This is a genomic window from Oxalobacteraceae bacterium OTU3CAMAD1 (genome assembly GCA_024123915.1).
Classification (GTDB): Bacteria; Pseudomonadota; Gammaproteobacteria; order Burkholderiales; family Burkholderiaceae_D; genus Rugamonas.
On record CP099650.1, the window covers coordinates 4,603,758 to 4,719,100 of the forward strand.

At 63.5% G+C, this 115,343-nt stretch carries 81 protein-coding genes and 1 tRNA gene (2 of these 82 cut by a window edge); 37 read left to right on the forward strand and 45 right to left on the reverse strand.

Annotation, left to right across the window (positions count from 1 at the left end; translation table 11 throughout):
* The 5 genes from NHH88_19715 to NHH88_19735 form a co-directional block, all read right to left on the reverse strand.
* Window positions 1–3,100, reverse strand: partial view of a YCF48-related protein gene (locus tag NHH88_19715; GenBank protein ID USX11921.1) — the 5' portion only. 965 nt of this gene lie to the left of the window's left edge; only the first 3,100 of its 4,065 coding nucleotides appear in the window; it begins with the start codon at window positions 3,098–3,100; its stop codon lies off the left edge, out of view.
* Between the two features lie 271 nt (window positions 3,101–3,371).
* Window positions 3,372–4,349 carry a hypothetical protein gene (locus NHH88_19720; protein USX11922.1) on the reverse strand — a complete coding sequence of 326 codons (978 nt, stop codon included), beginning with the start codon at window positions 4,347–4,349 and terminating at the stop codon, window positions 3,372–3,374.
* Window positions 4,283–5,740: a glycoside hydrolase family 43 protein gene (locus tag NHH88_19725; GenBank protein ID USX11923.1), complete on the reverse strand. Its 1,458-nt coding sequence runs from the start codon at window positions 5,738–5,740 to the stop codon at window positions 4,283–4,285. Before NHH88_19725 ends, NHH88_19720 begins: the two co-directional genes overlap by 67 nt.
* A 1-nt stretch (window position 5,741) precedes the next feature.
* The gene (locus NHH88_19730) at window positions 5,742–8,732 is read right to left on the reverse strand and encodes a TonB-dependent receptor (GenBank protein USX11924.1); all 2,991 of its coding nucleotides are present in this window, start codon (window positions 8,730–8,732) and stop codon (window positions 5,742–5,744) included.
* A 325-nt stretch (window positions 8,733–9,057) separates the two neighbouring features.
* Window positions 9,058–9,993, reverse strand: a complete 936-nt coding sequence (locus NHH88_19735; GenBank protein ID USX11925.1) for an alpha/beta hydrolase — start codon at window positions 9,991–9,993, stop codon at window positions 9,058–9,060.
* 170 nt (window positions 9,994–10,163) lie between these two features.
* On the opposite strand from NHH88_19735, the gene NHH88_19740 reads away from it, so the two are divergent.
* From NHH88_19740 to NHH88_19760, 5 genes are all read left to right on the forward strand, one after another.
* Complete coding sequence (locus NHH88_19740; GenBank protein ID USX11926.1) at window positions 10,164–11,192, forward strand: glycoside hydrolase family 43 protein; 1,029 nt, start codon at window positions 10,164–10,166, stop codon at window positions 11,190–11,192.
* A gap of 252 nt (window positions 11,193–11,444) precedes the next feature.
* Window positions 11,445–11,888, forward strand: coding sequence for a CCDC90 family protein (locus NHH88_19745; GenBank protein ID USX11927.1), 444 nt, complete (start codon window positions 11,445–11,447; stop codon window positions 11,886–11,888).
* Window positions 11,889–12,041: 153 nt separating this feature from the next.
* Window positions 12,042–12,251 (forward strand): hypothetical protein, encoded by a 210-nt coding sequence (locus NHH88_19750; GenBank protein USX11928.1) that lies wholly within the window; start codon window positions 12,042–12,044, stop codon window positions 12,249–12,251.
* A 77-nt stretch (window positions 12,252–12,328) separates the two neighbouring features.
* A complete protein-coding gene (locus NHH88_19755; protein ID USX11929.1) occupies window positions 12,329–12,595 on the forward strand; it encodes a hypothetical protein in 267 nt (88 codons plus the stop codon).
* Window positions 12,596–12,935: 340 nt separating this feature from the next.
* Window positions 12,936–14,063, forward strand: a complete 1,128-nt coding sequence (locus NHH88_19760) for a HAMP domain-containing histidine kinase (protein ID USX11930.1) — start codon at window positions 12,936–12,938, stop codon at window positions 14,061–14,063.
* 116 nt (window positions 14,064–14,179) lie between these two features.
* Here NHH88_19760 and NHH88_19765 read toward each other — a convergent pair.
* From NHH88_19765 to NHH88_19785, 5 genes are all read right to left on the reverse strand, one after another.
* Window positions 14,180–14,254: transfer RNA gene (locus NHH88_19765), tRNA-Val, on the reverse strand.
* Between the two features lie 65 nt (window positions 14,255–14,319).
* Window positions 14,320–14,961, reverse strand: a complete 642-nt coding sequence (locus NHH88_19770) for a PEPxxWA-CTERM sorting domain-containing protein (protein ID USX11931.1) — start codon at window positions 14,959–14,961, stop codon at window positions 14,320–14,322.
* A 141-nt stretch (window positions 14,962–15,102) separates the two neighbouring features.
* Window positions 15,103–15,813 (reverse strand): DNA polymerase III subunit epsilon, encoded by a 711-nt coding sequence (dnaQ, locus tag NHH88_19775; protein USX11932.1) that lies wholly within the window; start codon window positions 15,811–15,813, stop codon window positions 15,103–15,105.
* 71 nt (window positions 15,814–15,884) lie between these two features.
* On the reverse strand, window positions 15,885–16,325 hold the full coding sequence (gene rnhA / locus NHH88_19780) for a ribonuclease HI (GenBank protein USX11933.1): 441 nt from the start codon (window positions 16,323–16,325) through the stop codon (window positions 15,885–15,887).
* 4 nt (window positions 16,326–16,329) lie between these two features.
* Window positions 16,330–17,157, reverse strand: coding sequence for a class I SAM-dependent methyltransferase (locus NHH88_19785; protein ID USX11934.1), 828 nt, complete (start codon window positions 17,155–17,157; stop codon window positions 16,330–16,332).
* Between the two features lie 20 nt (window positions 17,158–17,177).
* Here NHH88_19785 and gloB point away from each other — a divergent pair, with 20 nt between their 5' ends.
* Window positions 17,178–17,984 carry a hydroxyacylglutathione hydrolase gene (gene gloB, locus NHH88_19790; protein ID USX11935.1) on the forward strand — a complete coding sequence of 269 codons (807 nt, stop codon included), beginning with the start codon at window positions 17,178–17,180 and terminating at the stop codon, window positions 17,982–17,984.
* Between the two features lie 54 nt (window positions 17,985–18,038).
* Here the strand turns inward: gloB and aceB are convergent, their stop codons facing one another.
* Window positions 18,039–19,637, reverse strand: coding sequence for a malate synthase A (gene aceB / locus NHH88_19795; GenBank protein ID USX11936.1), 1,599 nt, complete (start codon window positions 19,635–19,637; stop codon window positions 18,039–18,041).
* Between the two features lie 203 nt (window positions 19,638–19,840).
* On the opposite strand from aceB, the gene NHH88_19800 reads away from it, so the two are divergent.
* Window positions 19,841–20,755: a LysR family transcriptional regulator gene (locus tag NHH88_19800; protein USX11937.1), complete on the forward strand. Its 915-nt coding sequence runs from the start codon at window positions 19,841–19,843 to the stop codon at window positions 20,753–20,755.
* 123 nt (window positions 20,756–20,878) lie between these two features.
* On the opposite strand, the gene NHH88_19805 is transcribed toward NHH88_19800, so the two are convergent.
* The 4 genes from NHH88_19805 to NHH88_19820 all read right to left on the reverse strand — a co-directional run bounded on the left by NHH88_19805 (window position 20,879) and on the right by NHH88_19820 (window position 24,145).
* The gene (locus NHH88_19805) at window positions 20,879–21,082 is read right to left on the reverse strand and encodes a cold-shock protein (GenBank protein ID USX11938.1); all 204 of its coding nucleotides are present in this window, start codon (window positions 21,080–21,082) and stop codon (window positions 20,879–20,881) included.
* A 290-nt stretch (window positions 21,083–21,372) separates the two neighbouring features.
* Window positions 21,373–21,735 carry an Hpt domain-containing protein gene (locus tag NHH88_19810; protein ID USX11939.1) on the reverse strand — a complete coding sequence of 121 codons (363 nt, stop codon included), beginning with the start codon at window positions 21,733–21,735 and terminating at the stop codon, window positions 21,373–21,375.
* A 7-nt stretch (window positions 21,736–21,742) separates the two neighbouring features.
* On the reverse strand, window positions 21,743–22,393 hold the full coding sequence (gene upp / locus NHH88_19815; protein USX11940.1) for a uracil phosphoribosyltransferase: 651 nt from the start codon (window positions 22,391–22,393) through the stop codon (window positions 21,743–21,745).
* A gap of 36 nt (window positions 22,394–22,429) precedes the next feature.
* Entirely contained in the window at window positions 22,430–24,145 is a 1,716-nt protein-coding gene (locus NHH88_19820) for an isovaleryl-CoA dehydrogenase (protein ID USX11941.1), read from the reverse strand.
* Between the two features lie 407 nt (window positions 24,146–24,552).
* Here NHH88_19820 and NHH88_19825 point away from each other — a divergent pair, with 407 nt between their 5' ends.
* Together NHH88_19825 and NHH88_19830 are read left to right on the forward strand one after the other, a co-directional pair.
* Window positions 24,553–26,229: an EAL domain-containing protein gene (locus tag NHH88_19825; GenBank protein ID USX17385.1), complete on the forward strand. Its 1,677-nt coding sequence runs from the start codon at window positions 24,553–24,555 to the stop codon at window positions 26,227–26,229.
* On the forward strand, window positions 26,226–27,722 hold the full coding sequence (locus tag NHH88_19830; protein USX11942.1) for an HDOD domain-containing protein: 1,497 nt from the start codon (window positions 26,226–26,228) through the stop codon (window positions 27,720–27,722). Before NHH88_19825 ends, NHH88_19830 begins: the two co-directional genes overlap by 4 nt.
* A gap of 30 nt (window positions 27,723–27,752) precedes the next feature.
* Here the strand turns inward: NHH88_19830 and aroC are convergent, their stop codons facing one another.
* Window positions 27,753–28,850, reverse strand: coding sequence for a chorismate synthase (aroC, locus tag NHH88_19835; protein ID USX11943.1), 1,098 nt, complete (start codon window positions 28,848–28,850; stop codon window positions 27,753–27,755).
* A 300-nt stretch (window positions 28,851–29,150) separates the two neighbouring features.
* Between aroC and NHH88_19840 the strand changes: the two genes are divergently transcribed.
* Together NHH88_19840 and NHH88_19845 are read left to right on the forward strand one after the other, a co-directional pair.
* Complete coding sequence (locus tag NHH88_19840; GenBank protein USX11944.1) at window positions 29,151–31,418, forward strand: EAL domain-containing protein; 2,268 nt, start codon at window positions 29,151–29,153, stop codon at window positions 31,416–31,418.
* A gap of 137 nt (window positions 31,419–31,555) precedes the next feature.
* Complete coding sequence (locus NHH88_19845; protein ID USX11945.1) at window positions 31,556–39,298, forward strand: hypothetical protein; 7,743 nt, start codon at window positions 31,556–31,558, stop codon at window positions 39,296–39,298.
* A gap of 95 nt (window positions 39,299–39,393) precedes the next feature.
* On the opposite strand, the gene NHH88_19850 is transcribed toward NHH88_19845, so the two are convergent.
* The 3 genes from NHH88_19850 to NHH88_19860 form a co-directional block, all read right to left on the reverse strand.
* Window positions 39,394–39,852, reverse strand: coding sequence for a CBS domain-containing protein (locus NHH88_19850; GenBank protein USX11946.1), 459 nt, complete (start codon window positions 39,850–39,852; stop codon window positions 39,394–39,396).
* A 116-nt stretch (window positions 39,853–39,968) separates the two neighbouring features.
* A complete protein-coding gene (locus NHH88_19855; protein USX11947.1) occupies window positions 39,969–41,096 on the reverse strand; it encodes an HAF repeat-containing protein in 1,128 nt (375 codons plus the stop codon).
* Window positions 41,097–41,158: 62 nt separating this feature from the next.
* Window positions 41,159–42,466, reverse strand: coding sequence for a YihY family inner membrane protein (locus NHH88_19860; GenBank protein USX11948.1), 1,308 nt, complete (start codon window positions 42,464–42,466; stop codon window positions 41,159–41,161).
* A 134-nt stretch (window positions 42,467–42,600) separates the two neighbouring features.
* On the opposite strand from NHH88_19860, the gene wrbA reads away from it, so the two are divergent.
* The 12 genes from wrbA (at window position 42,601) to NHH88_19920 (ending at window position 56,857) form a co-directional block, all read left to right on the forward strand.
* Window positions 42,601–43,212, forward strand: a complete 612-nt coding sequence (gene wrbA, locus NHH88_19865) for an NAD(P)H:quinone oxidoreductase (protein USX11949.1) — start codon at window positions 42,601–42,603, stop codon at window positions 43,210–43,212.
* A gap of 43 nt (window positions 43,213–43,255) precedes the next feature.
* Window positions 43,256–43,663 carry a DUF2069 domain-containing protein gene (locus NHH88_19870; protein USX11950.1) on the forward strand — a complete coding sequence of 136 codons (408 nt, stop codon included), beginning with the start codon at window positions 43,256–43,258 and terminating at the stop codon, window positions 43,661–43,663.
* The gene (locus tag NHH88_19875) at window positions 43,660–45,066 is read left to right on the forward strand and encodes an FAD-binding oxidoreductase (GenBank protein ID USX11951.1); all 1,407 of its coding nucleotides are present in this window, start codon (window positions 43,660–43,662) and stop codon (window positions 45,064–45,066) included. Before NHH88_19870 ends, NHH88_19875 begins: the two co-directional genes overlap by 4 nt.
* 11 nt (window positions 45,067–45,077) lie before the next feature.
* Window positions 45,078–45,533 carry a DUF4124 domain-containing protein gene (locus tag NHH88_19880; protein USX11952.1) on the forward strand — a complete coding sequence of 152 codons (456 nt, stop codon included), beginning with the start codon at window positions 45,078–45,080 and terminating at the stop codon, window positions 45,531–45,533.
* Window positions 45,534–45,598: 65 nt separating this feature from the next.
* Window positions 45,599–48,151: an FtsX-like permease family protein gene (locus NHH88_19885; GenBank protein USX17386.1), complete on the forward strand. Its 2,553-nt coding sequence runs from the start codon at window positions 45,599–45,601 to the stop codon at window positions 48,149–48,151.
* Window positions 48,151–49,233: a carotenoid 1,2-hydratase gene (locus NHH88_19890; protein ID USX11953.1), complete on the forward strand. Its 1,083-nt coding sequence runs from the start codon at window positions 48,151–48,153 to the stop codon at window positions 49,231–49,233. The genes NHH88_19885 and NHH88_19890 overlap by 1 nt, the downstream gene beginning before the upstream one ends.
* A 50-nt stretch (window positions 49,234–49,283) precedes the next feature.
* Window positions 49,284–51,119 (forward strand): ABC transporter transmembrane domain-containing protein, encoded by a 1,836-nt coding sequence (locus NHH88_19895; GenBank protein USX11954.1) that lies wholly within the window; start codon window positions 49,284–49,286, stop codon window positions 51,117–51,119.
* A gap of 33 nt (window positions 51,120–51,152) precedes the next feature.
* Window positions 51,153–52,238, forward strand: coding sequence for a beta-eliminating lyase-related protein (locus tag NHH88_19900; GenBank protein USX11955.1), 1,086 nt, complete (start codon window positions 51,153–51,155; stop codon window positions 52,236–52,238).
* 61 nt (window positions 52,239–52,299) lie between these two features.
* Complete coding sequence (locus NHH88_19905; protein USX11956.1) at window positions 52,300–53,847, forward strand: DEAD/DEAH box helicase; 1,548 nt, start codon at window positions 52,300–52,302, stop codon at window positions 53,845–53,847.
* Between the two features lie 15 nt (window positions 53,848–53,862).
* A complete protein-coding gene (locus tag NHH88_19910) occupies window positions 53,863–55,032 on the forward strand; it encodes a sulfatase-like hydrolase/transferase (GenBank protein ID USX11957.1) in 1,170 nt (389 codons plus the stop codon).
* A 143-nt stretch (window positions 55,033–55,175) separates the two neighbouring features.
* Window positions 55,176–56,150, forward strand: a complete 975-nt coding sequence (locus tag NHH88_19915) for a thymidylate synthase (protein USX11958.1) — start codon at window positions 55,176–55,178, stop codon at window positions 56,148–56,150.
* Window positions 56,147–56,857 (forward strand): alpha/beta hydrolase, encoded by a 711-nt coding sequence (locus NHH88_19920; GenBank protein ID USX11959.1) that lies wholly within the window; start codon window positions 56,147–56,149, stop codon window positions 56,855–56,857. Before NHH88_19915 ends, NHH88_19920 begins: the two co-directional genes overlap by 4 nt.
* Window positions 56,858–57,007: 150 nt before the next feature.
* Here the strand turns inward: NHH88_19920 and NHH88_19925 are convergent, their stop codons facing one another.
* On the reverse strand, window positions 57,008–59,893 hold the full coding sequence (locus NHH88_19925) for an insulinase family protein (GenBank protein USX11960.1): 2,886 nt from the start codon (window positions 59,891–59,893) through the stop codon (window positions 57,008–57,010).
* Window positions 59,894–60,055: 162 nt separating this feature from the next.
* On the opposite strand from NHH88_19925, the gene NHH88_19930 reads away from it, so the two are divergent.
* The 4 genes from NHH88_19930 to NHH88_19945 all read left to right on the forward strand — a co-directional run bounded on the left by NHH88_19930 (window position 60,056) and on the right by NHH88_19945 (window position 63,982).
* Window positions 60,056–60,541 carry a dihydrofolate reductase gene (locus NHH88_19930; protein USX11961.1) on the forward strand — a complete coding sequence of 162 codons (486 nt, stop codon included), beginning with the start codon at window positions 60,056–60,058 and terminating at the stop codon, window positions 60,539–60,541.
* Window positions 60,542–60,568: 27 nt separating this feature from the next.
* Window positions 60,569–61,135, forward strand: a complete 567-nt coding sequence (locus NHH88_19935; GenBank protein ID USX11962.1) for a DUF4337 domain-containing protein — start codon at window positions 60,569–60,571, stop codon at window positions 61,133–61,135.
* A 290-nt stretch (window positions 61,136–61,425) separates the two neighbouring features.
* Window positions 61,426–63,684 (forward strand): arginine/lysine/ornithine decarboxylase, encoded by a 2,259-nt coding sequence (locus NHH88_19940; protein USX11963.1) that lies wholly within the window; start codon window positions 61,426–61,428, stop codon window positions 63,682–63,684.
* A 106-nt stretch (window positions 63,685–63,790) separates the two neighbouring features.
* Window positions 63,791–63,982 carry a YqaE/Pmp3 family membrane protein gene (locus NHH88_19945; protein ID USX11964.1) on the forward strand — a complete coding sequence of 64 codons (192 nt, stop codon included), beginning with the start codon at window positions 63,791–63,793 and terminating at the stop codon, window positions 63,980–63,982.
* A gap of 151 nt (window positions 63,983–64,133) precedes the next feature.
* Here the strand turns inward: NHH88_19945 and NHH88_19950 are convergent, their stop codons facing one another.
* Complete coding sequence (locus NHH88_19950; protein USX11965.1) at window positions 64,134–65,012, reverse strand: intradiol ring-cleavage dioxygenase; 879 nt, start codon at window positions 65,010–65,012, stop codon at window positions 64,134–64,136.
* A gap of 74 nt (window positions 65,013–65,086) precedes the next feature.
* Window positions 65,087–65,632: a periplasmic heavy metal sensor gene (locus NHH88_19955; GenBank protein USX11966.1), complete on the reverse strand. Its 546-nt coding sequence runs from the start codon at window positions 65,630–65,632 to the stop codon at window positions 65,087–65,089.
* A gap of 205 nt (window positions 65,633–65,837) precedes the next feature.
* Between NHH88_19955 and NHH88_19960 the strand changes: the two genes are divergently transcribed.
* Window positions 65,838–66,530, forward strand: coding sequence for a response regulator transcription factor (locus NHH88_19960; protein USX11967.1), 693 nt, complete (start codon window positions 65,838–65,840; stop codon window positions 66,528–66,530).
* Window positions 66,531–66,533: 3 nt separating this feature from the next.
* Window positions 66,534–68,066: a HAMP domain-containing histidine kinase gene (locus tag NHH88_19965; protein USX11968.1), complete on the forward strand. Its 1,533-nt coding sequence runs from the start codon at window positions 66,534–66,536 to the stop codon at window positions 68,064–68,066.
* Between the two features lie 31 nt (window positions 68,067–68,097).
* On the opposite strand, the gene NHH88_19970 is transcribed toward NHH88_19965, so the two are convergent.
* The 11 genes from NHH88_19970 to NHH88_20020 form a co-directional block, all read right to left on the reverse strand.
* Window positions 68,098–68,838, reverse strand: a complete 741-nt coding sequence (locus NHH88_19970) for a hypothetical protein (GenBank protein USX11969.1) — start codon at window positions 68,836–68,838, stop codon at window positions 68,098–68,100.
* Window positions 68,839–68,855: 17 nt separating this feature from the next.
* Window positions 68,856–69,422: a dCTP deaminase gene (gene dcd / locus NHH88_19975; GenBank protein ID USX11970.1), complete on the reverse strand. Its 567-nt coding sequence runs from the start codon at window positions 69,420–69,422 to the stop codon at window positions 68,856–68,858.
* Between the two features lie 55 nt (window positions 69,423–69,477).
* A complete protein-coding gene (locus NHH88_19980) occupies window positions 69,478–70,326 on the reverse strand; it encodes an alpha/beta hydrolase (protein ID USX11971.1) in 849 nt (282 codons plus the stop codon).
* 75 nt (window positions 70,327–70,401) lie between these two features.
* Complete coding sequence (locus NHH88_19985) at window positions 70,402–72,906, reverse strand: DNA internalization-related competence protein ComEC/Rec2 (protein ID USX11972.1); 2,505 nt, start codon at window positions 72,904–72,906, stop codon at window positions 70,402–70,404.
* A gap of 207 nt (window positions 72,907–73,113) precedes the next feature.
* Window positions 73,114–73,914 carry a hypothetical protein gene (locus NHH88_19990; GenBank protein USX11973.1) on the reverse strand — a complete coding sequence of 267 codons (801 nt, stop codon included), beginning with the start codon at window positions 73,912–73,914 and terminating at the stop codon, window positions 73,114–73,116.
* Window positions 73,915–74,009: 95 nt separating this feature from the next.
* Complete coding sequence (locus NHH88_19995) at window positions 74,010–74,804, reverse strand: TatD family hydrolase (GenBank protein USX11974.1); 795 nt, start codon at window positions 74,802–74,804, stop codon at window positions 74,010–74,012.
* 4 nt (window positions 74,805–74,808) lie between these two features.
* Window positions 74,809–75,516, reverse strand: a complete 708-nt coding sequence (gene lolD, locus NHH88_20000) for a lipoprotein-releasing ABC transporter ATP-binding protein LolD (protein USX11975.1) — start codon at window positions 75,514–75,516, stop codon at window positions 74,809–74,811.
* 4 nt (window positions 75,517–75,520) lie between these two features.
* Entirely contained in the window at window positions 75,521–76,786 is a 1,266-nt protein-coding gene (locus NHH88_20005) for a lipoprotein-releasing ABC transporter permease subunit (GenBank protein ID USX11976.1), read from the reverse strand.
* Between the two features lie 94 nt (window positions 76,787–76,880).
* Window positions 76,881–78,146, reverse strand: a complete 1,266-nt coding sequence (locus tag NHH88_20010) for a lipoprotein-releasing ABC transporter permease subunit (GenBank protein ID USX11977.1) — start codon at window positions 78,144–78,146, stop codon at window positions 76,881–76,883.
* Between the two features lie 130 nt (window positions 78,147–78,276).
* Window positions 78,277–78,972, reverse strand: a complete 696-nt coding sequence (locus tag NHH88_20015) for a PEP-CTERM sorting domain-containing protein (GenBank protein ID USX11978.1) — start codon at window positions 78,970–78,972, stop codon at window positions 78,277–78,279.
* A gap of 49 nt (window positions 78,973–79,021) precedes the next feature.
* Complete coding sequence (locus tag NHH88_20020) at window positions 79,022–83,752, reverse strand: carboxypeptidase regulatory-like domain-containing protein (GenBank protein ID USX11979.1); 4,731 nt, start codon at window positions 83,750–83,752, stop codon at window positions 79,022–79,024.
* Between the two features lie 361 nt (window positions 83,753–84,113).
* Here NHH88_20020 and NHH88_20025 point away from each other — a divergent pair, with 361 nt between their 5' ends.
* The 5 genes from NHH88_20025 (at window position 84,114) to NHH88_20045 (ending at window position 88,435) form a co-directional block, all read left to right on the forward strand.
* Entirely contained in the window at window positions 84,114–85,193 is a 1,080-nt protein-coding gene (locus tag NHH88_20025) for a hypothetical protein (protein ID USX11980.1), read from the forward strand.
* Window positions 85,190–86,884 carry a single-stranded-DNA-specific exonuclease RecJ gene (gene recJ, locus NHH88_20030; protein ID USX11981.1) on the forward strand — a complete coding sequence of 565 codons (1,695 nt, stop codon included), beginning with the start codon at window positions 85,190–85,192 and terminating at the stop codon, window positions 86,882–86,884. Before NHH88_20025 ends, recJ begins: the two co-directional genes overlap by 4 nt.
* Window positions 86,885–86,965: 81 nt before the next feature.
* Window positions 86,966–87,403 (forward strand): MbcA/ParS/Xre antitoxin family protein, encoded by a 438-nt coding sequence (locus NHH88_20035; GenBank protein ID USX11982.1) that lies wholly within the window; start codon window positions 86,966–86,968, stop codon window positions 87,401–87,403.
* Window positions 87,404–88,093 carry an RES family NAD+ phosphorylase gene (locus NHH88_20040; GenBank protein USX11983.1) on the forward strand — a complete coding sequence of 230 codons (690 nt, stop codon included), beginning with the start codon at window positions 87,404–87,406 and terminating at the stop codon, window positions 88,091–88,093.
* A 12-nt stretch (window positions 88,094–88,105) separates the two neighbouring features.
* A complete protein-coding gene (locus tag NHH88_20045; GenBank protein ID USX11984.1) occupies window positions 88,106–88,435 on the forward strand; it encodes a DUF2288 domain-containing protein in 330 nt (109 codons plus the stop codon).
* 13 nt (window positions 88,436–88,448) lie between these two features.
* Here the strand turns inward: NHH88_20045 and NHH88_20050 are convergent, their stop codons facing one another.
* A complete protein-coding gene (locus NHH88_20050) occupies window positions 88,449–90,302 on the reverse strand; it encodes an alpha-amylase family glycosyl hydrolase (protein USX11985.1) in 1,854 nt (617 codons plus the stop codon).
* Window positions 90,303–90,580: 278 nt separating this feature from the next.
* Here NHH88_20050 and NHH88_20055 point away from each other — a divergent pair, with 278 nt between their 5' ends.
* Window positions 90,581–91,513, forward strand: a complete 933-nt coding sequence (locus tag NHH88_20055) for a glycoside hydrolase family 43 protein (GenBank protein ID USX11986.1) — start codon at window positions 90,581–90,583, stop codon at window positions 91,511–91,513.
* Window positions 91,513–92,214, forward strand: coding sequence for a hypothetical protein (locus NHH88_20060; GenBank protein USX11987.1), 702 nt, complete (start codon window positions 91,513–91,515; stop codon window positions 92,212–92,214). Before NHH88_20055 ends, NHH88_20060 begins: the two co-directional genes overlap by 1 nt.
* A 74-nt stretch (window positions 92,215–92,288) precedes the next feature.
* Here the strand turns inward: NHH88_20060 and NHH88_20065 are convergent, their stop codons facing one another.
* The 11 genes from NHH88_20065 to NHH88_20115 all read right to left on the reverse strand — a co-directional run bounded on the left by NHH88_20065 (window position 92,289) and on the right by NHH88_20115 (window position 114,237).
* Entirely contained in the window at window positions 92,289–94,328 is a 2,040-nt protein-coding gene (locus NHH88_20065) for an alpha/beta hydrolase domain-containing protein (GenBank protein USX11988.1), read from the reverse strand.
* 65 nt (window positions 94,329–94,393) lie between these two features.
* On the reverse strand, window positions 94,394–95,467 hold the full coding sequence (locus NHH88_20070; GenBank protein ID USX11989.1) for a DUF4272 domain-containing protein: 1,074 nt from the start codon (window positions 95,465–95,467) through the stop codon (window positions 94,394–94,396).
* A 14-nt stretch (window positions 95,468–95,481) separates the two neighbouring features.
* Window positions 95,482–96,321 (reverse strand): aldo/keto reductase, encoded by an 840-nt coding sequence (locus NHH88_20075; protein USX11990.1) that lies wholly within the window; start codon window positions 96,319–96,321, stop codon window positions 95,482–95,484.
* 16 nt (window positions 96,322–96,337) lie between these two features.
* Window positions 96,338–96,559: a hypothetical protein gene (locus tag NHH88_20080; GenBank protein USX11991.1), complete on the reverse strand. Its 222-nt coding sequence runs from the start codon at window positions 96,557–96,559 to the stop codon at window positions 96,338–96,340.
* A 96-nt stretch (window positions 96,560–96,655) separates the two neighbouring features.
* Complete coding sequence (locus NHH88_20085) at window positions 96,656–97,045, reverse strand: hypothetical protein (GenBank protein USX11992.1); 390 nt, start codon at window positions 97,043–97,045, stop codon at window positions 96,656–96,658.
* 234 nt (window positions 97,046–97,279) lie between these two features.
* On the reverse strand, window positions 97,280–97,705 hold the full coding sequence (locus NHH88_20090) for a hypothetical protein (protein ID USX11993.1): 426 nt from the start codon (window positions 97,703–97,705) through the stop codon (window positions 97,280–97,282).
* A gap of 46 nt (window positions 97,706–97,751) precedes the next feature.
* On the reverse strand, window positions 97,752–97,961 hold the full coding sequence (locus NHH88_20095) for a DUF4926 domain-containing protein (protein ID USX11994.1): 210 nt from the start codon (window positions 97,959–97,961) through the stop codon (window positions 97,752–97,754).
* A gap of 63 nt (window positions 97,962–98,024) precedes the next feature.
* Window positions 98,025–98,345: a hypothetical protein gene (locus tag NHH88_20100; protein ID USX11995.1), complete on the reverse strand. Its 321-nt coding sequence runs from the start codon at window positions 98,343–98,345 to the stop codon at window positions 98,025–98,027.
* A gap of 308 nt (window positions 98,346–98,653) precedes the next feature.
* Window positions 98,654–99,022, reverse strand: a complete 369-nt coding sequence (locus NHH88_20105) for a hypothetical protein (protein ID USX11996.1) — start codon at window positions 99,020–99,022, stop codon at window positions 98,654–98,656.
* Window positions 99,019–112,554 carry a hemagglutinin repeat-containing protein gene (locus NHH88_20110; GenBank protein USX11997.1) on the reverse strand — a complete coding sequence of 4,512 codons (13,536 nt, stop codon included), beginning with the start codon at window positions 112,552–112,554 and terminating at the stop codon, window positions 99,019–99,021. Before NHH88_20110 ends, NHH88_20105 begins: the two co-directional genes overlap by 4 nt.
* A 42-nt stretch (window positions 112,555–112,596) precedes the next feature.
* A complete protein-coding gene (locus tag NHH88_20115) occupies window positions 112,597–114,237 on the reverse strand; it encodes a ShlB/FhaC/HecB family hemolysin secretion/activation protein (GenBank protein USX11998.1) in 1,641 nt (546 codons plus the stop codon).
* Window positions 114,238–114,572: 335 nt separating this feature from the next.
* On the opposite strand from NHH88_20115, the gene NHH88_20120 reads away from it, so the two are divergent.
* A protein-coding gene (locus tag NHH88_20120; protein ID USX11999.1) for a transposase crosses the window boundary here: on the forward strand, window positions 114,573–115,343 show its 5' portion. The gene runs 105 nt beyond the window's last position; the window shows 771 of its 876 coding nt (coding positions 1–771); its start codon is at window positions 114,573–114,575; its stop codon lies beyond the right edge, outside the window.

Sequence of the window (115,343 nt, forward strand, 5' to 3'; positions counted from 1 at the left end):
AGAGCGGCCAGGCGGTGGCGAAGCCTTGCACGATTTGGCGCCAGCCGCCGTCGTCGCCTGCCGCGCGTCCGCTGAACAAGGTATCGGCACCGATTTCACCGCGTGTCGGCACCATGATTTCCAGATTGATGAGTTTTTCAAGATAGTCGTGCGCGTAGGCGCGCCGGCGCCGCCTCGCCGCTTCTTCCGGCAACGGCTGCCGCCCGTCGAGCGTGGTCGCGGTCTCCGCCGCCAGTTCGTTGGCGATCTTCTCGAACGCCATGCCCAGCGCCGCCGCCACCCTGGAGGTCGCCATGCCGAACACCACGAAACACTTGCCCGAGGCCGTGAGGAAATTCACGGTTTCCAGCACTTCCAAGATGTTCTCGGGCCGGCACCGGTCAAGGTCGTCGATGACGATGGTCATGCGGTAAGGTAACGCGTCGGCCACTTCTTCGAACTGCTGGGCGAACGCCGCGCGGAAATTGTTTTGCGCGCTTGCCTGCCTCAGACTGATGTGCTCGGACACGCCCTTGACCATGACCGCCGGATCGACGCCGAATGCTTTCATGCCCTTGTAGAGCGCCGCCAGCGCCGCGCACAGGGCCAGTACTTGCGCCAGCGGCGCCAGCTGCTGCACGCCAAGGCCGCTGGCGGCGGCCGTTGTGGAGCCGTCGAGCAGTTTCGGCAGCGCGGCCAGCCGAGTCAACAGATCGAGCAATTCGCCCACCGAATGCCGGAATGGAAACGCGCATGCGCTCGACACCAGCACCAGCAATATGAAACTCAATAGAAAATGCTGTTTCGAGCGTATCCACAGCAGCTTGAGGCGGAATATCCATCCGGCCGGCTTGAGCGACGACGGCGCCGCCTCGGCGCGTATCGCCCCGAGCAACGCGCTAAACAGCTGTTCGTCCTTTTGGTGGTGCCAGGCGTTGAACCAGATCGGACGCTGGCCGTAGCGTTTGAGGTCGGCGCACAGCAGACGCATCAGTGAACTTTTGCCGGTGCCCCAATCGCCGGTGATGGCCAAGGTCAGCGGAGGCGAGGTTTTCTTGTTGCGCAGGAAGCGCGACAGGCCGCGCGCCAGCGGGCCGAACTCGAGCCGGTCGTCCTCGAAGGCGGCGATGGCGTCGTCGTCGACAAACATCCCGGCCGCCGACTTGTCGCCGGCGAGCGAGCGGCGCCGGCGCAATGCGAAGCGCAACATGACGATCGCCGGCAGCAGCGCGACCCAATACCACAGGGCGGGAAGCCGCCGGTAGCCGGCCCAGCCCTCGCGCCAGTTGGCGCCGCCATCAGTGGTGCCGTGCAGGGTGCCGTTGCGCATGGCCCAGCCGCGCAAGCCGTCCTCCAGGAATGTCGCCGCCGTCGACGGGGAGTCCGGCCCTCCCCCCTCCGGCAGCCCGGCCGACCACCAGTCGCGGCCGCCATCGCCGCTCAGGTAGATGGTGCTGCTCCCGAAACGGTTGCTGATGGTCCACCATCCGCGTGCGCCGTCGGCGCTAAAACGGGGCAAGGCGGGATACCCGACTACGATACCAGCGCCGACATCGTGCCGAATCGGCGGATCGAGCCGGCCGCCGTCGATAACAATGCCGCGCGGGCTGCGAAATTCGTTTGCCGGCACCGCATGCCATGTCTCGCCAAGGTTTTCGGACCGGAAGCGTTGCGTCAAGGTGGCCGCCCACAACAGCTCTTTTTGACCTTCCCACAGTGCAAGGTCATACACGGTCTCGCCGAGTCCTTTCGACGACCTGCGCCAAGCCGTCCCGCCATCGCTGGTAAGCAGCATGGGGCCGTCCTGTCCGAGGGCCACGCCATGCAAGCCATCCTTCGCCACGACGATCTTGATCAGGTGGGTACGCTCCTGGACCGGCGCCCGCGTCCAACGCTGGCCGCCGTCGACGGTTTGCTGGATGCTGCCGTTGTCCCCCACGGCCCAGCCCCGCAGACCGTCCCGATGCACCGCAACGGCATTCAGGGCGTCCGCTCCCGCGCTGGTCTGGGCCGCCCACGTCGCCCCGCCGTCGGCAGTGGCGATGATCGTGCCGCCGCTGCCGACAGCCCAGCCGCGCAGACCGTCGGCAGCGAACGCCGGCGACGAGATGCGCCCGAGCGCGTTGCGTGTCTGTGCCTGCCAACCGACACCGCCGTCATTGGAATGGACGATACCCGCCGACCCGGCGATCCAGAGACGGGCACCATCGCCTTGTGCGGCCAACGCATAGATCCTGGAATGGCCCGTGACTGCGGTGTGCGTCCAAGTCCGTCCCCCATCCCGGGTCGCCGACAGCCGGCCGGCCTGGGTCGTGGCCCAACCATGCTTGCCGTCCTCAAGCATTTCAATATCAGAAAAGACCAGGTCCGGTTGGCGGTCCACGCGCCGCCAATCGCGGCCACCATCGGTGGCCCAGAACAGGTCGCCCGCTTCGTTGACAATCCAGCCGCGCTTGCCGTCGCGCAGGAAACGCACCTTGACGAAGGGGAATCGGGTATCGATGTCCATGCCAGAGACGCGCCGCCAGGTGGCGCCGCTGTTATCGGTGGTAAGCAACGTGCCTCGATCGCCGATGACCCACGCCTTTTCGCCGTCGTCGCTCCAGAAAGCCGATTTCAGCGCATCGTCCCGGCCGGGCCGCCATGAGGTGCTCCAAGTCGGCGAACGCCAATGCTCGCCGCCATCGTCGCTACTGGCAAAAGCGCCATCGAGACCCACGACCACGCCATGGCGGCCGGCCGGATCGAAGGCGATCGAAGTCCACCGCTTGCCCTCCAGCGCAGCCGCCGAGACCGTCGTCCAACGCCGGCCTCCGTCCGTGGTCCGCCGCAGCCCGGCCCCACCCACCGCCCAGCCGAGCCGCCCGTCCGCACTGAAGGCCAGCGCGTCGACCTGCGTCAGCGCGCTGGCGATCGGCGACCAATCGGCGCCGCCGTTGTCGGTGCCGACCAGGTCGCCGGCCGTGGAGAGGCCCCATCCCCGGCGGCCATCGCGCAGGAACATGATGAAACGCATCGCGCCGGTATCGGGCAACCGCAGAAAAGCATTGCGTTCCAATGGCGTCCAGAACGATGTTGGCTTGAACCAATTGATGCCGATGGGCGCGGGAAGTTGACGCATTGCGACCCACGTCGTCGCGGCCAGCCAGACCAGGATGAGCAGGAACCAGGCATTGAGCTTGTGTCTGGGCTTTCGCGCCGGTGATGGGGGTGTCGCCATGTGCCTGCCTCGGAGAATGGGAAACCGCAGACTGGCGGCATTGGAGCGAGGGGGCCGCACGAGCCGGAAAATGTTGTTTTAACGACATTAGCATGGGCCATGACAAAAGACAAGGGTTGCCGGGCGTCGATGCCATGAGGCGCGCCGGCCTGCATCGCGGCGGCATTTGCGCTCACGCCTGCTTGTCGACGGGCGGCGCCGTCGCGGGGGACGCCACCGCGCTTGATCGATGCGCGCGGTGGATCGCGTACAACGCCAAACCCGCCACGGTGCAGATGCCCGCCATCAGCATGACGAAGCCTTGCGGCGTGACCAACTCCCACAGGGCGCCGGCGAACCCCGACAGCAGGTTGCCGGTGAACGAGCAAAAGAACCACGCGGCGATGGTGGTGGCGGCGAAGCGCTTGGGCGCCAGGCTGGCGAACAGACCGAGCCCGACGGGAAGGATGTACAGCTCGGCCAGCGTGAAGATGCCGAAAAAGGCGATTAGCCACAGCCAGGTGATGGCGTAGCCGCCGGCGCCGCCGACGACGATCAACGCCGCCAGCATGGCATAGGCGGCGCCGACGCCGATGGCGCCCTTGCTCATGCGCTCGAGCGCCGGCGTCGCCCTGCCCCTGGCCGCGCGGCGGTTCCAGACGCGCACCAATATCGGACTGAGCAGGAAGACGAACATCGGATTGAGCGACTGGAACCAGGTGACGGGGATCGTCAGCCCGAACGCCTGGCGTTCCACCGCCGTGTCGGCCCAGACGGCGAAGGTGTTGCCGGTCTGTTCGTAGGCGACGCGGAACAGCATGACGGCGAGCGCAACGGCGACCAGCATGCGGATGCTGCCGCCGCCGTCACCCTCCGCCACCGGCGCGTGCCGGTCGCCCGCCCTGGAGGCCTCCACCGGCAGATGCTTGCCGCCCAAAATGTAGCCGAAGATCGGCGTCAGGTAGACGCCGGCGGCGTAGGCGCCGAACACGATCGAGGAGAACGCCTGCGTGTAGTGCAGCTCCTTGGTCATATAATAAATTTGCAGCGCGCGCATGCCGAAGAACGAGAACTTTTCCCACATCTCGGTCAGGAACAGAATCGTCAGCCCCTTGGGCTGGCTGAACCAGGCGGCCGGCCGGCGGGCGCTGCGGCGCCGAAGAACCTCCAATGGTCGACGTTGAACAACGGCGCCCGGTACTTGCCCTTAAAAACGAAGAACACGTCGTGCACGCCGGTGGCGCCGCCGACCGGCGTCTCGACGGTGCGCCAGTTCTGCCAGCCGCCCGTGTTCGGCACCGTCAAGGTGCCCAGCAACGGGCCCTGCACGTTGCCGAGCCGGATCTCGATCTGCCCGCCCCTGCCGCCGCTGGCCACACTGGCGGCGAAGCGCGCCGGCCCGGCCGCGCCGAAATCGACGCCCGCCACCTTGATGTAGGTGCGGTCGACGATGTCGGCCACGTGCATGCCGGCGCCCGGCCCCTTTGCCGTGCGCACGCCGGGAGCCCAGTCGAACGGACGGTCCACGTCATGCTTGATGCGCGAGGTCCAGGCGATGGTCTCGGCCTCGACCCGGTGGTACGGGTCGAGCCGCCCGAGTTGCTCGACGCCGTCCCGGTCCCACCACGGCAGCGCCGGAATGGTGCCGTCGGCGTTGTAGCTGAATTTGGCGACCGTGACCGAGCGCCGCTCGCGGTGGACCGGCGACTGCGCGAAGTTCAACTCATAGTGGAAGCCGAAGACATAGGAATTGCCCTTGTAATCGATGATGCCGGGATGGTTGCCCGTGGACGCAGCGTTTGCAGCCATGATCGGCCCCTTGTACTGCCACGGCCCCGTCGGCGAAGCACTCATCGCGTAGCCGATGCCCTCCGGGCAGCAGGTCGAGGCGTAGGCCATGTAGTAGTGCTTGCCCCGCTTGTAGAACCATGGCCCCTCCTGGTAGTCGGCCGGCCTGCTGTCGCTTTTGACGATGGGGCCGGAGTACGACACCATGTCCTCGTTGAGCTTGACGTACCAGAGATGCGGATTGCCCCAGTACAGATAGGCCTGGCCGTCGTCGTCGATGGCGACCGTCGGGTCAAAGTAGCCCTCGGCCTTGTCGATCAGCGGCTTGCCCAGCGCGTCCTTGAACGGGCCGGCCGGGTTGTCCGCCACCGCCACGGCGATGACGTTCTTGGGCCAGCCGGCCACGCTGACCGGGGCGTACAGGTAGAACTTGCCGTTGCGCGCGATCACTTGCGGCGCCCAGGCGTCGTTGTCCTGCACCGCCCACGGGAACGTGGCCAGCGAGGCGACCGCGCCGTGGTCGGTCCAGTTGACCATGTCGGTGGACGAGTACAACAGCCAGTCGCGCATCTTGAAGTCGCTGGCGTCGTCCTCGTCGTGGCTGGTGTACAGGTAGACCACGCCGTCATGCACCAGCGGCGCCGGGTCGGCCGTGAACCGGGTCTGGACGATGGGGTTGGCGGCCGTGGCGGGCGGCGTCGCCATGGCCAGCGCCATGAGCAACGCCGCCCGCCACGCTTGCAGGATCGCGCGCGTAACGAAGGTTCGATCCATGTTAGAACGCCATCCGCACGCCGGCGCGGTAGGTGCGGCCCACCACGTCATAGATGGCCGGGTTGATGCCGTAGCTCAGGTTGGTCTGCGGCAGCAACACCGGCGCGCGGTCGGCCAGGTTGTCGATCTTGGCGTAGGCGGTGATTTGCGGCGAGAACTTGTAGGTCGCGCCGAAATCGACGTAGACCGCGCCCGGGATGTGGTTGTCGTAGATCGTAGGGTGCGCCGCCGTCGGCAGCGGGCAGTTGGTTTGGCACTCGATGTACTCGTTGTTGTACACGCCGGCGCTGATCCAGCGCTGCGACAACGTCAGGCCGATCTTGCCATAGTCCCACGACTGCTGCAGCAGCGCCTTCCACTTCGGCGTGCTGCCGAACATGTTGCCGGCGCCCTCGCTCGGTATCGTGCCCGGCAGGCCGGGGTCCGACACCGAATGGATCATGCGGCTGGCCAGCCCACGCAGGGTGACCGTGCCAGGCACGCCGTAGTCGCTCAGGTTGGCGCGGTAGGCGGCCTCGAAGTCGATGCCGCGCGTGTGCAGCGAGGCGAAGTTGAACGCTTGCGCCAAGACGAAATTGGTGCCGGCCGGACCGTTGATCGACACGGCCGAGCACACCTGCTGGAAGCCGGCGTAGCACAGGTCGACCTCCTGCTGCGGACCCAGCGAGCTGATCACGTTCTTGACCTTGATGTCGTAGTAGTCGATCGACAGGTTGAAGTTACGCGCCCAGCTCGGCTGGCTGAGGACCACGCCGAACGAGTTGTTGCGGGCGCTCTCAGGTTTCAGGTCCGGGTTGCCGACGTTGCGTTGCTGGACCTGGATCGACTGGCCCTGGTTGTTGTTGACCGCTTGGTTGGTGACCGTGGTGGCGGCGAACAGCTCGCTCAGATTGGGCGCACGCACATCGGCCGAACTCACCGCGCGCAGGCGCAGGCCGTCGATCGGGGTCTGCCAGGTGGCGCCGAGCTTCCACGCGCGCGCCTTGCCGGCCGTGCTGTACTTCTCCTCGCGGTCGGCCAGGTTCAGGTTGGCCTCGCCCCAGGTGGCCGATTTCAGGAATGGAATGTTGAACTCGACATACGCTTCCTTGACGTTGAACGAGCCCTTGCCGTTGTGGTAATTGCCAGCGAACCAGTTGTCGCCGGTGACGGACAAAGTCGGGTCTTGCGGATAGCTGGCGCTGTAAGGCGACTCGTAGGCCACGCCCGCGCCGTACGGGTCCCCGTAGACCGAGTATTTCTCGCGCCGCCATTCGGCGCCGAACGCCATCGAGATCGGACCGGCCCAGCCCTCGGCCACCGTGCCGTTGATGTTAGCGCTAACTACATTTTGACTCGAATCGGTGTGTTGCCTTGGCCCGTTGGACGGCGCGATGTAGTTCCAGGTGGCGGCGTCGATCGAATTGTTGCCGAAGATGTTGATCGGCATGCAGCCGGCCGCTCGCGCCGCCGCGCTGCGGCAGACGATCTGTCCGGTGGCGGCGTCGCGCACGCCGTCGATGGCGAAGTTGTAGCGCGGGTTGAGCGTGATGTCCTGCACGCGCAGCACGGTGGTGTTCTCGCCGTGCTCGGCGTAGGCGTCGTACGACCACTCCTTGCCGAATAGCCCGAACTTGCCGTTGGCGCCGACCACGACGCGGCGCTGGGTGCGGGTCGGATGGACATTGATGAACTCGGGGAACTGCGCGTTGGCGGTGCCGACCGGCATGGTGCCGCCCGGATAGCCCGAGGCGCAACCGGCCGCCACCGAGGCCGGCAGGAAGGCGTTGTCGCACTTGATGGCAAGGTTGCCCTGCTTGGCCGCGCCCGGGCTCGGCGAGAACACCGACGTCACCTCGGCCCAGTTGCCGGTGACATAGATTTCGTTGTCCGCGTCCAGGTCCCACGACACGCGGGTGTAGGCCACCTTGCGCTTGAAGTTCATTGCCAGGTTGGTGCCGGCGCCGACGCTGCCCGACAGGTCGCCGCCGACGCAGAAGTTGCCGACGCAGTTGGTGCCGTACTGGAACGGATAAGGCGAACCGTCGGCCGCGAACGCCGTGCCGCGCAACGCGCCGCCGGTGATCAGGCCGTATTTGGCGTACTGCTGGTGCTGGGCGTGCAGGATGCTGGTGTAGCGCGGCAGACCGGCTGCCTGCATGTCCTTGGTCGATTCCTGCAGCGCCGGATTCTTGTACCAGTCGCGCCCGTTCGGGCCGACCTCGCCGAAGCCGGGCGAATCGATGCCGCCCTGCTTGGTGAATTCGCCGCTGACGGTCACGTGCAGGCGGTCGCCGGCGAAGGCCTTGCCCCAGGCAGCCTGAACGGTGCCGTTCTTGTCGTCGCCGTAGGTAGTCATGCCGCCGCCGAGGTGGGCCTTGAAGCCGCTGAATTTCTTGTCGGTGATGAAGTTGACCACGCCGCCGATGGCGTCCGACCCGTAGGAGGCCGAGGCGCCGCCGGTGACCACGTCGACACGCTTGACCAGCAGTTGCGGGAACTGGCTGACGTCGGTCACGCCGGTGACGTTGGCGCCGACGACGCGCTGGCCGTCGAGCAGGGTCAGGGTGCGGTTGGTGCCGAGGCCGCGCAGCGACAGCGACGACAACCCCTGCAGGCCGCTCGAGGTGCTGAAGGTGTTGACCGTGCGGCCGGTGCTGCCCTGCAACGCCGGGAGCTCGGTCAGCGTTTCGAAGATGTTCGGCTTGGCCGCCTTGTCGAGGTCGGCGCTGGTCAGGCTCGTTGTCGGGGTTGGCTGGTTGAATCCGCGCGCGGCGATGCGCGAGCCGGAAACGACTACCGTGTTTTCCGGGGTGGCGGCGACGGGTTCGGGCGCGGCGGGCGTGGCCGGCGTGGCGGCGGCATCGGCCGGCTTGGCCTCGCCGGCGGTGGTAGCGCTAACAGGAGCTTGCGGCTCATTCGGCGTCTGCTGGGCATGGCCTGGCATGGCGAACATCGCACAGGCCCCTGCGACGGCGAGGTTCATCAAGCTGCGTTGACATGGTGATTTCATTTGGTCTCCATCTATTTTTTTTAGTGTGGTCGTGGTGTGGGCGATCGGCTTGGCCGCCCTGCTTCCAAACTGCTGGTGTCGTCGTTGGTCACCTCCGTGGCATGTGTCGTTTAGTAAAACACTTGAAATAACTGACTAACAAATTGAATGTAGCGATCTGATTATCGAATAACCAATAACTTTTTATTCGTTATCGATGTCCAAAACGATATCACCCCGCATCACTCCCATAGAACGTTATCGATAAAATGATAAGCGCTAACATCGCGCGGCATGTGGCGCACGGCGAGGCCGACTGTGGTCAGGCGGCCACGCAGAGGCGTTTTTAACGCGGTTTGAGGTAACCATGCATGCCCAGCCAACGCGCGAACCCGTCGAACCATCCGGTGCTGGTCGTGGTCTTCTGGTACATCCCGAATCCATGGCCGCCCTGCTCGTAGAGGTGGAACTCCACGGGGCGCTTGGCGCCGCGCCAGCTGTCGATCAGGCCGAAGCCGGCGTTGGCGAAGAACGGATCGTCCGCCGCAAGCGCGACGAACAGCGGCGGCGCGTCGGACGGCACGGCCGCCGCCATCGCTGATACCGGTCCGTAGATATTGGCGATGAATGCCGGCTTGGCGTCCTGCCCGTGCAACGCGGTCGCCATGGTCAGCATGGCACCTGCGGAGAAGCCGAGCATGCCGACGCGGTCGGGGTCCACATGCCATGCCTTGGCGCGCGCGCGCACCAGCGCGAACGCGGCGCGGGCGTCGGCGATCTGCGGCGCATGGGCGGTTGCGGGATCTTGCGGGGCGGGCGGACGCTTGGCTGTGGCCGAAAACATCTCCGCCATCGAGCGCTCGAAGCCGGCCATGTCCGCCGGCGTCTGGTTCAGGCGGTACTTCAGCACGAACGCCGCCACGCCTTTGTCCGCCAGCGCCCTGGCGACCGCCCAGCCCTCGTTATCCATCGACAGCGTGCGGAAACCGCCGCCCGGCGCGACGATGACGGCGGCGCCGGTCGCCTTCGCCGCAGGCGGCAGGACCGGCGTCAGCGTGGCGACCGTGACGTTGCGCGCGAACACGCTGCCGTACTGACGATGCCAGCTTTCCGGCGCCGCCGCGCCGGGAAGGACGCCCGTGTCCAGCGTGATCGCGTCGGGCTGGGCGGGGGCCGGGATGGGCGTCATGTCGCCCTCGCCCGCCAGCACGTTGGCGGCCACCGAGCTGGCCAGTATCGCCGTCCACACTACTCGGGTTTTCAATTGTTTTACCAAGGTCATTTGCCGTCTCCATATGGGTTCCGGACAGCGCGATCCGCGATCCGGAAATATTGTTGGACATCCTATGCCACCACAAGTTACCATAAATGCACGCCAATGTTAGCGCATATCATTTGATGTTAGGGAATGATTACGGTAGCTGTGCGAAAACAAAAATAGTGGAGACAACGATGCAAAAGGAAGGTAAAACGCGCCCGCGAACACGTCGGGCCTGGGTGGCGATGTGCGCCTTGTCCATGGCGCTGGCGACAGCAGCGCAAGCGGCGCCCGGCGCGGCCGCAGGTTCGAATCCCATCATCCGCGACAAATTCACCGCCGATCCCGCCCCTTTGGTGGTCGGCGATACCTTGTACTTGTACGTCGGCCATGACGAGGCGCAGCGCGACGAGATGTTCAACATGCGCGAATGGCTGGTCTACTCGACCAAGGACATGCGCACCTGGACCAGCCATGCGCCCATCATGAACGTGAAGGATTTCAAGTGGGCCAAGGCCGATGCCTGGGCGTCGCAAACCATCGAGAAGAACGGCAAGTTCTACTTCTACGCCGCCGTGGAGCATGACGCCACGAATCCGGGCAAGGCGATCGCGGTGGCGGTATCGGACAAGCCGACCGGCCCTTTCGTCGACGCGCGCGGCTCGGCCCTGGTCAGCAACAAGATGACGCCCAAGGGCACGCATGGCTGGGAAGACATCGATCCCACCGTGTTCACCGACGACGACGGCACCACTTGGCTGGCGTGGGGCAATCGCCAGTGCTATATCGCCAAGCTGAAACCCAACATGGTGGAGCTCGACGGACCGATCCAGGAGATCACGCCGCCGCACTTCGAGGAAGGCCCATGGCTGCACAAGCGCGGCAAGCTCTACTATCTGACTTATGCCTCGCTCGACCGGACCACGCAACGCGACGAGCACGTGTCGTACTCGACGGCGCCTTCGATCACCGGTCCGTGGACCTATCGCGGCCTGCTGACCGGGTCCGGCAAGTACAGCTTTACCATCCATCCGGGCATCGTCCAGTTCAAGGACAACTGGTATCTGTTCCTGCACAACGCCACCTTGGCGATCGGCGACATGAACGGCGCGATCGGGCGCCGCGCGGTCACCGTCGAGCATCTGCAATACAACGCCGACGGCACCATGAAACCGGTGGTGCAGACCGAGGCCGGCGTCAGCGTGCCGCCGCCCAAGCGGTGAGCATGCCGATTGGCCGCGCGATCACTCTTCGTACCTGTACAGCGCGGCGCGATGGAAGGGATCGATATTGAGGTCCACCACCGCGAGTCGCGCGTGGCCGCCCTAGTCGCTGGCGGTCTCGCACTGGCGTTGATACGCACGGCCGTGCCGACTCGACGGTCACCGGTGAGCCATGTTTGCTTTGTATTTGCGGCTAGACGGAATTTTTTACGTTCAGATCGATCGAATACTCATCTAGCCGGAGGTTCGGAAATGAGTAGCCATCCCTTGCCCGACAAACGAAGAAACGAACCGACGGCCAGCGAAGTTGCGGGCGGCGGCGAGCCGCCCTATGATGGGGATATGGAAAAGCGCGTCGAAAAAATCGAAGCAGATATCACTGCCATCAAAATTGATGTCGCGGTGATTGTAGCTAACGGTGCAACCAAGGCGGATATGGCAGAGTTAAGCTACGCCACGAAGGCCGATATTGCAGAGTTAAGAAATGCCACCAAAGCCGATATCGCAGAATTGCGGGCCGCCACCAAGGCCGATATCGCAGAATTGCGGGCTGCCACCAAGGCCGACATCGCAGAATTACGGGCCGCCACCAAGGCTGAAATTGCTGAAGCGAAGACCTCGATCATCCTGTGGGTGGTCGGGGCAATCTTCATTTCGCAGTTGCTGCCTTCCCTCCTCAAGCTGTTCGCCAACTAGCCTGCCTTTGCCCGCCGGGCAAGCCCTCACCACCAGTCTTTTGATATTCATCCCCGCTACGCGACAGCTTTGTAGGTGCGCAGCGATGAAGGTGTGATAGCTAACATACGCGGCCGCTCATATCTGGGAAGGTATATCTAACCGGGAGATGCGATGAAAAACGAGGAATCGACGGTCATCACTCAGCCAGAAATGAGGAGAAATTCCGACACGACCCGCCGAGTCGAGGAGGCGCTGAACATTGCCCGCTTGGAGGGGATAGGTCCGGCACTTGATTTTATGCAGCAAGCCGGCGTGGAGCGCCAGGTCGCTGTGAGAGTGCTGACAGGAGCCGACTTCCGCCGAAAGTCATTGTTGCGCTAGCTGACGACTACAGCGCACCCAGCGCGCCACAGGCCAACATTATGGCGTCGCTACGCCGCAAAACATGGGGGATGAACATGCTGCAGTACCTGATCAACATGACCGCCGACGGTGCCGACTGCTGGCTGACATTTTCGGATGAAGACGTCAGCCGCATACGGAGCGCCACAAAAGGCAAAACCATCGATCTCGAAAATTACGTGGCATTCCGGCCAGAGGAACGGAGCCTCGCGCTATCGAAAAAGCCCGCGCATGTGGACTCCGCAGTGGTCTCCTACGCCCAACTTTGCAAAAAACTGGCCGAAGCTGAAATCGCTGCGGACGAGGTTCGACGCGAGCGTTAAGGAAGAAGTCGCCTTGTCGACCCGGAGCGCTCGTTCGCGTAGCGCGATGTCGGCACGCCGGGCTCCAGCATCACGACGCCGCCGGCCAGCCTTTCCACCCTATCGTTTTGCCGAACCGTTTTGCGCCACCGCTGCGCGACTAACCCGAAAGCCGATCCGCTTTTGATGCGATGACAACCTCGGCAATATGCCTCTGAAAGTCCGTTTTATCGTATCATAAGGAAATGGATGCTTCCACGGCATACGGCAGCGCGCGCACCAACCGCACCGTTATCGCTCGTCGCCGCAAAGGGAGGGAGGCGCCACCGATCTCCGCGACACCCAACGAAAAAGGTAACTGATGCAAGCGTCGGATCAATCCACGAGCGAAGACGATCTGTCTCGATTGTCGCGACAAATCCTGGGGATGCGCGATCTTGTCTTCGCCGAATGGGAACACGATGTTCGGCGTCTGGTCGCCGGCGCCAAGCACGTCTTGCACCCGATTCTCATCAACACTCTGCCTATATTTTACGACAATATTGCAGAGGCACTAAGCCCGGATCATCCACGACAGCACGCCACCAGCAACACCGACATCGCGGCGGCACATGGCAACGAACGCGCCAGGATGACGTCGTACGGGCCCGATCAGATCATTCACGAGTATCAGATTTTTCGTGACGTTTTTTCGCGCGTGGCGGATTCCCAGGGGCTCACGCTTAGCCGCGCCGAGTGGGGCATCGTGAATGCTTCGATAGACTCCGCCGTCCGCGAGGCGGTCAAGAAATTCACCGCGATGCACGACTCGATGCGCCAGCGTGTCGCCGCGTCCCTGTCGCACGATATGCGCAATCCGCTCTCGGTGATCGTCAATGGCGCCCACGTGCTAACGCTGGGCCCGCCAGCGGAGAAAGCGCAAGGCATCGCCGGAAAAATCCTCGATAGCGGCCGGCGCCTGAGCGGAATGATCGAAGAACTGCTCGACGTTTTAAGCTTTCACAAGGGCGAAACCGTTCCGCTCGACCTGTCCCGATTCGATCTCCTGGAACTGGCCAAGCAGGTGTGCGCGGATGCCAATGTGAGTGACGGTAAATGTTCGGTGAGCGGGTCCGCCTTGGTGGGCTACTGGTGCGAGAAATCGTTGCGCAGAGCGTTGGAAAATCTCGTCGCAAATGCGATGAAATATGGCGACGGCGCGGACGTGACGATCAAGGTCGATGGCGCCCATGGCCGGATGATGCTGTCGGTACACAACACCGGTAATCCGATCCCGGCGGAAGATCGAACGCGGATTTTCCAGTACCTGTGGCGCCAAGATAGCGCGCGGGATCAACGGGGATGGGGTATCGGCCTGCCGTTCGTGCAATCGGTGGCGGAGAGCCACGGCGGCAGCGTGGCGGTCGATAGCTCACCGGAACAGGGAACGACGTTTTTGATCGACCTGCCGATCGATTGCCGCCCGTTCGTTGCCGACGAGGTGCCGTAAGGTTCTTCTTGCCGTGGTGCGTCATTAGCTGTCCGCCAGGGTGTTCCGCCCTTTTCCACCCAACATGAAAAAAGGGCTTACGATTACTCGTAAGCCCTTGATCTACAGCGAATTCTTGGTGGGAAGTGCAAGTTTCGAACTTGCGACCCCTGCAGTGTGAATGCAGTGCTCTACCCCTGAGCTAACCTCCCGAAGCGGGGCGAATTATCGCATACATCCCCTGGAAAATGGAAGGGCGAACGCGAAAATTATCCGTTTACGCCCTTTGCTTGCGGCGGGCGACGGCACCGAGCAGGCCCAGGCCGCCCAGCATCATGGCGTAGGTTGCCGGCTCGGGCACGGCGCTGGGAACGGACGCGTCGGCGAATTCGACGCGCAAACCGGTAGGATTGCCGGCGTCGAGCGCGTAATTGGTCACCGAGAACTGCAGTCCGTTGACGCCCGCCAGGAATCCGCTGCTGGCGCCAAAATCCGTCCAGCCGCCGAAGCCGGCGCCGCTGGAGATGAGTTGACCATTCAGATAGACGGCTACTTCGTTGTCAGCGGCGTAACGTCCAAGGAAACTGGCGCTGGCTGCCTGGTCGGCGGTCAGCGTGAAGGTCAGCGAATAGGAGTACTCGCCCGCAGTGAAAGGGTCCAGCGACTCTCTGGCATTGCTGGTCGGCGTGAGCCACTTCGACGTGCTGCTGTTGGGCAGCCATTCACCGCGCAGGTCGCTGTCGTGGCTGATATAGGCGCCATCGCTAATCGTATCGCCCGAGATGACGGTCAACGCGTAATTCGAATCGATCGTGCCGGATGCGCCTGCGCCCGTGTTGTACAGGCCGGGGATGGCGGCCGCGTAGGCCGAGCTGAACGCGATTGCCGACAAGGCGATGGCCGAGATAAATTTCTTCATAAGAATTTGCTCCAGAGGGTTGGGAAGACAAGCCGGCCGCCCTGCGGGGTGCCGGCGTTGCAGCAAATTCATTATAAATATTTTATTTTTTATTGCCTATTAAGCAAATGTCAAAATATTACGAGGCCATTTTACTTTCAATCAGGCGGCCGGCGCGAGGCTGGCGGTCCAGATGCACTGTCCCTTGACGGCCTTGTCGAGGCCGGCCAAGGTGGCCGCGTGCGCGGCAAGCTCATCGTCCGACGCCGGCAGGAAGATGATGTCGGCCAGCGGCACCGGTTCGAGCAAGGCGCTGCCGACGACGACCTCCTCCTCCACATCCATGCCCAGGCTGTTCTGCCCGCGCGTCATCGACAGGTAGACGTCGGCCAGCAGCTCGGCATCGAGCAATGCGCCGTGCAGCTTGCGGTGCGAGTTCGACACGCCGTAGCGGTCGCACAGCGCATCCAGCGAGTTGCGCTTGCCCGGGTGGAGTTCCTTGGCGTGCACGAGCGTGTCGATCACGCCGCCGATATGGGTCGAGAAGTCCGGCAGCTTGAGCAGACGGAATTCGTGGTTCAGGAACCCCAAGTCGAACGGCGCGTTGTGGATGATGACTTCGGCGCCCTGGATGTATTCGCGCAGCTGCTCGACGATCTCGTGGAATTTCGGCTTGTCGCGCAAGAACTCGGTGGTCAGGCCGTGGACGTTGAGCGCGCCCTCTTCCGATTCGCGTTCCGGATTGATGTAGACGTGGAAGTTATTCCCGGTCAGCATGCGATTGTGCAGTTCGACGCAGCCGATCTCGATGATGCGGTTGCCCAGCTTGGGGTTGATACCGGTGGTTTCGGTATCGAGAACGATTTGGCGCATAAGTACTCTGTGGTTGCTACGGTCAAGCGGAGAAGTATAACAGGCCGCTCATCAGCTAAGCGGCCAGTGGCCTAGCGGCCGCGGGCCAGTTCGACGCCGCGGTTGGCCAGCACGTCGGCGCGCTCGTTGCCCGGGTGGCCGTTGTGGCCGCGTACCCAGCGCCATTCGACCGTGTGCATCGTTTGCGCGGCGTCGAGCGCCTTCCACAAGTCCTCGTTCTTGACCGGTTCCTTGGCGGCGGTTTTCCAGCCGCGCGCTTTCCAGCCGTGTATCCATTCGCTGATGCCTTTTTGAACATACTGGCTGTCGGTGTGCAGCACCACCGTGCACGGGCGCTTGAGCGCGCTCAACGCCTCGATCACGGCCTGCAATTCCATGCGGTTGTTGGTCGTGTCGCGCGCGCCGCCGCAGATTTCCTTCTCGGCGCCGTCCGCCACCAGCAACGCGCCCCAGCCGCCCCAGCCAGGATTGCCCTTGCACGCGCCGTCGGTAAAAATTTCCACCTTATCCATACTGCTATTCCCGCCTTTTGTTTGTTGCAGGGACGACCACCTGGGCCGTCGCCGATTTTTTGGTCCAAGCCGGACCGATCAGATGCATGCCCTTGACCCGCTTGATCGCTTGTACGATGTAGACGCCGCCGAAGAACGGCCACCAGCGCGGCCCGGCATTATCCATGAATGCGTAGCGGTTCAGCCATTTTTCTGTGCGGCAGGCCGGCGCGTAGCAGCCGAAATGACTTTGGCTGGCGCTCATATTCAATAATTTTAACCAGTCTTTCATGCGCGGCATAGTGATCAACTCCTCGGTGCGCGGCAGGAACGAGGTTCCGCCGACGCGCCGCATCACATGGCGCGCGCCCCACAGGCTGGCCGGGTTGAAGCCGCAGATGATGACCTGGCCTTCCGGGATCAGCACGCGCTCGACCTCGCGCAGCACCTGGTGCGGGTCGGTGGAAAATTCCAGCACATGCGGCAACACCACCAGGTCCATGCTTTGCGAGGCGAACGGCAACTCGGTGTAGTCGAGCGTCAGCGCGACCGGACGCAACGGCAGCGCGGGCGCCACGTCGATCACCGGCCCGCCATGTGCCGGCGCAACCGGCGGCGGCATCGGCGGTGCTGGCGCGCGCACCTTGCGGTCGGCCAGCCATTTGTACGGCATGCGATTGGCCGCGAGCGCATCGATTTGAGGCATGCCGATCTGCACCGCGTTGAACCCGAAGATATCGGCTGTTAAATTATCGAGACATGTTTGTTCCCACGCACGCAAGTACACGCCTGCGGGCGTTTGCAGCCAGCCTTCCAGCGCTATAATGGATTGCTCCGATCCCGCTTTATCCATGTCTAGCCTTTTGTGATCCAATGACCATATCTTCTAACCAAGCTCTCTGTGTTCTGACGGTTCCAGCATTCCACGACAATTACCTGTGGCTGATACATGATGGTGTCCATGCCGCCGTAGTCGACCCGGGCGACGCCAAGCCGATTCTGGCGGCGCTCAAAGCAAACGGACTCAAGCTCACCGCCATTCTACTCACCCATCACCACGCTGACCACATCGGCGGCGTTCCCGAATTATTACAGCATTATCAGGTTCCCGTTTTCGGCCCGCGCAACGAGACCATCGCCGCCGTCACCTTGCCGGTCGGCGAAGGCAAGCAGTTCGACGTGCCGGGCCTGGCGCTGCGCCTGTCCGTGCTCGACGTGCCCGGCCACACGATGGGCCACATCGCCTACGTGCGCGAGCCGTCCGCCGGCGAGCCGACCTGGCTGTTCTGCGGCGATACGCTGTTCGCGGGCGGCTGCGGACGCCTGTTCGAGGGCACGCCGGCGCAGATGATCAGCTCACTGGGAAAACTCGCCGCGCTGCCGGATGATACCAAGGTGTATTGCGCCCACGAATATACGCTGTCCAACCTGCGCTTCGCGCGCGTGGTGGAGCCGGACAATGTGGCGCTGCAGGAGCGTGTGAAAGTGGAGACCGACAAGCGCGAGCACAATCTGCCGACGGTGCCAAGCACGATCGGCGTCGAGAAGGCGACCAATCCCTTCCTGCGCTACCGGGAACCGGCCATCGCGGAACAACTGGTCAAGGCCGGACGGCTCGATCGCATCGACACGGCGCTGGCGACCTTCACCGCGCTGCGTTTGTGGAAAAATGATTTTTGATGTGAAAACCGGCGGATGAACTTCATCCGCCGGCCTTGGTTTTAGAACTTAGATTTAAATCTCTTCATACAGCGGCAAGGTCAGGAACTCGGCGAACTCGGTCGACGTCGACATCTGTTCGAAGATCTGGCCGGCGCGCACATACGTCGGACCGTCGCCGCCCGGCGCGTCACGCTGCACTTTGGCCAACTCCTCCGGTATCATCGCGCGCACCATGTCGGCCGTCACTTTGCGGCCGTCGTCCAGCACGCCCTTGTCCGAACGGATCCACTGCCACACCTGCGAGCGGCTGATTTCGGCCGTGGCCGCGTCTTCCATCAGGTTGTGGATCGGCACGCAGCCGTTGCCGGCCAGCCAGCTACCCAGATAATGGATGCCGACGTTGATGTTGTAACGCAGGCCGGCCTCGGTGATCGGCGCTTCCGGCTTGAAGTCCAGCAGTTGTTCGGCGCTGACGTCGATGTCCGGACGTTGCTTGTCGATCTGATTGGGCTTGTCGCCCAACACCTTGGTGAATTCGGTCATCGCCAGTTCGACCAGGCCCGGGTGGGCGACCCAGCCGCCGTCGTAGCCGTCGGTGGCGTCGCGCGCCTTGTCGTTGCGCACGCCGCCCATCGCCACTTCGTTCTTTTCCGGATCGTTCTTGATCGGGATCAGCGCGGCCATGCCGCCGATGGCCGGCGCGTTGCGCTTGTGGCAGGTTTTAAGCAGCAGCAACGCGTAGGCGCGCATGAACGGCGCCGTCATCGTTACCTTGGCGCGGTCGGCCAGGCAGAAATCCTTGTCCAGCTTGAACTTCTTGATGCACGAGAAGATGTAATCCCAGCGGCCGGCGTTCAGGCCAGAGCTGTGCTCGCGCAGTTCGTACAGGATCTCGTCCATCTCGAAGGCGGCCAGGATGGTCTCGATCAGCACGGTGGCCTTGATCGTGCCCTGCGGCAGGCCCAGTTCGTTCTGCGTCATCACGAAGATGTCGTTCCACAGGCGCGCTTCCAGATGCGATTCCATCTTCGGAAGGTAGAAGTATGGGCCCGCGCCGCGCGCCAGCTGCTCTTTGGCGTTGTGGAACATGAACAGCGCGAAGTCGAAGATGCCGCCGGAGATGCGCTTGCCGTCGACTAGCACATGTTTTTCATCCAGGTGCCAGCCGCGCGGACGCACGACCAAGGTGGCGATCTTGTCGTTGAGCTTGTAGGACTTGCCGTTCTGCTCGAGCGCGATGGTGCGGCGCACGGCGTCGAACATATTGATCTGGCCGGTGATCTGGTTGTCCCAGTTCGGCGTGTTGGAATCCTCGAAGTCGGTCATGTAGCTGTCGGCGCCCGAGTTGAAGGCGTTAATGACCATTTTGCGCTCGACCGGACCGGTGATCTCAACGCGACGGCATTCCAGCGCTTTCGGGATCGGCGCGATTTTCCAGTCGCCGGCGCGGATGTGCGCGGTCTCCGCCAGGAAGTCCGGACGCTCGCCCGCGTCGAGGCGCTTGGCGCGCTCGACGCGCACCGCCAGCAGCTGTTGACGGCGCGACTCGAACTCGCGTGTCAGCTTGACCACCAGCGACAGCGCCTCGGCGGTGAGGATGTTTTCGTAGCCGGGCTTGATCTCGCCGGTGATTTGCATGCCTGCCGGCAAAGTGATGGTGGACTGCGTCATATGGTCGATCTCCGTAAGAAAATATTAACTTCCATACCAAATTATAAGCACGGATGCTGCGGATGCGCGCCTGAATCTTTTAGTGTGGCTGCTCGGTTACGCGGCGTTCTGTTTTACAGTATATTCACTCATAAGTTATGCAAACGAGACTAAAAATCACTTCATCTATGCGTTTTTATCACAAGTGAGAGGTATGCCGGTTCATGGGCCAGTTCAGACAAATATCGACCTTCGTTGAAGTCGTCGCCAGGGGCAGCCTGTCGGCCGCCGCCCGGGCCGAGGGCATCGCGCCGGCCATGATCGGGCGCCGCCTGGACGCGCTGGAAAGCCGCCTTGGCGTCAAGCTGTTGCAGCGGACCACGCGCAAGCTGGCGCTGACGGACGAAGGCGCGGCCTTCCTGGAGGATTGCCAGCGCATCCTGGCGGAGCTGGAGGAGGCCGAATCGGCGGTGGCCGAGCGCAGCGCGCACGCCACGGGCCATCTGATGATCTCGGCGCCAGCCGGCTTCGGCCGCCAGCACGTGGCGCCGCTGCTGCCCTCCTTCCTCAGCGAGCACCGCGACGTCACGGCCACCTTGAACATGAGCGACCGCGTGGTCGACATCGTCGGCGAGGGCATCGACGTGGCGATCCGCATCGCCAGCCTGGCCGATTCCAACCTGGTCAGCGTCAAGCTGGCCGACAACGAGCGCGTGGTGGTGGCCGCCCCCTCCTACCTCAAACGCTACGGCGAGCCGAAGACCTTGGCCGATCTGGCCAAACACAATTGCCTTGCCATCAGCAGCGAAGGCAGCCAGCGCGGCTGGACCTTCCGCGACAACGGCAAGAACGTGGTGTTGAAGGTGAACGGCAACATGGGCTGCAACGACGGCCAGGTGCTGCACGATTGGGCGCTGGCCGGCAAGGGTCTGGCGTGGCGTTCGATGTGGGAGGTGGGCAGCGAGATCGAGGCGGGCAAGCTGCGGACGGTGCTCGATCAGCACGCGGCGCCGGGCAACGATATCTACGCGGTGTTCGCGCAGCGCCGTCACCTGCCCTTGCGGATACGCGCGTTCGTCGATTTTCTGCGGCATACCTATGCGCAGGGGGATTACTGGCGCAAATCAGGAAAGCAATGAAGGGACAATAAAGAGAAGCAATGAACGAGAGCAATAACGCTTATAAAACTGCAACAACAAAACTCTGGACGAAAAAAAATCCTCGGATACCGAGGATTTCTTTATTTCGTTTGATTCAGCGTATTACAGAGGCTGAATGTTCGAAGCTTGCTTGCCCTTAGGACCAGCAGTCACTTCAAAAGAAACACGTTGGTTCTCTTGCAGCGACTTGAAGCCTGCGGACTGAATCGCCGAGAAGTGAGCGAACAGATCTTCGCCGCCTTCGTCAGGGGTGATAAAGCCGAAGCCCTTCGAATCATTGAACCATTTTACGATACCAGTTGCCATTACAATTCCTATTTCAGTTAAGTTGGGCTTGCGCCCGTGATATCGTTTGAGGCAAGAAAGAAATGACAGACTAACTGCACTACTCTTGAATCTAAACGATCCCGCATTATACCCATTTACGAGAGAAAAGCACGTGTTCACGAAAATAAATGCAAACCGTCGCTTTTTTTGGTAGAAAAACCGAGTTGTTCGGGCTTCCCGCCGGTACTTCCTTCCCTCTCCGTGAGTGGTGTAACTGTCACTATAGACAAGTAAATGATAACTGGTTTGATTTACATCAAGCGCACGGCTCAATCGAAAACTGTTGCGCGGGCGTCACGGGCGGCCCAGCGCAACAGTTTTTCCACCTCGGGAACCACCGCATTCCAGCCTGAACCGGAGGCCATCGCCTCGCGCAGCATGTGCTCGATGCGCCGCGCCTCCTGACCAAGCGTGCCGAAGCCGAAGGTGCCGGCCGATCCGGCCACGCCGTGCAGCAGCTCGTGCAGCTGATGCATCGCCGCTTCGGTCGGCGCGCCTCCGTTCGCGCTTTCGGCGACACAGACGGCCAGCGCCGACGTGATCTTCTCCATCGTCACCGGTACGGTCGCGGCGAACTTTTCGTTCAGCGCAGCCAGGCGCGCGCGGAAATCTGGATCGACTGGAGTGGCCATGACGTTATTATTTGGTGCCGAAGATGCGGTCGCCGGCATCGCCCAGGCCCGGCACGATGTACGCGTGTTCGTTCAGGTGCGAGTCGAGCGAGGCGCAGTAGATCTTCACGCCCGGATGCGACTTCTGGAACACTTCGATGCCTTCCGGCGCGGCCACCAGCGCCAGGAAGATGATCTGCTCGTCGGTCACGCCGCGCGATTTGAGCACGTCCACCGCGTGCACCGCAGAATTGCCGGTGGCGACCATCGGGTCGCACAGGATGAAGGTGCGCTCGGCCAGATCCGGCAGACGCACCAGATACTCCACCGGCTGGTGGGTGTCGGGGTCGCGGAACACGCCGATGTGGCCCACGCGCGCCGACGGCACGAGGTTCAGCAGGCCGTCGCTCATGCCGATGCCGGCGCGCAGGATAGGCACGATCGCCAGTTTTTTACCGGCGATGACGGGTGCGTCGATGGTCATCAGCGGGGTTTCGATGGTGCGGGTGGTCAGCGGCAGGTCGCGGGTGATCTCGTAACCCATCAGCAGCGTGATTTCCTTGAGCAGTTCGCGGAAGGTACGGGTCGATGTATCCTTCTCGCGCATGTGACTCAGTTTGTGTTGGATCAGCGGATGGTCGGTGATGAACAGATTGGGAAAGCGCGGATCTTGTTTCATTGTTTGCTCTTTTTTGACAGTTATCGCGCCATTATACTAGGCAAGCACCAGTGCCCGACCAAGAATCGCCTCGCAATCCACGCCCGCCGGCAGCCGTCCAAAGGCTCCTCCGGGCTCGCGCGCCAGCCGCGAGGCGACGAACGCCGATGACACATATAACGGCGCATGGCGCAGCAGCAGGCCCGCCTGCACCGCCAGCACCACGCGCTCGGCCAACAGCCGCGCGCCGAATTCGTCGGCCTGCGGCTGGCCCAGGTCCGCGAGCAGCGCCTGGATGTAGCGCACGTAATCGCCCTGCCCCGGTATTTCGCCCGCGCCCTCCCCGACTGCGGCCAGCTCCAGCTCCGCCGCCAGCGCCTCGCGCGCGGCCGGGGTTTTGCCGAAGGCCCGCAGCAGGTCCAGGCACATCACGTTGCCCGACCCCTCCCAGATCGAATTGACGGGCAGCTCGCGGTACAGGCGCGCCAACGGGCCGTCTTCCACATAGCCGTTGCCGCCGATGACCTCCATCGCCTCGGCGCCGAAGGCAGGCCCGCGCTTGCAGATCCAGTATTTGCCGGCCGGCGTCAGGATGCGCGCCAGCAGCTGCTGCGCCGGATCGCCGGCCTGGTCGAAGCAGCGCGCCAGCCGCATCGCGAACGCGGTGGCGGCCTCCGATTCGAGCGCCAGGTCCGCCAGCACGTTGCGCATCAACGACTGCTCGGACAGCGGCCTGCCGAACGCCGTGCGGCCGCGCGCGTGGTGCAGCGCGTGCGTCAGCGCCGCCCGCATCGCACCCGCGCTACCGAGCACGCAGTCGAGCCGCGTGTGGCCGCCCATCTCCAGTATCGTCGGGATGCCGCGTCCCGGCTTGCCGATCAACCAACCGTGGGCGCCGGTGAACTCAACTTCCGACGAGGCGTTGGAGCGGTTGCCCACCTTGTCCTTCAGCCGCTGCACCCGGATCTGATTGCGGCTGCCGTCCGGCAGATAGCGCGGCAGGAAAAAGCATGACAGCCCGGCGCTGCCGCCATCGTCGGTTTGCGCCAGGATCAGGTGCGCATCGCTTTGCGGCGCCGAGAAAAACCATTTGTGGCCGACGATGCGGTACACATCAACGCCCTCGTCGCCATATAACGCCCGCGCTTCGCCGGGTGTCAGCGGCGCGGCGCGGGTGGTGTTGGAGCGCACGTCGGACCCGCCCTGCTTCTCCGTCATGCCCATGCCAACGATGGCGCCGCGCTTTTGCGCGACAGGCAGCGAGCGCGGGTCGTATTCCATCGACAGGATCTTGGGCAGCCATTTGGCGGCGATCGCCGGCGCCTGGCGCAGCGCTGGCACGCAGGCATAGGTCATCGTCACCGGACATTGCGATCCGTTCTCCACCTGGCCGAACATCAAATACTTCGCCGCCCGCGCCACCTGCGCGCCCTCGCCGCCCAGCCAGGGGGACGCGTGGGCGCCGTTCTCTATTAGTAGCGTCATCAGGCTATGCCAGGCCGGATGGAACTCCACCTCGTCGATGCGGTTGCCGGCGCGGTCGAAATTGTGCAGGGCCGGCGGATACTGGTTGGCCAGGCGCGCCAGGTCCAGCGTTTCGGCGCGGCCCAGTTGCCCGCCCAGCGCCTGCAGCGCATCGGCCTGCGCGCCACCGCCCTCGCGCATCAGCGCCTCCCGCAACGCGGGGTCCGCCGTAAACAGGTTGAAATTCTCCAGCGGCGCGACGGTGTTGCGCACCTGATGGGTATCGAAAGGGGTGTCGAAAGCGTTCACGGTAGGCTCCTCCCGGGCGGTGCCGGTGCTCAATTGACAAGCCAGACTAGCGCAAACAAAAGCGCCAGGCAAGCGCGCGCATCGTCACCGCGCGCGGGCGCCGCGCGGCGGCAAACCGCGCTCGCGGCGGCCCTACTTTCCCTCTGACCGCATCTTTTTAGAGGTTTCTCAATAGAAATGAGTAAAACTCGACGGAATGTTGTCTGTTTTCATGTAAATCCAAACTCATCAGTGATACATTTCGTTCTGGTTTTGCAAGATAAAAGCAATCCAATTGTTACATGAACAACTTGAAAGTGTAGAACCACGCGATGCACCCCACTCATCCATCACAGCCCGAGCGCGACGAGCGCACTGAATCGGACCACCACGCGGACCACCACGCGGACCACCTCGTGGACCACCTCATGGAGGAGGCTGGCGATGTCGTTTTCCGTCTCGACGCGCTCGGCGAGATCGCGTTCGCCAGCCGCCGCGCGACCGCGCTGCTGGCCCGTTCGGACGCGCTCACCGGCGGCACGCTGACCAAGCTGATATGCGAAGCCGACCAGGCGCCGCTGGCGGCCGCCCTGGCCGAAGTGACCGAAGCGCGCACCACGCGCCTGGTCGAAGTGCGTTTCAAAACCCCGGATGCGGAGGTCTGGCACGAGTTGCGGATCTCCTGCCACGTCAACCGGCAAAACGAGGTCGCCGGACTATTGGTCGTCGGGCGCGACATGTCGATCCAGCACGCCACCGAGGAACGCCTGCGCCACATGGCCACGCACGACGCGCTGACCGAGCTGCCCAACCGCCTGCTGCTGTCGGACCGCATGCGCATGGTCATCGCCAACGCACGCCGCTCCGGCCAGGGCTTCGCGGTCGCCACCATCGGCCTTGATGGCTTCAAGAAGGTCAACGACGGCCTGGGACACCCGATCGGCGACGCCCTGCTGCGCACGGCCGCCGCCCGCCTGCGCAAGACCCTGCGCGACAGCGACACCCTGGCCCGCGTCGGCGGCGACGAATTCGTCGCCATCCTGCCCGGCACCGCCACCGAGGCGCAGATCAAACTGGTCACCGGCCGCCTGATCGCCACCTTGCAGTCGCCGTTCGAAATCGACAGCCACACGATCTATGTCGGCGCCTCGGTCGGCGTCGCCGTCTATCCGACCCACGCCGAGGACGAGGTGCGCCTGGTCGCCCTGGCCGATGCGGCCATGTCGCGCGCCAAGGAAACCGGCAAGGCGCGCTGCGTGGTCTACAGCCCCGCCGAAGCCGGCCCGCCGGCGCACGACATCTCGCTCGAAGCGGCGATGTTCCAGGCGGTGCGCGAGGGCGAGTTCCTGCTCTACTACCAGCCCATCGTGGACGCCAAAACCCGCGAGATCCAGGGCTTCGAGACCCTGATGCGCTGGAAGCATCCAACCCTGGGCATGGTGCCGCCGGCCCGCTTCATCCCCATCGCCGAGACCAACGGCTTGATCAACCTGCTGGGCGCCTGGGCGCTCAAGGCCGCGTGCGTGCAGCTCAAACAGTTCGAGGAGGTGGCGAAACGCCCCCTCTACATCTCTGTTAATATTAGCCCCCGGCAATTCCGTAATAATAAGTTTCTCGACGTGCTCGACGACGCCATCGCGTTTTCGGGCCTACTTGGTGAGCAATTGGTGTTAGAAATCACAGAAGGCACATTGATGATCGATCCGGTCCACGCGGAATCGATCCTGTCCAAAATGGCGGAGCGCAAGGCCCGCATCGCCATCGACGATTTCGGCACCGGTTACTCTTCGCTCGCCTACCTCAAACGCTTCCCGATTTCCGTGCTCAAGATCGACCGCGCCTTTATCCGCGACCTGCCCGCATCGCAAAAGGACGGCGCCATCTGCAACGCCGTGCTCGATCTGGCCAAGCACCTGGACTTGTCGGTGGTGGCCGAGGGTGTGGAAACGGAAGAACAGCTGCACTTCCTCGAGCAGCGCGGCTGCCAATACATCCAGGGCTACCTGACCGGCAAGCCGATGGCCGCCAACGTCGCCCTGGCCGCGCTCAGGGAAAGCATCCACGTCAAGATGGTGCCGGCCGAACTGCGTCAGGTGGCGCAATGACGGACAGCTTCAAAGCCAGCACGCCGTTGGGCGACAAAACGCTGGCCGAGCTGTGGGACTGCACCCGCCGCCGCGGCGACATGCCCGGCTTCGCCAAGGCCATCACGGCCATCCTGAGCGCCATGCGCGGCGAGGACGAACAGGAATTCAACATGACGCGCACCGTGCTGTCCGATCCGGTGCTCACGCAAAAGGTGCTGCGGCTCGCGAACAGCGGCATGTACTCCGCCTTCGGCCAGCACGTCAACACCGTCTCGAAAGCGGTGCTGGTGCTGGGCACCGAGGCGATCGGCCATCTGGCGCTCGGCCTGAAGCTGATCGAGGAACTGGCCGGCACGTCCAACGACGCCACCATCGCCCACATCGAAATGGAAAAAGCCGTGCTGGCGGGGATCGTCGCCCAGCAAATCGCCTACACGGCCGAAAGCCAGCATGGCGAGGCGGCCGTGGTGTGCTCGATGCTGCACACCTTGGGCCGCATGATGGTGACCTTCTACATGCCGGAACGCTGGAACGAACTGCAGCACCTGGCCGACCAGGATGGCCGCGCCATCGACGACGTCGCGCCGGACATACTGGGCCTCAGCATGGAGGAGATCGGCCACGCCGCCGCCCTGCACTGGGGGCTGCCGGCCAGCCTGGTCAAGGGCATGCGCAAACTGGCGCCGACCGGGGACGGCGCCGAAGTCAGCGCCTCCGACTGGATCGCCGGCCTGTCGACTATGTCGGCCATGTGCGCCGAATCGCTGTGGCACGACGACCCGGCCGGCGCGGCCATCGTCAAGCAGCTGACCGAAAGCTATTCGGTGATGCTGGGCGTGGAGCCGGCCAATCTGATGCACGCCATCGAACAAGCCAAAGTGGTGGCGGCGAACGACCTGACCATCGCCCCGCTCTCGCGCCCCGCCGAGCGGCGCGCCAAGGCGCTGGCCAAGACGCGCCAGCGCGCGGCCGGCAACCAGATCCTGCTCAGCGGCCTGGCCGACATGCGCGACATGCTCGACACGGCCAGCCCGGGCCAGATGGTGCAGATCGCGCTGGAAACCGTCTACAAGGGATTGGATTTTTCGCGCGCGGTGGCGTTCGTGCGCAACCGCAAGGAGAGCCACTATTCGGCCAAGATCTCCTTCGGCGAAGGCACCAAGGAACTGCTAACGGCGCTGACATTCGACGACGCCTACGAACCGAACGTGTTCCACGCCGCCCTCAATAGCGACCGCGTGATCTTCATCGAAAACGCGCGCGACGCCAAGTTCGCCGCCAAGCTGCCGCTGTGGTGGAAAAGTTCGCTGGCCGAGGCGCGCAGCTTTGTGATCCTGCCGTTGTCGGCGAACGGCCAACCGGCCGGTTTCCTGTACGGCGATTGGGACGACTCCTTCCCGCCGATCCAGCTAAGCCAGACCGAGTTCTCGCTGCTCAACGACATGCGCATGCTGGTGGTACGCGCGGTGGAGCGGCGCCACGCGCAGGAAATCGTCAGCAGCCGCGTGTAAGCAGGCCGGCTATGGCGCCGGCCGCTTCGCTTACAGCGTGATATCCGGAGTGGATACCTTGACGTCGCCGCATTGGGCGCGGTGCATTAGCGCGTGGTCGATCAGCACCAGGGCCAGCATGGCCTCGGCGATCGGCGTGGCGCGGATGCCGACGCATGGGTCGTGGCGCCCGAACGTCTCGACCACGACCGGGTTGCCGTCTTTGTCGATGGAGTCGCGCGGCGAACGAATGGACGAGGTCGGTTTGATCGCGATCGACACCGTGATGTCCTGGCCGGTCGAAATGCCGCCCAGCACGCCGCCGGCGTTGTTGCCGATGAAGCCTTGCGGCGTCAGCGAATCGCCGTGCTCGGTGCCCTTTTGCGCCACCGACTTGAAGCCGGCGCCGATTTCCACACCCTTGACGGCGTTGATGCCCATCATCGCGTAGGCGATGTCGGCGTCGAGCTTGTCGTAGATCGGCTGGCCCAGGCCCACCGGCACGTTGCGCGCGATGACGTCGATGCGCGCGCCGATCGAGTCGCCGGCCTTGCGCAGCTCGTCCATCGCCGCCTCCATGCGGGCGATCAGGTCGGCGTCGCCGCTGGCGGCGAAGAACGGGTTGTCGTGCACGTGCGACCAGTCCTGGAACGGCACCGGGATATCGCCCAACTGGCTCATGCAGCCGAGGAATTCGGTGCCGTATTGCTGCTTCAGCCATTTCTTGGCCACGGCCGCCGCACCCACCACCGGCGCCGTCAGGCGCGCCGACGAACGGCCGCCGCCACGCGGATCGCGCACGCCGTACTTATGCCAATAGGTGTAGTCCGCGTGGCCGGGACGGAAACTGTCGACGATATTGCCGTAATCCTTGCTGCGCTGGTCCTCGTTGCGGATCAGCAGCGCGATCGGCGTGCCGGTCGTCACGCCCTGGTACACGCCGGACAGGATTTCCACCGTGTCGGGCTCCTTGCGCTGGGTGACGTGGCGCGACGTGCCCGGCTTGCGGCGGTCCAGTTCCGGCTGGATGTCCGCTTCCGACAAAGGCAAACCCGGTGGGCATCCATCGATCACGCAGCCGATCGCCGGGCCGTGCGACTCACCAAAAGTAGTAACAGAAAACAATTTGCCAAATGTATTGCCGGACATAGGAAGAGAATCTTCGGAAAAAGGTGGAAAGTTCCTCATTCTACCAGCCTGCCGCCGCTAGCGGCCGGCCATGACAATAATTTGCATATAAACAAGTATTGCTTGATAATATGGCCGATGGAAACCTTGGCAAAATATTATCCAGTTGTGACAAGTAACAGACAACTATGCGACAACTGTGCGGCAAGTTGCATACGGGTACGTAACCTTACGTCCAAAGGTCGGGAAATCCGCGTTCTTTTTGACATTCCGCTATATACTTGATTACAAGAACACCGAGAAATCCTGGAGAAGCTACACATGCCCCCACCGATCACGCCACTTGAGCCCTCAGCGGCCAAGGATGATCAAGACGATCTGGTATTCTTGGAAGAACATCCGGCGGCGCCCGATGCCTCGGGCGCGCGCAACGTATGGCGCGTCATGATCATCGACGATGACGAGGACGTGCACTCGACCACCACCTTCGCGCTCGGCAACCTCGACATGCAGCACCGGCCGCTCGAATTCGTGCACGCGTATTCGGCCAGCCAGGCGCGCGAAATGCTCGAATACGAACCGGAGATCGCCGTCATCCTGCTCGACGTGGTCATGGAACAGGACGACGCCGGCCTGCACCTGGTGCGTTATATCCGCGAGACCCTCAAGCTGGCCGACGTGCGCATCATCCTGCGCACCGGACAGCCCGGCTACGCGCCCGAGATCGACGCCATCCGCGATTTCGACATCAACGATTACAAGACCAAGTCCGAGCTCACCCGCATCAAGCTGTTCACGACAGTGACCTCGGCGATCCGCTCGTACGAGCAGATCCGCAAGATCAGCGACAGCCGGCGCGGCCTGACCCAGATCGTCCAGGGCAGCACTGAACTGATGAGTCTGCACGGCGTGAAGAATTTCGCCGCCGGCGTGCTGGCGCAGATCGGCGCGCTGCTGTGCCAGGACAACAGCGGCGTTCTGTGCGTGAAGGAATGCCCGGACGAGAGCTGCCACGAACTGGTGGTCATGGCCACGTCGGGCGCCTACGGCCACCTCGACAACACCATCCTGACGGCCGACAAGGACCCGCGCGCGTACGAGGCCATGGAACTGGCGCTGCTGGAGCGCCGCAACATCTACCGCCCCGATTCGGTCACGCTGTATTTCGCCGGCAAGGCCAGCCGCGATTTCGTCGCCCACATGGACGTCTGCCGCCAGCCCGGCGAGATCAACGAGCGGCTGCTGGACGTCTTCTGCAGCAACGTCGCCGTCGGCCTCGACAATGTCGAACTGGTCTCGCACCTGCACAACGCCGCCTTCTACGACCAGCTGTCCAAGCTGCCCAACCGCACCCGCCTGGTCGAGATCCTCGACGCCACCCTCGCCGGCCCGTCGCGCGAGGCGTCGACGCTGTCGCTGGTCGACCTCGACCACTTCGCCGAGACCAACGACGCGCTCGGCCACCAGTTCGGCGACCTGCTGCTGGTCGCCGTCGCCGGCCGCTTGCAGTTCGAGCTGGGCGGCCAGTTGACGGTGGCGCGCATCGGCGGCGACATCTTCTGCCTGGTGGGCGACTCGGCGCAAGTCAATCCGGGCAAGATCCTCGCGCTGTTCCAGCCCCCGTTCAGCATCGACGGCCAGGATGTGCAACTGTCGGCCACCCTGGGCCTGGTGCGGCTGTCGGAGCACGAAGGCAGCGGCGCCGACGCCCTGAAGGACGCCGACATCGCCCTCAAGCGCGCCAAATCGCAGCAGCGCGCCGGCCACTTCTACTTCTCGCGCAGCATGGGCGTCGAGATACGCGAACGGGTGCGCATGATGCACGCGCTGCGCACCGCGTTCGGCCAGAACCAGCTGTTCGTCGTCTACCAGCCGCAGATCGACCTCGCCACGCGCCGGCCGGTGGGCGCCGAGGCGCTGCTGCGCTGGCAAACGCCGGACGGCAAGTTCATCTCGCCGGACCGCTTCATCCCGATCGCCGAGTATTCCGGCCTGATCATCGACTTGGGCGAATGGGTCATGCGCACCGCCTGCCGCGAGCTGGTCGACCTGCGCAAGGCCGGGCACCACGACTTCATGATGTCGATCAACGTCTCGCAGGTGCAGTTCCGCCATCCGCACTTCCTGGAGATGCTGCGCAAGGCGCTGGAGGACACGCAGGCGCCGCCGCAATACATCGAGCTGGAGATCACCGAATCGATGGCCATGGAAGAGCCGGACATGCTGATCAAGATGCTGGGCCAGATCAAGCAAACGGGTGTCAGCATCGCCATCGACGACTTCGGCACCGGCTTCTCGTCGCTGTCGTATTTGCAGCGGCTGCAGATCGACCGCCTGAAGATCGACCGCGCCTTCGTCACCGAGATCACCGGTTCCGCGCGCGGCAGCAGCATCGCCGAGATGGTGATCCAGCTTGGCCGCAACCTCGGCCTGTCGGTGATCGCCGAAGGCGTCGAGGACGAGCGCCAGGCGCAGATCCTGCAGGCGCTGGGCTGCCCGCTGGCGCAAGGCTTCCTGTTCGCGCGCCCGATGACGGCCGCCGCGCTCGACGGCTGGCTCAGCAACGACGCCCTCGAAGGCGCCGCGTAAGCGCCGCCGTCCCTTCCCCCTTTTAAGGCCGCGCTCGTCGCGGCCTTCTCTTTTCCAGAATAGTAAGAAATTGCTAGATTGATTACTTTAGTTGCATGTTACTATACGTTACATTTGTTAACTTAGGTAAAGCAACGATGGCGATCTATCAAGGAACTGCTGGCAACGACAGCATCGTGGGCGGCGCGGATGACGACACCCTGAACGGCGGACGCGGCTACGACACTTTGGTAGGCGGCGACGGCGACGACTACTTTGTCGTCAAACCCAACGAAGGCGTCGATACGCTGGTGGGCGGCGACGGCAACGACCGCTTTGACATCGCCATCGACCGTACCTATGGCGGCTTGCTCCTGGTCGATGCGGGCGCTGGCGACGACACCATCCATTTCTCCTTCACAGAAAGCGAAGCCCATAATAATCCGCTATTGACCGGCGGCACCGGCCGCGACACGTATCAGACCAGCGCGCAGCACAATGCGACGCTGACTATTGCCGATTTCACCGTCGGCGCCGGCGGGGACCTGCTGGATCTGGGCGACGTGCTGCGCGACCGCAAATTCGACATCGGTACCGTCACTGGTGGCAACCCCTTCGCCAACGGCGCACTCAAGCTGGTACAGGTGGGCGCGGATACCGAGGTACACGCACAACTCCTGCTCAGGTACGCTGACGTCCCCTCGCCCGTAGTGCTGTTCGTGCTGAAAAACATCCAGGCAAGCAGCTTGACCGCCGATAACTTCGTTAACGGCCTCAATCCCGATGGGTCTCCGACGCCGGGCACCATTGTCAACGCAGGCAACGTCACGAGTTCGACCATCGTCGGTGACCTCTTCAACGACACCATCAACGGCGGCGCCGGCGATAACACGCTGCTCGGCTCAGCCGGCGACGACCTCATCAATGGCGGCCACGGCAACGAAGAGCTACACGGCAACTCTGGCAACGACGTCTTGCATGGCGGCGCTGGCAACGATACGCTGTTCTGGGGCGACAGCAGCGCCAGCATCGACACGCTGCCGTGGGGTGAGCGGAACGACGGTGACGACACGCTGACCGGCGACGCCGGCGACGACGTGTTCGTTTTCGCCCCCTCACGCGACACCACCGGAACCGTCACCGCCAGCGGCGGCAGCGGCATCGATGTGTATCAGGTCAGCGATGTTAATACCTACCGGTTCGCCTACAACGCCAACGACAAGGCCCGTCTGGTGGTGACCGATTTCACCGTCGGCGCGGGCGGGGACAAGATCGATATCGAACCACTGCTGAATTACACCAGCTACTCGGGCGGCAATCCGTTCGACCCGGAACAGCCGACGCTGCGTTTGCTAAAGGATGGCGCCAACACCTTGGTCCAGCTTGCCATGGGCCAGACCGATCCCGTTTTCATGACCGTGATGACACTGCAAAATGTCGATGCCGGTACGCTAACCGCAGACAATTTCGTCAACGGTTACAAACCGGACGGTTCGGCAATTGCCGGCATCACGCTGCAAGTCGCGGACCGCAACCGAGAATTGAACGGCACCGAATTCAACGACAATCTAAGCGCCTCCGACGGCTTTAACCGGCTGTACGGCAAAGGCGGCGACGACTTGCTGCGCGCGTTCGCAAGCGGCGAAGGCGACACGCTGAGCGGCGGTGCCGGAAACGACACGTTAATCGGCGGCGCCGGCAGGGACCGGCTCGAGGGAGGCCTGGGCAACGACCTGATGCGAGGCGGCGCAGGCGACGACATACTCATCGGCGACGCCGGGCGCGACACCATCGAAGGCGACGCCGGCAACGACGAGTTCTACCTCCAGACCGGCGGCGCGGCGCTGGCCGTGGCCGACGGCGGCTCCGGCGATGATATTTTTCACGTGCTCGACCAGACCGGGGTAGCGGGGCGATGGCGTCTCAGCGGTGGTACCGGCAGCGACATGTATTTGCTGGAGTCGGCGCTGTCACTGGTGGAAATCGATGACTTCAAGGTCGGCGCTGGCGGCGATGTGCTCAACGTCTCGCCGCTGTTGTACCTTATCTGGGATTACGCCGGCGGCAATGCGATGGAGACCGGCATGATGCGCCTAGTGCAAGACGGCAGCGACTTGTTGCTGCAATGCGACCAAAATGGCGCGGGCGCATGGCCGGGCATGCGAACGGTAGCCATTCTGCGCGGCATCAACCTAGCCGACTTTACCGTGGAAAACATCAGGGGCGCGAACCCGTTCGGACATGATGTCCCGGGTGTACACCTTATCGGCACGGACCGGGATGAGCGACTGGTCGGGGACCGCTTCAACGACACAATCGATGGCGGCAGCGGTGGCGCCGACTCCATCCAGGGCTTAGGCGGAGACGACCTTTTGCTGGCCGCGCCCGCACAGGGCGAGAGCATGTCGTATCTGTGGGGCGGGGATGGCAACGACACGCTCGTAGGTAGCAGCGGCAGGGACGAGCTGTGGGGGCACGATGGGAACGACATCCTTCAGGGCGGCGATGGCGACGACAACCTGACCGACGGCGATGGCAGCGATCTGGCCGACGGTGGCACGGGTAACGACCGGCTCTACTGGCATGGCGGACCAGGCGAAGACACGCTGTTGGGCGGCGCGGGCGAGGACCAATTGACGATATCTGCCTACGCGTCCAGCGGGACGCTCCGGCTAGACGGCGGCCTCGGGAACGACGAGATCGTGCTTAACACATGGGACTGGGCAACGATGGCGGCCACGCTGGCCGGCGGCGCCGGAACAGACACCTATACGATCACCGCATCCGCGCCCTCCTCGCGCATCCATGTGACGGACTTCGCCACCGGCAAGGGCGGCGACGGGTTGGACCTGCGCGCTCTGACGGAGCGGCTCACTGACGCCCAGGCCAGGCTCGACCCGCTGACCTCCGGCCATCTGCGGCTGATCCAGCAAGGCAAGGACGTCCTGGTGCAATGGGACCTCGACGGCAACGGCACCATGTCGGCGCCGCAAACCTTGCTCACCCTTGACAACGTCAAAGTCACGGATATCGCCAGCGCCAATTTTTCCGGCATCACCGGCTCCTTCACGTACTCGGGTTGGTTGGGCGACGATTCCTTACAGGGATACTACGGTGGCGAACGACTCCAGGGCGGACGCGGCGACGACACGCTAAACGGAGGTCAAGGCGGCGACACGATGATAGGTGGCACCGGCGACGACCTCTATCGTGTCGACGATGCCGGAGACGTGGTCACCGAATTGGCCGGCGGCGGCACCGACACCGTGATCGCCACCGTCGACGCCTACACGCTGGCGGCCAACGCGGAACACCTGCGCTACGAGGGCACGAACGCGTTCCAGGGCACGGGCAACACGTCCGGCAACACCCTGACCGGCGGCATCGGCGACGACACCCTCGACGGCGCCGGCGGCGGCGACGTCTTGACCGGCCTGGCCGGCAACGACACCTACATCGTGCGCGCGGCCACCGACAAGGTGATCGAGGCCGCCGACCAGGGCTATGACACGGTGCGCGTGGCCTACACGGCGGCGGCCATTTACACGCTGGGCGACAACATCGAAGCGGCCGTCGTCACGTCGGCCGCCGCCGTCGCCGCCGGTCTGACCGGCAACGCCCTGCACAACCGGCTGACCGGCAACGCCGCCGCCAACACGCTGGCCGGCGGCGCCGGCGACGACCTGCTGGACGGTGGCGCCGGCGCCGACAAGCTGAGCGGAGGCCAGGGCGACGATCTCATGCTGGTCGACAACGCCGGCGACATCGTCACCGAACTGGCCGGCGAAGGCGCCGACACGGTCGAGACCACGCTGGCCCGCTACACCCTGACAGCCAATGTCGAAGCGCTGCGCTACACCGGCAAGGCCGGCTTCACCGGCACCGGCAATGCATTGGCCAACGCGATCACCGGCGGCGCGGGCAACGACACGCTGGCCGGCGGCGCCGGCGACGACACCTTGTCCGGCATGGGCGGCGCCGATGCGATCGACGGTGGCGACGGCAGCGACAGCCTGCGACTGATGGGAAACAGCGACCACTTCAAGCTCGCGCGCGCCGCCGGCAAGGTGGTGCTCACCAACACCATCTCGGGCGAGACGGCCACCCTGACGAGCATTGAAACGGTGGCCTTCGCCGACGGCGTCAAGACCATGGCGGCGCTGCTCGACAACCAGGCCAGCGAGTTCGCCGACTTCCTCACCGGCACCGACGGCGACGACACGATCGATGGCCAAGGCGGCGTCGACCTGATGGCCGGCGGCCTGGGCGACGATCGCTACGTACTCGACAGCGGCAAGGACGTCATCGACGAAAAAGACGGCGCAGGCATCGATACGGCCGCGCTGGCCTTCAAGGCCGCTGGCATCTACATGATGGACGCCAACGTCGACAACGCCATCGTCACGTCCGCCGCCTCGGTGGCCGTCAACGTCACCGGCAACGCGCTCGACAACGTCATCACCGGCAACGCCGCCGCCAACACGCTGGCCGGCCTGGCCGGCAACGACATGCTCGACGGCGGCGCCGGCGCCGACAAACTGGCCGGCGGCGCCGGCGACGACAGCTACCGCGTCGACAACGCCGGCGACGTCGTCACCGAGGCGGCGGCCGACGGCACCGACACGGTCGGTACCTCGCTGGCCAGCTACACCTTGAGCGCCAACGTGGAAAACCTGTCCGGTCCGGCCAGCGGCGCCTTCAACGGCACCGGCAACGTGCTCAACAATATCATCGACGGCGGCCTGGGCAACGACACCTTAGCTGGCCTGGGCGGCAATGATACGCTGCGCGGCGGGGTCGGCAACGACACCCTGCTCGGCGGCGATGGCGACGACCGCCTTGAGGGCGGCTTGGGCGTCAACCTTATCGACGGAGGGGCGGGCGCGGACACGGCCATCGCCCCGGCCGATTTCGGCGCCTACACGGTGACCCGCCCGAACGCCACCGACACCGTGCTGGTCAATAAGACAGGCGGCGACAGCATTACGCTGCGCAACATCGAGCGAGTGCTCTTCAATGGCGTGTCGATGACGATCGACGAAGTGCAACGGAATATCAAGAGCGTCGGCAACGACTTCCTGGCCGGCGGCGACGGCGCCGACACCATGGACGGCGGCGCCGGTGCAGACCGGCTTGCGGGCGGCCAGGGCGACGACACCTATATCGTCGACAACGCCGCCGACGTCATCGACGAAGCGGTCGGCGGCGGCACCGACCGTGCCCATGTCGCGTTCGCCGCAGCGGGCACCTACGCGCTGGGCGCCAACGTGGAAAACGCCACCGTCACGGCGGCGTCGGTCGCCATCAACCTCACCGGCAACGAACTGAACAACATCCTGACCGGCAACGCCGCTGCCAACACGCTGTCCGGCGGCCTCGGCAACGACGTGCTCGACGGCGGCGCCGGTGGCGACAAGCTCGCCGGTGGCGCCGGCGACGATGTCTACAAGGTCGATGTGGCCGGCGACGTCGTCACCGAACTGGCCGGCGAAGGCACGGACACGGTCGAAACCACGCTGGCCCGCTATACCCTGACGGCCAATGTCGAGCACCTGCGCTACAGCGGCGCGGCGGCCTTCGCCGGCAGCGGCAACGCGCTGGCCAACGCGATCGCCGGCGGCGCGGGCAACGACACCCTGTCCGGCCTGGCCGGCAACGACAGCTTGACCGGCGGTGCCGGCAACGACAGCCTGCTCGGCGGCGATGGCGACGACGCGCTTGACGCAGGCGTCGGCGTCGACCTGGCCGACGGCGGCAACGGCAGCGACACCGTCGCCCTGCTGGGCAAGTTCGCCGACTACGCGCGCGAGCGCCCCAACGCGGCCGACACCGTGCTGGTCAACACCGCCACCGGCGAGCGCGTCACGCTGCGCAACATCGAAAAGGTCGCGTTCGCGGACGGCGAGAAAGCGCTCGCCGCCGTGCAGTTCAACGTCAAGAGCGTCGGCAACGACAATCTGGTCGGGACCGACGGCGCCGACAGCATCGACGGCGGCCTCGGCGTGGACACGATGACCGGCGGCCTGGGCAGCGACACCTACCTGGTCGACAACGCCGCCGACATCATCGTCGAAACGGCCGATGGCGGCACCGAGCAGGTCAACGTCGTCTTTACAGCTGCGGGCACCTATGCGCTGGCCGCCAACGTCGAGAACGCGACCGTGACGGCCGCCGCCGGCATCGCCGCCGGCCTGGCCGGCAACGAGCTGAACAATTTGTTGACCGGCAACGCGGCCACCAACACGCTGGCCGGCGGCGCCGGCGACGACACGCTCGACGGCGCCGCCGGCGGGGACCGGCTGCTAGGCGGGCTCGGCGACGACATCTACAAGGTCGACGCGCCCGGCGACATAGTCACCGAACTGGCCGCGCAAGGCGCCGCCGACAGGGTCGACACGACGCTGGCCAAGTATACCTTGGGCCTCAATGTGGAACACTTGTCGTACACCGGCGCACTGGCGTTTGCCGGCACCGGCAACGGCCTGGCCAACGCCATCAATGGCGGCCTCGGCAACGACAGCCTGTCTGGCCTGGGCGGCGACGATACACTGGCCGGCGGCCTGGGCAACGACACCCTGCTCGGCGGCGATGGTGCCGATGCACTCGACGCGGGCGCCGGCAACGACGTGGCCGACGGCGGCGCGGGCAGTGACAGCATCAAACTGGGCGGCAATTTCGCCGACTATGCGCGCGCCCGTCCGAACGCCGGCGACATCGTGCTCGTCAACCAGATCACGCATGAAAGCGTCACCGTGCGCAACGTCGAGCAATTCAATTTCGCCGACGGCGCCAGGACGCTGGCCGAGCTGTACGTGAACACCGCCAGCATCGGCAACGACGTCCTGGCCGGCACGGACGGCAACGACAGCATCGACGGCGGTGCCGGGGCGGACGCCATGAGTGGCGGCCCGGGCAACGACACCTACACGCTGGACCAAGCCGGCGACACGATCGGCGAGCAAGCCGGCGCGGGCGTCGACCTGGTCAACGTCGCCTATGCCAAGCCCGGCACCTATGCCTTGGGCGACAATATCGAGAATGCGACCGTCACGGCGGGGGCGTCGGTCGCGGTCAACCTCGCCGGCAACGACCTGGACAACGTCCTGATCGGCAACGCGGCCGTCAACACGCTGTCCGGTGGCATTGGCGACGATACGCTGGACGGCGGCGCCGGCGCCGACAAGCTGACCGGTGGCGCCGGCGACGACAACTACGTCGTCGACAACGCCGGCGACAACGTCACCGAACTGGCCGGCGGCGGCCACGACGTGGTCACGGTCAGGGCCATCGCCAGCTACGTGATGGCGGCCGAGGTCGAAGCTCTGGTGTTCAATGGCGCCGGCGCCTTTACCGGCACGGGCAATACGCTGGCAAACCGCATGACGGGCGGCGCCGGCAACGACAGGCTGCTCGGTGGCGGCGGCGACGACACCCTGACGGGAGGCGCCGGTAACGACACGCTCACCGGCGGCGTTGGCGCGGATTCCATCGTGCTGGCCTCGAAAACCGGCGTGGACACGGTCGCCGACTTTGTCAGCGGAACCGATAAACTGGTGCTGGAGCGGTCGGTCTTCGCGGTCGGCAACGGCGACGGCAGCATCGACAACGCGGTCGTCAAGGCCGGCGCCGGCGGTTTCGCCAACAACGCCGAGCTTGTGATCCTGACACAGAACGTTTCTTCGGTGAACACCACCACGGCGGCCAATGCGATTGGCGCGGCAAGCGCCGCCTACGCGGTGGGCGCCGAGGCGCTGTTCGCTGTGCACAACAACAACGCAACCACGTTGTACCTATTCACCTCCAATGGCGCGGACGCCGTGGTGTCGGCGGCGGAACTGACGCAGTTGGTCACGCTGACCGGCGCGCCGTCTACCGCCGTCGGCGACTACCTGTTCGGATAAGCGGTTCGGGCAAGGGGCAATAAAAAACGCCATGTGCCTTGCGCCGGTCTGAACCGTCGCATGCGCACATGGCGTTTTCTGGTTTGTTGTTGCGATTAGTCCGGATGCTGATCCGCCGTCTCGGCCGGCCAGTCGCGGATGTACGCCTTGAGCATGCGATTCTCGAAGCTTTGCGCCTCCAGCACCGCGCGCGCGACGTCGTAGAACGAGATCACGCCGAGGATGGTCTTGGCGTTCATCACCGGCAAATAGCGCGCATGCTTTTCCAGCATGATGCGGCGCACTTCGTTGACCTCGGTGTCCGGGGTCACGGTGATCGGGTGGTCGTCCATGTGCTTGCGCACGGTGCCGCCGCCGACCGTGCCGGCGTTGTCGTGCAACGCCCGCAGCACTTCGCGGAACGTCAGCATGCCGACCAGATCGCCGAACTCCATGACGACCAGCGAGCCGATGTCCTTTTCAGCCATGGTGTTGGCGGCGTCCGCCAAGGGCTGGTCAGGAGAGATGGTATAAAGAATGCTACCTTTTACCTGAAGAATTTCGGAGACTTTCATTTTGGCCGTCCTGTCCGCTGAGATATAGGCTGTGTGAATGGGGTTTGTAGTTGTTCTAGCCTTATAGCGAATGTAGCCTATGCCCGGTAAAAAATCCAGCGCTGCGGATAAGCAAATCACAACATTCTTGCCCTTATGTGGCCTGGGTGTGATTCAGCGCGCAGTGCGATGCCCCGATAGCGGCGCCGATACATCACGAAGCCGAATGCCGCCGTGATCGCCACCGCGCCCAGAGTCAGCAGATCCTGGCCGCCGTGCGTGGTCACCGCCGGCTGGCTCGAACGCATGGTCGCGGCCTCGAAGCGCTTGGCCGAGTATTTGGCGCCGATCACCAGTTCCTCGGCGTTGATGCTGTTGACCAGATACAGGCCGTAGCCGCCCGGATGCACCGTCATCTTGCCGTCGCGATAGACGAAGGCGCGGCGCTCGTCGCCGATGCGCACGCTGCCCACCACGTGTCCGGCGGCGTTGACGGCGGTGGCGAAGCTGCTGCCATAGCCGATCAGCGCCCCGAGGTCGATCATCTTCGCGCCGTCGTGCATGAAGGCGTGCCAGCGGCGGTCCGCCGTCTCCGACGCGCCGACCACGATGCCGGTGTCGCTGATCGCCGTGGCGCTGCTGGAGCGCCCGCCCAGGGTGCCCAGGTTGGTCATGCCGGCGCCGGGCCGGTACAGGAACGCGCGCCGGTAGCCGTCGCTTAGCGCGGCCGTGCCGACGATGTCGCCGTGGTTGTTGATCCCCGCCGCGTAGCTGATCTTGCCACCCAGCGTACCGAGGTCGGTCAGGGGGCCGTCACCATTGGTGGCGAAGGCGCGGAAGTAGCCGTCGCTGGTGTCGGCATAGCCGACCGCCTGGCCGCTGCGATTGATGCCCATGCCGTAGCTGCTGCCGCCGCCCAATGTGCCCAGGTCGCGCATGGCCACCCCGGCGCGGTGGACGAAGGCGCGCCAGCGGCCATCGCTGTTCTGGGCCGTGCCGACCACGTCGCCGCCGGCGTTGATGCCGCGTGTGAAGGCGCTGTCGCCACCGAGGGTGCCCAGTTCGATCAGGCGTTTATCCCACAGCACCGCGCGCTGGCGGCCATCCTCTTCCTCGATGATGCCGGCCACCTGGCCGGCCGAGTTGATGTCGACCGCGATGCTCGATTCGCCAGCGCGCTCGCCCAGCCCGGGCGGATGCAAGCGCTGCGCCGACGCCATCGCCGCGCATCCCAACAAAACCACCGCCGCCGACATTTTCAACATGACGCGCCTCCAGTTTTTTTTAATGTTATCTATATAGCATTCAAAAAATGAAAGCTCAAGAACTATCGGCAGTCCAGCGGCCCGAAATGTTCGGCCAGGGTTTTACCCAGTCCCGTCTCGACGGCATTTTCCACCTCGCGCGCCAGGCTGGCGGCCTCGCGCGCGGCCTGCAGATCGCGTTCGTCGTCGCCAACGGCCACCACGCCCGAATTGACCGCCATGCCGCCGAAGACGAACAGGCGATAGACCTCGGCCAGGGTCAGTTTCTCTACGTTGGCCAGCAGCACCCAATGATCGGTGCCATCGCTGACTCGCTTGCCCCATTGAACCCGGGGCGGCGCGTCCACCTTGACCCGCCCCACCCAGCCTTCGGCCATCATCTTTTCCAGCAGATTGTCCATCTCGTCGAAGCCCAGGCGGGTGCGCAGGCGGATCGCGCCTGCGCCCACCAGCGCCGTGTCGCCGCATTTACAAGCCGTGTAGAGCACCTTGATGATCGCCATGGCGTCGACAAACTCGCCGCCCGGCTGGGCCTCGTGCCACCAGCGCTCGTACTTCACCACCGGCAGCGCGGCCACCAGCAGCGCCCCGATCAGGGTGATCACCCACGAGACGTAAACCCACAACAGGAACAGCGGCAGCGCCGCCAAGGCGCCGTAGATCTTCGAATAGGTCGGGAACTGGGTGATGAAGATGGCGAAGCCGCGCTTGGCCAGTTCGAACGCCAGGCCGGCCACCAAGCCGCCCCAGGCCGCGTCCTGCCAATCGACGTCGCGGTTTGGTACCGCCAGATACAGCAAGGTGAATCCGGCCGTGGTCAGCGCCAGCGATGCCACCGTGTAGATGATCGCACCCAGCACCGGCACCCGGCCGAACAAATCGACGGTGGCCATGAACACCTGCGACGACAACGTCAGCGACACGCCGATCAGCAACGGCCCTAGCGTGATGATGGCCCAGTAGACCAGGATACGGCGCGTCCAGCTGCGCTCCCCGCGCACCCGCCAGATGCGGTTGAACACGCGCTCGATCAGGTTCATCATCGCGATCGACGTCACGATCAGCGCCACCGCGCCCACCGCCGACAGCCGCGTGGCCTTGGAGGCGAACATCGTCAGATAATTGAGGATCGTCGTCGATATCGACTTCGGCATCACGCTCTGGACGAAATACGCCTCCAGCGACATACGGAAGGTGTTAAACAACGGGAAGGTGGTGAAGATCGCCAGCGCGATGGTCAGCAGCGGCACCAACGCGAACACGGTGGTGAACGTGAGGCTGCCGGCCACCTGCGGCAGGCTTTCCTCGCGCAAGCGACGGTGGGCGAACAGCACCAGGTCGCGCACCTCCGGCCAGGACAGCGAGCGCATGGTGGCGATCCCGTTGCGGCAGGTGCTGAATACATAAAGAAGAATCGGATGAATATATTTTGCGTACATGAGCGATAATCAGATTACAAGACTGGCAGTGTTGCCCCCAGTGAAAGCGCCCTATAATACCGCCGATGAACCAACCTAATCTGATTATTCTTGTATTGTTTTACTCGCGCCATGGCGCCACCCGCAAATTGGCGGAGCTGATCGCGCAGGGTATCGAAAGCGTGCCCGGCTGTGATGCGCGGCTGCGCACCGTCCCCGCCGTCTCGACGGTGGCCGAGGCCACCGAGGCCGACGTGCCGGCCGAGGGCGCGCCCTATGTCGAGCTCGACGATCTGCGGGAATGCGCCGGCATCGCCGTGGGCTCGCCCACCCGCTTCGGCAATATGGCGGCCGCGATGAAGTATTTTTGGGACGGCACCGCCACCGAATGGCTGGCCGGGACCTTGGCGGGCAAGCCGGCGTGCGTGTTCACTTCCACCGGCAGCCTGCACGGCGGCCAGGAATCGACTTTGCTGTCGATGATGATACCCTTGTTCCACCACGGCTTGATGGTGATGGGCCTGCCGTACACGAATCCGGAACTGATGACCACCTCCAGCGGCGGCACGCCCTACGGCGCCAGTCACTGGTCCGGCCTTGATGGCAAAAAGACCATCACCGAAGACGAGAAACGCCTGGCGCTCGCGCAGGGCCGGCGCCTGGCCGAAACGGCACTGAAGCTGCGTGCCGCCGCCTAAACGGGTAAGCTGCAAAACATATGCTGTAAAACGGGGATGCAAAATGCAAAACGCGATGCATAGGTATTTTCACTGGGGCGCCATCGGCAGCCTCGGTCTGCTGATAGTCTGGTGCGTGCTGTGGGAGATGGTGCTGGCGCCGCTCAAGCCGGGCGGCTCGTGGCTGGTGCTCAAGGCCGCGCCGCTGCTGCTGCCGCTGTACGGCGTGTGGAAGCGCGACATCTACACCCTTCAGTGGACCTCGATGATGATACTGCTGTACTTCACCGAGGGCGTGGTGCGCGGCTGGAGCGACAAGGACGAGCTGTCCTCATGGCTGGCGTGGGGCGAGGCGGCAATCGTCTGCGTCTACTTCGTCTGCGCGATCATGTATCTGCGCCCGTATAAAAAAGCGGCCAAGAAGCTGTCCAAGGAACTGCTCGACAAGGTGAAGGGCACCACGGTCAAATGATGGCGTTTCTACAGGAGTGCCGCGCGCTGCTCGGGGGCGCCTATGTGCTCGACACCGACGCCGACATGGCGCCCTTCCTCACCGATTGGCGCGGACGCTTCACCGGCAAGGCCGCCGCCGTGCTGCGTCCCGGCTCGGTGGACCAGGTGGCAGCGTTGGTGAAGGCTTGCGCGCTACACCGCGTGCCGCTGGTGCCGCAGGGCGGCAACACCGGCCTTGTATTGGGCAGCATCCCAGACGCCAGCGGTACCGCCGTCGTGCTGTCGCTGGCGCGGCTCAACACCATCCGCCAGATCGACACAATCAACCGGACCATGACCGTCGATGCCGGCTGCATCCTCCAGCAAGCGCAGGAAGCCGCCGCCGCCGAGGGCTGCCTGTTTCCGCTGTCGCTGGCGGCCGAGGGCAGCTGCACCATCGGCGGCAACCTGTCCACCAACGCCGGCGGCACGGCGGTTCTCCGCTACGGCAATACGCGCGAGCTGTGTCTCGGGCTGGAAGTGGTCACGCCACAGGGCGAGATCTGGAGCGGCTTGCGCGGCCTGCGCAAGGATAATACCGGCTACGATCTGCGTGACCTGTTCATCGGCGCCGAGGGCACCCTGGGCGTCATCACAGGCGCGGTGCTCAAACTGTACCCGCAGCCCAAGGCCAGCATCACCGCCCTGGCGGCCCTGCCCTCGCCCGCCCACGCGCTGCGATTGCTGGTACTGATGCAGGACCACTGCGGCTCCAGCCTCACCGGTTTCGAACTGATGTCGCGCTACTGCCTGGAGCTGGTGGCACAACAGTTCCCGCAACTGCCCAAGCCCTTCGCCGACGCCCATCCGCAATACGTGCTGCTGGAGCTGTCGAGCAGCGAATCGGAGCGGCACGCGATCGACCTGCTGGAGCGCGCGATCGGCGCGGCGCTGGAGCGCGACGTCGTCACCGACGCCGTGGTGGCGACATCGACCACGCAATCGGCCGGCCTGTGGCAGTTGCGCGAGCATATTCCGCTGGCGCAGGCCAAGGCCGGCAAGAACATCAAACATGACATCTCACTGCCGGTGTCGCGCATCGCCGACTTCATCGACGTCACCGCGCCGCAATTGCAGGCGGCCTTCCCCGGCTGCCAGTTGGTGTGCTTTGGACACTTGGGCGACGGCAACCTGCATTTTAACGTCGCGCCGCCGGAGGGCATTTCCAACGAGGATTTCCTTGCCAACCAGGACAAGGTCAACCGCGTGGTGCACGACAGCGTGGTCGGTTTCGGCGGTTCGATTTCCGCCGAGCACGGCATTGGCGCGCTGAAACGCGACGAACTGGCGCATTACAAATCGGCGGTGGAGCTCAACATGATGCGGGCCATCAAAGCGGCGCTGGACCCGCTGGGTATCATGAATCCCGGGAAAATTCTGTGAACGGGACCGCCATGAACCACCATCTTCGCGCGCCTTGCGCCGCCGTGCTGTGTGCGGCCGCGCTGGCGGGCAACAACGCCGTCGCGCAAAGCGTCTACAAATGCACTGTTGACGGCAAGATCAGCTACAGCGACATCCCTTGCCCGGCCAGCGCCGCGGCGTCGTCCATGCTGGCCGTGCCGAAATCACCCGCAGACGTTGATGGCGCGGCGGCCGATTTGCAGCGCATGCAAAAGGAATCGGCCGCGCTGCAAAAGTCGCGTCAAAAGGTCGAGGAACGCGAGGCCCGCGAATCCGAGCGCGCCTCCCGCGCCGCCACGACACAACGCAAGCGCTGCGCCAAGCTCGCCCTGACCAAAAAGTGGGCGGACGAGGATGCGCGCGGCGCCACCAACGCCAACGCCGACAAGGCCAGGTTGCGCGCAAAACGCGCCGGCGAATCGTTTTCGCTGGAGTGCGCCCACTGATGTCCGATCCGGTGAGCGCGGCAGGCGGCAGGGACGGCATCGCATCCGAACGCGAGGCGGCGTCGATGCGCCGCCTGTCCCGCTGGCTGCTGCTGGGCGAATGGCGGGCGCACCCGATGCGCGCGCTGGTGGCCATCGCCGCCATCGCCGTCGGCATCTCGCTCGGCTTCGCGATTCACCTGATCAACGCCGCGGCCTTCAACGAGTTCTCGTCGGCGATCAAAGGCCTGTCCGGCGTGGCCGATGTGCAGGTGCGCGGCACCGAACCGGCCTTCGACGAGGCGATCTATCCGATACTGGCGCGGCGCGACGGCGTCACCGTGGCCTCGCCGGTGCTGGAATTCGACGCCTCGGTCCCCGGCCAGCGCACCGCGCTCAAAATCATTGGCATCGACGTGTTCCGCGCAGGCTTCGTCGCGCCGGACCTCATCGGCGTGCCGGCCAACGGCGACCCGAATTCCACGCTGGCCGACGATACGATTTTCCTGTCGCCCGCCGCGCAACAGTGGCTCCAACCCGTCGCGAACCAGATAACCCTGCAAGTCGGCGTCGATCAACTGCAATTGCGCGTAGCCGGATCGCTGCAAAGCGCGCGCGCCGGCCAGCGCATCGGCGTGATGGACCTGGGCGCGGCGCAATGGCGTTTCGATAAACTGGGGCAGTTGTCGCGCGTCGACCTGAAACTGCGCGACGGCGTCAATCGCGACGCCTTCAAGGCGCAGCTGGAACAGGACCTGCAACGCGAGTACCCCGGCCGCTTCCGCGTCAACCAGCCCAACGACCAGGAACAGAACAGCCGCAACGAGGGCATGAGCCGCGCCTACCGCGTCAACCTGACGGTGCTGGCGCTGGTGGCCTTGTTCACCGGCGCCTTCCTGGTGTTCTCCACGCAGGCGCTGTCGGTGATACGCCGCCGCAGCCAGTTCGCGCTGCTGCGTGTGCTGGGCATGGACCGCCGCCACCTGCTGCGCCAGATCCTGCTGGAGGGCCTGAGCCTGGGCATCGCCGGATCGGCCATCGGCATCGCCGCCGGCTACGGCCTGGCCGCCGCCGCGCTGCACTTCATGGGTGCGGATCTCGGCGCGGGATTCTTTTCCGGCGTACAGCCGACCGTCCACTTCACGCCGGTGGCCGCCGCCGTCTACTTCGCGCTCGGCGTCGGCGTGTCGCTGCTGGGCTGCGCCGCGCCGGCGTTCGACGCCGCCCGCGCCAAACCGGCGGTGGCGCTCAAATCCGGCACCGAGGAGGCGGCCATGTCACGCCTGGCGACGGCATGGCCGGCCCTGGCCTGCATCGCGCTGGCGGCGCTGCTGTCGCAAGCGCCACCGGTGTTCGAGCTGCCGATCTTCGGCTACCTTTCGATCGCGCTGCTGCTGGTCGGCGTGATCGCGCTGATGCCGCGCCTGGCCGCCATCGTCTTCCGCTTCGCCCATAAGCGCTGGAGCGCCGCCACCGCCAACCGGCCCGGCGCCTCGCCCGTGTTGACGCTGACGCTATCGCGCCTGGCCAACGCCTCCAGCCAGGCGGGTATCGCGCTCGGCGGCGTGCTGTCGAGCTTTAGCCTGATGGTGGCCATGGCCATCATGGTGGCCAGCTTCCGCGTGTCGCTCGACTACTGGCTGCGCCAGGTCCTGCCGGCCGACGTCTACGTCAGCACCATCGGCGCCGGCACCACGGCGGGCCTGCGCCCGCAGGAACAGGCGGCCATCGCCGGCCTTCCCGGCGTGCAGAAAGCCAGTTTCCTGCGTGTGCGTGGCATCTCGCTGGCGCCGGGCCGCCCGCCCGTGGCCCTGCTGGCGAGCATCGTCAACGAGCAGGATCCCGCCCAATCGCTGGCCCTCGTCGGCGAGACGAAGCCGCCGGCGCCGGGCGGACCGCCGCCGGTCTGGGTCTCGGAGGCCATGGTCGATTTATACGAGATGACAGTCGGCAAACGCGTGGAGATCCCCCTCAACGGCAAGCTCCATCGCTTCCAGGTGGCCGGCGTGTGGCGCGATTACGCCCGTCCCACGGGCTCAATTCAAATGCGGCTGAGCGACTACCGCGCCATCACCGGCGACCAGCAGGTCAGCAGCGCCGCCCTGTGGCTCGAACCCGGCGCAAAACCCGAGGATACCGTGCAAGCGCTGAAGCGACTGCCGTTCGCCTCCGCCCTGGAAACGAGCGCGCCGTCGGAGATCCGCGACATGAGCATGAAAGTGTTCGACCGCAGCTTCGCCATCACCTATCTGCTGGAGGCGATCGCCATCGTCATCGGCCTGTTCGGCGTCGCCGCCACCTTCTCGGCGCAGACCTTGGCGCGCTCGAAGGAGTTCGGTATGCTGCGCCATGTCGGCGTCACGCGCGGCCAGATCCTGTCGATACTGGCCATCGAGGGCGGCGCGCTCACCGGCCTGGGCATCGCCACCGGCTTCGTGCTGGGCTGGGTCATCAGCCTGATTCTGGTTTTCGTCGTCAATCCGCAGTCGTTCCACTGGACCATGCAGCTGCATCTGCCTTGGGGTTTGCTGGCGGCCGTCGCCGGGCTGTTGCTGGCCGCGTCCGCGCTGACAGCCCTCCTGGCGGGCCGCCAATCGCTGTCCGGCGGGCCGATACGCGCCGTCAGGGAGGATTGGTAATGCGTTACTGTTTGGTGTTTTTAATGCTGTTATGCGGCCTGTCCTCGCGGGCGGCGGCGCCCGGATACTCACCGGTCCAGCCGCTGCCGGCCGGCGCCTCGCTGCGCTTCCCCGCCGACTACGGCGCCCATCCGGACTACAAAATCGAATGGTGGTACGTCACCGGCTGGCTCAATACAACCGATGGCAAGCCGCTGGGCTTCCAGGTCACCTTCTTCCGCAGCGGGACGGAACATGACCGCGCCAACCCCAGCAAGTTCGCGCCGAAGCAGCTGATCATCGGCCACGCCGCCGTCTCCGACCCGGCCAACGGCAAACTGCTGCACGACCAGCGCAGCGCGCGCGAAGGCTTCGGCATCGCCTACGCCAAGGTCGGCGACGCCGATGTGAAGCTGGACGACTGGCGCATGACGCGCAACGCCGACGGCAGCTATGCGATCCGCGTGGACGCCGCCAACTTCGCGCTCAACCTGAAGCTGGCGCCGTCGCAGCCGGTGCTGCTCCAGGGCCAGCGCGGTTATTCCCGCAAAGGACCGCGCCCCGTGCAGGCCAGCTACTACTACAGCGAGCCGCAACTGACCACCACCGGCACCGTCACACGCGGCGGCAAGGCGTCGGCCGTCACCGGCGCAAGCTGGCTCGACCATGAGTGGTCCAGCGATATCATGGGCGGCGATTCGGGCGCCGTCGGCTGGGATTGGATCGGCGCCAACCTCGATGACGGCGGCGCCCTGATGGCTTTCCAACTCCGCGACAAGACAGGTGCTAAACTATGGTCGCACGCGACATGGCGCGACGCATCCGGTAAGATCACGCAGTTCTCGCCGGAGCAGGTGAGTTTTGCCGCGCAAAGGCGCTGGCGCTCGCCCCGCACCAATGCCGAGTATCCGGTCGAAAGCCGGCTCACCACCGGCAACGTTGAGTGGCGCATCGTGCCCCTACAGGACGATCAGGAGCTGGACTCGCGCCGCTCGACCGGCGCGGTGTACTGGGAAGGCGCGGTGACGCTGAGCCGTGACGGCAAGCCGGCCGGTCGCGCCTATCTGGAACTGACGGGGTATGTCAGCCCGATGAAACTGTAGAAGAATATTAGAACAACCCAAAGCATATTTACCGAAACCGCAGCCACACGATGACCAACAGCACCACCGCCAGCACCCCGTCCGCAGTCGCGCCCAACGTCAACAGGGAACAAAAGAAAGGCAGCATTTCCACCCTGCGCGGCCTGCTGCCGTTCCTGGCGCCCTACAAGCGTCAATTCGTCATGGCCGGTATCGCGCTGGTGGTCGCCGCCTGCGCCACCCTGGCCATTCCGGCCGCCTTCAAGCAGATGATCGACCTCGGTTTCGGCGGCACGGGCGACAAGAGCATCAAGCACGTCGACCTGGTGTTCCTGGCGCTGTTCGGCGTCGCCACCGTGCTGGCGCTGGCCACTGCTGCGCGATTTTATACCGTCTCCTGGCTGGGCGAACGGGTCACCGCCGATATCCGCAGCGCCGTCTACAAGCATGTCGTCACCCAAAGCCCCGAGTTCTTCGAGACTACGCAGACCGGCGAAGTCCTGTCCCGCATCACCACCGACACCACGCTGATCCAGGCGGTCGTCGGCACCAGCATCTCGATGGCGCTGCGTAATGTGCTGCTGTTCATCGGCGGCCTGGTGATGTTGTTCGTGACCAGCGTCAAACTGTCGGCCATCATCATCGGCCTGCTGGTGTTGACGGTACTGCCTATCGTGATGTTCGGCCGCCGCGTGCGCGAGCTGTCGCGCGACTCGCAGGACCGCGTGGCCGACGCCTCGGCCATGGCAGGCGAAATCCTCAACGCCATGCCGACCGTGCAGGCATTCACCCACGAGAAGATCGAATCGAACCGCTTCGGCGCCTCGGTCGAAGGCGCGTTCAAGACCGCGATGCGCCGCATCCGCGCCCGCGCGCTGCTGACGATGATCGCCATCGTTCTGGTGTTCGGCACCATCGTCTTCGTGCTGTGGCTGGGCGCCCACGCCGTGCTGTCGGGCGACATGACCGGCGGCGACCTGGGTCAGTTCATCCTGTACGCCTCGATCGTGGCCGGCGCCATTGGCGCCCTGTCCGAGGTGATGGGCGAAGCGCAGCGCGCCGCCGGCGCCACCGAGCGCCTGCTGGAACTGATGGCCGTCAAATCGAATATCCAGTCGCCGGCCAAGCCGCTGGCGCTGCCGCCGCGCGCCGCCAACGGCGCGGCCTTGACTCTGAGCGACGTCACATTCTCGTATCCGTCGCGGCCCGAAACGGCGGCGCTGGGCCACCTGTGGCTGGACATCAAGCCTGGTGAAACGGTGGCCGTTGTCGGCCCTTCCGGCGCCGGCAAGACCACGCTGTTCCAGCTGTTCCTGCGCTTCTACGACCCGCAAAGCGGCAGCATCAAGCTCGATGGCGTCGACATCACGCAGCTCGACCTGCACACGCTGCGCGACGCCATCGGCATCGTGCCGCAGGATACGGTGATCTTCTCGGCCGACGCAATGGAAAACATCCGCTACGGCCGCGCCGGCGCCACCGACGAGGAAGTGACCCAGGCCGCAAAGCTGGCCGCCGCCCACGAATTCATCGAGCGTCTGCCGCAGGGCTACAAATCGTTCCTCGGCGAGCGCGGGGTGCGCCTGTCCGGCGGACAGCGCCAACGCATCGCCATCGCGCGCGCTTTGCTGAAAAATCCGCCGCTGCTGCTGCTCGACGAAGCCACCAGCGCGCTGGACGCCGAATCGGAGCGCCTGGTGCAAAAGGCGCTGGAAGCGGCGATGGTCGGCCGCACCACCGTCATCATCGCCCACCGCCTGGCGACGGTGCAGCGCGCGGACCGCATCATCGTCATGGAAGACGGCAAAATCGTCGAAACCGGCACCCACACGTCGCTGGTGGCGCTGGGCGGCATCTACGCCAACCTGGCCGCACTCCAGTTCCACAACGTCCACACCGCCCATTGATCGGGGTATCATTCGTTCTTTCAGGAGAATGAATTGACCGACGCCGAACTGCGCCTCCGCTGCCGAACCCACCTTCCCGGCCACCGCCAACCCTCGCCCGCGCAGCTGTTCGCGGCGATGGCGGCGTGGTGCGAAACCAACGGCGTGGAGCACGACACCTACGGCAACGGCACCCTGATCCAGGAATTCGAGCAAAAAGTCGCAAAACTGCTCGGTTTCGAGGCAGCGCTGTTCTGCATCACCGGTACCATGACGCAAGCCACCGCGCTGCGCATCGCCTGCGAGGAACGAGGCAGCAAGCTGGTGGCGCTGCACCCGACGTCGCACATCTTGCGCCATGAACGCGGCAACCATCAGCTGTTCGACCACTTCCACGCCTTGCAGATCGGGGACCAGAACCGTCCATGGACGCTCGAAGAACTCAAGGGCATCCCGGACAAATTGGGCGCGGCCACGCTGGAACTGCCGATGCGCGAGATTGGCGGCCAATGCCCCGACTGGGAAGATCTCACAGCCATCAAGACCTATTGCCGCGAGCAGGCCATTCATTTGCACCTGGATGGCGCCCGCCTGTGGGAAACCGCCGCCGCTTACGGACGGCCGGCCAGCGAGATCGCGGCCGGTTTCGACACGGTCTACGTGTCGCTCTATAAAGGCATAGGCGGCCTGGGCGGCGCCATGCTGCTTGGCTCCTCCCGGTTCGTCGCCAAGGCGCAGGAGTGGTACCGCCGCCAGGGCGGCAATGTCTACCAGCGCACGCCGTACGTGGTGGCCGCCGCGATGCAGTTCGATGCGCGGCTGGCGGCGATGCCGGATTACTTCCGCCGCACGCTGTGGCTCTACGAGACGCTGCGCGACTATCCGCTGCTGACGCCCAATCCGGCGCGTCCGCAAGCCAGCATGCTGCATCTGCATCTGCCGGTAAGCCGCGACCGCGCGCTGAACATCCGCAACCTGATCGCCGAGCGGCATAGCGTATGGCTGTTCAATGGCGCCAGCCACGGAGCGCTGCAGGACCGCAGCTCGGTGGAGCTGTACATCGGCGACAACCTGCTCAACATGCCGGACGACCGCGTGCGCGAGATACTATCGCTGTGGTCCGCCGCACTGGCCAACTAATTTCGCACAAGCCGGGACAACCGGCTACACTGCGCCCTCTTTTCGTTTTACTGCACATACAATGACCTTCCAAGCACTCGGCCTGATCGATCCAATCCAGCGCACGCTGGACACCCTGGGCTACAAACAGCCGACGCCCGTTCAAAAGCAAGCCATTCCCGTCGTCCTGGCGGGGCGCGACCTGATGGCCGCCGCCCAAACCGGCACCGGCAAGACGGCCGGCTTCGCGCTGCCCATCCTGCAACGGCTGACCATGGACGGCGTGACCGCGCCTAAAGCGGTGCGCTGCCTGGTGCTGGTGCCGACGCGCGAACTGGCCGAGCAGGTCTACGAAAGCTTCCGCACCTACGGCGGCAATCTGCCGCTGCGCTCCGCCGTGGCCTACGGCGGCGTGCCGATCGAGCCGCAGATCACCAAGCTGCGCAAAGGCCTGGACGTGCTGGTGGCGACGCCCGGCCGCCTGAAGGACCTGCACGATCAGGGCGCGATCAGCTTCACGATGCTGCAAACGTTGGTACTGGACGAGGCGGACCGCATGCTGGACCTGGGCTTCGAGCGCGATCTGGACATCCTGCTGGCGGCCCTGCCGAAGAAGCGCCAGACCTTGCTGTTCTCGGCCACGTTCTCCGACGAGATCCGCAAACTTGCCAAAGGCATGTTGAAGGACCCGGTATCGATCCAGGTCAGCGCCAGTAACACCGCCACCAAAAGCGTCAAGCAATGGCTGATCCCGACCGACAAGCGCCGCAAGCCGGAGCTGCTGCTGCATCTCCTGAAGAAGCTTCAGTGGGGCCAGGTACTGGTGTTCGTCAAAACGCGCAAAGGTGTCGAAACGCTGGTCAAGACCTTGCAGGAGCACGGCATCTCGGCCGACTCCATCCACGGCGACAAGACCCAGCCGGCGCGCCTGAAGGCGTTGGCGCGCTTTAAACAAGCCGAAGTCCAGCTGCTGGTGGCGACCGACGTCGCCGCGCGCGGCCTGGATATCGAAGCGCTGCCGCAGGTGGTCAACTTCGATTTGCCGACCGTGGCGGAGGACTATATCCACCGCATCGGCCGCACCGGCCGCGCGGGCATGGAAGGCGAAGCTGTATCGCTGGTATGCGCGGACGAAGTCGAGATCCTGAAGGCGATCGAAACCCTGACCGGCCAAGTGATCCGGCGCGAAGAGGAACCGGGCTTCGAGGCCGATCACCGCGTGCCGGAAACCGGCCCGAAAGGCGTGGCGGCGGCCCTGGCGAAGAAGGCGGCGGCCGAAGCGCCGGCCAAGAAAAAGCGGCCGTTCACCGGCCCGGCTGGCGGCTCGGCGGCGGGCAAGGCTGCCAGCGGAACGGCGGCCGGAAAAGCGACCGCGCGTCCGGCCGGCGGCGACGCCTCGCTCGGCACGTGGACACCACCCGTGCCGGCGGGCGGCAAGGGAGCCGGCGGTGCGCGCTCCGCTGGCGGCAAGGCCGGCACGGGCCGCATATACGGCGGTGGCGGCAAGCCGGCGGCGCCGAAAGGCGCTGTTGTCGTCACCGGCGGACGTGGCGCCAAATCGCTCGCCCGCGCGGCCGGCAAAGTGACCGCGCAACCGGGCGGCCGCAAGCCCAAGTCGGGCAGCCGCTAAGAGGACCGGACACGTATGCGCAAAAAGATAACCCGCCGCCAGGCAATCACGCGGACATCGATGGCGCTTGGCGGCGCGTTACTGAGTAATCTGGGCTTGGCGCTTGCTGCTCCAACCGGCGCCAAGTCCACGCAACGTCCCAATATTCTGCTGCTGGTCGCCGACGGCTGGAGTTGGCAAGGCTCGGAGTCGGTGGACAAGCTTGGCATGCGCATGCCGACATTCGCCCGCCTCCAGCGCGACGGCGTCAGTTTCGAAAATGCCTTCATCGCATCGCGGGGCACGCAACTCCCCTACGTTGACCTGCTCAGAAAGAGTGGCTACGCCGTCGCCGATGAGGATTTCGGCGCTTTCCTCGCCAAGCGGGCTGCTGGCAAGCCTCTTTTGTTCTGCCTTGAATCGAAAAGTCCACACCGCCGCTCAACAGCGACCTTCGATACCGCAAACCTCACCGTCCCGCCCTACCTGCCCGACACGCCGGCGGTGCGTGGCGATATCGCCGCCTACCGTTCGGAGATCGAGCGTTTCGACCACGAAGCGGGCTTGCTGATCGACCGGCTGCAACGCGCCGGTCAGTTGTCCAATACCCTGGTTGTCATGACCGGCAAAGGCGGCTGGCCCTTCCCTCGCGGCGCAGGAACGCTTTACGACGCCGGCACCCACGTGCCACTGGTCGTCATGTACCCCGGCGGAATCGGCGGCGGGCGCGTATCGAAAGCCCTCGTCAGCAGCGCCGATCTGGCGACAACCATCCTTGACGTAGCCGGCGCGGCCAAGCGAGCGGCAGCCAACGGGCAGGCCTTTGTGCTAACCGGCAGTGAAAGCTATCCTGCCCGCGCGATCAGAACACCTCAATATCTCTACATTCGGAACCTGCACCCGGACCGCTGGCCGGCCGGAATGCCCGCCCAGCAGGCCGTCACGCCAGCGCAACTGGACAGCGATATCAGCTCGGCCTTCGCCGGCATCGCCCCAAGCCCGACCAAGACGGCGATGATCGTCGGCCGGGGCAATCCCCCCATGGACCGGCTGCTGGACTTGGCGACCGCCAAGCGTCCGGCGGCGGAGCTTTACGACGTCCGCACCGACCCGTACCAGCTCAATAATCTGGCAGCCGATCCGGCGATGAAAGCGGTCGTCGCACGCCTGGACAGACAGCTGACGAGTCGCCACGGAGACACGTAGGGCGGATTAGCGAAGCGTAATCGGCCATGTATAAGCCGCCGACAACGCATGCATGGCCGATTACGGCGTTCCGCCTAATCCGCCCTACGTGCCTCTGATAAAATAGCCGACTTTAGAGCCGCAACGTGCACGTTGGAGAACATATGCAGCAATACCAGGAACTGATCCAGACCGTCCTCGACACCGGCAGCTGGCAAGACAACCGCACCGGCATCCGCACCCTCAGCGTGCCTGGCGCGATGATGCGTTTCGACCTGCTCAACGACGGCTTTCCCGCCGTGACGACCAAGCGCCTGGCCTTCAAATCCGTGGTCGGAGAACTGTGCGCCTTCCTGCGCGCGTCCCGCAGCGCCGCCGACTTCCGCGCGCTGGGCTGCAAGGTCTGGGACCAGAACGCCAACGAAAACAAGCAATGGCTGGACAATCCCTATCGCCTCGGTGAAGACGACCTTGGCCCGGTCTACGGTGTGCAATGGCGCCAGTGGCCAGGCTTCAAGCTGATCGACCTCGATCAGCCGGCGCAAATCGCCGACGCCCAGAAAAACGGCTTCCGTCTGATCTCCCAATTCGACGACGCCGGCGTGCCCAAGGTCCTGCTGCACAAATCGATCGATCAACTGCGCGAATGCCTCGACACGATCGTGAACAATCCGGGCAGCCGCCGCATCCTTTTCCACGGCTGGAATCCGGCGGTGCTGGACGCGGTCGCCCTGCCGGCCTGCCATTTGCTGTATCAATTCATCCCGAATCCGACTACGCGCGAGCTATCGATGTGCCTCTATGTGCGCTCGAACGACCTCGGTCTGGGTACGCCGTTCAACCTGGCCGAAGGCGCGGCGCTGATGCATCTGGTTGGCCGCCTGACCGGCTACACGCCGCGCTGGTTCAGTTATTTCATCGGCGATGCGCATATCTATGAGAACCACATGGATATGGTCAAGGAGCAGCTGACCCGCACGCCGTTCGCCGCGCCGCAGTTGCGGATTTCCGATCGCGTGCCGGACTTCGCCAAGACCGGCAAGTACGAGCCGGAATGGCTGGAGAAGATCGAACCGTCCGACTTTTCGCTGGAAGGCTATCAGCACCACGCGCCGATCACGGCGCCGATGGCGGTATGACGCGGCTGGACTTCATTCCGGGCACGTTGTGCGACGAGCGGATGTGGTCCAGGCTGACGCCGTTGTTGGGCGATGCGTTCGATTTCAATTTCGTACCGCTGCACCAGGCTCGCACGCGGCTGCAGATGCAAGAGCTGATCGCCACGCACAGCGCGCCGGCGGCCAACCTGGTGGCGTTTTCGCTCGGTGCCTATCTGGCGATCGAGCACGCGGTCGCGCATCCCGAGCGGGTGAAGTCGTTGGTACTGATCGCTAATTCGGCCAAGGGGCTGAAACCGGCGGAGGTGCTGGCGCGCGAGCGCATCGTGGCCATGTTGGAGCGGAATGCGTATGCGGGGATGTCGCGGCAGCGGCTGCGCGAATTGCTGCATCCGTCGCATGTGGACGATGAGGCGATTGTCGGGCCGATCCAGCAGATGGCGCTGGATCTTGGCAAGGACGTGCTGTTGACGCAGTTCGCCACGACCATCGACAGGCCGGATTTGATGGACCGGTTGGCGGAGTTGAGTTTTCCGGTGCTGATCGTCGGCGCGGAAGAGGACAATCTGGTACCGCCGGAGCATCTGCGGCAGATGGCTGCGCGCTTCCCCAACGCCAGTCTGCAGATGCTGGAGGGCGATACCGGGCATATGATCCCGCTGGAGGCGCCAGAGGCGTTGGCGCGGCATATGCTGGCCTTCCACCAAGGCGGCGGCAACAAAGCCTAATGTCGTCTAAACCACGTAGGGCGGATTAGCGAAGCGTAATCGGCCATGCATGCGCCACGTTGACGCATGCATGGCCGATTACGGCGTTCCGCCTAATCCGCCCTACGTGTTTCAGAAGTAATTCACGTTAGCGTAAGTCGCCAAGTCCATTTAAGCGGCGTTGGCCAACTCCACCAGATCCACCGTCTTCAATCCCGACAAGTCCTGCGACAGATCGCCGACGAACGCGGCGCGACTGGCCTGGCCATCCTTGATCCACGTGCGCACCGCGACGCGGATATCGTCCAGCGTGCAATTCAGCACACCGGTACGGAACTGCTGACGCAATTCCTCGCTGATCCCGCGACGGTACAGACTCCACGCGTGCGTGACCTGCTCGTGCGGCGAATTCGGCTTGTCCAAGCCCTTGATCACGCAAATGATCGCCTCTTCCAATTCCTCCTGCGAGAAGTCGTTCTCCAGCATCTGATCGATCGCCACGCCGAAGTCGGCATAGGTCTCGGCCAGACGCGGATCGCGGTAGGACGCCATCACAAACGTACCGCTGCCGCCGCCATATCCCGCGCTGCCGCCATACGCTCCGCCCTTCTCGCGCAAGGCCGCATGCAGCAATTGGTTGGTCATCAGCTCCGCAGCCACGGCCAGCGCCGCCGCACCGGCTTCGTGCACCATCGGCGCGCGCCAGGCCACCACGCAATGATTGATCTGGCTAACCGCATGCAGCGCCGCATCCGCCAACGGCAAACTCTCCGGCGCCGCCGAAACACCCGGCGCTTCCGCTTGCGACGCCGGCAGCTTGACCATGCGCGCCAGATCGGTGCTGTCGTCGCCGGAACCGGCCGACAGCATGATCGGCGTTACGCCCGTCACGCGGCTGTGCAGCGCGCTCAGACGCCGGGCGATCGTGGCGATGCCCTCCTCCGTTTTGCTCTGCTCCAGCAGCTTGGCGTAGAACGGCAGCGAAGCCGCGCCGCCAACCACGTCGTCGAAACGGCGCAGCGGCGACAGCGGCGCGGTCGCCGCCAGCATGGCGTAGCGGTTGCCCGCCTGCGCCAAGCCGGTCAAACGGTCCTGCGCTTCGCTGTCGATCAGGAAGGCAAGGCGCTCGTATTCATCGAAGCGCGTCTCGGACAGGGTGCGCGAAATCAGTTCCGCGATGCCCTCGTGATCCTCGCGCAGGCCGCTGGCGCCGAACCACAGCTCGATGCTCAACGCGCCGCCAGGCTGCTGGGTCGCATCCAGGCCGACGTCGAACGATGGCGCCATCAGCTGGCGCCAAGCGTCGGCGTCCTCGTAATCCATGTCGCCGACACCGATCTCGGTGACCACATCGGCGTAGAGGCGCAGCCACGGCCAGTCGGCCGCGTCGAAATGCGATACGTCGTAGTTCACGCGCGCGTACGACAAGCCGTTGGAGGCGATGGTGAACGGCAGCACACGGCCACCCTGCCCGGCCAACGGCGCGGGCAAAGGCAGCGCCGGCGCCGGGTGGACGCTGACGTCCGACGGACGGATGCGCGGCAGCACCTCGGAATTGGATGGCAGTTGCTGGTGCTTGTCCAGCGCGGCCGTTTCGGCTTCGATGCGGGCGCGTTCGTGATCGGTCAGCGCGGCATTGCGCACGGCCAGTTGCGCCTCTTCCAGCGCGTCGCGCTCCGTGAAGTAAGTGGCGTCCGGGATCACGCTGGTGGTCAGGCGCGTCGGGCTTTCCAGCAGCGAGCGCACCAGCGACTTGAAGTAGTCCGGGTCCTGGATCGCTTCTTCCAGCTTGGCCAGGTGTGCTTCGCCGTCGAGCGCATCGAACACGTCGCCGCCGCGCATCGCCACCGGCAGCGCGTGCAGCAGGCGGCTCAAGGCGTTCGGCATGTGGGAGTTGGCGGTGTCGCGCTGGCTGTAGCGGATGTCGCGCAACGCGGCCTGCAGCGCGTCGGTCGGCACGCCCTGCTTCGCCGCCCGCTCCAGCGCGGACCAGATGCGCACGCGCGCTTTTTCGATCTGCGGTTCGGTCAAGCCTTCCATGCCAACGTGGAAAATCAGCTGGCGCGGGCCGTCGTCGTGGCCGTTCAGGCGCGATGGACGACCGTAACCGGCCGATTCCATGGCCTTCATCAGCGGCGACGAGGCGTCGCCCAGCAGGCCGGAGTCAAGCAGGTAGGCGTTGTAATACGCCATCGGATCGGTCGATTCGCCCAGCAACCACGAAAACTGCAGGCCGTATTCGTCGGCCTTGGCTTGCTGCGACGGAATGCGCACTTCGTTGACACGGGGCGCGGTCCAATATTCCGCCAACTGCGGCAGCATGCGCTCCTGCGCGGAGGCCGGCAATTTGGACAGCACGCGCAGCTCGATCTGCTCCTGGATTTCTTCGGCGCTGATGGCGCCCGCCGTCATGAACACCGCTTGCGACGGATGGTAATGACTGGCGTGGAATTCCTTGAGCATCTCGTGCGTCAGCTCCGGGATCACCAGCGGATCGCCGCCGGATTCCACCTCATAGGTCGTCCCCTTGAGCAGCGTGCCTTCGATGCCGCTGTACAGCGCGCGCATAGGATCGTTGAAGGCGCCCTTCATTTCGTTGAACACCACGCCCTGGTAGGCCAGTTTTCCGTCCTTGAGGACATGGCGCCAGCCCTCCTGCAGGAAGTTCAGGTAGTCCAGATTCGGGAAGAAGGTCGCATCCAGATACACGTCGAGCAGGTTGAAAAAGTCCTTGCGGTCGGTGCTGGCGAACGGGTAGACGGTGCGGTCGGCGTACGTGAACGCGTTCATGAAAGTGGCGGTGGAGCGGCGCAGCATCGAGAAAAACGGATCGCGAACGGGATAACGCTCGGAGCCGCACAGCGACAGGTGTTCCAGTATGTGGGCACGGCCGTCGCTGACGTCCGGCACCGTCGGGAAGCCGACCAGGAACACCAGCTCCTGCTGGTCGCTGGCCAGATGGATGTGGCGCGCGCCGCTGCGCGGCTCGATATATTCTTCAACGGTCGCTTGCAGGGACGGGATGGAACGGCTGCCGGTTTTTTCGAAATTCGTCATAGGTACTCGGTATGGCCAAAAGGCCGGATTCATAGGGTGTTCGCGCCAGCGTTCGCGCTTGCTACTCGCTCTGGCAAATTACTCAACGGTCATGGAAGCGGACCGCAATTTCAACGATAATACCAGCCACCGGGAATTCTCACCCAACCTTACAGAGTATCCATGAGCACACTGACCATCATCGTCGCCACCGACCAGCAAGGCGGCATCGGCATCAACAACACCTTGCCGTGGAAATTACCGGAAGATCTGGCCCATTTCAAGCGCCTGACCACCGGCCATCCGATCATCATGGGCCGCAAAACCTTCGATTCGATCGGCCGTCCGCTGCCCAACCGCCGCAACATCGTCATCACCCGCAACGCGGACTGGCGCCATGACGGCGTCGAGGCGGTGGACTCGGTCGACGCCGCCATCGGGCTGCTGGCCGGCGCCGAAGGCTATGTCATCGGCGGCGCCGAGATCTACAAGCAGTCGATGGCCCAAACCGACCGTTTGATCGTCACCGAGGTCGGCCAGACTTTCGACTGCGACGCCTTCTTTCCCGCAATCGACCACGCGGTGTGGGAAGAGACCGCCCGCGAGCAGCACACCTCCGAAACGTCCGGCTTGCCGTACGCGTTTGTCACCTATCGCCGCAAAGTCTAACTTTACTCTTCAAGGATTCAAGCAACCATGTCAGGCCAAGGTTTTCACGTCCACGGACCGCACGATCACGCGGTGGAACACGCAGCCCACGGAAACGATGGCTTTTCGAACAATATTGCCGTCATGACGGCCATTCTGGCAACCGTCGGCGCCGCGTTCGGCTATCTGGGCGGGGCGACGCAGAACGACGCGGCCATGTTCAAGAACAACGCCGCGATCGACAAGACGCAGGCCGCCAATAGCTGGAATTACTACCAGGCCAAGTCCAGCAAGCAGAATCTGGCCGAGCTGGCCATGACCCTGCCCGGGGTCGATCCTAAGAAATATGAGGCCGAGGTCGCCCGCTACAAGGCCGAAAAGGACGATATCCGCAAGGAAGCCGAGAAATGGGAGGAATCGTCGAAGGAGTGGAATCACAAGTCGGATGAGGCCATGCACCATCATCATCAGTGGGCGCTGGCGACCACGGCTGAGCAAATCGCTATTTCGTTGGCGGCTATTACGCTGCTCACCCGTAAGAAATGGATGATGGGGCTGGCGTATGGCGTGGCTGGGGTCGGGATCGCATTCGGAGTCTTTGCCTGGCTTCACTGACATCGGGGCCGCTGGCGGAGCTATGGCCGATTACGGCATTCCGCCTAATCCGCCCTACGTGTTTCCGTGGTGACTAGGCGCCGCCTGGCGCTGTAATACGCCCGTCACACCGCTGAGGCACTCTACTGCGCGGTTTGGTCATTTTTTCTATATGATATTTTTTTCCCGCAGCGGGCGCATTTCTGCGAGAATCCCGTTCTTATTTTTTTTCTGCGATTCCTAGCAATAGTGTCGCGCCCTGTCCGCCCCTTCACATTTGTCAGGGGCGGCTTGCTTTTTTGGAGACATGCATGAAATTTCGTTTCCCCATCGTCATCATCGACGAGGATTTCCGTTCCGAGAACACGTCCGGCCTGGGCATTCGCGCCCTCGCCGATGCAATGGAAAAAGAAGGCATGGAAGTGGTGGGCGTGACCAGCTACGGCGACCTGTCCCAGTTCGCCCAGCAGCAATCGCGCGCGTCGGCCTTCGTGCTGTCGATCGATGACGAGGAATTCGGCGCCGGTTCGGTCGAAGAGACCGACACCGCGCTCAAATCGCTGCGCGCCTTCGTCGAAGAAATCCGCTACAAGAACGCCGACATTCCGATCTACCTGTACGGTGAAACCCGCACCTCGCGCCACATCCCCAACGACATCCTGCGCGAGCTGCACGGCTTCATCCACATGTTCGAGGACACGCCGGAATTCGTCGCCCGCCACATCATCCGCGAAGCCAAGTCCTACCTGGACGGCCTGTCGCCGCCGTTCTTCCGCGCCCTGGTGCACTACGCCAACGACGGTTCGTACTCGTGGCACTGCCCCGGCCACTCGGGCGGCGTGGCCTTCCTGAAGTCGCCGATCGGCCAGATGTTCCACCAGTTCTTCGGCGAGAACATGCTGCGCGCCGACGTCTGCAACGCCGTCGAGGAACTCGGCCAGCTGCTCGACCACACCGGCCCGGTGGCCGCGTCCGAGCGCAACGCCGCGCGCATCTTCAACGCCGACCACTGCTACTTCGTCACCAACGGCACGTCGACCTCGAACAAGATGGTCTGGCACTCGACCGTGGCGCCGGGCGACATCGTCGTCGTCGACCGCAACTGCCACAAGTCGATCCTGCACTCGATCATCATGTGCGGCGCGATTCCGGTGTTCCTGATGCCGACGCGTAACCACCTGGGCATCATCGGTCCGATTCCGCTGGAAGAGTTCTCGATGGAAAGCATCCAGCGCAAGATCGAGGCGAATCCTTTCGCCCGCGAAGCCAAGAACAAGAAGCCACGCATCCTGACCATCACGCAGTCGACTTACGACGGCGTGGTCTACAACGTCGAAACCCTGCGCGAACTGCTGGACGGCAAAATCGACACGCTGCACTTCGACGAAGCATGGCTGCCGCACGCCACCTTCCACGATTTCTACAAAGATATGCACGCGATCGGCAAGGACCGTCCGCGCGCGAAAGAATCGATGATCTTCTCGACGCAGTCGACCCACAAGCTGCTCGCCGGCCTGTCGCAGGCCTCGCAGGTGCTGGTGCGCGAATCGGAAACCGTCAAGCTGGACCGCGACGCTTTCAACGAGGCGTACCTGATGCACACGTCGACGTCGCCGCAATACTCGATCATCGCCTCGTGCGACGTCGCCGCCGCCATGATGGAAGCGCCGGGCGGCACCGCGCTGGTCGAGGAATCGATCCTGGAAGCGCTGGACTTCCGCCGCGCGATGCAGAAGATCGATCAGGAATGGGGCAAGGACTGGTGGTTCCAGGTGTGGGGTCCGCAGAACTTCGCCGAAGAAGGCATCGGCTCGCGCGAAGACTGGGTCATCCGCGCAGAGGACGACTGGCACGGCTTCGGCAACTTGGCGCCGAACTTCAACATGCTCGACCCGATCAAGGCGACCATCGTCAACCCGGGCCTGTCGCTCGACGGCCAGTTCGCCGACAGCGGCATTCCGGCGTCGATCGTCACCAAGTATCTTGCCGAGCACGGCGTGATCATCGAGAAGTGCGGCCTGTACTCGTTCTTCATCATGTTCACCATCGGCATCACCAAGGGCCGCTGGAACACGCTGCTGACCGCGTTGCAGCAGTTCAAGGACGACTACGACAAGAACCAGCCGATGTGGCGCATCCTGCCGGAATTCGCGGCCGCCAACCCGACCTACGAAAAAATGGGCCTGCGCGACCTGTGCCAGCAGATCCACGATTTCTACAAGGCCTACGACGTCGCGCGCCTGACGACCGAGATGTACCTGTCGGACATGATCCCGGCGATGAAGCCGTCGGACGCGTTCGCCAAAATGGCACACCGCGAAATCGAGCGCGTGGCGATCGAGGAGCTGGAAGGCCGCATCACGTCGATCCTGCTGACGCCGTACCCACCGGGCATTCCGCTGCTGATTCCTGGCGAGCGCTTCAACAAGACCATCGTCGACTACCTGCGCTTCGCGCGCGACTTCAACGAGCGCTTCCCGGGCTTCGAGACGGACGTGCACGGCCTGGTCAAGCGCGAGGTCGACGGCAAGCGTGGTTACTTCGTCGATTGCGTCAAGCTGGACGCTTAATGGCGTGGCCGGGATGGTCCGGCCGGTATGCTAACGATATGATAGATTGCGGGTTTGGGCGTGCCGCCGGCACGCCCCCGTCATCAGATAGAGAGACAAGACACACATGCGCCTTCTTATTGCCCTGATCCTTCCGTGGCTGACCTTCTTCACGATTGGGCGTCCGTTCGCGGGCATCATTTGCCTGATCCTGCAAATCACCCTGATCGGCTGGCTGCCAGCGGCGATCTGGGCGGTGTATGCGCTCAGCCAGTACAAGACCGACCAAAAGATCCGCGACGCGATGGGCGGCCGCTAATGCTTGCTTCGCCACGGCCTACTTCGCCACGGATCCACGTAGGGCGGATTAGCGTAGCGTAATCGGCCATGCATGCGTCTCGACGGCGCATACATGGCCGATTACGGCGTTCCGCCTAATCCGCCCTACGTGTCTCCACGATACCTCCGCCTTAACCGGCTACACCCACCGTCAACGTCGCGACATAGCCATCGGTCGCATTCCCCGTTACCGTGGTCATTTGCAGCGAGTATCCATCGCTGAACACGTTGTCGGTCGCCAGGCTGATCGCGGCCATATTGCGCACGCTGGCGCTGTAGCCGGTCGTGGCGTACACCTCATTGCAGGTCGCCACCGGGAAGCTGAATTGCGACGTCTTGATGCGGTTGGCCGCGCTGGTCGCCGCCGACAGCGACCGATATACCTCGAAGTGCACATGCGGCACGCGTCCCGAATAGCAGCCGGGGAAGATCGTCGTGAACGACACAGTGCCACTGCTATCCGTCGCCTGCACGCCGCGCAGATAGTTCTGCGCCGTCACCCCACTCGAATACAACGAATAATTACCGTCGCGGTCGCAGTGCCACAGATACACCGCGAACCCATCGAGCGACGCGCAACTGCCGTTGGTGTTGACGATCTGTAGCTTGATGGTCAGCGGCACGCCGGCCGCCACACCCGTCGGACCGTTGAAGCTGCTGCGGATATCACTGCGCACGACGCCCGATTGCGTCAGCACATTAACCACGCCGCTCGAATTACTGTTGGTGCCGTCGGCCGGATACGGGCCGCCGGTTTCCTCCGGTATCACCGAGCACGAGCCGGCGGTGGTGGGCGTCGTCGTAGTGGTCGTCGTCGTGGTGGCCGGCGTCGTCGTCGCGGTAGTACTGGTGGTACCGGTGGCGCTGTCGCCGCCGCCGCAACCCATGATCGGCAGCGCCGAAGCGCCTGCCAACAGCCAGCGCAGCGTCTGGCGACGGTCGCTGTTTAGATTAAGCATCGCGGTCAGATCGGCCGCCAGACTGTGTTCGCTATCGTCATGATGTTCCATGCTTGCTCCCCTTTTTTAGTGATTGAACCGCCACCCCGCGATGGCCGGGGTGGTTCGGTGGTACTGCTTTAAATCTAGGAACGCGAACGGCGCGGCTTGTCCCCGCTGTCCCTGTCCCTGTCTCGATCGAGCTTTTTGCGCTGCTCGGGCGTCAGCACCGCCAACAGCTTTTGCTCGGTGCGCGCACGCTGCAACGAAATATTGGCCATAGCGGTCGCGGCCGCCTGCGCCAGCGACGCGGCTTTGGCGTCGTCGTACTTGTCGGCGTCGGCGAGCTCGCGCAGCGCTTCCTGCGCCTTGGCCGCCGCCTTGCCCTGCTCGCGCAGATACGGCTTTTCCTCATGCAGGATCGCAAAGACCTTGTCGTCCTGCGCCTCGCTCAACTCGACGCCGCGCAAGAACAACGGGCGTCCGACCATGAACGGTCCGCCGAACGGCGGCATGCCGCCATGCAGGCGCGAACCGTTGTCGGGACCGGCGCTGCCCGGCCCGCCCGGCGGCATGCCCGGAGAATGATCGTCCACCTCGTTGGCGCCGCTGGCGCCGGCCACAGCGAACAATGGCAGCGCCACCGCCATGGCAAGCAACAACTTCTGCACGCTTAGTTTGTTAGTTTTCATGCAAACCCTTCCTTTCTCGACTGGAAGACTTCATTTTCTAGTTGCCATATGTTAAGTAGCGTAAGGACAACGTAAATCGACGTAAAGCCGGCTTTGCCATCGGAATTGCGCCCGTGCAAGCCGTTGTAAATCGACGTAAAAGTAGACTGGCGGGAACTCTCGCGCTGGTATGATTGATGATCCTTATACAAAGAATTGCGCGGCAATGAAGAGCAAAGTACTGTTGATCGACGACGACATCGAGCTGGTGGGCATGTTCCAGGAGTATCTGGAGCAGGAAGGCTTCGACGTCAAAGCCGTGCACGACGGCGAAGCCGGCACCGCCGAAGCGGCCACCGGCACGTACTCCATCGCCATCCTCGACGTCATGATGCCGCGCATGAACGGACTGGAAACGCTGCGCCGCATCCGCACTAATAGCCAGCTGCCCATTCTGATGCTCACCGGCCGCGGCGACGACACCGACCGCATCGTCGGCCTGGAACTGGGCGCCGACGACTACGTCACCAAACCCTGCACGCCACGCGAACTGACGGCCCGCATCCGCGCCATCCTGCGCCGGGCGCAAAGCGCGCCCACCGACAATGGCACGCCCGCCGCCCTCAACGTCGGCCAGCTCACCATGTGGCCGGAGCAGCGCCGCGCCGCCTGGGCCGGCGCCAAGCTGGAACTGACCAGTACCGAATTCAATCTGCTAGAGGTCCTGGCCCGCAACGCCGGCCGGCCCGTCAGCAAGAACACGCTGTCCGAACAGGGCCTGGGCCGCCCGCTGGCGCGCTTCGACCGCAACATCGATGTCCACCTGAGCAGCCTGCGCCACAAACTCGGCACCATCGCCGACGGCCGCTCCTGCCTGCAAACGGTCTACCGCCTTGGCTACCAGCTGATCAAGGAGTAGCCCGTGGGCCGTCTGTTCTGGAAGTTCTTCGTGTGCATACTGCTGGCACAGATGACGGCGACCGTGGGCGTCCTCGGCGGCATTTGGCTCAAGGACCGCAGCCAGCAAAAGGCCGCGCCGGCCGACATCGACACCAGCCCACCGGCGGAAATCGCCATCAACGCAGCGGCCGCCACCCTGGAATACGGCGGCACCAACGCCCTACGGCGCATGCTCGAAAATATGGACAGGCGGCGTGTGTACGCGGTCGACGACGAAGGCCGCGAAATGCTGGGCCGTATCGTCAGCCCGTCCATGCTGCGCGAGTCACGCGCCCTGCTCAAGGACGACGGCAAGCGCCGCGTGGTGCGCCAGGTGTACGACCCGCAAGGCAATCGCTATATGCTGTTCCTGCCGTGGGCCGAGCGCCAGCGCGGCTTCGACAGCGAATCGCGGCAGCTGCTCGCCGGTTTGAAAAGCCAGCAGATGCTGTTTGAGGACCGGCGCATGGCCGGCGGTTTTGGTGGGCTTGGTGGTCCGCCGCCCGATGGCGCGCCCCCCGGCAATCCGCCTTCCGGCCAGGCGCAGGGCGGCAACGGCGCCAATGGCGCGCCGGGCATGCAAGGCCCGCGCGGGCCGATGGGGCCACGATTCGAACCGCTCAAGCCGTGGGTGCCGATCGTCGCCGCGATCTTCGCCAGCCTGCTGTTCTCCGTGATACTGGCGTGGTATTTCTCGCGGCCGATCCGCGCCTTGCGGGCGGCGTTCGATGCCGCCGCCGGCGGCGACCTGGCGCCGCGCTTCGTCAGCGCATCCGGCAAAAGCCTCACGGAACTGAACGACCTCGGTCGCGACTTCGACCGCATGACGGCGCGCCTGCGCAATCTGATCGACGGCCAGACACGCCTGCTGCACGACGTGTCGCACGAACTGCGCTCGCCGCTGGCGCGGCTGCAGGCGGCCATCGGCCTGGCGCACCAGCAGCCGGATAAAATCGCCGCGTCGATGGAGCGTATCGAACGCGAGAGCGTCCGCATGGACAAACTGGTGGGCGAGCTGCTGACGTTGGCGCGCCTGGAGGCCGGCGCGATCAAGGCCAGTCAGGAAGAAATCAGCATGGCCGATCTGCTGGAGCAAATCGCCGACGACGCCATTTACGAGGCGGCCAGCCAGCAACGCACTGTGGTGCACGAAGGCGATGCCGATGTGCTGGTGGTCGGCCAGGCCGATTTGCTGGGGCGCGCGATCGAAAACGTGGTCCGCAACGCCATTAAACACAGCGCAGAAGGTGGCGAAGTGCAGCTGCAAGTGCGCGCGCTCCCCGATGCGCGCCAGCTATGCATCCGCGTGCTAGACCGGGGACCGGGCGTGGCGCCGGCCGACTTGGAAACCATCTTCCAGCCATTCTTCCGGTCCGCCAATGCGGGTACCGAAGGCCACGGACTGGGTCTGGCGATAGCCCAGCACGTGATCGAAGCGCACGGCGGAAGTATAAAAGCCACCAACCGTGCGGGTGGTGGCTTGTGTGTGGAGATGATCCTGCCGGTGAAGCTGTGAACGGAAGCTGTAAACTGAAGCTGTAAGCGGCTTATCCGTTGCGCCGGAATTCCAGATGCTGGCCGCTCACGCCTTGCGTGACGAAATCCGCGTCCGCTGGAACTTGCACCGTAAAGAAATCCCATTTAAACATGGGGATGAAATTGAATTTCTTGGACTTAAAGATCCCGCGATTTCGCTTGAGCTCGCTATAACGGTCTCCCTTGAATTCCTTGTTCACCGCCGTGAACGGCAGCATATGCTCGGCCATATCGGGGAAATGCAAGGTCGGATTCTTCTGTTTGAAGTCTTCGAAGATCTCGAACTGATCGCGGCAAATCACCTGGATCGCCGTTTCAGGGAAATTGTTATGCTGCGTCCACAGAACGTGCCAGCCGGTGCTGGTCTGATCGAGGAAATCGCGCAGGCGTGGACTCAAGATATACGCATCCGACTCGATATGGATGATTTTATCGACGCCCAGTTCCCTGGCCACCTCCACCGAGTGAAGAAAGCTGCGCCACCAACCGGGATAGTCCTTGATACTCTGCCGCCCCAGGTTATCGTCGAATCGAATGATTAAATTCTTGTCGTCTAACGATGCCAGCGGAGCGGCATTGGATACCGTTTTGATGATTTCAGCCGGCGGCAGGTACGGCGACCCATCGTCGATCATGAGCCTTTTGACCACATCCAGCGGGAAATCCTGATAATAATCGAGCCAGCGCTGATAGCGAGTCTCCCAGGCGTGGGCGTCTCTGATATAGCTCGTGCAAAAGATTATCGATTTCATCACGTGACCGAACGCCCTTAGGCTTTCGGCAAAGTCACGCCGCGCTGGCCCTGATATTTACCGTTGCGGTCCTTGTACGACACCTCGCACACCTCATCGCTCTCGAAGAACAGCACCTGGGCGCAGCCCTCGCCGGCATAAATCTTCGCTGGCAGCGGCGTGGTGTTGGAGAATTCCAGGGTCACATAGCCTTCCCATTCCGGCTCGAACGGCGTCACGTTGACGATGATGCCGCAACGCGCGTAGGTCGATTTACCCAGGCAGACGGTCAGCACGCTGCGCGGAATACGGAAATACTCCATCGTGCGGGCCAGCGCGAAGGAGTTCGGCGGGATGATGCAGACATCGCTCTTGACGTCGACGAAGGAGTTCGAATCGAAGTTCTTCGGATCGACGATGGTGCTGTTAATGTTCGTGAAGATTTTGAATTCGTCGGCGCAGCGGATATCGTAGCCGTACGACGAGGTGCCGTAGGAGATGACTTTGCGGCCATCCTGCTCGCGCACCTGGTCCGGGAAGAACGGCTCGATCATCCCATGCTGCTCCGCCATGCGGCGTATCCATTTATCGCTTTTAATCGTCATCGCAAGGTATTCCTAAAATTGCCGGGGGGCGCTACCGCGCCGAATGGACGAGATTTTACGCGAAAGCCCCGTATTTAAGAACTTTTTTAGCGCCGTCGGCGGTGGATTGTTCGTCCAGCAGACCAGCGATCATGTCGGCCGTGGCGTCGGCCGCCGCCGCCGGCGTCTCCATCGGGAACAGATGGCCGCCGGGGATCAACCGGAAGTGGCGGCCCACCAACGCTTGCGTATGTTTGTGGCCGGATTGGCTGGTTTCCCACGAATCGGTGCCGCCGATGAAACCGATCGGCACCGGAAAGCGCCCGCGCACGATTTTCGGCAAATGATGCGGCAAGGTGGCGTAGACCGCCGTCTCGATCTCCCGCGTGTAGCGCAACTGGACGCCTTCCGGGTGCGGTTTCATGCCATTGTCGATGTAATCGGTCAGCACGCCGGGCGCCCAAGCCGCGAAGATATCCTTGCCGGCGAAGTGCTCATACGCGGCGGCGGCGCTTGGCCACACATTCCGACGGCGTTTAGAGAATTTGGCCGGCGGGACGTCGTACGCCTTGCCAACCAGTTTGATGGTCCGCCAGACCAGCGCGCGCCAGCCGGCGACCACCGGCGCGTCGAGCATGACGACGCAGCGCACCAGGTCCGGCCGCGCATGGGCGACCAGTAAACTAAGCATGCCACCCAGGGAATGCCCCACAAGGATCACGGGTTCCGAATAACGCGCGGTCAGTTCGGCGATGTATTCGTCCACAAGACGCGGCCAGCAGTCGGTGACCGGATAGCTTGGGTTATGCGCGTGCATATCGAGCGCCTGGATGTCGAATTGCTCGCTCAGCCTCTCGAAGAACTGGCGGTACACGCCCGCCGGATAGCTGTTGGCATGGGCGAAATGCAGCTTGGGCTTGCTCACAAGCGGTCTCCGTATGGTTATTGTCGACCAATTGTAACGGCAGTTCCGCCCAGCGGCTGGTGGGAAGGCTCTAATTCAGCGGCCGTACCAGTAGCGGGCGTGCGTCTCCCGATAGCTGGCTATGTCGATGGTCTGGCCGAAATTGAGTGTTAAAGCGCCCGATTGGTCGTTCCGCAAGCGCTGGATGTTCAGCTCTCCATAGCGCTCGTAGACCTCTTTTTTGGGATGTTGGTAGCGATTGCGGTAGCCGACCTGGAACACGGCGGCCTGCGGGTTCACCGCCGTCAAAAAATCCAGGGTCGAACTGGTGCCACTGCCATGATGTGGCACCAGCAGGACGTCGGCACGCAGCCGTTCGCGGTCGCGCGACACAAGTTGCGACTCTTGCAAGGCCTCGATATCGCCGGCCAGCAGCATCGCTTTGCCGCCGACGGTAATCTTCAGGGTGCAGCCCCGCGCGTTTGGCTTAAGAGTCAGGTCGGCGTAGCTGGCAGCCAGCGGATGGAGTATCTCGAAGCGCACGTCATCCCACGTCCAAGCCTGTCCGGCGGCGCACTGCACATGCCGCCGCGCCGACGCCACTATCGGATGATTGGGCTGCAGCGATCCAAGCACCCACTTGACCGGTAAGCCATCGAGCACCGACAAGGCGCCGCCCGAGTGATCGACGTCGCTGTGACTGACAATCATGCCGTCCAGCGAGGCGATGCCGCGTGCTCGCAAATACGGCAGGATGACGCGGTTGCCGGCGTCGATTTCGGTGCCGTAGCTTGGACCGGTATCGTAAAGCAAACGGTGATGGCTGGTTTCAATCAGCAGCGCCATGCCCTGCCCCACATCGAAAGCGGTCACTGTCATGCGACCTGGTTGCGGGTGCGATGGTTCGGCCGCCAGCAACGGTATCCAGGTCGCCAAGCCAAGCCAGCGCGCCGGCCATCCGCGTGGCGCGAGCAGCCACAGGGTCCCGAACATCGCCCAACAAAACAGCCACAAAGGCGGAGTCGGAGCGCGCCAGACCGCGTAACGCAGGCCGCTGAACCATTGCAGGCAAATGGTCAGCCACTCGACCAGCAGATGCGCCAGACCGAGGACCCAGGCCGCCAATGACATCGGCAGCATGCTGCCCACCAGCGCCAGCGGCGTGACGACAAGACTAATCAACGGGATCGCCACCGCGTTCGCCAAAGGACTGATGACGGACACCTGCGCGAACAGCAGCATCGTCAGCGGCACGAGTCCAAGCGTGACGGCGTACTGGGTGTGGGCGCCAACGCGCAAGGCCTGCCAGCATCGGTGACCAATCGTCAACGCGGGCTGGGCGTTCTGCGGTGGATCGTCGACGCCGGCGGCTAGCCTGGCTGGACGCAGCGTGGTACGGCCGACGGTGGAATACAGGATGACGGCCACCGCGCCGAACGACAGCCAAAATCCCGGCCATAGTACTGCCCACGGGTCAAGTAGCACCACAACTCCGAGCGCTGTGCACAGCACATGCGACACGTTGGCGATCCGGTTTAGCCACAGCGCGACGGCGACAACGATCAACATATACAAGGTACGCTGGGCCGGCACGCCGAAGCCGGCGAGCAGCACATAGAACAACGCGACCGTCGCGCCGACCAGCGCCGCGACTTTTTGCGCCGGCATCATCAACGGCAATTGCGCGCGGGTGAAAAACGAGTGCCGCCACAATGAGAAGGCGATCAGCGCGAACAACCCCGCCACCATGGTGATGTGCAATCCACTGATGCTGACGAGATGACCGATACCGGTATTGGTGAAAACCTTCCAATCCGCTTGATCGATCCCGCGCTGGTCGCCAACGACCAATGCGACGATCACGCCGGCGTAAGGTTTATCGGGAAGCGCCGCCAGAATCCGCGCCCGGAGCGCCGCGCGACAATGCTCGATGACGTTGCGGGCGCTGAAGACAAAGCTGTCCAGGCGCCGATTGGCGTGATTCGGCCGCACGTAACCGGTCGCACGTACGCCCTGCTCCAGCAACCACGCCTCGTAATCGAAACCATATTCGTTGGCGTTGCCGTGTGGCCGCTGCAGGCGAACCGTGAGTTGCCAGCGTTCGCCCGGCTGCACGTTGCCGATTTGCGTGATCTGATCGCGAAAGCCTGCGTACCAGGACAGCGCGATACGTGGCGGAACCGGAGCCGGCCCGGCCACCGTCGTCTGCGCGCCATTCAGCCCATCCAGCACGCCCTCCACGGCGAAATTGAACCGAACGCCCTGGGCGAAACGATAGGGTAAATTATCCACGGTGCCAATTACCGTAAAATCCCGCCCCTCATGCGCGCTCGCCAGTTGCGATGACAGCGCCCCGTGTGCCAGCCAAGCAGCCCAATAAAAGCCGACGATGGCGCCAACCAGCAAAGCGTGCATCGCGCGCAAAGTCTGATAGCGGAACCCCCAATCCGTAGGAAATTTGCGCTTGACCACCATCTGCCACAACGCCAGCCAGACAGACAAAATCCCCGCAGCCCAAGCAATGACCGGGACGTCAGGCAGCACCGCTTGCGTTTGCAAGGACGCCGCTCCCGCCGCAAAGCCGATTATCGCCAATCGCATCGCCACTCCGCCAGTGCGTCGCCCTCGCATTGGAGCGTTCGGCCAGCCCGTCCGACCGACACAGCGATACTATGCAAGCTTCCGCAGACCGTCGAATTCAGCGATCCAGCCTTTGATCCGCATCAATGTAAAAATTTCTGTAGACAAAAAAACGCCAGCAGGGACAACCCTGCCGGCGGTCGATACGGGCCGAAGAAAAGGTGACGCTTATTTCGGCGAAACGTCGGTCGCCTTCACCGCGATACGTTCGGCGATGTTTTTCGCGGCGATGGTCTCGGTCAGGAACGACGTCGATTTCACCAGCAGGTCGCGCGCCACCTCTTCCAGCGGCGAGCCGCTGATGCTGGCGTGGTTGCCGCCCAGCCCCGTGCCGCCGCCCCAGCCCATCGCCGAGACGCCGAAGCCGGTCTTCTCGTTGTTGGCCTGGAAGGTCTTGGAGGCGATGATCTTGGCGCGGCGCACGTCCACCACGCGGATATCCATGTTCATGTGGACCTTGGACTTCTTGTAGTCGACCGCGCCGGCCAGCATGCTCAGCGGGCCCTTGAGGAAGCTCAGACCGCCCAGGCCGGTCGAGCTTTGCTCGAAGCCCAGCGACGTGATCGAGCCGGTGATCATGTAATCGGCCGCCTCGGCTTCGACCTTTTTGCCAATCAGCGCCAGCTCCTTGTTGATCTCTTCCATTTCGGCGCGCTCCTGCACGTCGAAGCAGCCGGTCTGCGTCAGCGCGGTGGCCAGCATCTCGGTCATGCCGGTGCCCACGCCGGTGTAACTCGGCTGCGCCACGGTGCCCGAACGCTCCCACCAGCGGTACTGGCGCGGGTCCTGCTGGCCGGCGCCCGACGAGCAGTCGGCGGATTTGCATTTGAATTCGGTGAAGACGACCTTGGCCGCAGGACTATTGCACTTGGGCACATCAATCTGGCGCTCCGACACCGTGCTGGTGTCGGCGAAGCACATCGCGGGGATAAACAGGAGGGCGGCGGCGAGGCGAACGTCTGGTTTCATATGGATTTCCGTGGGTTGGTACAGGCAAATATTGGCGATTATGCACTGTCAACTCATCAATAATTCTATCCAAATGTCACAAAATCAATTATCACCTAAGAAACTATCATCCGCGACAACGCTGCCTTGGCATTGGCCGTGGTCGCCAACGCGACCTCCTCCACGCTAATGCCGCGCAACTCGGCCAGCACGGCGCCGATCCGGGGGATTTGATCGGGGCTGTTGCGCCCCGGATGGATCCAGCTGGGCGAAATGTCCGGCGCATCGGTCTCCAGCACGATCGCCTCCAGCGGCAGCTCGGTGGCCATGCGGCGTATCTGCAAGGCGCGGGTAAACGTCATGGCGCCGCCGAAACCGAGCTTGAATCCCAGGTCGATATAGCCCTGCGCCTGCTGGAAGCTGCCGTTGAAGGCGTGCGCGATGCCGCCGGCGGGCCGGATCTGGCGCGCGTGCTTGAGCACCACGTCCTGCGAGCGGCGCACATGCATCAGCACCGGCAGCTCGAAGTCGCGGGCGATCTTGAGCTGCTCGCGGAAGAAGAAGATCTGCTTCTCGCGCATCGCCGGTTCGGTCAACATGGGAATGAAGAAGTCCAGGCCGATCTCGCCCAGTGCGACGAAGCGCGGGTCGGCCAGGGCCGCCTCGACCCGCTCGCGCAGCACCCGCAAGTCGTCTTCCTTCGCGTTCGGAACATAGATCGGGTGGATGCCGAGCGCATAGCAGCCATTGTCCACGCTGGCCGCCAAATCGGCGACGATGGAGAAGTTGGCCGTTTCCACCGCCGGGATCACGATCATGCCGACGCCCTGCACCCTCGCCTTCCGCGCCTGTTCGGCGGATTCGCCGCCGAATTCGTGCGCGTCGAGGTGGCAGTGGGTGTCGATCCACATGATGTCAGTCCTGGTAGGGTTTCAAGCCTTCGTCGGTCAGGCGCAGCACGCGGTCGCAGCGGCGCGCCAGTTCGATGTCGTGGGTGACGATGACGAATGCCGTGCCCAGGGTGCGCGACAGCTCCAGCATCAGGTCGAAAATCTGCTGCGCGGTGGCGTGATCGAGGTTGCCGGTCGGTTCATCGGCCAGCACGCAGGCGGGCTGCGTGACCAGCGCGCGCGCCAGCGCCACACGCTGACGTTCGCCACCGGACAATTCGCCCGGCACGTGGGTGACGCGCTTGGCCAGATTCACGCGGGCGAGGATTTGCTGCGCGGCGCTGGTCGCGTCGCTGCGTTTGACGCGCCGTATCATCAGCGGCATGCCGACATTATCCAGCGCGGAGAACTCCGGCAGCAGGTGATGGAACTGGTAGACGAAGCCCAGCGAAGCGTTGCGCAGATCGCCGCGCGCCGACTCATTGAGGCTGGCGAAGTCCTTGCCCAGCAAGGTCACGCTGCCCGTGGTCGGCGTATCGAGGCCGCCCAGCAGATGCAGCAGCGTCGATTTGCCCGAGCCGGAGGCGCCGACGATGGCGACACGTTCGCCACGCCGCACGTCGATGTCGATCCCGGCCAGCACCTTGACCGAGTAGCTGCCCTGCGTGAAGGTCTTGCCCAGGTTGCGGCAGGACAGGACCACCGGTTCCAGGTTGGTCGTGGAGTTGGTCATTGGATCACTCATAGCGCAATGCCTCCGCAGGTTTGACGCGGGCGGCCCACCAGCTTGGGTAGATCGTGGCGACGAACGCCAGTACCACGGCCACGCCGCCGATCTTGAAAACGTCCGGCCAGCGCAGGTCCGACGGCACGACGCTGATGTAGTAAATATCCTTGGACAAGAACTGCACTCCTAATAAATGTTCGATAAACGGCACGATGACGTCGATATTGAGCGCCACCAGCACACCGCCGGCTACGCCCAGAATGGTGCCGAGAATGCCGACCAGCGCGCCCTGGATCATGAAGATCTTCATGATCGATCGCGGCGAGGCGCCCAGGGTGCGCAGAATGGCGATGTCGGCCTGCTTGTCGGTCACCGTCATCACCAGCGTCGACACGAGGTTGAAGGCGGCGACCGCGATAATCAAGGTCAGGATGATAAACATCATGCGCTTTTCGGTCTGGACGGCGGCGAACCAGTTGGCATTGAGCTTGGACCAGTCGCGCATGGTCAGGTCGCCGGACATCGTGCGCTTGAGGTCCAGCGCCACTTGCGGGGCGCGGTTCATGTCGGACAGGCGCAGGCGCAGACCGGCCGGCGCGTCCAGGCGCAGCAGCTTTTCGGCGTCGGTCAGGTGCACGAAGGCGAGCGCGGAATCGAACTCGTTGTGGCCCGCCTCGAAGATGCCGACCACATTGAAGGAGCGCATGCGCGGCAGCACGCCGGCGGGCGTGGCCTGGCCCTGGGCCAGCGCCAGGGTCACCTTCTCGCCCAGATTGACGCGCAGCGCGCGCGCCAGTTCGATCCCGAGCACGATGTTGTAGGCGCCCGGCTGCAGCGCGTTGAAACTGCCCCTGCGGGTCTGCCTGGCGACGTCGGAGACGTTCGGCTCCTGCTCCGGCAGCACGCCGCGGATGATGGCAGGACGCAGGATATCGTCGCGTACCAGCATGCCCTGCGTCTCGGCGAACGGTGCGGTGCCGATCACCTCGGGATTCTTGCGGGCCTCGGCGGCTTCGGCCTGCCAGTTCGGCATCGAGCCGCGCGCGTCGAACACCTCCACGTGGGCCAGCACCGACAGCATGCGCCCGGTCACGTCCTTCTGGAAGCCGTTCATCACGGACAGCACCACAATCAGCGCGGCCACGCCCAGGCCGATGCCGGCCATCGAAATCAGGGAAATAAACGAGATAAAGCTGTTACGCCCGCTGCGCTTGCCGGCGCGCGTGTAGCGCAGGCCGACCAGCCATTCAAACGGTAGATTCTTAATGATACTCATGTGTTCCAGCGGACATAATCGGCAAAGTCAGCAGTTTGCCATATAAATGGTGTTAGATGCGTGCGGCGAGGCACACAGCCTGCGTCGACCCGCCTCACTCATAGCGCAGCGCTTGCGCCGGCTTCACGCGGGCGCCGCGCCAGCTCGGATAGATCGTCGCCACGAACGCCAGCAGCACCGAGATCACGCCGATGTTGGTGACATCGGACAGGCGCAGGTCCGAAGGCACCGAGCTGATCAGATAAATGTCCTTGGACAGGAAATGCATCCCGAACAAGCCTTCGATGAACGGCACGATGATGTGGACGTTGACCGCCAGCACCGAACCCAGCGCGATGCCGAAGCCGGTTCCCAGCACCCCGGTCAGCCCGCCCTGGATCATAAAAATCTTCATGATCGACGCCGGCGAGGCGCCCAGGGTGCGCAGGATGGCGATGTCGGCTTGCTTGTCGGTCACCGTCATGACCAGAGTGGCGACCAGGTTGAAGGCCGCGACCGCGATAATCATGGTCAGGATGATGAACATCATGTTCTTCTGGCTTTTCACGGCGGCAAACCAGGTCGAGTTGGCGCTGGTCCAGTCGCGCATGAACAAATCGCCCGGCATCGACTGCTTCAATTGACGCGCCACCTCGGGCGCGCGCTGCATGTCGGCCAGGCGCAGGCGCAGGCCGGACGGCGCGGCAACCCCCGCCAACTGCTCGGCATCGCTGATATTGATGAGCGCAAGACCGGAGTCGAACTGGTTGTGGCCGACCTCGAAGATGCCGGTCACGGTCAGCGAACGCACGCGCGGCTGCATGGCGCCGCCCGACCCCGGCCCCTGGGCCCGCGCCAGGGTCACGGTCTGGCCGACCTTGACTTTCAGCGCCCTGGCCAGCTCGGCGCCCAGCACGATGTTGAATTGACCCGGTGTGAGCGAGTCCAGGCTACCCTCGCGCATGCGCTCGGCCACCTCGGAAACGTTCTTCTCGGCCGACGGCAGCACGCCGCGCACCACCGACGGGCGCAAAATGTCGTCGCGAATCAGCATGCCCTCGGTCTCGACGAAGGGCGCGGCGGCGCGCACCTCGGGGTTGGCGGCGGCCTGGCGGGCGCGCTCCTCCCAGTCCGGCATGGAGCCGCGCATGTCGAACACCTCGACGTGCGCCAGCACCGACAGCATGCGGGTGGTTACTTCCTTTTCGAAGCCATTCATGACGGACAGCACCACGATCAGCGCGGCCGTGCCCAGGCCGATGCCGGCCATCGAAATCAGGGAAATGAAGGAGATGAAACTATTGCGACCGCTACGCTTGCCGGCGCGCGTGTAGCGCAGGCCGACCAGCCATTCGAACGGCAAATTCTTGACTATACTCATGGGCTAACTGGGCGATCAACTGAAGTGAGCCCGAAGTTTGCCATACAAATAGCATTTCATGGGTGAAACGCCGCACTGGCACCGACAAATCGTCGCGCCACCAGAGGGCGGCGACGCGACGGTCAGGCTATCAGGCGAACTTTTGGTCCTGGCCCGACGACTTGCGGCGGCCCATGAAGCCGATCATGCCCAGGCCCAGACCCAGCATGGCCCAGGTGCTCGCTTCCGGCACCGGTGCGGCCATGGCCACGCCCAGCAGTTGCTGCGACGCCAGACCATTGCTGCCCGTGCCGGTGAAGGTCGTGTAGTCGTACATATTGATCAGCATCGTGTGCTTGGACGCCTTGTCCAGCATCGTCGCGGCGGCGTCGGCGCTATCGTCGGCGCCGTCGATGAAGTACTGCGTGCCGTTCTGCGCATACATATTGCCGTCATCGGCGACCAATTCCCACAGCGCCAGCTGGAAAGCCTTTTGCGTGGTGGTGTCGTGCATGGCGCTGGCGTACGACGTTTCGTACAGCGCCTTGACGCTGTCTTTCACTGCGGCCTGGGTGGCGGTGTAGACGGTCTTTTGCTGCAGATCGACCATCGGCTGGATGCAGAAGGCCAGGAAGCTATCCTTGATGCTGTCGGTGTTGGTCAACTCGATCACCGGGATGCCGACGAAAGGCGTGCCGTTGAAGTTCTGGCCGTCGAAGTTGGCCACCAGTCCGCCCGCACCGACGATTGGCTTCGAATTGTAGGTGTCGGCGGCGAACGACGCACCCGACAAGGCGACGGTGACAGCGAAAACAGCGGCGTGGATGGCGTTGAATTTGATTTTCATGATAATTTTTCTATAAGAGTGATAAATGTTTGCTTGTTCTTGAGGAAACTTAGACGTATGCGAATTCCGCGTGGCACTGCGCGACCAACTGGACCGGCTGCGTGCCGTCGGCCATCAGGTCGGCCATGGTTGGCAGGGTCAGGCCGGCGGCGGCCGCGTCGGACGCGGCCACGTTGAAGTAGACGTCGGTCATGTCTGCCGTTTTGCCGTTGCTCATGGTCACGCTGCTACGCTCCAGGTGCAGATTGTTGTTGGCGTCGAGGAACGGCAGTTCGGTGTAGCCGACGTTCAGGCCGGTCACACCGGCGGCCGCCAGCGACACCAGTTCGCCCGCGTCGGTTTTGCCGTCGCTGTTGGCGTCCTGCCAGATCAGCAGGCTAGCGAATTGCGCGTCCGAGGCGTTGACTACGCCGTCGCCGTTGCTGTCGTAGCTGGCCAGCTTGGCGAAGCCCGAGCCCTTGGCGGTGCCACCGAACAATTCGCCGACGTTGTCGATGCTGCCATTGCCGTTGCTGTCGATGGCCAGGAAGCCGTCGCCCTTGGACAACCAGCCCGACTGGATCGCCTTGCCCGTGCCCAGCAGGTCGAAGCTCCCCTGCATGTCGCCACGGGCGATAGTGTGGATGCCGTCGCCGTTCAGATCGATCGCGATCGGCGTGATGCCGGCGTCCCAGCTCATATCGTTCTCGCCCGAGCTCAGGGTAATGGTGTCGGTCTTGGTGACGTTGACTTTGTTGACCATGTCGCCGTTGACGTCGGAATCAATGGCGTCGTTGCTGCCGGTGTTCTTGACGCCCCACTTCCAGTCGTTCATGTTGATGTTCTTGAAAATCACGTTGGACTTGTCGAACACCAGGTAATACTTGCCAGGAGTCAAATCGGCAAACTTGTAGTTGCCGTTGCTATCCGTCTTGACGGTGCCCAGCTTGTTGTTGGCGGTGTCGTACAGCGATACGCTGATGCCGCCGATGCCCTCCTCGCCGCTATCCTGCACACCGTTGTGGTTGCCGTCGCGCCAGACCTTGTCGCCGACGCTGGCCTTGCGGTAGATGCCGGCGTCGACCGTGCGCAGCTGTTCGCCGGCATCCAGGCTGATGGTGTCGGTGCGGCCGCTGTTGCCGTTGACCGTGGTGACGTCCGAATCGACGGTGTAGTCACCGGCGTCGGCCTTGGTGAAGAACCAGCCGGCGCCCTTGGTTACTTCCACCTTGTAGTTGCCCGCTTGCAGGCCGTTGAACAGGTACTTGCCGCCATTGGCGGTGACCACGGTCTCCTTGAGCACGTTGTTGGCGTCGTACAGTTTGACGGTGACGCCATCGACACCCTTCTCACCCGCATCCTGCACGCCGTTGTAGTTGGCGTCTTCCCAGACCGTATCGCCAATGCTGGCGGCCTTGACCAGGCCGGCGTCATGGGTCTTGTCGTTGGCACCAGAGGCCAGCGTGATCTGCGCGGTCTTGCCTGCGCTGTCGACGTCGGAGTCCAGGCTGTCATTGCCGCCCTGGTTTTGCTTGGTGAACAAATAGCCGTCCACCGCCCCGAACTTGACCGAATACTTGCCCGGACCGAGGTCGTTGAACGAATACAGGCCATTGGCGTCGGTGGCGGTGGTGCCGACCGCGACGTTTTTCTCGTTGAACAAGGTTACGGCCACGCCCTTGGCGCCGGCTTCGCCGCTTTGCTGGATGCCGTCGCCGTTGGTGTCGTACCAGACCTTGTCGCCGATGCTGCCCTTCTGATAAATGCCCGCGTCCATGGTGGTGACGTTCTGGCCGGCGGTCACCGTCACGCTGCCCAGGTTGCCGCTGGCGTTGGCGTCGCTGTCGATGGCGTTGTTGCTGCCGACCTTCTGCGTGGTGACGGTGTAGCCGGTCGGGGTTTTGATGGCAACCGAGTAGGTGCCCGCCTCGACGCTGAACTTGTAGTTGCCGCTATCGTCCGTGGTGGTGGTCTTGAGGACCTTGCCGGCGGTGTCGCGCAACTCGACGGTTACGCCGGATTTGCCGCTTTCGCCGCTGTCCTGCAAGCCGTTGCCGTTGCCGTCAATCCAGACGCGGTCGCCGATGGTGGCGGCCGCCAACACGCCGGCATCGACGGTCTTGTCGACCTGGCCGGACGTCAGCGTGAAGGTGTGCGACTTGCCGGCGGCACTGACGTCGGAGTCGGTGGCGTCGTTGCCGCCCTGGTTGGCGGTGGTGAAGGTCATGTTTTCAGGCAGGCTCGCCTTGTCGAACACGACGCTGTAGCTGCCCGGCTTGAGGTTGCTGAACTGATAGTTGCCGTTGGCGTCGGTCAAGACGCTGGCGCCGACCTGCTTGCCGTCGGCGTCGAACAGGCTGACCTTGACATTGCACACGCCCGCTTCGCCGCTGTCCTGCACGCCGTTCTTGTTGGTATCGAACCAGACGCGGTCGCCTACGCTGGCGTTTTTGTACAGGCCGGCATCGACGGTGTTGTTTACCTCGCCCGCGTTCAGGGTGATGGCGCCGGTCTGGCCGGTGGCGTCGACATCGCTGTCCTTGGCGTCGTCCGCGCCGGCGTCCTTGCCGGTGAACTGGTAGCCGGCCGGCGCCTTGACCGACACCGTGTAGCTGCCCGGATCGGCGGTGAAGTTGTAGCGGCCGGCCGCGTCGGTACTGGTGGTTTGCACCACTTTGCCGTTGGCGTCCTTGAGCTCGACGGTCACGTTGCCGATGCCCGCCTCGCCGCTGTCCTGCACGCCGTTGGCGTTTTTGTCTTCCCACACGGTGTCGCCCAGCTTGGCCTGGAGCACGACCACGCCGGCGTCGAGGTCGGCGTTGTTGGCGCCCGAGACCAGCGTCACCTGCGCGCTCTTGCCGGTGGTGGCGTTGGCGTCGGAGTCGGCCGCGTCGCTGCCGCCCTGGTCGGCGGTGGTAAAGGTGTGGCCGGCGGGCAAGGTGGCCTTGTCGAACTGCACGCTGTAGGTGCCAGGCTTGAGGTTGGTGAAGCCGTAGACGCCGTTGGCGTCGGTGGTGGCGCTGGCGCCGACCGGGTTGCCGCTGGCATCCAGCAAGGTGACCTTGACACCGGCCACGCCCGCTTCGCCGGCATCCTGCACGCCGTTGCGGTTGGCATCGAGCCAGACGCGATCGCCCAGCGAGGCAGCGCGGTACAGGCCGGCGTCGATGGTGTTGTCGACCTGGCCCGGGGTCAGCGTGACCAGGCCGCTCTGGCCGGCGGCGTCGATATCGCTGTCGGCGGCGGCGTTGCCGCCGGCGTTCTGGCCGGTGACGGTCATGCCGGCCGGCGCGGTGACGGCGATCTTGTATTGGCCGGCGTCAACAGTGAAGCTGTAGTTGCCGTCTGCGCCGGTGGTGGTGGTCGCGACCACGTTGCCGTTGGCGTCGCGCAGCTCGACGCTGACGCCGACCAGGCCAGCTTCGCCGGCGTCCTGCACGCCGTTGCCATTGCTGTCTTCCCACACGCGGTCGCCCAGGGTGGCGCGCTCGGCGACAATGCCGGCGTCCACGGTCAGGTTGCTCTCGCCAGAGGCCAGCGTCACCGGCGCGGTGCGGCCGGTGGTGGCGTCGGCGTTGGAATCGGCGCTGGTATCGCCGCCCTGGCCTTGCGTGGTGAACAAGTGGTGGGCCGGCAGGCTGGCTTTGTCGAACTGCACGCTGTAGCTGCCCGGCTTGAGGTCGCTGAACTGGTAGTGGCCGCTGGCGTCGGTGGTGACCGCCGCGCCGACCGGGTTGCCGGCGGCGTCGAGCAGGGTGACGCGCACGCCGGCCACACCCGCCTCGCCGGCGTCCTGGCTGCCGTTGCGGTTGGTGTCGTACCAGACGGTATCGCCCAGCGAGGCGGCGCGGTACAGGCCGGCGTCGGCCTTGTTGTTGGTCTCGCCCGGCGCCAGCGCGATCGCGCCGGTGTTGCCGCTGGCATCGATGTCGCTATCGGTGGCGTCGTCGCCGCCCTGGTCCTGGCCGACAGGTTTAAAGCCTGCCGGCGCCTTCACCGACACCGAGTAGGTGCCGGCGTCGACGTCGAAGTGGTACTGGCCGGTGATGTCGGTGGTGGTGCTGGCGACCACTTTACCGGCGCCGTCCTTGAGTTCGACCACGACATTGCCGATGCCCGCCTCGCCGGCGTCCTGGACGCCGTTGCCGTTGCCGTCTTCCCAGACGAAGTCGCCCAGATGCGCCGGCGGCACTTTGAAGGTCAGGTAGTTTGGCGTGGCGCTCGTGTCGGCGGCGTTGCAGCCAACCAGGCCGCCCGCGTCGCGCACCTTGAAGCCGATGTCGAAGCTGCCCGAGGCGCTCTGGCTCGGCTCGAAGGCGAGCTTGCCGGCGGCGATGTCGGCGGCCGACACCTCGGTGTTGGCGGCGACGGCCACGCCGTTGAGCGTCAGTTTTCCGGCGGTCGGCAGCGACGTGACGATGACGGACTGGAAGGCGTCGTGCTCGACCGCGTCGACGAAGCCGAAGTCGGCTTGCGACAGCACGACGGCGTTGCCGTTGTCCAGATTGAAGGTTTTGTTGGCGGCAGTGGGCGCGTCGTTGACCGGATCGACGATCACTTGCATCGTCATCGTCACGGTGTTGCCGGCGCCTTGGTCCACCACGAACTCGACCGTAGTGAACTGGCCGTTGTAATCGGCGTGCCACTGGCCAGGACGGATATAAATGGTGTCTGCATCGACCTTGCCGAAGAGCGCGGTGTTCTTGGTCGACGTGGTGCCGTCCGGCAGGACCACGTACATGGCGCTCACGTTGATCGCGGTGCCGGCGGTGTAACCGGCAGCGGCAAGAATGTCACGCACATCGAAATTACCTTCGGTATCTTCGCAAATGTGAATAGAGGTAGCAAGGTTGATCGAACTCATGTCGTAAAGCCTTCGTATTCTTCTAAAAATTGGGGGAGCTGAACGGCTGCTGTCACGTGGTCGAGGTGGTCAGCGGCGCGGCACGCGGAGGCATTCACGGACGCTAAGTGATGCCTGCAAATCATCTAAGTTGCTCATATTACATACAGATTTGATTTTGGACAATTGATTTTTATCCATGTTAGTGATTTTATTTTCAATATCTTTCTGGAATGTTGTGTTTTTAACTTGACAAGTCTATCCGCATTTTGCTGGAAAGATTTTTTCGGTCCCCGCCGCAATGCCCTACAATCTCGGAATGACTGAAATCACCCTTGTTCTGCCTTACGCGCTGCCCCCACCGGAGATGGCGCGCGATCTGATCCGCGCCCTGCAAACACCCGCACTGGCGGCGCTAATATCGCGCCACAGCGATGTCAACACCAACACTTTCGACAACAACAGCCGCGTGCTGCCGCATGAGGCGTGGCTGAGCCACGCCCTCGGCCTGGCGCCGGCGCCCGACCATCCGGACACCGGCGCCCCCGTGGCCACCGCCGCCATGCGCGGCTGCGGTCCGGAGCTGGCGGCAGCGGCGGCCAGCGGCCACTGGTTCGTCGTCCAGCCGGCCAATATCCAGATCTCGCGCACCCACTCGCTGCTGTCGGACCCGCGCGCCCTGCAGTTGACCGAAGACGAATCGCGCAGCCTGTACGACCTCGCCCGTCCCTACTTCGAGGAACTGGGCAAGCCGCTGCTGTACGCCACGCCGGGGTTGTGGTTCGCCCGCGCGGACGACTGGTCCGGCCTGCGCACGGCGTCGCCGGACGCCGCCACTACCCAGTACATCAGCGACTGGGTGCCGGAGGGCGACCGCGCGCGCGACTACCGCAAGCTGCAAAACGAGATCCAGATGCTGTGGCACGAACACCCCGTCAACGAAGCACGCCATGAACGCGGCCTGCAGCAGGTCAATTCGTTCTGGCTGTGGGGCGGTTCGGGACCCGTGACCCCGGCGGCGCTGCCGCTGTGGGTGGCCAGCGCCGGCGCGCCGTCATGGATGCAGGCGCTGGCCGCCCCCGGGCGGCGCGCGCCGGAGGCCGCGCGGCTGATCGCCGATGCGGGCAATGAAGGCGGCGCCGTCACTGCCGTGCTGGCGGAGTTGATTCCATCGGCGCAAACCGGCGACTGGGCCGACTGGCTGGCACGCGTGCAGCGCCTGGAACAGGAGTGGTTCGCGCCGCTGCTGGCGGCGCTTAAGGAGGGCCGCGTCGATCGCGTCACCCTGGTGATCAGCCACCGTCACAGCTGGATGACCGTCTCGAGCACCAAACTGGCCCAGCGCAAATTCTGGCGCAAGCAAAACCTGAACACTTTATTGAGTACCGTCCGCACATGACCCGTATCGCCACCCGTCCCTGCCCTTACCGCGAATCCGAAATGCTGCGCCAGGGAGGCATCCATCCGGTGCTGGCGCGCCTGTACGCGGCGCGCGGCCTGACCGACATCAAGGATTTGTCGAGCGAGCTGGCGGCGATGATCCCGCCATCGGGCCTGCTGCACATCGGCGCCGCCGCCGTCTTCCTGGCCGACGCCATCGCCGCCGGCAAACGCATGGTCATCGTGGCCGACTACGACTGCGACGGCGCCACCGCCTGCGCGGTCGCGCTGCGCGGCCTGCGCGCCATGGGCGCCAACATCGACTTCATCGTCCCCAACCGCTTCGAATACGGCTATGGCCTGACGCCGGAGATCGTGGAACTGACGGCACGCGAGAAGCGGCCCGACATCATCATCACGGTGGACAACGGCATCGCCAGCATCGACGGCGTGGCCGAGGCCAACCGGCGCGGCATCGAGGTGGTGATCACCGACCACCACCTGCCGGCCGATACCCTGCCCGCCGCGCGCGTGATCGTCAACCCGAACCAGCCCGAATGCGGCTTCCCCAGCAAGCATATCGCCGGCGTCGGCGTAGTGTTCTACGTGCTGCTGGCGCTCCGCGCCGAATTCCGCAAGCGCGGCGCCTACGAGACGCAGCCGCAGCCCAAGCTGGACAACCTGCTCGACCTGGTGGCGCTGGGCACCGTCGCCGACGTGGTGCGGCTGGACCCGAACAACCGCATCCTGGTGGCGCAAGGGCTCAAACGCATGCGCGCCGGCCGCATGCACGCCGGCGTGGCCGCGCTGTTCCGCGTGGCCGGACGCGAGCCGCGCACCGCCAGCCCGTTCGACCTCGGTTTCGCGCTCGGCCCGCGCCTGAACGCCGCCGGCCGCCTGGAAGACATGTCGCTCGGGATCGAATGCCTGATCACCGACGACGAGGGCCGCGCCTGGGAACTGGCGCAGCGGCTCAACGAGATCAACCTGAAACGGCGCGAGATCGAGGCCGAGATGCAGGACACCGCACTGCTGCACCTCGACACCTTCGAACCGGCCAACAGCAGCACCATCTGCGTGTTCGACGAATCGTGGCACCAGGGCGTGATTGGCATCGTCGCCTCGCGGCTCAAGGAAAAGTTCTTCCGGCCGACGATCACCTTCGCGCCCGGCGCCGACGGCTGGATCAAGGGGTCGGGCCGTTCGATCCCCGGCTTCCACCTGCGCGACGCGCTCGACCTGGTCTACAAAAAGGCCCCCAGCCTGATCGACAAGTTCGGCGGCCACGCGATGGCGGCCGGGCTGACCCTGCGCGCCGAAGCCTTCGACGCCTTCGCCGCCGCCTTCGAGGAAGTCGGCCGCGCGTGGCTGAGCAAACAGCAGCTGGAGCGCATCGTCGAAACCGACGGCCCGCTGGAGGACGCCTACTACACCACCGCCTTCATCGACCTGATGGCCGGCCAGGTGTGGGGCCAGGGCTTCGCGCCGCCGGTGTTCTGCGACGAGTTCCGCGTGGTCAGCCAGCGCATATTAAAAGAGCGCCACCTCAAACTGTTGCTAGAGAAGAACGGCGCCCGCTACGACGCCATCTGGTTCGGCCACGTCGACTCGCTGGGCGAACGGGCCAAAGTCGCCTTCCGCCTGGACGCCAACGAGTACAACGGCGTAACAAAAGTACAACTCCTGGTGGAGCACGCAGAGCCGGCCTGAGGCGCCAAGCGCGGCCAGATTCACTCCCCGATTGCTATTCATCCGAAAAAGGAGTATAAGTACTCCATTAACGGAGGATCTATGAATCTGACCTATGCTTACCCTCGCAGCCGCTTCGAGCCAACCGCCTTGGTGGACCTGAACGCCAAGGCCGAGCGCGAGCGGTTATCGAAGTCGGCCCTCAAGGGCTTTTTCAAGCTCGCCGCCACGTGGCATGTGCGCGACGAGGACGCCCGCCAGCTGCTGGGCGGGCTGTCGAGCAGCGCCCTGTACGAATGGAAAAAGAACCCGGAACGCACGCTGGAGGTGGACTGTATCACCCGCATTTCCTACCTGCTGGGCATCTACAAGGCGCTGCACATCATCTACGGCGACAAGCTCGCCGACGAATGGGTCAACCTACCCAACAACAACCAGATTTTTGAAGGCCGCACGCCGCTGGCGTACATGCTGGGCGGCGGCCTGCTGGCGATGCAAACCGTGCGTCAATTATTAGATGCGCGCCGCGGAGGATTGTAAGTGCCGGTCAGCCTGATTCCACCCCTTACCACGCTGCGCCAGTTCGACACTTGCCGTTTGCTGCCATCCCGGTTCGCCGACCTGGAGGATTCCGTGCTGTCGCCGCTGGCCGACAGCGACGACATGCTGCGCGACCTGTTCGACCTTGACAACGCCACCAACGCGCGGCTGCGCACGCAAAACGGCGGCTCGGCCGGCATCAACGTCGATGAACTGGTGTTCGGCGTGCCGAACTTCCGCATCGTAAACGCAGCCTTCACCTACGCGCATCCGCAGGGCAGCCGCTTCAACGACGGCCGGCGCGGCGCCTGGTACTGCGCCTTCGACGTGGAAACCGCGCTGGCGGAGGTGAGCTTTCACAAGGCGGTGGAATACGCGGAAATCAACCGCTTCGACGACAGCGTGCAGTATCAATGCATGCTGGCCGACTTCACCGCCACCTTCCACGACCTGCGCGGCCAGCCGCGCTACGACGCCTGCCTGTCGCCGGCCAGCTACATCGAATCGCAGACACTGGCCGAACGCCTGCTCGACGGCGGCTCGCTCGGCATCATCTACCCCAGCGTGCGGCGTCCGAGCGGCACCAACCTGGCCTGCTTCCGCCCCGCCTTGGTGGGCAACGTGCGCAAAGGCGCCGCCTATCGCCTGACATGGCAAGGCAGCCCGGAACCGACCATCGACATTATCTGACTCATTTTTACCATGCAAACCAAACCTGAAAACGACACTGAACTGCGCCTCAAAGTGAACCGCGAGACCGCGCGCATGCCATGGACCGAACTGCTCAAGCATTTCGCCGCCGGCAACGTGGTGTGGATCGCCAACTCGCTCGACCTGGTCGATGTCGCCGTGCGCATCTCGCACGACGACAAGGTCAACATCAGCCAATGGATGAACGCCGGCCTGCTCGCGCGCGTGAGCGACGAGCAGGCGCAAGGCTGGCTGGAAGCCAACGCCGAACTGTGGGCGGTCGTCGTCAGCCCGTTCATCCTCGTGCAGCAGGAAAAAGCGGTTCCAGCCAGCGTGCACTAAGTCCCCGCCTAGATTAGAACTTGAAGCTGCCCGCGTCCAGGGTCAGCGTCCCGCCGCACGCCGGTGTGGTGGCTTCACGATTGCCGCTGGCGGTGGACTGATTACTCTCCCACACCGTGCTCACGCCGTACTTCATGAACTTGTACTGGATGGCGGTCGCCGGTGGCAGCTGGAAGGTGCGCGACCACGGCACGTTGGCGCCGCTGCCTTCGATCGTCAACTGGTTGCTTGTACCCTGCACCCAGTTACCCAGCTCCGCGCGGTTACCGACCACATAAACGTTCTGCCCGACCACCGTGTTCGCGTTCGCCACGCGGAAGGTCACCGGCACCGTGGTGCACGTCCCGCCTCCACCGCCACCGCTACTGCCCACCTTCTGGTTGATATGCAGCGCTACCGCTGGCACGACCGAACCCCCATTGCCGGGAATGCTCACGCTGATCACGCCATTGGTGCCGACGGTCACGCTGTCGCTGGTGCAGGCGGTGCCTGCGGCGTTCAACTGCCCATGCACGACGTTGCAATAGGTCCCCGCAGGCAGCTGCGTTTGTAGCGACGCGTTCCACGTCGCGCTGTCGTTATTGATCGCGACATAGCCCTTCGCGCCACGGCCGAAGGCGATCTGGTTGCCGGTGCCGTTGGTGAAGTTGTCGACGCCCTGACCTGACGTCACCGCGCGGAAGGCAACCATGTTCGAGATATCGCTCCAGCGGTGGATGAAGTCCCACTGCTGGTTGATCAGCGGCGCGCCGCTGGCGTCGAACGGACTGGCGCTCGGCGGGCCCTGATCGTAGCTGGTGAAGCGGAAGCCAGAGTGCAGCTGCGCCGCGCCGTAAGGCCACGCCAGCATGAAGATATTGGCCAGGTCGTAGCGCTTGGTGCCTTGCGTATCGTTGGGCGAACCGGAGACGTAATTGCTTGCCACCAGTGAGCTGTTGTTACGCTCGGTGTCCCAGTTGTTGACGAACACCGTCGCCTTCTCGCTCGGGATGAAACCCCAGGTGCCGCCCCAATTACCCGGTGTGCCCATGATGGTGCGGATCTGCGACAGGTTGGCGCCATTCTCGTTGCGGAACACGGCCTTGATCGCGTAGGTGTACTGGAACTCGTTCAGCGTGCCGCCCGCGAAGTAGCTCGATCTCACCACGTTGCTGTCCGGGATAACCTCCTGCGTCACCCACAGCGGCTCGCCGGAGGTGGTGGTCTGTGTCACGCCGCTCATGATGGCCTGGATATCGGACGGCTGCATATGCTTGGCCGCGTCAAAGCGCAAACCGTCCACGCCCATGGCGACCAATTTGTTCAGATAGGTTTTCACCTGGCCTTGCACGTACGCGCCTTCCGTCTTCAGATCCGGCAGGCCGCTCAGGCGGCAGAACATCACATTATTGCGATTACCGGGCGAGCCGTAGTCGCCGCCGGCGATATCGCAAGCCGGATGGAAATCGCTGCCGCTGAAGAAGGGATACGTCAGCGACGTCGAATTCCAGGTCGAACCGTCGGTCGCGGTGCCGGCGCCCGCCGCCACGTGGTTCACCACCACGTCGACATAGATGCGCACCTTGGCCGCGTGGCAGGTGTTGACCATGGCCTGGAACTCGGCCTCCGTGCCCATATTACTCTTGAGCGAATTGAAGTTGACCGGCTGGTAGACATCCCACCATGTACCGAGGCTGGCCGCCGCCGTCGGCGGCGACACCTGCACCGCGCCGTAACCTTGGGGACCGAGCCAGTTGGTGCACTCCTTGGCGATGTCGTTCCACTTCCAGCGGAACATCTGCACCGAGGTATCGGGCGCGTTGAGTGCGGCATGCGCCGGCACCGCCATCAGTGCGCTCAACAAACCTGCGGCGCAAAGGGATTTCATCAGACTGCGTTGTGTCGAATTGATCATCATGTGTCCTTATCGTTATGTTTAGGGAAATACTGTCTCCCACACAAAATGTAGCAGAACTACAGTAAACATCAACTGGAATCTGAATTATTTTCTCCTATGGTGGCGTCGGATATGTAAGGCGACTACATATATATATGTAGTCGCGATACAGATCGGAATATCAACCATGTGAAAAAAGTCATTAGACGGGCACCGGTGTGTGGCACAGCATGGGCTGGCTGCACACACCAATAAAAACGGAGACAAACATGAGTAAATTCACGCACCTGAAAAAGTGGGCGGCCGTCGGCTGCCTGACGCTGGCCTCATCCTTCAACGCCGGCGCCACCACATGGACGCTGACCGGCGCGGTCGTCACACACGACCCAAGCGTCTACAAGGAAGGCAATACCTGGTGGATCACCGAGACCAGCGACACCGGCATCGGCGTCAAATACTCCCCAGATGGCCGCGCGTGGACGCAAGGCGTCAGCATCTTCGGCGGCGGCCTGTCGTGGTGGGGCCAGTACAACGGCAACAGCAAAACCGTGTGGGCACCGGACATTCATGTGTGGAACGGCAAGGCGATCATGTACTACGCGGTGTCCACGTTCGGCAACCAGAAATCGGCGATCGGGCTGGCCACTGCGAGCAGCATCGCCCAAGGTAACTGGACGGACAAGGGTGTCGTCATCACGTCCGCACCGGGCGACAACTTCAACGCGATCGATCCCAACTTCGTGGTCGACAAATCGGGGCAGCCATGGCTAAGCTACGGCTCCTTCTGGGATGGGATCTTCCTGACGCGGGTGGACGCCAACACACTCAAACCCATAGGCACCAAATACCGTCTGGCCGATGACGCCGCCGGCATAGAAAACCCGTTCATCATCGCCAACGGCTCGTACTACTACCTGTTCGTCTCCAAAGGCACCTGCTGCGCGGGCGCCAACAGCACCTATCACATCTCCTACGGCCGCTCCACCAGCATCACCGGGCCGTATGTCGACAAGAATGGCGTCGACATGCGCAACGGCGGCGGCACCGTGCTCGACTCGGGTGGCGCGCGCTTCATCGCACCGGGCGGCGAATCGATCAGCAACGGCGCGATGGTGCGCCATCGTCTCGACAGCCAGAACAACTACAACGGCGTACTGTTCATCAGCGACCTGTTCTTCACCAACGGCTGGCCGACCTTCTGATGACGTACCAGGCGGAGAAAAAACGCTGGCCGGTGATGCTGGCGGCAGCCGCCGGCGGCATCCTCGGCGCCACAGCGCTCATGTGGGCGCGCTGGCCGGACGACGAACCGGCCACCGCACCCATACCTTCGCCGACGATGGCGGCGCCTGTGGTAGCGGGCGCCGCGCCGTCTCGCGGTGCATCGCCGCTCCGCGGGCCCGGTGTTATATCGTCGGATATCGCGCTGACCGACAATCAGGAGCTGATCGCCGACAGCGCGCTGCGTAAAGTGATGGATTCCTATTTGCTCGGAGGCGGCGACAAGGGAGGTCTTCAGGCACTACTGGACTACCTGAATCGCCACCTGCCCGCCAACGCGGCGCGCGAAGCGGGACAGCTTGCGACCAGCTACAACGCGTATTTGAGCGCGCACGACCAACTGCTGGCGGCGCAAAATTTCGGCGCCACGCCCGACCTCAATCGCCTGATCGGCTGGCAGCGGCAGCGGGAGCAACTGCGCCACCGCATGCTGGGTGAGAAAGTCTCGTTAGAGTGGTTCGGCAACGAAGAAGCCTATCTCACGCAAGCGCTGGAAGAGCTGAGCCAGCGCCGCGACGGCAAGGCAGCGCCCACAAACAGCGCGGACGAAGACCAAGCGAAGCATGACCAGCATATGCAGCAAGTGCTACGGGACGCGATTCACTTCCACAGAGACACGTAGGGCGGATTAGGCGGAACGCCGTAATCGGCCATGTACGCGCCGTCGGCGGCGCATCGATGGCCGATTACGCTACGCTAATCCGCCCTACGTGCCTCCGCAAACAAATACCCGCACCCCTGATCCGAAGGATCACGCGCCAATATCCGATCATACAACCCCACATTCTCCGCCAGCGTCCTCGCCACATCCTCCGGCAGCAACAACCCAGCCGCCACCTGCCGCTCCGCCGCCGCCTGCACAGCCGCCACAAAATCACCCCGCGTCGGATACCGCACCTCCAAACTAGGCCGAGGATCCCCAGCCGCAACCCGCTCCGCCTCCGTCCTCGCAAACGGCACAAAACTCCCATCGAAACGCGACGTAGCCCAAGCAAACCCCGTCTCCGGCGCCCGCAAATTCCACCCCGTATGGGTCCCCAAAGGCGCCTGCAACTCCACCAACCGCACCCCGCCCCGGTCATTGCCATCGGCATCCGGCGTCGGCACGCGCGTCTCGTATTCATCGCCACGTTTAACCGGCACCCCGCCACCGATCAACCTCGGCTCGCGCAGATTCTGCTCCGGCGGTATCAACCCCAAGCCCTTGGGGAAGATCGCACGATAATCAGCAACCGTCGTCAGCGAACCGTCGGCCAGTTGCGGATAAGCGCTCTCCGGCGGCTGCTTGCCGTCGACCACCCACTGCTCCAGCCCCACGATCAACGCCCGCATAGGCAAATAGTGATTGCTGGTGGAGACGCAAGCCGTGAACGGCGCGCGCACACGCGAACGGCCGACATAATGCTGCGCGCCCATGAAGCCGTAGACCCGCACATTGTCCGCCGGCGCCACGTCGCGCGCACCATCCGTGGTGGTGGTGATCAGCGAAGCGCCGCGATTCCAGTACTCGGTCGATGTGTTCGCGTAAATCAGCTTCGGCAAATTCCCCTGCTTGTCCCGCGCCCGATCAAGGGTGGACGCCGTTTTGCCGCTAACAGGATCGCGCGACGGCGCCGTGGTGAACGGGAAGGCATCCGCCGGATACTCATGCTCCTCCATCATCGACGGGTGACGCGTAGGCTGTACGAAGCGGCTATTAAACCCCGCCGAACCGCCGGCGCCAGGCACTTGGAGGTACGCGCCGCTGAAAGCCAACCGCCCGGATTCGTCCACATTCAGACCATCGTGCAGCATCCGGCCGATCAGGCGGCCGGACTGACTGATGCCAAACATGAGCACAGCCTTGGGCACGGGCGCGCCCTCAAACGGTGTATCACGGAAGTAGGCCAGCAGATCGCGTATGCCAGCCAGCCCCGCTCCGGTGACGTAAGGGTCTTTCGCCACGTACGTCAATTCATAAATGGTATCGGGCTTGAAGCCGCCGTCCAACTGCACGCGGCCGGGCCCGCCCTTCTTCTCCGGCGCCACGAAACTCCAGCTGCTGCGCGGGATGGGCTTACGCTTATCGGCGGGACGCGCCCGTTGGGTCAACTGCGCTTTGGGATCGCCAGGCTTGGCCGGTTCGTAGGTAAGGCCACGCTGGCCCGCGTAGACCGCGATATCGATCGGTGCGTTGACGGTGAATTCATTTTGCACCTTGCCCTTGATACCCTTGGCAACCGGCGGCGCAAACACCAGCGGACGCGCGCCGGCAGCCTGCGGCGCCACGTCCCACGTCCAGGCGGAGAACAGCAGCGAGTAACCATGGCGCATCAGGAAACCGTCACCCGCGTCGGCGGCTGTGGTGGGATCGTTGTTGACCGGGCTGCGGCCATTGACCTGCCCCATGATCGCGATGCCGCCACGGTTGTTGACGTCATAAATCAAACTGGAAGGCTTGGTTCCGATTGGGCGCAGCAGTACGAACTCGCTGGAGAAAACCACTCGGCCGCGCGCATCGCGGGGTGCACGCTTCAAATCCACGATAACGGCGTTGGACTTCGACTTGGGATCCAACGCGTAGTAAGCGACGCCGCGTATCTTTTCATACGCACCGGCGTCGCCGAAAGTCATCCCCGCCGCGAACGGCGTGCGCTCGATCACTTCGATACGTTCCACCGCCGCCCGCGCCGGTACGCAGAGTGCCGCCATCGCGGTCGTGGTGGCCAGCAGTGCCAGCCGGTGCCTGTAAATCATCCCGCGCCTCTATCCGTTTGCAAAACGTCTATCCTAGCAGACGTGGCGCGCAGGCGAGACAGCCGTTATGTGGGCGTATCGACTTCGTCCCAATCACGGTCTTCGAATCGAACCAGCCAGTTCAACGCGTGATGGCGCTCCTGCAGCACGCCATCGTTCAAGCCCGCCGGTGCCGGGTACTTCTTCAACAGCGCCTGGCGAGTGGCCCAATGCTGACGATAGTGCAAATCCAGCGCGTCCAAAATCTCCGTCGCCGACCGCATTGCCGGCTGCTTGCGCAAGCCTTCGGTCCCGCGCTCGATGGCGGTGCGGGAGATCGACGACACATCACAGATCGCGTCCGCGAACGGCAACGCATCCTGCAGCCCCAAGGCCCACTGCAACACCAGGATGGCCTCGTAGCGCCACAGGAATTGCGTGATTTCCTGCTGCGTTGGCGCCTCCTGCGCCAGGAATGCACGCTCCGCGTCCGTCAAACCGGCAAACGCCGGCGGAAAGCGCTGTTGAAGATCGGCGGCCGTAATCGGCGTCTCGCCGTTCAAAGACTCGGCGCGTATCGCCACCACGAACAAGGCCAGCATCCTTCGCAGCACATCCTCTGGCGCGCGCAAACGCAGTTCCGGCTCGGACACCAGCGGCGGCAGATCCGCCGGGACGGTGACCTTGCGGGCGGCGAGCAGCTCGTCGCTGCGCGCCTTGCGCTCCCAGGCCTGCGGCGGGTACGGCACCACAGCGTGCGGATCGCCATCGTCGCCGGAAGCCGGCAAAAGAATGCGTCCCAGCGGATCGCGCACGCTGCCATCGGCCATGAACACGATGGCGTTGGCCGCCTTCGCCCACGCGGAGAAACGAGCCATCTCACCCTCCTCCACGGCCAGGCTGACGTGCTGGCGCACGCGCTGGATGTGGCGAATCGCGTGGTAGCGCACGCGCGTCATGTTGCCCTGGCCGGCGTCCGCCACGAAGTTCATGAAACCATTGAGATGCGGCTGCAATTCAGGATCGGACAAATCGCGTCGCGCGTTCAGCATATGCGCGAAATCGAGCTTGGGCGCGTCGGCCACCGTGCAGTAGGCGTTAAGCAGGATGTGGTTACTAATGTCTTTCGCAGCGAAGAATTGTTTGATTCGGTTTAGCATAAGTAATTCGTCATTTAACGCATATCCAGCGCACGGCGACGGCGCGGCGGTGGAAACGCTCGGTCCAGCGCCGCCAGGTCTTCCGCAGAGAGGCGGATATCGGCGGCGGCGCGATTAGCGCGCAAGTGTACAGGATCGACGGCCTTGGGGATGGCGATCACTCCCTCTTGGTGCAGCACCCACGCCAACGCGACCTGCGCGGGCGTGACGCCATGCGCCTCGGCCACGGCAACCAGGCCGGGATTGCCAAACAGCGCGGCTTGTTCACGGCCGGTCGATTCCAGCGGCGAATAGGCCATCACCGGCAAGCCCTGCTGGCGGCACCACGGCAGCAGATCGAACTCGATCCCGCGCTTCATCAAGTTGTAGAGAACCTGGTCGGTGGCCACGGCGCCGCAATCGACGGCGTCCTGCATGCCCTCCAGGTCGAAGTTACTGACGCCGTACTCCTTGATCTTACCGGCCTTCTTCAGTGCCTCGAAAGCGTCGAAGGTCTCGTCCAGCGCGAAGCATCCGGGCCAATGCAGCAGATAGAGATCGATGCAATCGACCTTCAACCGTTTGAGACTACGCTCGCAGGCCGCCTGCGTGCCTTCCAGGTTGGCGTTGTGCGGATAGACTTTGGTGACCAGGTAGACCTCGGACCGGCGGCTGGCGATCGCCTCGCCGACGACCAACTCCGCGCCACCCTCGCCGTACATTTCGGCGGTGTCGATCAACGTCATGCCAAGATCGAGGCCCATTTGCAGCGCGCGGACCTCATCGCCCTTGCGGGACGGGTCTTCGCCCATATTCCAGGTGCCTTGGCCGAGTACTGGCACTGCGCGGCCTGATGGAAAACTGACTGTCTTCATTGCGGAATTCCTTTTTTTAAGAAACCAAGCTCGCCGCACGCCCTGCCCGGCTCAGTCGAAACTGGAATCGAACGTCTTTTACGATCTGGTGCTTGCCCCAGAAGAAATTACAAACCAGTGCGACCTCAGCACCGTCCTTGCTTTCAGGGAGGCAGCCGCCGCTGATCTTGACCACCTTCTCGCCTTGCTTCGACAACGGCAGCTCAATCGTCAAGCCTTCGGGGATAGTATCCGTCAACTCCACCTTTTCAACACAACTAGCCGCTCTCAGTTGAGTCGAGCACCCTGTTCATACCAAATTCCGCACCCATGATCGAAGAAGGCTACAAATTAACTAATATTCGAAGATTTCAGTACGAGATCCCAATCTTGGCACCGCTACGACAAAATTGCGCCACGCTCCCAAAATTCTTTGAAAGCGATCGATGTCAATATCCCTCTTGAAACTTTCATCCTCTAACGAGTAAATTTCAGCCTTCTCGCCACACAGGTATGCTCCCCAAGTCTCTCTCGACCAATCTTGACTGTCTGCTTCGCCTGACTTAACAGCAGCGACCGCGCGCAGCCCTTCATCCAACCAAGAAACAGACTTGGCGTAACCGAGCCCTCCATCGTCCATTAATAAACACCCAACGATATCGATGACACCTTCGGTTTCATTATCGGAGCGGCAAACTGGCTCGACCTCGCCATTTATCGACTCCCAGCTAAAATACACCTCCATAAAACACCTTACAATTTTGGGGCGCCGTCAAATCTGACATCAAGACACGAGTTCAAGCGCAGGGCATATCTGATCTTCCGAGATGCAAGTAGCTAGTCTAATGCAGTTGCGTGTACGGCAACGCAGACCTGCCCCTCCGCCCGGTACGCAACTCGCTGCCGCTACCAATCACATTGATGCTTTAGTCCTACAAGGGTGATGACGAGGTCAAACAAGTTGATTCCAGCGATAATTTCAATCCTCTAACCAGCCCCCCATCGGCCCCTTGATTTTGCCAAAATTGTAGTTTCCAAAATCACGAACAAACCCAGTAGTCAATTTTTCGTCAAACTTCACCAACATAAAATCCCCAGATGTTCGTCCTTCTTGAATAAACAAATCTTCCACAAAAATTTCCAACGGTTCGCACTTTAATTTACCCATGGCCCGAACTTTATAAAATAGCAAAGAACGCCCACCACCTAAACTAGGAACCATACGTAATATTTGATACATCATGTTCTGGTTTGCTATTTTCAACCTATATGGAAAATCGAAATCCTCGGGAAGATGATCGCCCAAAATAAACAAGCCGTCTCCCCTATCCACAAGCCATCCAGTAACTTCAACATTACTATCATGATCAAACATCGGATTTTTCAAAAGGTCTTTAACATCCATTCGGATAGTCTCTTCGTAGAGTTAATGACGCGATATCCCGGATGCCTCATCCACCTCGTTTAAGAAGTTCTAAATCTCTCTCATCAACGGTCCAAACATCAAGCGACTCTCCATCACAATCAATGAACTCAACTTCATATCGAGAGTCTTCAGATTCAAAAACCATTAATACAGCGCCAAGCATTCCCTTCGTGATATTTTCTTCTAAAGAGCGCGCTGCTTTTACAACGTCATAATCCAGAAATTTGGTTCTCATTGTTGGCAGGAGGTTCAGGACCACTGACAGCCCTATTGAACAACAATCCTCGTTTTAAAAGAGTTACTGTTTACACTCTTCCATAGTCCGGTAATAATCTTTAAGTGAGCATGTCCCACCCCAACCGTCTTTGTATCGAAATCCCTGACGAAACATACATTGCTCAGCGCGAGCCTTCTCCTCCACTGTCGCGCGTACGCCGGAAAAACCTCCAACATTCGGGTAGCCGCAGGCCAACATGGCTAGCTTAACATCATCCTCAGAGCTCCCCACTTTTATCAACATCTCAAAATCTTGGGGTGGTGGTTGAAATGGTTTACTAACACAACCGAAGCTTAAAACTGCGAATCCAAAAATTGCTGCAAGCCGGCTTTTATTCTTCATCTGGTTTTAAATATGAGTTATTTTCAAAAGACACAACTAAATTAAGAACACACCCCTACTGACATTCCTTTAGATCTAGAATATTTGGCAAGGAGCAAATACCCGGGGAGCCGTCTTTATGGCGAAAGCCCGACTTAACCATGCATTGCTGAGCACGAGCATGCTCCTGAATTGTAGAGCGAACTCCGGAAAATCCTCCAGCATTAGGATAACCACATGCCAACATCGCCTTCTTAACAACTTCCTCAGATGTCGAATTTTTGTCCACATTGCAAACTCTGGGGGAGCGGGCAGTTCAAGGCCCAGAACTACGGCGCCCCACAAGACGGCATCGCTCTGGAAATTTCGTTGTCATAACACTGCTGTGTAGAGCGATACCCCTTCTTAAGCATACAACGCTGCCAATCGTGAAATAGACGGAAATCGGTATCGCGCTCAGTTTCCCCTTCACGTTGAGCTGCCCTGATAGTTTCCGGGCGAAAGCCAGTATGAAGGGTATAACCTCCGCCGCATTGCGCACTCTCTACCAAACGGCTTTCACTCGTCATGCCTGGCTTCTCCCAATATTCCAAGGTCGCTTTGACCGGTTCCAAATTCATTGGAACAAACCCAAAACCACTGGAACAGCCGCCGGTGAGAGAAAGGACCAACAGGATCACATAAACATTCATCTTCATTTTAATGCACCTATAAACACAGAAATTGCGCGCCAAACCTCGGGAGGAAGGAGTTCCGCTGCTGCGAATGGCGACGCAACCGGAATTGCTACCGCAGCCCAGGTATCGTAAGTGGTACGCACCGTGGGGGACATTCCCCTCGATATGTTCCCTTCCTCGTCATATAAGCCGCTGGCCTTTCCGCCTATATAATCATGGCTACCCGAAAAAGTCTCGATAAGCTGATCCTGCCAACTTCCTGGTGCATAGGCTTTCCCAAACAGAGTTCCCACCATACCCTGAACACCACCTGTCGGACCAGCAGCTTTTTTCCCCTCCTCGGTATTCATAAACGCTGAAAGTGACATTCCGACCGTTTTCTCGTCAAACTGAACTTGTCCTTGCGCATTAAGCAGGAGTTGAGTCCGGCCAGCGGCATCCAAAACAGCTTTGCCGTCTGGCCCCTGCAAGGTCATGCAGCGCTCATTGCTGGCCCCACAAATCAGATCCAAATCCACACGCGTGCCCCCAACTTTTTGACCGTCCCCTCGCACACCATCGCTAGGGCCAGTCAAATTATCGAATTCCGTCTTGCCATCAGTGATACCAGCAAATTTCCCTGAATCCTCAACCATCAATTGGCGCATCGTATTCGCCGCAGCCGACAACCCTTCCTTAGTCAGCGCCGAGCCCGCGTTGCCTGTGACCGCGCCAATCAGCACATTCATCACCTTCTCTTGCGTGAAGAGGTCATTGAGCTGTTCTTGAAGCTGAACCTTATCAGCACCCGTAGCGTTTTTGACTTGCTCTTGCAGCGCGGTTCTCTTGCCATCAACATAGCTACTCACGACAGAAGTAGCAAGGGAACTGGCCGCCTGGGTAATCGCAACCTGCGATTTCATCTCCTCCATCAGCTTCTGTCCGTCCCATGCTTGAGTCAGCGCGCCGGTGTTTCCCACACTGTTTTCAGCAGTAACACCGCGCGCGATGCCAGCGACAACTCCAACTGCATCCTGTCCGGTCAAAGCGAACTGCTGCGCGCCATTGGTGATCGTAATCGCGCCGGCGCTGATGCCGCTGAAAGTTGTGCTCCCCTGACTGCCACTGGCGCTGCCGACCCCGGAACTAACCCCGGCTTTGCCATCTGCGCTGGCCGCCTTCTTTTGCGCCTCGGTTAAATTATCTGGCAAAGAGCTCTGGTCTCCAAGCTTGGTGCTGTAAGAACCAGAGAACGAGTAGCCGCTAGCACTATACGTATCCTTATTCTGCAGGTCGCTGGCGGTCAGACTTCCCGTCGTCAAAGTATTTTTATCCAGATCAACCGCTACCTGGCTACTACTCAGCACGCCGCCCTTGAGGTCGGTATTGCCGGCGACCGTCACCTGGAAACCACCCGCGCCAGACTTAATACCGCTTTGTTCCAGCACGGAGAGGAAATCGCCGTTGACCTTCGATTTTCCGATATTGCCACCCACGGTACTTACACCATAGCAGAACGGAGGAATACAAAGACTAGCGTTCAAGCCGGAACTGCTTTGCTTACTGTCAAACTTGCTACTGTCCTGCAGGCTTTCGATATTGAGGTCTCCACCAATCTGAGCCACCACGCTGTCGCCCGAGATTACGCCACCTTTCAAGGTGGTATCGCCGCCGCTAGTCACCGTTACCTTTTTGCCCGCGTTGACGTGCGAGTTGGTGTAGCCGATATCATCGCCATCAGCCTTGCCGCGCGCCTGACTAACGGCAAGGTCGATGGTGAAGCCGTTTGACGCGCCTCCAATGCCAAAACCGATGCCAATGCTCGCGCCACTGGACTTATTAGTGCTATGCTGGCTGACCGTATTTTCCGCAGCCAACAGATTGACATCGTTGTCCGCAGATAGCGACACATCCCCGCCCGCCTTGATGTCGCTACCAATGGCTGTCAGATTGCTGTCAGTACCGCCCCCGGTAGCCTTAATACTGACGTTACCCCCCGCGATAATTGTGGAGCCGACAGCCGTCTCGCTGGTCCTCACCACATTGTTTTCGCTCTTCGAATTCCCCAAGCTAATACTCACCCGAAGACCACCATCCTTGATGGCGGCCAGCGAGCTCGACATGCCTGACACCGCGCCAGCCGCGGTCAGCGCAGCTAACGCCTGCATGCGGCTGTCGCCGACGCCCTGCGCTGCCTTGACCATGCCACTTACGCCCTTGGCCGCCTCAACGATCGGGACCGTAACAGTGCCGCCGATCGCGGTCTTGCTATAGGTCGAGTGGTCTGTGCTGTCGTTGATATTCGTCGCACCTGAGATCAACACATCCTTCGCGACAATGCTGATGTCACCGGTAGGTGAGGCGACATTGCTCGACGTCTGCGTGTACTGCCCGCCCGCCTTCAACGTCACATTGCCGCTAAGGCTGGCGATCTGGCTGCCCACCTGCGTCACGCTCTCGGCCGTGCCGTCGTTGGTGGTCTTGACGGTGCCCACCGCCGCCTGGAAGCGCGTTCCTATAGAGCCGGATTTCTTGCTGCTGCTGGCCGATTCGCTGTCGACGCTGTTCTCGGCGCTGACGATGCTCAGGTCGCGCTTGGCGTCGATGACGATGTCCTTGTCGGCCACCACCGTGCTGCCGGTGATGATGGTGTCGCGACCGCTGGTCGCGCTCACGCTGCCGCCGCTGAGCACGCTGCCCACCTGCGTGACCGTGTTGCTGCTGCCGGTCTTGTTATCCTGGCTCTTGGTGTAGCCGACGCCTTCGGTGATGTCGAGCGAGAAACCGCTCTTCTTGTGTTCGGCACTGTGGTTCTCGCTGCCCGTCTGCGCGGCGCTCGACACCAGCAGGTCGCGCCCGGCGTTCAAGGTCAAGGCGTTCTCCGCCGTCAGCTGGCTGCCGCCGATGACGATGTCATTGCCCGATTTGACCGAGACCGAGCCACCGCTGACGTTGCCGCCGATCACATTGCTCACGCTGCTGTAGTCGGCCGTCGTGTCGCTGCTCTTCTTGAAAGTGCTCTTCGATTCGCGGTGGAAGGCCACGTCGGACAGGTGGTTTTCCTGTACCTGGGTGATACTGACGTCGCCGCTTGCCGCCAGCGACACGTCGCCGCCGCCGGCGATGTTGCTGCCGGCGATGGCCAGCCCACCGGCGCCGGCGTCGCCCGCCTTGATCGTCAGGTTGCCGCCTGCGGCAACCGTGGCGCCAACGACGGTTTGGTCTTCGTGGATGATCTTGTCGTAGCTCTTGCTTTTCGGATCATTTTCCTGGTGCGTCTTGACCTCGTCGACGACCGCGGCGATGGAAATATCGCGCCCTGCCACCATCGTACCGTTGCCGGTGGCGCCCAGATTCACTTGCGTGCCGCTCAGCTTGATGTCCTGCCCCGCCTTGAGCGACAGGTCGCCGGTGGTGCTTATCTGGCCGACCTTGTTGGTGATGCTGCTGTCGTTCTGCCGGTTGCCGTTGACGTCGGCGACATAGGCGCTGCCGGTCTGGATGGCGTTGAAGGCGATGTCGCGCCCTGCCTGGATGACGGCGCTGGCGGCGACAATGGTGCCGCCGGTGTCGGTGACGTCGCGTCCGGCCGAGATGCCGAGCGCGCCCGTGGCCGTGATGCTGGTCTGGTTCGACAGCGACGTGTAGCTGCCGCTTGTGTTGACGCTGGCATACTCCTGCTTGACGCTGAGCGATTGGTTGATAACGTCGCGCTCGGCCTTCAAGCCGACGTCGCCGCCCTTGATGGAGCCGCCCTGGTTGACGATGTCCTGCCCCGCGATCAGCACAGTACGACCGTTGCCGCCGTCGATCAGGCCGCCCCGGTTGACGATGCTGTCCGTGGTGTCGATCTTGACGCCTGCGCCGGTGACGAGCGCGCCGCTAGGTTTGACGGCGTCGTTGCCGGCGTGCGCCAGATAGACCTTCGGAACCAGCACCTTCTCGACGGTGCCATCGGGCAGCATGACGGTTTCGGTTTCCATCCAGACGATGTCACTGGTCAGATGGCTGATCTGATCGGCCGTCAGCGCGATGCCGGGACGCAGGTTGAATTGCTGGGCGAAGCTGACGCCGCTAGTCAACAGCGCCTTGTAGCGGCTATCGTCGCTCTCGCCGGTGGCCGGCGCGCGGCCGGTCAGCTCGATCAACTGGTCACGCACCATTTTTTGCTCGTAGAAGCCGTCGCCCAGGCGTTTCTGGGTGGTCGACGGGTCCATCGCCAGCTGGTTGAGCAGGTAATCGCTGCTGACCCAGTTGCCGTGGTTGGCGAATTGCGAGCGGGTTTCGAACACATAGCTGCCGTTGGCATCTGGATTGATGGTGGACAAGCCATTGGGCGAGACCTTGACCGCGTTGGCGTTGCCGCCGACTTGCGAGGCGCCCTGCGTCTGCCCGGCGCCGCGCCCGGTGGTAAGGTCGCCCAGCGCGCCGCCATTGGCGCCGCTGCCGTTGACGCGGTCCGCGCCGCGTGCGCCACCGGTGACGCCGCTGCCGTTGGCGCTGCTGGCATCGCCCGCATTGTTGACCAGACCGCTGCCGTTCGTGTCCAGCATGGTTTGGGCGTTGTTGCCCGTGCCGCTGGCGCCTGCCTGGCCGTTGGCGAGGGCGTTGTTGACCAAGCCGCTCGCGCCGTTCAGGCCGCCGACCGAGGCATGGTTGCCGACGCCGCTGCCACCGACCTGTCCGTAGGCGTTGCCGCCGCTGCCGCCGCTGCCGGAGGCGTGGCTGGCGGCGGTGGCGATGTTGTTGCCGGTGGCGACGACGTTGACGCTGTCGAGGATGTTGCCGGCCGTGCCGGCGGTGACGTCGACGTTGGTGAAGCTGCGTCCGGTGATGCTAACGCCTTTGCCGCCGGAGATCGTGCCGGCCGCTGTGCCGATCACCTCGTTCAAGGTCGGCATGGTGTAGGCGGTCACATCGCCGTCATAGGTCCGCCACGTACCGTCGAAGGTGTGGGCACGGTACAGCGTGGCGCCTTCGTTGACGATGGCCGCGCCGCCGTCGATGACCAGGCCACCGTTGGCGATGATATTGCCGTACTGATTCATCAACGACTGGCCGACGGTCATGTGCATATTGCCGCCGGACAGAATCTGCGCCAACGCACCGGATGTTGGGGAGATCTGATCTTCAATCGCCACGTGGTGCGCCACCCGCGATTGCTCCAGTTTGCCGGCCTCGGACTTCAGCGACCGTATCTTTTCGCGGTTGATGATGGTGGTCGGATCGTAGTAATTCGGCTGGGTCACGAAGCGCACGCAGTTCGCGGCACAACTGCCATACTGGTTGGAGAACGTCGGCCCTGAATCGGTCCAGCTGGTGACGTGATCGACATATTGGTAGGCGTTGCTCTGCGGGCCGCCCTGGTCCGGATTGGCCTGGTTGTCGGAGCTGTACAGATAGAACAGCTCGCGTGTGCCATCGCTCATCGATATACGGGCCTTGGCGCCGTAGGCGCTGTACAAACCGCTTCCGCCGGCGACGAAGGCCGAATCGTTGGCGTGCGTACGTATCACGGCGCGGCCGTAGGTATTGCCGTCCGGCGCTACAAAGGTGGCGTTCTCAATAATATCGTCGGGATTGACGAAGTACACCTCGTGCGGGAAATAGTTGGCGGAGTTCGGGTCGAAATTCTTGTGGTTGTCGCCGTTGTGATACCACTCGGGCAACTGCATCTGCTTGGTTTCGTCGACCGTCTGCACCTTGACCAGCGAAACGTTCTCACGAATGTTGTTCAGCGTACCCGCGTTCAGCACCAGATCGCCAGCCGCTTCGATGGTTGACGAAATATTATTGACCACGGCCGTCTGCCCGCCCGTCAACGCGCCCACGATGGCCAGGCTGCCGGAACTGTAGATGGTCGCCCCGCCGGTGTTGTTCACCGTCCCGGACACGCCCAGGATCATCGAATTGGTCGCGCCCACCAGCGACGTCGCCGTCGTGTTATTGAGATTTTGCGCGGTCATCGTCAAATCGCCGCCGACGATGGCGTTGTTGTTGGTGACCGTGCCGCCGCTGACGATGTCGAGCGCGGTCTCGCCGTTGATCTCGCCGTCGTTGTTCAGGTCGCCCGCAGCCTTGATCGCCACGCCCTGCGCCTGAATCACGGCGCCGGCATTGTTGGTGACCGCGTTGCCGCTCAGCGTGAGGTTGCGCACCGCTTCAAAGGTGGCGTTGTTGGTGATGTTGCCCGTCACCGTCAGGCTCAGGTCGCGGTTCGAGTGGAACTGCTGCGTGCCGTTGCCTTGCGTGTAGTCGCCATCCATCGTCAGCGCCAGGTCGCGTCCGCCCTGCAGCTCGCCGTTGCCCGTCATCGTGTGCGTGACGACGATCAGGTCGCGGCCGGTGGTGATGTGGCCGCCTTCGTTGCTGAGCTGGTTCGTGGTCAGATTCAGGTCGCCTTGCGAGCCTGTCGCCGTTCCCAGATTGCCGCCGTCGTTCTTGACGACATTGGCGACGATCAATGCGTTGCCGGCCGAGACGATGGAGCCGCTGTTGTTCAAGGTGGCGGCGGCCTGGTTGAAGGTCAGCGTGCCCGCGCTGTTGATCTTGCCCTGGTTGTCCAGTTGCTGCGTCACCTGCAGGTCGAGGTTCTTGCTGGTGGCGATATTGCCGTTGATGCCGCTGGTCAAGGTCGTCGATTTGATCACCAGGTTGCCGTTGCCGGCGATGGTGCCGTTGTTGCCGATCACGCCCAGGCTGGTGATGGTGGCGTCGCCGCTGCCGATGTTGATGATCTTGCCGCTGCCGTTGTCGATGGATTGCGCCGACAAGGTCAAGACCGATGCCGCGCCGATCGCTTCGATGACGCCGGCGTCGTTGCCCAGGGCGCCGGTCGCCTTGATCTCCAGGTCGCCGCCCGCGTGCAGCGTGCCCTGCGTGTTCGTCAGCGCGCCGTCGATGGCCAGTACCGCCTTGCCGTCCGACAAGATCTGTCCGCCGACATTGCTCAAGCTCTTGCCGGTGACCGTCAGCTCGGCGCCGCTGTCCTTGGCGGTGGCGATCTGGCCGCCGTCGTTGACGATGGCATTGGCCACGAACGTGGCCTTGTCGCCGGCGACGATCTTGCCGTTGTTGTTCAGATTGGCGGCGGATTGGTCGAACACCAGTGTGCCGGTGCTGGTGATGTCGGCGTGGTTGTCCAGTTGCTCGGTGACCTTCAGCAACAGATTGTTGCCGGCGCCGATGGCGCCGCCGGTGTTGTTGGTCAAGGTCTTGGCGCTCAGATTGAGGTCGCCGTTACCCGCCAGCACGCCGCTGTTGACGATGCTGCTGTCGCTGACCAGATTGGTGTCCCCGGTGCCGACGTTGACGATACGCCCCGCCGTGCTGTCGATCGCGCCTGCCTTGATCTCCAGCTTGCTGGCCGCGCCGCCGGCCTCGATGGCGCCGCCGGTATTGTCCAGCGTCCCCGTCGCGCCGATGTCGACGTCGCCGCCCGCCTGTACCTTGCCTGCGCTGTTATCGAACCTGCCGCCGCTGGTCAAATCGGCGTCGCCGCTGGCCAGGATCTTGCCGCCACGATTGCTGATGGCGTCGGCATCGACCTCGATGTCGGCGCCGGAAGCGCCGGCCGTGGCGATCTGCCCGCCGTCGTTGCTGAAGCTGGCCGCGTTGAAGGTGGCCCGGCCGCCGGAGATCATTTGCCCGCTGTTGCTGAAGCTGGCACCCCATTGCATGAACTCCAGGGTGCCGGCGCTGCTGACCGTCCCCATGTTCTGCATCTGCTGCGTCACCGCCAGGGTCAGGTCGCCGCCGGCGGCGACCGTGCCGCCGGCGCCGTTCTGCGCCGTCCGCGCCGACAGGATCAGATCGCCATTGCCGGCGATCATGCCGTTGCTGGTGATGGCGCCGACGGCGCTGATCGAGGTCAGCCCGCCACCCACGTTGACCAGGCGGCCGCTGCCGTTGTTGATGGCCCCGGCGCTGATCGTGAACACGCTGGCCGCGCTGGCCGTTTCGATCACGCCGCCGGAGTTGCTCAGCAGGCCGCCGGCCGACAGGTCGAGCGTGCGCAGGGCCTGGATGGTGCCGCCCGTGTTGTTGACGGTGCCGGTAACGTCGAGCAAGGCGCTGCCATTGGCCAGCACGCTGCCGCCCTGGTTGCTCATGCTCTGGCTGTCGATCAGGATATCGGCGCCGCTGTTGTTCAGGGTCGCGATCTGGCCGCCGTCGTTGTTCAGCACGCCGGCCGCGATGTGCGCCTGACCCGCCGAGACGATCTGCCCCCGGTTGTTAACCACGGCGGTGGCGCGGCTGAAGTCGAGCGTGCCGCCGCTGCTGATGGTGCCACGATTGTCGAGCTGCTGCGCGACCGCCATGTCCAGGTTGACGCCGGACACGATATTGCCGCCGGCCTGGTTCTGCAAGGTATTGGCGACCAGGTTCACATCGCCGTTACCGGCGATCAGGCCGCTGTTGACGATGCCGTTCTGCGCGGAGACCGACGTGTCATTGGTGCCGACGTTGACGATGCGCCCGCCGGTGTTGTCGATCGCGCCGGCGCCCAGGCTGAAGGTGCTGTCGCTGCCGATCGCTTCGATGACGCCGCTCGTATTGTTGAGCACGCCGCCCACGTCAAGCCCCATGTCCTGCCTGGCCTGGATGGTGCCGCGCGTGTTGTCGGCCGTGCCCGCCACGGCGAGCTGCGCGCTGTGGTCGGCGAGGATGGCGCCGTCGCGGTTGCTCAGGCTGCCGCTGGTCAGCGCGATATCGCTGCCGGAACCTTTTACCGTCGCCAGTTGGCCGCCATTGTTGTCGAACGCGCCCGCGCTCAAGGTCGCCTTGCCGCCGGAGATGATGGTGCCGCTATTCTGAACCGCCGCCGTCACCTCGGTGGAATCCAGCGTGCCGGTGCTGTTGATCGCGCCAAGATTTTGCAGCTCGCGCGTCACGCCCAGGGTCATGTCGCCGCCGGAGAAGACGGTCGCGCCGGCCGTGTTGCGCAAAGTGTCGGCGGTGACGTCCAGCTTGCCGCTGCCGGCCACCAGGCCGCCATTCAGCAGCAAGGCATCGGCGCCGACATGGGTGTCGCCGGTGCCGACGTTGACGATGCGGCCGCCGGTGTTGTCGATCGCGCCGGCCTGCACCTGCATGACGCTGCCGGCGCTGATCGCTTCCAGCACGCCGGCGGTGTTATTGATGGCACCGCCCGCGCTGACTCGCAGGTCCTGCACCGCCTGGATCACACCCTGGGCGTTGTTCAGCGCGCCGGTGAGCGTGAAGATGGCGTTGCGGTCGGCTTGGATCAGGCCGCCACGATTGGAGACGGCGGCGGCCGTGATGCCGACGTCCGCCTGTGACTGTTTCAGCGTGGCGATCTGGCCGCCATCGTTGTTCAGCACGCCGGCGGCGAGCTGCATTTCACCGCCGGCGACGATGCGCGCGGCGTTGGTCAGGGTGGCGGTCGCCAGGGTCGAGGTCATGGCGCCGACGCTGCTGATGATGCCGTTGTTGTCGAGTTTGTCGCGCACGGCCAGTTGCAGCGCGGCGCCGGAGGAGACGGCGCCGCCGGCGTTGTTGGCCAGGGTCAGCGAGGACACGCTCAGGCTGCCGTTGGCGGCGATCAGGTTGTTGTTCTGGATATACGATGCCGAGGTCACGCTTGAATCGCCGTTGCCGGCGCTGACGATGCGGCCGTCGGTGTTATCGATGGCGCCGCCGCCGATGTGCATCGCGCTGGTGGCCGCCAAGGTCTCGATGATGCCGTTGCGGTTGTCGAGCAAGGCGCCGGCGCCCAGTGCCAGGTCGCGCCGGGTCTGCACCACGCCGTGCTGGTTGTCGGCCGCGCCGCTGACGGCGATGTCGCCGGCGCCGTCCGACAGGATGCGGCCGCGCTGGTTGCTCAGGCTGTCGCTCTCGATGGTGAGGTTGGCGTCCGACTTGGCCGCCGTGGCGATGTCGCCGTCGTCGTTGTTCAGCCGCCCGGCCTTGATCAGCAGGTCGCCGTTGGCGCTGACGAGTCCGGTGTTCACCAATTCTGCCGTCACGCGGCTGAAGGCCAGCGTGCCGTTGCTTTGGATGGCGCCGTCGTTTTGCAGGCGGTCGCTCACGCCCAACGTCATGTCCAGGCCCGACGTCACAGCGCCGGTGGTAGTGTTGTCGAGGGTTTGCGCGTTCAGGGTCAACGCGCCGTTGCCGGCGATCAGACCGCTGTTGAAGACACTCGTGGCGGCGGCGACGTTGGTGTCGCCGCCGCCGACGTTGACGATGCGGCCGACGGTATTGTCGATCGACAGCGCGCTGACGTCCAGTTTCCCGAGCGCGCCGAGTACTTCGATCACGCCGCCGGTGTTGTCCAGCGCGCCACCGGCGCCGATCTGCATCTCCCAACCGGCCTGCATGGTGCCGAGATTGTTGTTGATTGTGCCGGTAAAGTTCAAGCTGGCGCTGCCGCTGGCGATGATTTTCCCGCCGCCGTTGTCCAAGGTGCCGCCCAATAATGACATCTGGGGCACGAGGGTGCCGGTGGTCGTGATCAAGCCCCGGTTGACGAGGCCGTCCGCCACCACCACCATGCCGTCGGCCGCGCTAACCTGGCCGTAGTTGATGACCTGCGCCGTCCCGCCCTGGAGCGCCAACTTGGCGCCGCCATTGATCAAGCCATAGTTGGTCAATTCCCGGGTCACCGCAACGCGCAAGTCGCTGCCGCTGGTCATCGTGCCGCTGTTCTCAATGACCGGCGCGCTCATCTCCACCTGTCCGTTGCCCGCGATCAGGCCACTGCTGACGATGCTGCTGGAGGCGTTGATGTCGGTGTCGCCCAGGCCGACGTTGACGATGCGGCCCGCGGTATTGCGGATGGCGCCGGCCTGCACGCTCAGCTTGCTGAACATGCCGGCGGCCTCGATCGCGCCGCTCTGGTTGAGCAGCGTGCCGGCCACCGTGATGGCGGCGTCGCGCTCGGCCAACATCAGGCCGGAAGAGTTGTCGAGGCCACCTTTTCCGGCGGTGACGTCGAGGTGGCGATCGGCGATCACCTTGCCGCCGCGATTGCCGATGTCCTGCGCGCTCAGCGAGACGTCGGCGCCGGAACCGGCCGCCGTGCCGATCTGGCCGGCGGCGTTATTGGCGTGCGCCACCGCGACCGTGAGGTCGTCGCCGGCGGCGATGCGGCCGGAGTTGTTCAGCGTGGCCGCGTCCTCGGTGAAGTCGAGCTTGCCACCGCTGCTGATGTCGCCGCTGTTGTCCAGCTGCCGCTGGATGGCCAGTTCCATGCTGGTGGCCGACTGCACCGTGCCATCGTTGCGCACGGTCTGCGCGGCCAGCAGCAGCGCGCCGTTGGCGCCGATGACACCGCTGTTGAGCACATTGGTGCTGCTGGTGACGCTGGTCGCGCCGGCGCCCGCGTTGGCGATGCGGCCTTTGCTGTTGTCGATATCACTGGCCGCGACCGCCATGGTGGCCGTGCCGGCGATGGTTTCCAGCACCCCGGCGCGGTTGTCGAGCTTGCCGCTGGCCGTCAAAGCCAGTCCGGTGGACGCCTGGATGTAACCATTCTGGTTGGCGACGGCGCCGTCGGCGTTGAGCGCGACGCGGCCGGCCGCGACGATCTTGCCGCCGACGTTGCTGATGGCGCCGCTGTTCAGCGCCAGGTTGGCGCCGGCCGACAACAGGCCGCCGTCATTGTCGAAGCCCAGCGAGCGGCCGGTGAAATTGCCGCCGACGACAATCTTGCCGCCATGGTTGTCGAACGCGCCGGTGCGCAGGCGGAAATCGTTGAGTACGCTCAATTGGCCGGCGTTGTTGCTGAAGGCGCCGCCGTCGACGTCCAGCGACGACAGGTTCAAGCGGCCGCCGGCGTTGTTCAGCGCGGTGACGGCAACGCCGATGTCGCCGCCGGACATGATCTGGCCCGCGCGGTTGGCGATGGCGCCGGCGATCCGCAGGTAGCCGTCCGGCACCGGCGCTGGCGCCACGGGGGTTACGGGTGTGTTGGTGGTTGGCGTCGGTGCTGGGGTCGCGGTCCCGGCATCGCCGCCGGCGCCCGCGCCATTGGCTGGATTGCCGGTATTGCCGCCGCCCGCGCCGCTGTCGACGCCGCCGTTACCAGGCACCGGGCCAGAGGACCCGTCAGCGGCGGCTGGCGCCGCCCCCACCTGGCCGCCGCCGCTGTTGTCCAGCAACGCGGCAGCGATGTCCAGCCGTGCCGCCCCGCTCTGCACAATCTTGCCGGACTGGTTGACCAGGCCGCCGGCGGCGCTGCTCAGCGCTACGCTCTGCGCCTGGACAAGTCCACTACTATTGTCGATATCGCCTTGCAACGACAGCGCGGCCCGGGCATCGCTGCTGAGCGTGCCACGATTCGTCAGCGTGTTGGCCGCCAGCCGCACGCCGGTCTGGCCGCTCAGCGTACCGCTGTTGGAAACGGCCGCCGGCGTATCGAGCGCCAGTGCGCCGGCCGCGAAGACGGTGCCGCTGTTGTCGATCGCGTCCGCGCCGGCCAGGGTGACATCGGCCTCGCCATACACCTTGCCGCTGTTGACGACACCGCCGCGCGCGCTCAGCTGCAGTGCCTTGCTGGCGCTGAGGCTGCCGGCGTTTTCCAGCCGCCCGGCGCTGGTCACGACCAGCTCGCCGGCGGCCGCGCCGATGCTGCCGGCGTTGCGCACGCCGACGCCGGCCTCGGTGCCGATCAAGGTGATCTTGTTGGCATACATACCGCCCAGCAGTGCGGTGTCGACGCCGTAGCGCGGCGCCTCGCCGCCACCGGCGCCGGGCGCCAGCGTGGTGGTGACCGCGCCGGTGGCGTCGGTGGACAGGGCCACCTCGTTGACGCCAGTCGTCACCTCCAGCTGCTGCGCCCACACGCCGGCGTTCAACTGCACCGAGCGCGCGATCAAGGCCGTGTAGTCGGTCAGGCGGGCGTCGAGTCCGCTGCCCTCAAGGCTGATCAGGCCGCGCTGCACGGAATAGCCGTTGAGGCCGCCATCGGCCGCGTTCATCAGCGGCGTACCGGTGGTCAAGGTCGCCCGGCTGACGTTGATGAAGCCGGCGCCATCGACCACGATGCCCGCCGGATTGGCGATCACCAGTTCGGCGCGGTTGCCGGCCACTTCCATGTAACCGCGCAGCTGGCTCGGATTATTGGAATTGACCTCGTTCAGGATCACGCGCGCCGTGCCCTGCGCCAGCCACGGATTGCCATCGATCCAGCCGCCCAGCTGGCTTTGCACCGCCGCGCGCGAATTGTTCAGCACGGCGCCGCTCTTGGGCACGTCGAAGCGGTTGTAAACGTTGCGCGACACGCCGGCCGCGCTCGGCGTCTGCACGTTGACCTGCAACACGCCGTTGGCCGTGTTCAACACCGTGGCCTGCTGCCGGCCGGGCGCGTTGGGGTCCGCGACGATCTGCGCCGCCGCCATCTGCATCATCGCCGCCGAACCGCCCATCACCCCGAGCAGCGCCAGGGTCATGCCGCGCACGCGCGTCGTCATCGGGCCGGGCCGGGCGCCGCCGCTCGATGCCGCGCCGCTCTGGCCACGCCCCTTGCCCTGGCTGCTGGCGTTTTCCTGGACGGCCATCAAAAGACCACGGCGTTTGTTGAAGACGATGCGATAGCACAGCTTGTTCATGACGGTTCTTTCTGCCGGCGGGGTTCGGGCCGGCGCTTGCGGTTAATACTGGTAGTTCAAACTGAAGCCGCCGGTGTTTGAGGCGGTGCGAAAACGCTCGGGCTTGCGGATCGGCCGCCCGATGAAGACATCGATCTGGGCGCCGCCAAGCTGGCTGCGCCAGCCCAGGCCGCCGCCGGTCAGGCTGGTGCCGGCCAGCAAAGCGGCGCGCTCGCCGCCGACCTCGCCGTGATCGAGGCCGAGGTAAAGCTGGTTCCGGCCGTTGACCGACCAGCTCAATTCGTTGCGCAGCAGCCAGCCGCGGTCGGCCGACAAGCTGCTCTCGCCGTCGAAGCCGCGCACGGTGTACCGTCCGCCGATGGCGAAACGGTCCTGCGGAATCAGGCGGTCGCGCGCCCACTGGCCGCGCCAGCTGGCCTGGTATTGCAGCTTGGCCGCGCCCAGCGCGAACGGCTGCGTGAAGCTGGCGTCGGCGCTGACGATGGCCGGGCGCGCGGTACCGTCGCCGAACTCCTCCTCCGGCGCCGCCAGGGTGCCGAACATATGCGTGCCGCGCTTGTAGGTCAGCGCGCCGTCGAGCGTGGCCTCGCCGACGAACTCCTTGTGCGACAGGCTCAGCTCGTAGCCGCCCATCTGGCGCCGTTGCACCTGCACTTCGGTATCGTCAATGAAGTTGTTGCTGCGGCGCTGATACAGGCGCAGCGCCGCCGTGGTCTTGCGCGCGGCGTCGCGGTACAGCACGCGGGCGGCCTTCAGGTCGACATTGCCGCTGGTGCCGCTGTAGATGTAGTTCTGATTGGCGCCGGCGATGGACTGGTAGTAACGGTAGTGGCTGGCATTGAGCGACAGCAGCCAGTAACCGGCCGGCATCGAATAATGCAGCGCGTAGTTGCGGGTGCCATGCTCCGATTCGGCGCCTCCGGCCGGCAGGTCGCGGTTGGCGCTGAAATACATCAGCTCATGCCAGCCGAGTACGTTGTCCAGCGACACGGTGGCGCCGCCCTGGTACTTGCCGGTGGACTTGCCGCCGCTGTCGTCCGCCGACAGGCTCAAGCGCACCGGGAGTGCCTGGCGCCACTTGATCAGCAGATCGCTCTCGCCGGGCAGGTCGCCGGGAACGATATCGATGTCCGCCTCGGCGGTCGGCACCCGCTTGAAGTTTTCCAGCGCCTGTTCGATGTCGCGCAGGTTGAGGATGTCACCCGGCGAAGCGGGCACGGCGTTGCGCCACGACGGTCCCGCCTTATCGGCTGGCGCGGCAAAACGGATGGCGCGGATGCGGCCGGGCACCACCAGCAATTGCAACCGGCCGCCCAGCAAATCCTGTGGCGCGGCCAGCACCCGGGTGGTCACATAGCCGGCCGCGACGAGCGCGTTCTGCACCTTGCCGATGACGGTGTTAATGCCGGCGCTGCCCAGGCAGCGGCCGACCGCATCGTCCGCCGCTTTGAGCGCCCAAGCGAACCGGGCCGCGCCCTCGCCTGACAGCGTGATCTCGCGGATGGGAAAGCACGGCTTTTCGTCGGCGGGATAGGTGGCGCCGGTCACTGCGGGCGCGCGCGGCAGACGCACGTCCGGCCGCTTTTCCTCGGCCTGTTCCGACTGCGCACGCTCGCGCTGCTGCTGGCGCTGCAATTGCTGCGCGGCTAGATCGGTCGGCGACTGGGCGCGGGATGGGGTCATGCTGCACAGCACAAATATGCCGCATGACAGCTGGAAAAACGGCTTCATTTGTTGCCCTGTAGAATCATTAATTGCGAATTATATAGACGCAATTTCCATAGGGCAACCAAAAATGTTGCATGATACAGATATATTTTAGTTAGTACAAATATAATTGTATATTATAATTTTAATTCTCACCAATTCTCACATAACATTAATTGATATTATAACCAGCCCGAAATGTAATTAACAGTTAAGAACAAAACCCCGGGGTCAGGTCCGACATTCGGACAAAATTGAACCAAATTGAGACCGCACAGCTCGATGTTTGGCGAAAAAGCTAACATCAGGGGATGACCCGACCTCTCCGACTAGAATTTGCAGGCGCCCTCTATCATGTAACGTCCAGGGGTGACCGAAAGACCGCGATCTTTCTGGACGATCTCGACCGCGCGCGGTGGATGTCGATCCTCGATCTCGTGTGTGCCCGCTACAACTTCTCGATCCTGGGATTTTGTCAAATGACAAACCACTACCATCTGATCCTGGAAACGGCCGATGGCAATCTGTCATGCGGCATGCGGCATCTCAACGGCTTGTACTCGCAATATTTCAATCGTCGTCACGGACTTGTCGGGCACCTGTTTCAAGGTCGCTACAAAGCGATTTTGGTGCAGCGCGAGAGATATCTACTGGAACTGACGCGATACGTGGTGTTGAATCCGGTGCGCGCAGGCTTCGTGACGTCCCCGGATGCCTGGCGGTGGAGCAGTCACGCTTGCGTCATGGGAACCGTCCCGGCCCGCGCCTGGCTCGACACGGCCGCCACATTGCGGCAGTTTGGAACGGAGCGGGCGTCGGCGGTGGAAGCGTATCTCCGCTTCGTCATGGAAGGAATTGGCTGCGAGAGCCCGCTTAAAAACATCAGGCATCAATTGCTGCTTGGCGACGACGCCTTCGTGGCCGAGCCTTCGAATACCACGCCGCACGAGAAATTTCCCGCCATCGCCAAAACACAGCGCCGCGCCGTGAGCCTATCCCTGGAGGAATATCAGGTGCGCTATCCAGACCGGGATGAGGCCATGGCGCACGCCTACCACTGCACCGCTTACACGATGGAACAG

Excerpts from the sequence above, each read along its gene's own strand:
- NHH88_19750 (USX11928.1), top strand. The coding sequence starts at position 12,042 with ATGAAAAACGAGGAATCGACGGTCATCACTCAGCCAGAAATGAGGAGA.
- NHH88_20100 (USX11995.1), bottom strand. The coding sequence starts at position 98,345 with ATGAAGAATAAAAGCCGGCTTGCAGCAATTTTTGGATTCGCAGTTTTA.
- NHH88_19945 (USX11964.1), top strand. The coding sequence starts at position 63,791 with ATGCGCCTTCTTATTGCCCTGATCCTTCCGTGGCTGACCTTCTTCACG.
- NHH88_19850 (USX11946.1), bottom strand. The coding sequence starts at position 39,852 with ATGAAAGTCTCCGAAATTCTTCAGGTAAAAGGTAGCATTCTTTATACC.
- NHH88_19735 (USX11925.1), bottom strand. The coding sequence starts at position 9,993 with ATGACCTTGGTAAAACAATTGAAAACCCGAGTAGTGTGGACGGCGATA.
- NHH88_19880 (USX11952.1), top strand. The coding sequence starts at position 45,078 with ATGAACCACCATCTTCGCGCGCCTTGCGCCGCCGTGCTGTGTGCGGCC.
- aceB (USX11936.1), bottom strand. The coding sequence starts at position 19,637 with ATGACGCAGTCCACCATCACTTTGCCGGCAGGCATGCAAATCACCGGC.
- NHH88_19915 (USX11958.1), top strand. The coding sequence starts at position 55,176 with ATGCAGCAATACCAGGAACTGATCCAGACCGTCCTCGACACCGGCAGC.
- NHH88_20085 (USX11992.1), bottom strand. The coding sequence starts at position 97,045 with ATGGAGGTGTATTTTAGCTGGGAGTCGATAAATGGCGAGGTCGAGCCA.
- aroC (USX11943.1), bottom strand. The coding sequence starts at position 28,850 with ATGTCCGGCAATACATTTGGCAAATTGTTTTCTGTTACTACTTTTGGT.
- NHH88_20025 (USX11980.1), top strand. The coding sequence starts at position 84,114 with ATGACTGAAATCACCCTTGTTCTGCCTTACGCGCTGCCCCCACCGGAG.
- rnhA (USX11933.1), bottom strand. The coding sequence starts at position 16,325 with ATGGATAAGGTGGAAATTTTTACCGACGGCGCGTGCAAGGGCAATCCT.
- NHH88_19985 (USX11972.1), bottom strand. The coding sequence starts at position 72,906 with ATGCGATTGGCGATAATCGGCTTTGCGGCGGGAGCGGCGTCCTTGCAA.
- dcd (USX11970.1), bottom strand. The coding sequence starts at position 69,422 with ATGACGATTAAAAGCGATAAATGGATACGCCGCATGGCGGAGCAGCAT.
- NHH88_19890 (USX11953.1), top strand. The coding sequence starts at position 48,151 with ATGCGTTACTGTTTGGTGTTTTTAATGCTGTTATGCGGCCTGTCCTCG.
- NHH88_19960 (USX11967.1), top strand. The coding sequence starts at position 65,838 with ATGAAGAGCAAAGTACTGTTGATCGACGACGACATCGAGCTGGTGGGC.
- NHH88_19905 (USX11956.1), top strand. The coding sequence starts at position 52,300 with ATGACCTTCCAAGCACTCGGCCTGATCGATCCAATCCAGCGCACGCTG.
- NHH88_20060 (USX11987.1), top strand. The coding sequence starts at position 91,513 with ATGACGTACCAGGCGGAGAAAAAACGCTGGCCGGTGATGCTGGCGGCA.
- NHH88_20005 (USX11976.1), bottom strand. The coding sequence starts at position 76,786 with ATGAGTATCATTAAGAATCTACCGTTTGAATGGCTGGTCGGCCTGCGC.
- NHH88_19770 (USX11931.1), bottom strand. The coding sequence starts at position 14,961 with ATGAAGAAATTTATCTCGGCCATCGCCTTGTCGGCAATCGCGTTCAGC.
- NHH88_19830 (USX11942.1), top strand. The coding sequence starts at position 26,226 with ATGACGGACAGCTTCAAAGCCAGCACGCCGTTGGGCGACAAAACGCTG.
- NHH88_20095 (USX11994.1), bottom strand. The coding sequence starts at position 97,961 with ATGAGAACCAAATTTCTGGATTATGACGTTGTAAAAGCAGCGCGCTCT.
- NHH88_19970 (USX11969.1), bottom strand. The coding sequence starts at position 68,838 with ATGAAATCGATAATCTTTTGCACGAGCTATATCAGAGACGCCCACGCC.
- NHH88_20115 (USX11998.1), bottom strand. The coding sequence starts at position 114,237 with ATGACCCCATCCCGCGCCCAGTCGCCGACCGATCTAGCCGCGCAGCAA.
- NHH88_20050 (USX11985.1), bottom strand. The coding sequence starts at position 90,302 with ATGAAATCCCTTTGCGCCGCAGGTTTGTTGAGCGCACTGATGGCGGTG.
- NHH88_20070 (USX11989.1), bottom strand. The coding sequence starts at position 95,467 with ATGCTAAACCGAATCAAACAATTCTTCGCTGCGAAAGACATTAGTAAC.
- NHH88_19730 (USX11924.1), bottom strand. The coding sequence starts at position 8,732 with ATGAAATCACCATGTCAACGCAGCTTGATGAACCTCGCCGTCGCAGGG.
- NHH88_20055 (USX11986.1), top strand. The coding sequence starts at position 90,581 with ATGAGTAAATTCACGCACCTGAAAAAGTGGGCGGCCGTCGGCTGCCTG.
- NHH88_19955 (USX11966.1), bottom strand. The coding sequence starts at position 65,632 with ATGAAAACTAACAAACTAAGCGTGCAGAAGTTGTTGCTTGCCATGGCG.
- NHH88_19920 (USX11959.1), top strand. The coding sequence starts at position 56,147 with ATGACGCGGCTGGACTTCATTCCGGGCACGTTGTGCGACGAGCGGATG.
- NHH88_19875 (USX11951.1), top strand. The coding sequence starts at position 43,660 with ATGATGGCGTTTCTACAGGAGTGCCGCGCGCTGCTCGGGGGCGCCTAT.
- NHH88_19940 (USX11963.1), top strand. The coding sequence starts at position 61,426 with ATGAAATTTCGTTTCCCCATCGTCATCATCGACGAGGATTTCCGTTCC.
- NHH88_19725 (USX11923.1), bottom strand. The coding sequence starts at position 5,740 with ATGGATCGAACCTTCGTTACGCGCGCGATCCTGCAAGCGTGGCGGGCG.
- lolD (USX11975.1), bottom strand. The coding sequence starts at position 75,516 with ATGACCAACTCCACGACCAACCTGGAACCGGTGGTCCTGTCCTGCCGC.
- NHH88_19845 (USX11945.1), top strand. The coding sequence starts at position 31,556 with ATGGCGATCTATCAAGGAACTGCTGGCAACGACAGCATCGTGGGCGGC.
- NHH88_19935 (USX11962.1), top strand. The coding sequence starts at position 60,569 with ATGTCAGGCCAAGGTTTTCACGTCCACGGACCGCACGATCACGCGGTG.
- NHH88_20105 (USX11996.1), bottom strand. The coding sequence starts at position 99,022 with ATGAAGATGAATGTTTATGTGATCCTGTTGGTCCTTTCTCTCACCGGC.
- NHH88_19760 (USX11930.1), top strand. The coding sequence starts at position 12,936 with ATGCAAGCGTCGGATCAATCCACGAGCGAAGACGATCTGTCTCGATTG.
- NHH88_19745 (USX11927.1), top strand. The coding sequence starts at position 11,445 with ATGAGTAGCCATCCCTTGCCCGACAAACGAAGAAACGAACCGACGGCC.
- NHH88_19785 (USX11934.1), bottom strand. The coding sequence starts at position 17,157 with ATGGATAAAGCGGGATCGGAGCAATCCATTATAGCGCTGGAAGGCTGG.
- NHH88_20010 (USX11977.1), bottom strand. The coding sequence starts at position 78,146 with ATGAGTATAGTCAAGAATTTGCCGTTCGAATGGCTGGTCGGCCTGCGC.
- NHH88_19740 (USX11926.1), top strand. The coding sequence starts at position 10,164 with ATGCAAAAGGAAGGTAAAACGCGCCCGCGAACACGTCGGGCCTGGGTG.
- NHH88_19910 (USX11957.1), top strand. The coding sequence starts at position 53,863 with ATGCGCAAAAAGATAACCCGCCGCCAGGCAATCACGCGGACATCGATG.
- gloB (USX11935.1), top strand. The coding sequence starts at position 17,178 with ATGACCATATCTTCTAACCAAGCTCTCTGTGTTCTGACGGTTCCAGCA.
- NHH88_20045 (USX11984.1), top strand. The coding sequence starts at position 88,106 with ATGCAAACCAAACCTGAAAACGACACTGAACTGCGCCTCAAAGTGAAC.
- NHH88_19930 (USX11961.1), top strand. The coding sequence starts at position 60,056 with ATGAGCACACTGACCATCATCGTCGCCACCGACCAGCAAGGCGGCATC.
- NHH88_19895 (USX11954.1), top strand. The coding sequence starts at position 49,284 with ATGACCAACAGCACCACCGCCAGCACCCCGTCCGCAGTCGCGCCCAAC.
- NHH88_19995 (USX11974.1), bottom strand. The coding sequence starts at position 74,804 with ATGTGGATCGACACCCACTGCCACCTCGACGCGCACGAATTCGGCGGC.
- NHH88_19755 (USX11929.1), top strand. The coding sequence starts at position 12,329 with ATGCTGCAGTACCTGATCAACATGACCGCCGACGGTGCCGACTGCTGG.
- NHH88_19840 (USX11944.1), top strand. The coding sequence starts at position 29,151 with ATGCCCCCACCGATCACGCCACTTGAGCCCTCAGCGGCCAAGGATGAT.
- NHH88_19870 (USX11950.1), top strand. The coding sequence starts at position 43,256 with ATGCAAAACGCGATGCATAGGTATTTTCACTGGGGCGCCATCGGCAGC.
- NHH88_20015 (USX11978.1), bottom strand. The coding sequence starts at position 78,972 with ATGAAAATCAAATTCAACGCCATCCACGCCGCTGTTTTCGCTGTCACC.
- dnaQ (USX11932.1), bottom strand. The coding sequence starts at position 15,813 with ATGCGCCAAATCGTTCTCGATACCGAAACCACCGGTATCAACCCCAAG.
- NHH88_19805 (USX11938.1), bottom strand. The coding sequence starts at position 21,082 with ATGGCAACTGGTATCGTAAAATGGTTCAATGATTCGAAGGGCTTCGGC.
- NHH88_20035 (USX11982.1), top strand. The coding sequence starts at position 86,966 with ATGAATCTGACCTATGCTTACCCTCGCAGCCGCTTCGAGCCAACCGCC.
- NHH88_19885 (USX17386.1), top strand. The coding sequence starts at position 45,599 with ATGCGCCGCCTGTCCCGCTGGCTGCTGCTGGGCGAATGGCGGGCGCAC.
- NHH88_19860 (USX11948.1), bottom strand. The coding sequence starts at position 42,466 with ATGCGCTCGCTGTCCTGGCCGGAGGTGCGCGACCTGGTGCTGTTCGCC.
- NHH88_19950 (USX11965.1), bottom strand. The coding sequence starts at position 65,012 with ATGGAACATCATGACGATAGCGAACACAGTCTGGCGGCCGATCTGACC.
- NHH88_20110 (USX11997.1), bottom strand. The coding sequence starts at position 112,554 with ATGAACAAGCTGTGCTATCGCATCGTCTTCAACAAACGCCGTGGTCTT.
- upp (USX11940.1), bottom strand. The coding sequence starts at position 22,393 with ATGAAACAAGATCCGCGCTTTCCCAATCTGTTCATCACCGACCATCCG.
- NHH88_19990 (USX11973.1), bottom strand. The coding sequence starts at position 73,914 with ATGAAACCAGACGTTCGCCTCGCCGCCGCCCTCCTGTTTATCCCCGCG.
- NHH88_19800 (USX11937.1), top strand. The coding sequence starts at position 19,841 with ATGGGCCAGTTCAGACAAATATCGACCTTCGTTGAAGTCGTCGCCAGG.
- NHH88_19925 (USX11960.1), bottom strand. The coding sequence starts at position 59,893 with ATGACGAATTTCGAAAAAACCGGCAGCCGTTCCATCCCGTCCCTGCAA.
- recJ (USX11981.1), top strand. The coding sequence starts at position 85,190 with ATGACCCGTATCGCCACCCGTCCCTGCCCTTACCGCGAATCCGAAATG.
- NHH88_19855 (USX11947.1), bottom strand. The coding sequence starts at position 41,096 with ATGTTGAAAATGTCGGCGGCGGTGGTTTTGTTGGGATGCGCGGCGATG.
- NHH88_20075 (USX11990.1), bottom strand. The coding sequence starts at position 96,321 with ATGAAGACAGTCAGTTTTCCATCAGGCCGCGCAGTGCCAGTACTCGGC.
- NHH88_19825 (USX17385.1), top strand. The coding sequence starts at position 24,553 with ATGGAGGAGGCTGGCGATGTCGTTTTCCGTCTCGACGCGCTCGGCGAG.
- wrbA (USX11949.1), top strand. The coding sequence starts at position 42,601 with ATGAACCAACCTAATCTGATTATTCTTGTATTGTTTTACTCGCGCCAT.
- NHH88_20065 (USX11988.1), bottom strand. The coding sequence starts at position 94,328 with ATGATTTACAGGCACCGGCTGGCACTGCTGGCCACCACGACCGCGATG.
- NHH88_20090 (USX11993.1), bottom strand. The coding sequence starts at position 97,705 with ATGGATGTTAAAGACCTTTTGAAAAATCCGATGTTTGATCATGATAGT.
- NHH88_19810 (USX11939.1), bottom strand. The coding sequence starts at position 21,735 with ATGGCCACTCCAGTCGATCCAGATTTCCGCGCGCGCCTGGCTGCGCTG.